At 61.8% G+C, this 115,343-nt stretch carries 95 protein-coding genes and 2 pseudogenes (2 of these 97 only partly in view); 41 read left to right on the top strand and 56 right to left on the bottom strand.

The genetic code is table 11. From position 1 onward, the window contains the following. The 6 genes in view from AMK05_RS31320 to AMK05_RS31345 are tightly spaced (at most 44 nt apart) and all read left to right on the top strand, a layout consistent with a single transcriptional unit that may run on beyond the window. Positions 1-324, top strand: partial view of a dihydrodipicolinate synthase family protein gene (locus AMK05_RS31320; protein WP_064844201.1) — the 3' end only. The gene continues 630 nt to the left of window position 1, outside the view; 324 of the gene's 954 nt are visible here — the last part of the coding sequence; the start codon falls outside the window, past its left edge; it ends in the stop codon at positions 322-324. A gap of 44 nt (positions 325-368) precedes the next feature. Beyond that, positions 369-1,955 carry an ABC transporter substrate-binding protein gene (locus AMK05_RS31325; RefSeq protein WP_064844203.1) on the top strand — a complete coding sequence of 529 codons (1,587 nt, stop codon included), beginning with the start codon at positions 369-371 and terminating at the stop codon, positions 1,953-1,955. Between the two features lie 5 nt (positions 1,956-1,960). Beyond that, on the top strand, positions 1,961-3,055 hold the full coding sequence (locus tag AMK05_RS31330; protein ID WP_064844205.1) for an ABC transporter permease: 1,095 nt from the start codon (positions 1,961-1,963) through the stop codon (positions 3,053-3,055). A gap of 4 nt (positions 3,056-3,059) precedes the next feature. After that, on the top strand, positions 3,060-3,995 hold the full coding sequence (locus tag AMK05_RS31335; RefSeq protein WP_064844207.1) for an ABC transporter permease: 936 nt from the start codon (positions 3,060-3,062) through the stop codon (positions 3,993-3,995). Continuing rightward, on the top strand, positions 3,992-4,846 hold the full coding sequence (locus tag AMK05_RS31340) for an ABC transporter ATP-binding protein (RefSeq protein WP_064844209.1): 855 nt from the start codon (positions 3,992-3,994) through the stop codon (positions 4,844-4,846). The genes AMK05_RS31335 and AMK05_RS31340 overlap by 4 nt, the downstream gene beginning before the upstream one ends. Beyond that, positions 4,843-5,586 carry an ABC transporter ATP-binding protein gene (locus AMK05_RS31345; protein ID WP_064844211.1) on the top strand — a complete coding sequence of 248 codons (744 nt, stop codon included), beginning with the start codon at positions 4,843-4,845 and terminating at the stop codon, positions 5,584-5,586. The genes AMK05_RS31340 and AMK05_RS31345 overlap by 4 nt, the downstream gene beginning before the upstream one ends. Before the next feature lie 33 nt (positions 5,587-5,619). Here AMK05_RS31345 and AMK05_RS31350 read toward each other — a convergent pair whose 3' ends face one another. Continuing rightward, on the bottom strand, positions 5,620-6,462 hold the full coding sequence (locus AMK05_RS31350) for an alpha/beta fold hydrolase (RefSeq protein WP_064844992.1): 843 nt from the start codon (positions 6,460-6,462) through the stop codon (positions 5,620-5,622). 246 nt (positions 6,463-6,708) lie between these two features. Between AMK05_RS31350 and AMK05_RS31355 the strand changes: the two genes are divergently transcribed. Then, the gene (locus AMK05_RS31355) at positions 6,709-9,531 is read left to right on the top strand and encodes a helix-turn-helix transcriptional regulator (protein WP_442966280.1); all 2,823 of its coding nucleotides are present in this window, start codon (positions 6,709-6,711) and stop codon (positions 9,529-9,531) included. A gap of 168 nt (positions 9,532-9,699) precedes the next feature. Then, entirely contained in the window at positions 9,700-10,308 is a 609-nt protein-coding gene (locus AMK05_RS31360) for a class I SAM-dependent DNA methyltransferase (protein WP_064844215.1), read from the top strand. A gap of 57 nt (positions 10,309-10,365) precedes the next feature. On the opposite strand, the gene AMK05_RS31365 is transcribed toward AMK05_RS31360, so the two are convergent. After that, the gene (locus AMK05_RS31365; protein ID WP_064844217.1) at positions 10,366-11,460 is read right to left on the bottom strand and encodes a hypothetical protein; all 1,095 of its coding nucleotides are present in this window, start codon (positions 11,458-11,460) and stop codon (positions 10,366-10,368) included. Between the two features lie 426 nt (positions 11,461-11,886). Here AMK05_RS31365 and AMK05_RS31370 point away from each other — a divergent pair, with 426 nt between their 5' ends. Then, on the top strand, positions 11,887-12,090 hold the full coding sequence (locus AMK05_RS31370; protein ID WP_003572688.1) for a cold-shock protein: 204 nt from the start codon (positions 11,887-11,889) through the stop codon (positions 12,088-12,090). A gap of 148 nt (positions 12,091-12,238) precedes the next feature. Here AMK05_RS31370 and AMK05_RS34220 read toward each other — a convergent pair. Both AMK05_RS34220 and AMK05_RS31375 read right to left on the bottom strand, forming a co-directional pair. Continuing rightward, positions 12,239-12,582 (bottom strand): annotated as a pseudogene (locus tag AMK05_RS34220) (GMC oxidoreductase); the annotation flags it as partial. 133 nt (positions 12,583-12,715) lie between these two features. Further along, on the bottom strand, positions 12,716-12,961 hold the full coding sequence (locus AMK05_RS31375; RefSeq protein WP_335725717.1) for a DUF982 domain-containing protein: 246 nt from the start codon (positions 12,959-12,961) through the stop codon (positions 12,716-12,718). Positions 12,962-13,153: 192 nt separating this feature from the next. Here AMK05_RS31375 and AMK05_RS31380 point away from each other — a divergent pair, with 192 nt between their 5' ends. Further along, positions 13,154-13,723, top strand: a complete 570-nt coding sequence (locus AMK05_RS31380; RefSeq protein WP_064844222.1) for a nucleoside 2-deoxyribosyltransferase — start codon at positions 13,154-13,156, stop codon at positions 13,721-13,723. 81 nt (positions 13,724-13,804) lie between these two features. On the opposite strand, the gene AMK05_RS31385 is transcribed toward AMK05_RS31380, so the two are convergent. The 3 genes from AMK05_RS31385 to AMK05_RS31395 all read right to left on the bottom strand — a co-directional run bounded on the left by AMK05_RS31385 (position 13,805) and on the right by AMK05_RS31395 (position 18,182). Then, entirely contained in the window at positions 13,805-15,151 is a 1,347-nt protein-coding gene (locus tag AMK05_RS31385) for an SLC13 family permease (protein ID WP_064844224.1), read from the bottom strand. A 95-nt stretch (positions 15,152-15,246) separates the two neighbouring features. Beyond that, positions 15,247-16,761 (bottom strand): malonate--CoA ligase, encoded by a 1,515-nt coding sequence (locus AMK05_RS31390; protein ID WP_064844226.1) that lies wholly within the window; start codon positions 16,759-16,761, stop codon positions 15,247-15,249. Next, complete coding sequence (locus tag AMK05_RS31395; protein WP_064844228.1) at positions 16,758-18,182, bottom strand: malonyl-CoA decarboxylase; 1,425 nt, start codon at positions 18,180-18,182, stop codon at positions 16,758-16,760. The genes AMK05_RS31390 and AMK05_RS31395 overlap by 4 nt, the downstream gene beginning before the upstream one ends. A gap of 163 nt (positions 18,183-18,345) precedes the next feature. On the opposite strand from AMK05_RS31395, the gene AMK05_RS31400 reads away from it, so the two are divergent. Beyond that, positions 18,346-18,996: a GntR family transcriptional regulator gene (locus tag AMK05_RS31400; protein ID WP_064844230.1), complete on the top strand. Its 651-nt coding sequence runs from the start codon at positions 18,346-18,348 to the stop codon at positions 18,994-18,996. Between the two features lie 106 nt (positions 18,997-19,102). Here the strand turns inward: AMK05_RS31400 and AMK05_RS31405 are convergent, their stop codons facing one another. Next, positions 19,103-19,528: a type II toxin-antitoxin system VapC family toxin gene (locus tag AMK05_RS31405; protein ID WP_064844232.1), complete on the bottom strand. Its 426-nt coding sequence runs from the start codon at positions 19,526-19,528 to the stop codon at positions 19,103-19,105. Further along, a complete protein-coding gene (locus AMK05_RS31410) occupies positions 19,528-19,782 on the bottom strand; it encodes a type II toxin-antitoxin system Phd/YefM family antitoxin (RefSeq protein ID WP_064844234.1) in 255 nt (84 codons plus the stop codon). Before AMK05_RS31410 ends, AMK05_RS31405 begins: the two co-directional genes overlap by 1 nt. Positions 19,783-20,070: 288 nt before the next feature. On the opposite strand from AMK05_RS31410, the gene AMK05_RS31415 reads away from it, so the two are divergent. Both AMK05_RS31415 and AMK05_RS31420 read left to right on the top strand, forming a co-directional pair. Next, positions 20,071-20,988, top strand: coding sequence for a DMT family transporter (locus AMK05_RS31415; protein ID WP_064844994.1), 918 nt, complete (start codon positions 20,071-20,073; stop codon positions 20,986-20,988). Between the two features lie 268 nt (positions 20,989-21,256). Beyond that, a complete protein-coding gene (locus AMK05_RS31420; RefSeq protein ID WP_064844236.1) occupies positions 21,257-21,706 on the top strand; it encodes a pyridoxamine 5'-phosphate oxidase family protein in 450 nt (149 codons plus the stop codon). 99 nt (positions 21,707-21,805) lie between these two features. Here AMK05_RS31420 and AMK05_RS31425 read toward each other — a convergent pair whose 3' ends face one another. Beyond that, a complete protein-coding gene (locus tag AMK05_RS31425; protein WP_064844238.1) occupies positions 21,806-23,056 on the bottom strand; it encodes a DUF763 domain-containing protein in 1,251 nt (416 codons plus the stop codon). Between the two features lie 117 nt (positions 23,057-23,173). On the opposite strand from AMK05_RS31425, the gene AMK05_RS31430 reads away from it, so the two are divergent. Next, positions 23,174-24,700 carry a phospholipase D-like domain-containing protein gene (locus AMK05_RS31430; RefSeq protein ID WP_064844240.1) on the top strand — a complete coding sequence of 509 codons (1,527 nt, stop codon included), beginning with the start codon at positions 23,174-23,176 and terminating at the stop codon, positions 24,698-24,700. Here AMK05_RS31430 and AMK05_RS31435 read toward each other — a convergent pair. Beyond that, positions 24,647-25,606: a lysylphosphatidylglycerol synthase domain-containing protein gene (locus AMK05_RS31435; protein WP_064844242.1), complete on the bottom strand. Its 960-nt coding sequence runs from the start codon at positions 25,604-25,606 to the stop codon at positions 24,647-24,649. The genes AMK05_RS31430 and AMK05_RS31435 overlap by 54 nt on opposite strands. 115 nt (positions 25,607-25,721) lie before the next feature. On the opposite strand from AMK05_RS31435, the gene AMK05_RS31440 reads away from it, so the two are divergent. Both AMK05_RS31440 and AMK05_RS36065 read left to right on the top strand, forming a co-directional pair. After that, the gene (locus AMK05_RS31440; RefSeq protein WP_064844244.1) at positions 25,722-26,450 is read left to right on the top strand and encodes an endonuclease/exonuclease/phosphatase family protein; all 729 of its coding nucleotides are present in this window, start codon (positions 25,722-25,724) and stop codon (positions 26,448-26,450) included. Between the two features lie 227 nt (positions 26,451-26,677). Then, positions 26,678-29,182 carry a methyl-accepting chemotaxis protein gene (locus AMK05_RS36065; RefSeq protein WP_082935807.1) on the top strand — a complete coding sequence of 835 codons (2,505 nt, stop codon included), beginning with the start codon at positions 26,678-26,680 and terminating at the stop codon, positions 29,180-29,182. A 49-nt stretch (positions 29,183-29,231) separates the two neighbouring features. Here the strand turns inward: AMK05_RS36065 and AMK05_RS31450 are convergent, their stop codons facing one another. The 5 genes from AMK05_RS31450 to AMK05_RS31470 all read right to left on the bottom strand — a co-directional run bounded on the left by AMK05_RS31450 (position 29,232) and on the right by AMK05_RS31470 (position 33,847). Continuing rightward, positions 29,232-29,483: a hypothetical protein gene (locus AMK05_RS31450; RefSeq protein WP_064844248.1), complete on the bottom strand. Its 252-nt coding sequence runs from the start codon at positions 29,481-29,483 to the stop codon at positions 29,232-29,234. A gap of 147 nt (positions 29,484-29,630) precedes the next feature. Further along, positions 29,631-30,143, bottom strand: a complete 513-nt coding sequence (locus AMK05_RS31455) for a hypothetical protein (protein ID WP_064844251.1) — start codon at positions 30,141-30,143, stop codon at positions 29,631-29,633. A 54-nt stretch (positions 30,144-30,197) separates the two neighbouring features. Then, on the bottom strand, positions 30,198-31,334 hold the full coding sequence (locus AMK05_RS31460; RefSeq protein WP_064844253.1) for an NAD(P)/FAD-dependent oxidoreductase: 1,137 nt from the start codon (positions 31,332-31,334) through the stop codon (positions 30,198-30,200). A gap of 82 nt (positions 31,335-31,416) precedes the next feature. After that, entirely contained in the window at positions 31,417-32,955 is a 1,539-nt protein-coding gene (locus AMK05_RS36070) for an amino acid ABC transporter permease/ATP-binding protein (protein WP_064844996.1), read from the bottom strand. 64 nt (positions 32,956-33,019) lie between these two features. Further along, a complete protein-coding gene (locus AMK05_RS31470; protein WP_064844256.1) occupies positions 33,020-33,847 on the bottom strand; it encodes an ABC transporter substrate-binding protein in 828 nt (275 codons plus the stop codon). Between the two features lie 183 nt (positions 33,848-34,030). Between AMK05_RS31470 and AMK05_RS31475 the strand changes: the two genes are divergently transcribed. Further along, positions 34,031-35,101 carry a LacI family DNA-binding transcriptional regulator gene (locus tag AMK05_RS31475; RefSeq protein WP_064844258.1) on the top strand — a complete coding sequence of 357 codons (1,071 nt, stop codon included), beginning with the start codon at positions 34,031-34,033 and terminating at the stop codon, positions 35,099-35,101. Positions 35,102-35,125: 24 nt separating this feature from the next. Here the strand turns inward: AMK05_RS31475 and AMK05_RS31480 are convergent, their stop codons facing one another. The 11 genes from AMK05_RS31480 to araD form a co-directional block, all read right to left on the bottom strand. Next, complete coding sequence (locus AMK05_RS31480) at positions 35,126-35,389, bottom strand: hypothetical protein (protein WP_064844998.1); 264 nt, start codon at positions 35,387-35,389, stop codon at positions 35,126-35,128. Positions 35,390-35,484: 95 nt separating this feature from the next. Continuing rightward, positions 35,485-35,715, bottom strand: coding sequence for a hypothetical protein (locus tag AMK05_RS31485; RefSeq protein ID WP_064844260.1), 231 nt, complete (start codon positions 35,713-35,715; stop codon positions 35,485-35,487). 316 nt (positions 35,716-36,031) lie between these two features. After that, positions 36,032-36,280 carry a hypothetical protein gene (locus tag AMK05_RS31490; protein WP_064844262.1) on the bottom strand — a complete coding sequence of 83 codons (249 nt, stop codon included), beginning with the start codon at positions 36,278-36,280 and terminating at the stop codon, positions 36,032-36,034. Between the two features lie 67 nt (positions 36,281-36,347). Then, entirely contained in the window at positions 36,348-36,755 is a 408-nt protein-coding gene (locus AMK05_RS31495) for a hypothetical protein (RefSeq protein ID WP_064844264.1), read from the bottom strand. Positions 36,756-36,792: 37 nt separating this feature from the next. Continuing rightward, positions 36,793-37,083, bottom strand: coding sequence for a hypothetical protein (locus AMK05_RS31500; protein ID WP_064844266.1), 291 nt, complete (start codon positions 37,081-37,083; stop codon positions 36,793-36,795). A 139-nt stretch (positions 37,084-37,222) separates the two neighbouring features. After that, on the bottom strand, positions 37,223-38,299 hold the full coding sequence (locus tag AMK05_RS31505; protein ID WP_171899890.1) for an Ldh family oxidoreductase: 1,077 nt from the start codon (positions 38,297-38,299) through the stop codon (positions 37,223-37,225). Positions 38,300-38,368: 69 nt separating this feature from the next. Continuing rightward, positions 38,369-39,889 carry an ABC transporter substrate-binding protein gene (locus tag AMK05_RS31510; RefSeq protein ID WP_064844271.1) on the bottom strand — a complete coding sequence of 507 codons (1,521 nt, stop codon included), beginning with the start codon at positions 39,887-39,889 and terminating at the stop codon, positions 38,369-38,371. Positions 39,890-40,227: 338 nt separating this feature from the next. Next, on the bottom strand, positions 40,228-41,745 hold the full coding sequence (locus AMK05_RS31515) for an aldehyde dehydrogenase (NADP(+)) (RefSeq protein ID WP_064844273.1): 1,518 nt from the start codon (positions 41,743-41,745) through the stop codon (positions 40,228-40,230). 66 nt (positions 41,746-41,811) lie between these two features. Next, positions 41,812-42,522 (bottom strand): ribonuclease activity regulator RraA, encoded by a 711-nt coding sequence (locus AMK05_RS31520; protein ID WP_064844275.1) that lies wholly within the window; start codon positions 42,520-42,522, stop codon positions 41,812-41,814. Between the two features lie 22 nt (positions 42,523-42,544). Further along, positions 42,545-43,735: an L-talarate/galactarate dehydratase gene (locus AMK05_RS31525; protein ID WP_064845000.1), complete on the bottom strand. Its 1,191-nt coding sequence runs from the start codon at positions 43,733-43,735 to the stop codon at positions 42,545-42,547. A 9-nt stretch (positions 43,736-43,744) separates the two neighbouring features. Next, positions 43,745-45,481, bottom strand: coding sequence for an L-arabinonate dehydratase (araD, locus tag AMK05_RS31530; protein WP_064844277.1), 1,737 nt, complete (start codon positions 45,479-45,481; stop codon positions 43,745-43,747). Between the two features lie 144 nt (positions 45,482-45,625). On the opposite strand from araD, the gene AMK05_RS31535 reads away from it, so the two are divergent. Then, complete coding sequence (locus tag AMK05_RS31535; RefSeq protein WP_064844279.1) at positions 45,626-46,345, top strand: GntR family transcriptional regulator; 720 nt, start codon at positions 45,626-45,628, stop codon at positions 46,343-46,345. A gap of 29 nt (positions 46,346-46,374) precedes the next feature. Here AMK05_RS31535 and AMK05_RS31540 read toward each other — a convergent pair whose 3' ends face one another. From AMK05_RS31540 to AMK05_RS31560, 5 genes are all read right to left on the bottom strand, one after another. Beyond that, entirely contained in the window at positions 46,375-47,322 is a 948-nt protein-coding gene (locus AMK05_RS31540) for a 2-hydroxyacid dehydrogenase (RefSeq protein ID WP_064844281.1), read from the bottom strand. Further along, positions 47,319-48,953, bottom strand: a complete 1,635-nt coding sequence (locus AMK05_RS31545) for an ABC transporter ATP-binding protein (RefSeq protein WP_064844283.1) — start codon at positions 48,951-48,953, stop codon at positions 47,319-47,321. Before AMK05_RS31545 ends, AMK05_RS31540 begins: the two co-directional genes overlap by 4 nt. Beyond that, complete coding sequence (locus AMK05_RS31550; RefSeq protein ID WP_171899891.1) at positions 48,946-49,887, bottom strand: ABC transporter permease; 942 nt, start codon at positions 49,885-49,887, stop codon at positions 48,946-48,948. Before AMK05_RS31550 ends, AMK05_RS31545 begins: the two co-directional genes overlap by 8 nt. Before the next feature lie 3 nt (positions 49,888-49,890). Next, a complete protein-coding gene (locus tag AMK05_RS31555) occupies positions 49,891-50,805 on the bottom strand; it encodes an ABC transporter permease (RefSeq protein WP_049731032.1) in 915 nt (304 codons plus the stop codon). 146 nt (positions 50,806-50,951) lie between these two features. Continuing rightward, entirely contained in the window at positions 50,952-51,827 is an 876-nt protein-coding gene (locus AMK05_RS31560; RefSeq protein ID WP_064844287.1) for a DMT family transporter, read from the bottom strand. 496 nt (positions 51,828-52,323) lie between these two features. Here AMK05_RS31560 and AMK05_RS31565 point away from each other — a divergent pair, with 496 nt between their 5' ends. Next, positions 52,324-53,511, top strand: coding sequence for a hypothetical protein (locus AMK05_RS31565; RefSeq protein WP_064844289.1), 1,188 nt, complete (start codon positions 52,324-52,326; stop codon positions 53,509-53,511). A 91-nt stretch (positions 53,512-53,602) separates the two neighbouring features. On the opposite strand, the gene AMK05_RS35445 is transcribed toward AMK05_RS31565, so the two are convergent. The 7 genes and pseudogenes from AMK05_RS35445 to AMK05_RS31590 all read right to left on the bottom strand — a co-directional run bounded on the left by AMK05_RS35445 (position 53,603) and on the right by AMK05_RS31590 (position 66,332). Continuing rightward, a complete protein-coding gene (locus AMK05_RS35445; protein WP_171899892.1) occupies positions 53,603-53,764 on the bottom strand; it encodes a hypothetical protein in 162 nt (53 codons plus the stop codon). Between the two features lie 172 nt (positions 53,765-53,936). Beyond that, entirely contained in the window at positions 53,937-55,784 is a 1,848-nt protein-coding gene (gene malQ, locus AMK05_RS31570; protein WP_171899897.1) for a 4-alpha-glucanotransferase, read from the bottom strand. 27 nt (positions 55,785-55,811) lie between these two features. Next, the gene (gene treZ / locus AMK05_RS31575) at positions 55,812-57,581 is read right to left on the bottom strand and encodes a malto-oligosyltrehalose trehalohydrolase (protein ID WP_064844293.1); all 1,770 of its coding nucleotides are present in this window, start codon (positions 57,579-57,581) and stop codon (positions 55,812-55,814) included. A gap of 129 nt (positions 57,582-57,710) precedes the next feature. Then, positions 57,711-58,001, bottom strand: a pseudogene (locus tag AMK05_RS34225) (type II toxin-antitoxin system RelE/ParE family toxin). Next, positions 57,994-58,251, bottom strand: coding sequence for a type II toxin-antitoxin system ParD family antitoxin (locus tag AMK05_RS31580; protein WP_064844295.1), 258 nt, complete (start codon positions 58,249-58,251; stop codon positions 57,994-57,996). The pseudogene AMK05_RS34225 and the gene AMK05_RS31580 overlap by 8 nt, the downstream one beginning before the upstream one ends. A 94-nt stretch (positions 58,252-58,345) precedes the next feature. Further along, positions 58,346-60,022, bottom strand: a complete 1,677-nt coding sequence (locus AMK05_RS31585) for a response regulator (RefSeq protein WP_064844297.1) — start codon at positions 60,020-60,022, stop codon at positions 58,346-58,348. Positions 60,023-60,032: 10 nt separating this feature from the next. Continuing rightward, a complete protein-coding gene (locus AMK05_RS31590; RefSeq protein ID WP_064844300.1) occupies positions 60,033-66,332 on the bottom strand; it encodes a HAMP domain-containing protein in 6,300 nt (2,099 codons plus the stop codon). A gap of 169 nt (positions 66,333-66,501) precedes the next feature. Here AMK05_RS31590 and AMK05_RS31595 point away from each other — a divergent pair, with 169 nt between their 5' ends. The 10 genes from AMK05_RS31595 to AMK05_RS31640 all read left to right on the top strand — a co-directional run bounded on the left by AMK05_RS31595 (position 66,502) and on the right by AMK05_RS31640 (position 74,799). Continuing rightward, on the top strand, positions 66,502-66,954 hold the full coding sequence (locus tag AMK05_RS31595) for a hypothetical protein (RefSeq protein ID WP_064844302.1): 453 nt from the start codon (positions 66,502-66,504) through the stop codon (positions 66,952-66,954). Positions 66,955-66,980: 26 nt separating this feature from the next. Next, positions 66,981-67,262 carry a hypothetical protein gene (locus AMK05_RS31600; protein WP_064844304.1) on the top strand — a complete coding sequence of 94 codons (282 nt, stop codon included), beginning with the start codon at positions 66,981-66,983 and terminating at the stop codon, positions 67,260-67,262. Positions 67,263-67,264: 2 nt separating this feature from the next. After that, positions 67,265-68,128, top strand: coding sequence for an alpha/beta fold hydrolase (locus AMK05_RS31605; RefSeq protein WP_064844306.1), 864 nt, complete (start codon positions 67,265-67,267; stop codon positions 68,126-68,128). Between the two features lie 212 nt (positions 68,129-68,340). Continuing rightward, on the top strand, positions 68,341-69,258 hold the full coding sequence (locus AMK05_RS31610) for a metal ABC transporter substrate-binding protein (protein WP_064845002.1): 918 nt from the start codon (positions 68,341-68,343) through the stop codon (positions 69,256-69,258). Then, a complete protein-coding gene (locus tag AMK05_RS31615) occupies positions 69,255-70,154 on the top strand; it encodes a manganese/iron ABC transporter ATP-binding protein (protein ID WP_064844308.1) in 900 nt (299 codons plus the stop codon). The genes AMK05_RS31610 and AMK05_RS31615 overlap by 4 nt, the downstream gene beginning before the upstream one ends. Beyond that, positions 70,154-71,011: an iron/manganese ABC transporter permease subunit SitC gene (sitC, locus tag AMK05_RS31620; RefSeq protein ID WP_143535784.1), complete on the top strand. Its 858-nt coding sequence runs from the start codon at positions 70,154-70,156 to the stop codon at positions 71,009-71,011. Before AMK05_RS31615 ends, sitC begins: the two co-directional genes overlap by 1 nt. Beyond that, complete coding sequence (locus AMK05_RS31625) at positions 71,008-71,853, top strand: metal ABC transporter permease (protein ID WP_064844312.1); 846 nt, start codon at positions 71,008-71,010, stop codon at positions 71,851-71,853. The genes sitC and AMK05_RS31625 overlap by 4 nt, the downstream gene beginning before the upstream one ends. A gap of 125 nt (positions 71,854-71,978) precedes the next feature. Further along, positions 71,979-73,004 (top strand): ABC transporter substrate-binding protein, encoded by a 1,026-nt coding sequence (locus AMK05_RS31630; protein ID WP_064844314.1) that lies wholly within the window; start codon positions 71,979-71,981, stop codon positions 73,002-73,004. Then, the gene (locus AMK05_RS31635) at positions 73,001-74,041 is read left to right on the top strand and encodes a FecCD family ABC transporter permease (protein WP_064844316.1); all 1,041 of its coding nucleotides are present in this window, start codon (positions 73,001-73,003) and stop codon (positions 74,039-74,041) included. The genes AMK05_RS31630 and AMK05_RS31635 overlap by 4 nt, the downstream gene beginning before the upstream one ends. After that, positions 74,038-74,799 carry an ABC transporter ATP-binding protein gene (locus AMK05_RS31640; RefSeq protein WP_064844318.1) on the top strand — a complete coding sequence of 254 codons (762 nt, stop codon included), beginning with the start codon at positions 74,038-74,040 and terminating at the stop codon, positions 74,797-74,799. Before AMK05_RS31635 ends, AMK05_RS31640 begins: the two co-directional genes overlap by 4 nt. A gap of 18 nt (positions 74,800-74,817) precedes the next feature. On the opposite strand, the gene AMK05_RS31645 is transcribed toward AMK05_RS31640, so the two are convergent. Next, the gene (locus AMK05_RS31645) at positions 74,818-75,285 is read right to left on the bottom strand and encodes an Lrp/AsnC family transcriptional regulator (protein WP_064844320.1); all 468 of its coding nucleotides are present in this window, start codon (positions 75,283-75,285) and stop codon (positions 74,818-74,820) included. 153 nt (positions 75,286-75,438) lie between these two features. Here AMK05_RS31645 and AMK05_RS31650 point away from each other — a divergent pair, with 153 nt between their 5' ends. Together AMK05_RS31650 and AMK05_RS31655 are read left to right on the top strand one after the other, a co-directional pair. Continuing rightward, positions 75,439-76,614 (top strand): amino acid aminotransferase, encoded by a 1,176-nt coding sequence (locus AMK05_RS31650; RefSeq protein ID WP_064844321.1) that lies wholly within the window; start codon positions 75,439-75,441, stop codon positions 76,612-76,614. Further along, positions 76,611-78,236, top strand: a complete 1,626-nt coding sequence (locus AMK05_RS31655) for a thiamine pyrophosphate-dependent enzyme (RefSeq protein ID WP_064844324.1) — start codon at positions 76,611-76,613, stop codon at positions 78,234-78,236. Before AMK05_RS31650 ends, AMK05_RS31655 begins: the two co-directional genes overlap by 4 nt. Before the next feature lie 9 nt (positions 78,237-78,245). On the opposite strand, the gene glgB is transcribed toward AMK05_RS31655, so the two are convergent. The 3 genes from glgB to AMK05_RS31670 are packed head-to-tail and all read right to left on the bottom strand — an operon-like array spanning position 78,246 to position 86,965. After that, positions 78,246-80,456, bottom strand: coding sequence for a 1,4-alpha-glucan branching protein GlgB (glgB, locus tag AMK05_RS31660; protein ID WP_064844326.1), 2,211 nt, complete (start codon positions 80,454-80,456; stop codon positions 78,246-78,248). Continuing rightward, positions 80,453-83,737, bottom strand: coding sequence for a maltose alpha-D-glucosyltransferase (treS, locus tag AMK05_RS31665; protein WP_064844328.1), 3,285 nt, complete (start codon positions 83,735-83,737; stop codon positions 80,453-80,455). The genes glgB and treS overlap by 4 nt, the downstream gene beginning before the upstream one ends. Next, positions 83,738-86,965 (bottom strand): alpha-1,4-glucan--maltose-1-phosphate maltosyltransferase, encoded by a 3,228-nt coding sequence (locus AMK05_RS31670; RefSeq protein WP_064845004.1) that lies wholly within the window; start codon positions 86,963-86,965, stop codon positions 83,738-83,740. A gap of 239 nt (positions 86,966-87,204) precedes the next feature. On the opposite strand from AMK05_RS31670, the gene AMK05_RS31675 reads away from it, so the two are divergent. The 3 genes from AMK05_RS31675 (at position 87,205) to AMK05_RS31685 (ending at position 89,310) form a co-directional block, all read left to right on the top strand. Further along, a complete protein-coding gene (locus AMK05_RS31675; protein ID WP_064844330.1) occupies positions 87,205-87,567 on the top strand; it encodes a hypothetical protein in 363 nt (120 codons plus the stop codon). 70 nt (positions 87,568-87,637) lie between these two features. Beyond that, entirely contained in the window at positions 87,638-88,519 is an 882-nt protein-coding gene (locus AMK05_RS31680; protein ID WP_064844333.1) for an MBL fold metallo-hydrolase, read from the top strand. Between the two features lie 17 nt (positions 88,520-88,536). Further along, a complete protein-coding gene (locus AMK05_RS31685) occupies positions 88,537-89,310 on the top strand; it encodes a phosphotransferase enzyme family protein (protein WP_064845006.1) in 774 nt (257 codons plus the stop codon). Positions 89,311-89,393: 83 nt separating this feature from the next. On the opposite strand, the gene AMK05_RS31690 is transcribed toward AMK05_RS31685, so the two are convergent. From AMK05_RS31690 to AMK05_RS31715, 6 genes are all read right to left on the bottom strand, one after another. After that, a complete protein-coding gene (locus AMK05_RS31690) occupies positions 89,394-89,663 on the bottom strand; it encodes a hypothetical protein (protein ID WP_064844335.1) in 270 nt (89 codons plus the stop codon). Between the two features lie 119 nt (positions 89,664-89,782). Further along, positions 89,783-90,397, bottom strand: a complete 615-nt coding sequence (locus AMK05_RS31695) for a HupE/UreJ family protein (protein ID WP_064844337.1) — start codon at positions 90,395-90,397, stop codon at positions 89,783-89,785. Next, on the bottom strand, positions 90,394-90,993 hold the full coding sequence (locus AMK05_RS31700; RefSeq protein WP_064844338.1) for a HupE/UreJ family protein: 600 nt from the start codon (positions 90,991-90,993) through the stop codon (positions 90,394-90,396). Before AMK05_RS31700 ends, AMK05_RS31695 begins: the two co-directional genes overlap by 4 nt. Then, positions 90,990-92,024, bottom strand: coding sequence for a HupE/UreJ family protein (locus AMK05_RS31705; RefSeq protein WP_064844341.1), 1,035 nt, complete (start codon positions 92,022-92,024; stop codon positions 90,990-90,992). Before AMK05_RS31705 ends, AMK05_RS31700 begins: the two co-directional genes overlap by 4 nt. Beyond that, on the bottom strand, positions 92,021-92,932 hold the full coding sequence (locus AMK05_RS31710; RefSeq protein WP_442966284.1) for a peptidylprolyl isomerase: 912 nt from the start codon (positions 92,930-92,932) through the stop codon (positions 92,021-92,023). Before AMK05_RS31710 ends, AMK05_RS31705 begins: the two co-directional genes overlap by 4 nt. 87 nt (positions 92,933-93,019) lie before the next feature. Next, positions 93,020-95,227 (bottom strand): DUF3604 domain-containing protein, encoded by a 2,208-nt coding sequence (locus AMK05_RS31715; RefSeq protein WP_064844344.1) that lies wholly within the window; start codon positions 95,225-95,227, stop codon positions 93,020-93,022. A 300-nt stretch (positions 95,228-95,527) separates the two neighbouring features. On the opposite strand from AMK05_RS31715, the gene AMK05_RS31720 reads away from it, so the two are divergent. From AMK05_RS31720 to AMK05_RS31730, 3 genes are all read left to right on the top strand, one after another. Continuing rightward, positions 95,528-97,321, top strand: a complete 1,794-nt coding sequence (locus AMK05_RS31720; RefSeq protein ID WP_094447713.1) for an adenylate cyclase — start codon at positions 95,528-95,530, stop codon at positions 97,319-97,321. 163 nt (positions 97,322-97,484) lie between these two features. Beyond that, positions 97,485-98,825: an alpha/beta hydrolase gene (locus AMK05_RS31725; protein WP_237352279.1), complete on the top strand. Its 1,341-nt coding sequence runs from the start codon at positions 97,485-97,487 to the stop codon at positions 98,823-98,825. Between the two features lie 111 nt (positions 98,826-98,936). Then, positions 98,937-99,725: a hypothetical protein gene (locus AMK05_RS31730; RefSeq protein ID WP_064844348.1), complete on the top strand. Its 789-nt coding sequence runs from the start codon at positions 98,937-98,939 to the stop codon at positions 99,723-99,725. 130 nt (positions 99,726-99,855) lie between these two features. Here AMK05_RS31730 and AMK05_RS31735 read toward each other — a convergent pair whose 3' ends face one another. Beyond that, a complete protein-coding gene (locus tag AMK05_RS31735; protein ID WP_064844351.1) occupies positions 99,856-100,899 on the bottom strand; it encodes a magnesium and cobalt transport protein CorA in 1,044 nt (347 codons plus the stop codon). A 347-nt stretch (positions 100,900-101,246) separates the two neighbouring features. On the opposite strand from AMK05_RS31735, the gene AMK05_RS31740 reads away from it, so the two are divergent. Continuing rightward, positions 101,247-103,130, top strand: coding sequence for a HAMP domain-containing methyl-accepting chemotaxis protein (locus tag AMK05_RS31740; protein ID WP_064844353.1), 1,884 nt, complete (start codon positions 101,247-101,249; stop codon positions 103,128-103,130). A gap of 61 nt (positions 103,131-103,191) precedes the next feature. Here AMK05_RS31740 and AMK05_RS31745 read toward each other — a convergent pair whose 3' ends face one another. The 5 genes from AMK05_RS31745 to AMK05_RS31765 form a co-directional block, all read right to left on the bottom strand. Then, on the bottom strand, positions 103,192-104,643 hold the full coding sequence (locus tag AMK05_RS31745; RefSeq protein WP_064844355.1) for an NCS1 family nucleobase:cation symporter-1: 1,452 nt from the start codon (positions 104,641-104,643) through the stop codon (positions 103,192-103,194). 143 nt (positions 104,644-104,786) lie between these two features. After that, a complete protein-coding gene (locus AMK05_RS31750) occupies positions 104,787-105,872 on the bottom strand; it encodes an alpha/beta hydrolase (RefSeq protein WP_237352290.1) in 1,086 nt (361 codons plus the stop codon). Positions 105,873-106,059: 187 nt separating this feature from the next. Further along, positions 106,060-109,131: an efflux RND transporter permease subunit gene (locus tag AMK05_RS31755; protein WP_064844357.1), complete on the bottom strand. Its 3,072-nt coding sequence runs from the start codon at positions 109,129-109,131 to the stop codon at positions 106,060-106,062. Further along, positions 109,128-110,216: an efflux RND transporter periplasmic adaptor subunit gene (locus tag AMK05_RS31760; RefSeq protein ID WP_064844359.1), complete on the bottom strand. Its 1,089-nt coding sequence runs from the start codon at positions 110,214-110,216 to the stop codon at positions 109,128-109,130. Before AMK05_RS31760 ends, AMK05_RS31755 begins: the two co-directional genes overlap by 4 nt. Next, the gene (locus AMK05_RS31765) at positions 110,213-111,286 is read right to left on the bottom strand and encodes an efflux RND transporter periplasmic adaptor subunit (RefSeq protein ID WP_064844361.1); all 1,074 of its coding nucleotides are present in this window, start codon (positions 111,284-111,286) and stop codon (positions 110,213-110,215) included. Before AMK05_RS31765 ends, AMK05_RS31760 begins: the two co-directional genes overlap by 4 nt. 110 nt (positions 111,287-111,396) lie before the next feature. Between AMK05_RS31765 and AMK05_RS31770 the strand changes: the two genes are divergently transcribed. Both AMK05_RS31770 and AMK05_RS31775 read left to right on the top strand, forming a co-directional pair. Further along, on the top strand, positions 111,397-112,029 hold the full coding sequence (locus tag AMK05_RS31770) for a TetR/AcrR family transcriptional regulator (RefSeq protein WP_064844363.1): 633 nt from the start codon (positions 111,397-111,399) through the stop codon (positions 112,027-112,029). 176 nt (positions 112,030-112,205) lie between these two features. Next, positions 112,206-113,243, top strand: coding sequence for a LacI family DNA-binding transcriptional regulator (locus tag AMK05_RS31775; RefSeq protein ID WP_064844366.1), 1,038 nt, complete (start codon positions 112,206-112,208; stop codon positions 113,241-113,243). 45 nt (positions 113,244-113,288) lie between these two features. Here AMK05_RS31775 and AMK05_RS31780 read toward each other — a convergent pair whose 3' ends face one another. Continuing rightward, the gene (locus AMK05_RS31780; protein ID WP_064844368.1) at positions 113,289-114,317 is read right to left on the bottom strand and encodes an AraC family transcriptional regulator; all 1,029 of its coding nucleotides are present in this window, start codon (positions 114,315-114,317) and stop codon (positions 113,289-113,291) included. Positions 114,318-114,490: 173 nt separating this feature from the next. On the opposite strand from AMK05_RS31780, the gene AMK05_RS31785 reads away from it, so the two are divergent. Continuing rightward, on the top strand, positions 114,491-115,343 hold the 5' portion of the coding sequence (locus AMK05_RS31785) for an ROK family transcriptional regulator (protein WP_064844370.1). It continues 299 nt past the right edge of the window; only the first 853 of its 1,152 coding nucleotides appear in the window; the start codon lies at positions 114,491-114,493; the stop codon falls past the right edge of the window.

Genomic DNA, 115,343 nt, shown 5'->3' on the forward strand with positions numbered 1-115,343 from the left:
CTCGTCAATGTTGCGCCGCGGCTTTCGCTTGCCGTCCACGCCGCGCTCGAAAAAGGCGATTTTGCCGCGGCACGGGCGATCGTCAACACGCTCGAACCATTCGAGCGGATGCGGACGAAATTCCGCAACGGCGCCAACGTCACCGTCGTGAAAGAGGCCGTCACCTATTCCGGCCTCGATGTCGGCCCCGTACGCCTGCCGGGATTGCCGATGCTCGACCAGCAAGATCGCGAGGAACTTCATCGGCTGCTTCGAGGTTGGGAGGCCGAGGGCAGCATTCAAACGGATCCGGAGCGGCAGCAATCTGCCAAGGCGGCCAGCTGAGCTCAACACTATTTTCGCAAATAACAGGATTGGGAGGTCTAGAGATGCTGAAACAGCTACTGACAACGATCGCACTTACCGGCGCCCTGATGGGTGCGCAGCCTGCCTTCGCGGCGTCGCCGCCCAATATGCTGGTGATCGGCACCAACCTCACCGGTATCCGGACGCTCGATCCGGCCCAGAACAATGCCCGCACGGTTTCCGAACTGATCTCGAACCTCTACGACAACCTCGTGCAGCTGTCGCCAGATGACCTCAAGACGCTGAAGCCGATGCTTGCGACGAAATGGGAGGTCTCGGCGGACGGCAAGATCATCACGCTCACCTTGCGCGACGACGCCGTCTTCCAGAGCGGCAACAAGGTGACCGCCGAGGATGCCGCCTGGTCGATCCAGCGCGTCATCAAGATGGGTCAGGTCGGCTCGACCGATGTGGCGCTCTGGGGCTTCACGCCCGAAAACGTCGAAAAGCTCGTTCGGGCAAAGGATGACCATACGCTGGAGATCGAGCTACCGCAGTCGGTGAATACCGACCTGGTGCTCTATTCGCTGGCCGGCTCGTCGATCGGCATCGTCGACAAGAAGACAGTGCTGTCGCATGAGGCGAACGGCGATTTCGGCGGCGCCTGGCTTTCGGCCAATTCCGCCGGCAGTGGACCGTTCAGCCTGGCGCAGTGGCGGCCGAACGACGTGGCGATCTTCAACGCCCAGCCGAAATACTGGGGCGGCAAGCCGGCCATGGCCCGCGTCGTGGCCCGCCACATCCCTGAATCCGGCAATCTTCGGCTGCAGCTCGAAGCCGGCGACGTCGATGTCGGCCAGTATGTGGCGAGCGGCGATCTCGATGCGCTGTCCACCAACAAGGATATGGTCATCGACAATGTCCCGGGTCTCGGCTTCTATTACATCGCCCTCAACCAGAAAGACCCTGATCTGCAGAAGCCGAAGGTTCGCGAGGCCTTCCAGCACGCCTTCGACTGGAAGGCGATCTCGGGCAACATCATGCGCTATACGGGCTTTCCCTGGCAGTCGATGATCCCGCGCGGCATGATCGGCGCGCCCGATGAGGCTGCCGCCCACTACGATTACGATCCCGCCAAGGCCAAGCAGCTGCTGGCGGAGGCCGGATATCCCAACGGCCTGAAGAAGGTGCTCAATCCCTCGGGAGCCCCGACCCTGCCCTTCGCAGAAGCGCTGCAGGCGAGTGCGCGCGCCGCCGGTTTCGATCTCGATCTGGTGCCCGGCGAATTCACGCCCGCCTTCCGCGAGCGCAAATTCGAAGTGCTGCTCGGCAATTCCGGCGCCCGCCTGCCCGATCCCTTCGCCGTCGCCACGCAATATGCCTTCAACCCAGATAATAGCGATGAGGCGCGCCTCGGCAGCTATTACCTCTGGCGCACGGGCATGAAGGTGGACGAGCTCAACACGCTCATCGACCAATCGATGCGGGAGCGAGACACGGAAAAGCGCACCGAAATCTTCAAGAAGATGGACGGCATCTATTCCGGCATGGCTTCGCCGCTCGTCATCTTCTTCCAGCGAACCGACCCCTATGTCATGCGCGCCAACGTCAAGGGTTATCACGGCCATACGACCTGGTCGACGCGCTGGCATGACGTGACCAAGGAGTAGAGCGCGTGGCAAGCGCCGATCTGACATCGAAGCAGGAGAGCCGTCATTCCAGGGCGGGCGGGTTTGCCGATGCGGCCCCGCACCCTTTGACGAGCCTGCTGCGGCGCCTGGCAGGGCGCGCGGTGGCTATCGTCACCACGCTGCTCGGCCTGCTTTTCCTAACCTTTTCGATGGGCCGTCTGCTGCCTGCCGATCCGGTACTGGCCATCACCGGGGCGGAGGTCAGCAAGGAGGTCTATGATCGGGTCTATAACGAGTTGGGACTTGGGCAGCCGATCTGGATGCAGTTCTTCTCCTATGTCGGGAAGGTCGCCACAGGCGATCTCGGCACAGCGGCGACGACGGGCCAGCCGATCCTCACCGATCTGATGACGATCTTTCCCGCCACGATCGAGCTTGCGATCATTGCCATGATCATCGGCGCGGTCATCGGCATTCCCTTGGGCGTCACGGCTGCCGTCAGGCGCGGAACAATCATCGATCATATCGCCCGGATCGTCGCGCTTGCCGGCCACTCCATCCCGATCTTCTGGACCGGGCTGATGGCGCTCTTCCTCTTCTATGCCAAGCTCAAGCTCGTCGGCGCATCCGGCCGGATCGACGTCTTCTACGAGGGCCTCGTCACGCCGATGACCGGCTTTCTGCTGATCGACGCGGCGTTACAGGGCCAATGGGACGTTTTTCACAACGCGCTCGGCCACATCATCCTGCCGGCGGCGATCCTCGGTTATTACTCCGTCGCCTATATCAGCCGCATGTCGCGAAGCTTCATGCTGGAGCAACTGAGCCAGGAATATATCATCACCGCACGGGCAAAGGGGCTCGGCACCCGCAAGGTCGTCTGGCGCCATGCCTTCCGCAACATCCGCGTGCAGCTCCTGACCATCCTGGCATTAACCTTCGGCGGGCTGCTCGAAGGGGCGGTGCTGATCGAGACGGTTTTCGGCTGGCCGGGGCTCGGCCAATATCTCACCCGCGGGCTGCAGATGAACGACATGAACGTCGTCATGGGCTCGGTGCTGACGATCGGCGCCGTCTTCCTGACCATCAACATCCTGTCGGACGTCCTCTATCGCATTCTTGACCCGAGAACACGGTGACGCCATGACGATCTCCACCGAAGACGCAGACAGCGCCAATGCCGGCGGCCTCCGCAAATGGCTGCTGGCGCCGGAGCCTCAGGGCTGGTTTCAGTCATCGATGCAGCAGATCCACCAGGGTTGGCTGAAGTTCAGCCTGCATCCGCTTGGTCTGGCAGGTCTCTTCATCATCGTGCTGCTGATCGTCGTGGCGACGGCCGCGCCTCTGCTGACGAGCTACGATCCAATCGTGCAGGATATGGCCGGGCGGCTTGCGCCGCCGTCGGCAGCCCACCTACTCGGCACCGACAATTTCGGCCGCGACGTCTTTGCGCGGGTGATCTACGGCGCCCGCACGACGCTCTACATCATCATGCTGGTGACGATTATCGTCGCACCGCTCGGCCTCTTGATCGGCACCGTTTCGGGTTATTTCGGCGGCGTCGTCGATGAAATCCTGATGCGCGTCACCGATATCTTTCTCTCCTTTCCCGGACTGGTGCTGGCGCTGGGTTTTGCCGCGGCCCTCGGCCCGGGCATCACCAACGCCATCATCGCCATTTCGCTGACGGCCTGGCCGCCGATCGCCCGGCTGGCGCGCGCCGAAACGCTCAGCCTGCGCAAGGCGGATTATATCGCCGCCGTGCGCCTGCAGGGCGCGACATCCCTCGCGATCATCACCCGCCATATCCTGCCGATGTGCATTCCCTCGGTGATCGTCCGCGTCACGCTCAACATGGCCGGCATCATCATCACTGCCGCCGGCCTCGGCTTTCTCGGCCTCGGCGCGCAGCCGCCATGGCCGGAATGGGGCTCGATGGCCGCCAGCGGCCGCGAGTTCATGCTCGACAGTCCCTGGGTGATCGCCGCGCCCGGTATCGCCATCGCACTGGTCAGCCTCGCCTTCAATCTCGTCGGCGATGCGCTTCGCGACGTGCTCGACCCGAGAGGTTCGGAATGACAGAGCCCCTGATCGATATCCGCAACCTCGAAATTGCCTATGGCGGCGGCCACATGCGGGCGGTGCGCGGCGTGAGTTTCGCGCTCGGGCAGGAAAAACTCGGCATCGTCGGCGAATCCGGATCGGGAAAGTCCACCGTCGGCCGGGCGATCATGAAACTGCTGCCGCCGACCGCGGTGGTCAGCGCCGAGCGCATGGCCTTTCGCGATGTCGACCTGATCAAGGCGGACGAACGAAAGATGATGACCATCCGCGGGCGGCGGATCGGGCTGATCCTGCAGGATCCGAAATATTCGCTCAATCCGGTCATGCGCATCGGCGAACAGATCGCCGAGACCTATCGTTTCCATCATCCCAAGGTCAGCGCAAAAAAGACCTACGCCCAAGCGCTCGGCATGCTCGAAGCCGTCCAGATCCGCGATCCCGAGCGCGTCGCCCGCCTTTATCCGCACGAAATATCGGGCGGCATGGGCCAGCGCGTGATGATCGCCATGATGCTGATTGCCGAACCGGAAGTGCTGATCGCCGACGAGCCGACATCAGCGCTTGACGTCACCGTCAGGCTCGAGATCCTGGCCCTGCTCGACGAACTCGTCGCACGCCGCAATCTCGGCCTGATCTTCATCAGCCACGACCTCAACCTGATCCGGAAATTCTGCGATCGCGTGCTCATCATGTATGCCGGCCGCGTCGTGGAAGTGCTGGAGGCGCGCGATCTCGACAAGGCGAAACACCCTTATACGCAAGGGCTTCTGGCCTCCCTGCCGACGATCGAGGATCCGCCGGCCCGGCTGCCGATCCTGACGCGCGATCCCGCCTGGCTCAATGACCTCGCGGAGGCGCCGCGATGATCCGGATCGACAATCTCACCATCCGTTTCGGACATGGCCAGCGGCCTGTCGTCAGAGACGTTAACCTCACCGTCGAAAGGGGGACGGCATTCGGCCTGGTCGGCGAGTCCGGCTGCGGCAAATCCACGGTTCTCCGGGCGCTCTCCGGCCTCAACGCCAATTATGACGGTCACATCGAACTCCAGGGCGAGGCGCTGCAGCGCCAGCGCAGCCGGCCGTTCTATCGGCGGGTGCAGATGGTGTTTCAGGATCCCTACGGATCGCTCCATCCGCGCAAGACCATCCGCTCACAATTGAAGGAGCCGCTGCGCAACCAGGGGCTCGACACAAATTCGGTCGACGTCAGCGCCGTGCTGAGATCGGTTGGCCTCGATCCGACGCTAAGCTACCGGTTTCCGCATCAGCTCTCCGGCGGCCAGCGCCAGCGCGTGGCGATCGCCCGCGCCTTGATGCTGGACCCCGACGTCCTGCTGCTGGACGAGCCGACATCGGCGCTCGACGTCTCGGTGCAGGCCGAAATCCTCAATCTCCTGCAGGATCTGCGCAAAGAACGCGGCCTCACCTATCTGCTCGTCAGCCACGATCTCGCCGTCGTTTCCCATATGTGCAGCCGCGTAGCCATCATGGAGGCGGGCGAGATCGTCGAACAGGTCGATATCGAGGCATTGCGAAGAGGCGCGGTCGAACACCCCTATTCGCAGCGCCTGCTGCGCGCGAGCCGGATGTACGGAAGGGCGTAGCCATCGATCGGCACGCCCCTGCGGCTCCTGGGGTCAGCGCAAGTGGGCGTCGATAGCGGAAACGATCTCCTCCCAATCAGCGGGATGAATTTCGTGGCCGCCACCTTCGAGCCGAACAAGCTTCGCGCCCCGGACGGTTTGTGCCAGCAGTTCGCCGTGTTCAACCGGATAAATCGGGTCGGCCGTTCCGTGGATGACAAGCAGGGGCGCTGCCAGTTTAGCCAATTTTCCTTTCAGCGCCTGGCCGCCCCTCAGCATGAAATGATTGGTGGCGCTGACGAAGTTTTTCGCCCGCCTGACATCCCGTTCAACGAAGGCGCGCGCCTGGCGTTCGTCATAAGGGTGCGCCACCCCGGCGATCATCTGGGTGTCCTTGGCAAGGAATTCGATCACCTCGGCATTGTCTGTCCAGTCGACGGTCTCGCCCGTCGCGGCATGCGCCATGTAGGCGGCTGCGGTATGCGGTAAAGCGCTTGTATCAATACCGATCGGTGTGGTGGACATCAGCGTCAGCGTCTTGACGCGTTCGGGATGCGAGAGTGCTGCGATCTGGGCAATCGTGCCGCCCAGCGACATGCCGATCAGATTGGCGCTGTCGATGCCGTAGCCCTCGAGGACCCTGACGGCATCCTCAGCCATGTCGTCCATTGTGTAAGGCGGCTCGCCCGGTTCATAGACCGTCGAACGGCCGGTGTCTCGATTGTCGTAACGGATGACATAATATTTCCGAGCGGCAAGCTTTTGGCAGAACTCGTCCGGCCACCACAGCATCGACGCCATCGCGCCCATGATCAACAGGACCGGCGCATGCGCCGGGTCGCCAAATGCCTGGGTGGCGATCTCGACATCGTCGAACTTGATAATGCGTTCAGTCACTTGGAGCATCCTTTATTTGTATCGGGTGAAGCGGCGAAGGTTTGGGTCCTGGTACCAGCAGGCATCCCGATGATGGGACTAAGGCAGGCGTGCCGCATCGGGCATTTTGCCTAGGACAGGCTCAAACATACACGGGATGACTACGTCTCCATCTCTGCTAATCTCGAAGTCCACGTATCGGAGGACTTCGTGCAGACATCCCCCAGAAGGTCCCTGTTCTCAGGCCGCTCAGCAGAACTCGATGCGATGGACTCCGCATTCCGGGACGTCTCCGGCGGGCGGCAACGCTCCATTCTTCTCGGCGCGGAAGCAGGCGGCGGCAAGAGCCGGCTGGTAGAAGAATTTGCCGGCCGACTGTCGGGCCGGGCCCTCGTCCTGAAAGGCGGCTGCATCGAGCAGCGGGAATCGGCATTGCCCTATGCGCCGGTAACCGCTTTGCTGCATGAACTGGTTCAGCTGCGCGGCGGGACGGCCGTCAAATCGCTTGTCGGCGCCGAGGGTGCGCGCGAGCTGGCATGGCTTCTTCCCGAATTCGGCGAGACCTCTGAAAGATTTGATGCGGGCATAGCAAGAGCGCGGCTGTTCGAGGCGCTGAGAAGGTTGTTGGAGGAGCTCGCCCGGGATGTGCCGCTCGTCTTGGTCGTCGAGGACATTCACTGGGCCGACCAGGCCACATGCGATCTGCTTCGTTTCCTCACGGCGCGGCTGAGGAAAACTCGGCTGATGCTGATCGTCACCTACCGACCCGAGGAGACCAGCGGCAGCAACGCACTGCGGACGACCATCGCGGACCTCTCGCTTTCCGAGGGGGCCGCGGTTTTAAAGCTACCCCGCCTGAAGCGCGCCGAAGTCGCCGCCCAGCTTCAGGGGCTGCTCGGTCGCCCGCCGACACCCGCCATCATCAATGAGGTCCATGCGCGGTGCTGCGGGATCCCGCTTTTCACCGAGGCGCTGATCGATGCCAGCGGAGGTTTGCGTAGGGATTTCCCTGGTTCGCTCAACGACTATCTGCTGAAAGCCGTCAGGGAGATGCCGGCGTCAACGGCCGAGCTCCTGAAGGTCATGGCGCTTGGCGGCCCGCATATCACGCATGCGCTTCTTCGCAGCGTGACTGAGAAGTCCGACCGTGAACTGGCAGACGTGCTGCGAGCGGCGATTTTGGCTGGGATCCTCGTGCCGGATGGCGAGGGATATGCATTCCGCCACGCGCTGATCCACGAAGCGGTGCGGGGTGACCTGATCGCCGGCGAAAGGATGGCCATCCATCGCGCCTATGCCGAAGTGCTCGAACGCGGCCCGGTTCCAACCTACCGGATTTGGCATTCCGTTGCGCTCGCGCGCCACTGGCACGGCGCCGGCCAGGCCGAACCTTGCCTGCGCTGGGCTTGGCAATCTGCCGCTGAGGCCGCTGCCACCTTCGCCTATGCGGATCAGATGGAGATGCTGAAGCTCGTGCTGGCGGCCTGGCCCGACGTCGATCATGCGGCTGATCAGATCGGCGCGGATCACTGCAGGGTGCTGGAACTCGCTGCCGATGCCGCCTGCTGGGCGGCGGAAGCGGAACAGGGACTGGCCTTCGTCGAACGCGCACTCGCCGAAGTGAATGACGAGCGCGACGGCCAGCAACTGGCAGCCCTTCTTCTGCAGCGCGCGGTGATGCGTCAGCACACACTGATCCCAGGCGAAATCGCCGATCTCGAACGAGCGCTTGAGCATGCGACCGATCCCACGCGGCTGCGCGCGGACGGATTGGGGCAGTTTTCCCGGGCGCTGATATTGCGGGGTGAATACGATCGCGCCAGGCTCTTGGGCGACGAACTGCAGGATCTGGCGGAGAGGCTCGATGACGAGGAATACCGTATCGAGGCACTGATCGTAGCGGCATCCGTGGACATGGCCTCGAACAGCTCTCGCATCGATGACTTTTGGAGCGTGGCCAGGCGCGCCGGGCAAGCCTCCATCGGCCGCGTCGAGGTGCTGGCGGGCGCAGGCCTGCTGCAGGCCCTGCTTGAGACCGGAGACTACGCGCAGATCATCGAAACCGGACCGGCTATCTTTGCGCGGACCGTCGAATTCGGCCAGGCGCGGTATATCGGAGCAATCGTGGGCTCGCCCTTGTGTCGCGCCTTGCTCGCCGTCGGCCGCGTTTCCGAAGCCATAGAGACATGCGAACGGATGGCGGCATTGGATCCGCTGCCGCTGGGGCTGGTTCATGTTTTCGAATGCCAGGCAGAGATCGCCCTGGTCTTGGGAGATCCGGATCGCCTTGCCGCCGCGGCAAACTCCCTACGCGCTCTGCCACCCGGCCCTCAGGTCGCGAGCCGCATGGCGGCCAATCTTTTGAGATTCGATATCGAAAGCCGCGCGCTGGCAGGCGACATGGAACAGTCTGCCATCCTGATAAGATCGGCTTCGACCCGTTTCGAGACGCAAGGCGGCGTCTCTTGGCCGCTCCTGGCCTCGGCCATACGTGTCGCCGTCGATACGAACCGGAAAGATGTGGCCCAGCAGCTTGCAGGCCTTGCCGCTCGGGCTCCGTGCCGCAACTTGGTGGAGGAAGCCGAGAGGCTCAATCTCTCGGCCGAGATGTCGCGCGCGACGGTTTCCGACCTTGATGCCTGGGAGGCAGTTGCCCAAAGCTGGGCCGATTTGAGCCAGCCTTTTCGGCAGGCATATGCCCTCATGCAGGCCGGGAGTGCTGCGGTTACTGCCGGCAAGCGCGCCGGGGGTGCGGGCCATTTCAGGCAAGGCGCGGATCTTGCCCATTCGATCGGCGCGCGCCTCCTCTGCAATCAGATCGAGACGCTGGCTGCAAAGGCCCGCATCGACCTGTGGGGCGGGAAAGAGGGCAGCCTGCCGAAGGCACCGCTTGGCCTGACGGATCGGGAATTCGAGGTGCTTCGGCTTGTCGCCGCCGGACAAAGCAATCGTCAGATCGCCGATAGTCTGTTCATTTCCGCGAAAACGGCGAGCGTCCACGTTTCCAACATCTTGAGCAAACTCGCCGTCCCCAGCCGCGGCGCCGCAGCCGCCATGGCCCATCGGCTCCGGATGGTTGATCCGGCATAGATGTCAGTTTTAGCAGATTGCCCGGCTAGACCCTCCTGATATTTGCTCACGGCATTTCATTTTTCATTGCCTAGGCATTTTGCCTGATGTGCGTACACGGCCTTACGCCGAGCATGGTGATATGGCGCCCTCGAACGGCGCTCGGGTTTCCATCGACCGGAGGTCAAAATGCACGTCTCTTCCGCCGCCCTGGCCGACACCCAACGCACGATCGATTCTTATGAAGGCTGTGCCGATGAATATAGCCGCATCGTTGATCCCTTTCCCGCGGCCAGCCTAGAGGCGGCCCTGCGTCAGGTCGCCATTGCCGCCGGCCAAGGCGGCCGGGTCCTTGAGATCGGATCGGGGCCCGGGTGGGATGCGGATTTCCTGGAGACGCAGGGCGTGTTGGTGAGGCGAACGGATGCCACGCGGCGGTTTCTCGAGCTGCAGGCGGCGCGCGGCAAGGCAGGCGAGTACCTCAACGTCATCACCGACGACCTCGGCGGCCCTTACGATGCGGTGATCGCTCTCTGTGTTCTCATCCACGTGCCTCGCGACCAGACCGGCCAAGTCCTCGAAAAGATCGCCGCCGCGCTGCGCCCCGGCGGCGTCTTCCTGGTGACGATGCGGGATGGAGACGGCGAGACAAGCGGCGCCTACCATATGACCTATTGGCGCCGGGACGACTTCGCGCTGTGCATCAAGGCGGCCGGCCTGGATCTTGAATGGGACGCCTACCGCATGGGCCGCAACAACGAAGCCTGGAACACCTTTTATGCACGGCGACCGGGATGACCGGCCGCATTTTCCTGCGGCTAGACGCCGAGACTAGCGCCGGCCGCGCCGGACATTTTATTTCCAGCTCGTGTAATCAGCGGCCGTGCAACCAAACGGCGCACGATCCTGGCCAAACCGCTTCTTCAGCTGCTCGCATCCCCACGCGTTTACCGGCGCCGGCATGAGATTGTTGATGTCCATGCCAGGCGACTGGAATTGTGTCGGGGAACTGGTGACGTACCAAAGCCAGAAGCCGACCACACCGACGACGATCAGAAGCAACGTGCCGAAGAAAAGCTGCAGCCGCTTCCGGATCGATACCGTCCTCTTGGGTTCTTCGATCAATACCGGCGCATTCCGATCGCCGTCCTGCTGGTCCACCAGGGGTGCGAGAGCCGCGACGCGCTCGGCATCGGTAAGCTCGAGCCGCTGCAGACGATCGTCCAAAAGCACCGGCAGGGCCGTATTGCCGTGCCTGACGGCCATTCCGATCGCCTTGCCATTGGCTTCCCCGACGATCAGCGGCTCCTGCCCGCTCTTCATGCGCGTGTACGCCGATCGCCCGGTTTTGTCGGCGGCAATCTTGTCATTGTAGGTGATGGAAAGGATGCCGCGCTTGCGGTCGAATGCGCTGATCTCGACCGGGATAGGGATAAGCCTGGCGGGCCGGCGCAATTGCCCCTTGACCCGCCAGATGCGGATGCCGAGAAAAATCATACCCAGACTCATGCCGCCAAGCAGAACCACAAACGCGGCGAGCGTGATGATCCTGTTCCAGAGCATGTCCAGACCCAGGCTCATCGTCGCGAGTTCCGGATGATCGGCGGAAATCACAAGATCGGTTTCATAGTCGCCGGTATGAAAATCGACGAACATGATCTCGACCTCGGTGTCGTAGTGTCGTCCGCCGTAGCTGTAGACAAGGCGTGCTTCGCAGTCGGTGAAGACTGCCTTGCGGGTCGTGCATTTCCCGTTTTGCACGTCGCCGTTCTCGAGCACCAAAGGGTTCTGGCTGATCTGGAAATCACGGATCACACCCGGTGCTTCCCAGATGAACAGAAAGATAGCCAATGCCAGGATAACCGGCGTTGACCAGAAGTAAGCGTTCGGCGTGGAGATGACGTCGCGCGCCAATGAAAGCGGGCGGCTGGGGAGAACAAGCGAAGACAATGGCGCGGACCCCTCAAGTGACAGCGCAGCGCGCCGGTAAAGCTTCAGACAGCGACCGATGAGGACGAGAGTTGGCGTCATCCACACCGGCTTGCACAATCCCATTGTGTGATACCGATCTACAACCTGTTGCAAGCGATCGGCAATCTCTTTCTACACGCGCGGGCGGCAATCCTGCGTTGATTCCGTGGATAATGCGGGCGGCACGAGACATGAATTTCAGCGAGGTCTCCGGAGGCTGGATGGAGACGAACAAAACAGTCGGATCGTCAGGCGATCGGTTGTCGGGAGCTGGATTGACCCTCGACGAAACTGTTGCCTCTTTGTCTTTAAAGTTGCGTCACCGCCATGAAGGTTGATAGAGGAGAAGCGGCGGTATAGTTTCGCTTTCGCAAATCGACGAATGACACAAGGAATAGTTATCTCATGCCGACAGGTACGGTTAAATTCTTCAATGACGACAAGGGCTTCGGCTTCATCACCCCCGAGGATGGCGGACAGGACGTGTTCGTGCACGTGTCTGCGCTGCAGCGCGGCGGTTCGCTCCGCGAAGGCGACAAGGTCAGCTTCGACGTTGGACAGGATCGCAAGACCGGAAAATCGAAGGCTGAGAACGTCTCAACCCTCTGATCGAAAGTCGAAGATTGCCCAACCCGCTTTGAGCGGGTTGGGCTCGCCGTCACGCCATAGGACGCGACGATAATCAGGGTCATGTGTGTCGTATCCGGATACGGGACGCAAGGGTGCTCCACGCATGCATGTCAATATGCTAGGCTCTCTACGCCTCTGACAAAATGCTCTCGGCCGCTTTCTCGGCAATCATGATCACCGGCGAATTGGTGTTGCCCGAGACGATCGTCGGCATGATCGATGCATCGACGACCCGCAGCTTCGCCAGCCCATGCGCCTGCAATTGCTCATCGACAACCGCCATCGTGTCGCTGCCCATCTTGCAGGTGCCGACCGGATGGAAGATCGTTGTGGCGATATCGCCGGCGCGCCGATCAGTTCCTCGTCACTCTGATATTCCGTGCCCGGCAGTATCTCCTGCGGCCGGCACTTGGCGATGGCGTCGGCCCCCATCAGCCCGCGGACATGCCGAATCGACTTCGTCGCCACAATCCACGGCCGGCGCCCCGCATACCAACCCGCAAAACCGTAGAAGCGGCGCGCATGGCCGTCCTGCTGGTCGCCATAGGTTGCAATGATAAAACGGCTCGTCTGACGCGGGCGTGATCGCCGCGGCCCACTCGAGCTAACGGAGGAGGCCGGCTTCCTCGGCCGCGGCCTTGAAAGCCAGTGCGGCCGCGGCTGAATCGGCTCGCCCGTCAACGGCCTCCGTGCAGATTTTCTTTGCGACGGCGAAGGATGCCGCTTTCTCACGCGGCCAACACGTCATCAGATATGCAAGCGCGTCCCTGCTGTTGCGGATACTCTTAGGGTGGTCGCCATCCCCGATGACCTCAACGGGCTGGTCCCAAAAATCGTGGCGCATCGACATCTCCTCAGCTCTCGGCTATCGGCTGAACGTCATCTGCGCGGGCTCGTTCCAGCATGAGTCCTAATCAGATCGGGTGAACGGCCTTTTGCGCGCCGCATGGCGTGGGCTGTCTTCGGCAACTGGATTGTGATCCTCCTTGGCTCTACAGCAAGGGACGTATTCCAAGCCCATCCCATTAAGGTGCATTCATCCATGACAAAGAAAGTTTATCTCGCCGGTCCCGAAGTCTTCCTGCCAAACGCCCGTGAAATGCTCGACCGGAAAGCTGCGCTTGCCCGCGAGGCCGGGCTTCACCCGCTCTCGCCAGGCGATCTGGAAATCCCGCAGACGAATTCGAAGCGGGAGCGGGCGGCGGCGATAAACGCGGTGGACGAGAAGATGATGATGGAGGCTGACGCTATCATTGCCAATCTCACGCCGTTTCGCGGTATTGCAGCCGATACCGGGACGGCCTTCGAACTCGGCTTTATGTGCGCAAGCGGCAAGCCTGTCTTCGCCTACACGAATGTGGCGAGGGATCACAGCGGACGCGTCAGTGATCTTTATGGCGGGGCCGTCGCCTATGATGCCGAAGGACGGCTGCGGGACCCAAACGGGATTGCGATCGAGGATTTCGGCCTGGCCGACAATCTCATGCTGCACGCCGGGATCGAACGGCGCGGCGGCGTTCTCATCGTCGGAGACGCGCCGCGGGACGGGCTCTATACGGACCTTGCGGCGTTCAAGAGGTGTCTTGCCGTGGCCGTTGAGAAGCTGCGCTGAATTCCCGAACCTGGTGATCAGCGGCTTGCAACTGTGCCGAATAGGGCTCGGCACAGTTTCGTTGGGAGCCGCAGCCCGCCGTCAGACCAGACCCGGCACGACGAACACCAACCAGGCAACGATCGGGCCGATGATAGCGATCAGGGCGCTGTAGATCAGCAACTGCCGCAGCACCTGCCCTCGCCTGTCATCCGGCGCGTTGGCGACGACAAGGGCGCCATTGGTGGAAAACGGGCTGGTATCGACGATCGTGGTCGAGATTGCGATCGCCGCAACCACGCCGACGGCGCTGATGTGCCCTTGCAACAGGAATGGAACGGCAAGAGGGACAATCGCGCCGAGCAGCGCGGTCGATGATGCAAAGGCCGAGACGATCGCACCCGTAAAGCAAAGCAGAAGCGCCACCAGCAGCGGCATGCCCAGACTGGATATGCCATGCGCCACGTAGTCGACCGTCCCGGCCTTTTCCATTACGCCGACATAGGTAATGATGCCGGCAATCAACAGCACGGTCGACCAACTGACCTTGTCAATCGCCGCTTTCTGAGCCTTCGGCGACAGCAGCGCCAGGGCGACGGCCACCGTCATTGCGACGAGGCCGACATTGAACTTGAAAACCAGGGCGCCGACGCCAAGCGCCGTCAAGCCGATTAAGGTGGTAATTCTCTGATTGTCGAGGCGCAGCTTCGCCGCCGTATCGGCCGCCGTGCCATAGGCATGTTCCCTGATCGGTTTTGCCGGCGTGCCGCCATGACCTCTGATCGACGCCGATACGCCCTCGGGATGCAGTTCGGGCAAGGGGCCGATTGGTGCGGCTTCCTGCGTCTTCACTCTGGCGCCGCCGAAAACCAAAAAGACCAGCACGGCTATCGCCAGGTTGAAGAAGAAGCTGGAGAGAAACAACGACGTCGGCGCGAAAGGCAGGCCGGCCTTCTCGACGATCTGGTTGGTGATGCCGCCATAGATACTGATCGGCGAAAAGCCACCCGCCTGCGCTCCGTGGATCACCATCAGGCCCATCATCACAGGGTGAATGCGGTACTGCACGGCAAAGCTCAACGCGACGGGCGCGAGGATCGCGACCGCAGCCGGCCCGAGAGCACCGAAACCGGTAATCACGGCGGCGACGAGGAACATCACCCAGGGAATCAAGGCGATCCGCCCGCGCACCAGGCGGACGGCACATTCGACCAGCCAGTCGATCGTGCCGTTGATCTGTGCGATGGCGAAGAGGTAGGTGACGGCGACCAGCGTCAGGAACAGGTCGCTCGGAAAGCCGGCGAAAATGTCGCTGGTCTTCATCCCGATGACCATGGAGCCGAGCACGAAGGCGCCGGCAAAGGCCAGTGCGCCCATGTTGATCGGCTGGATCGTCGCAACGACAAACATCGCGACCAGCAGTCCGATGGATAGCAATTCAATACCCATGATTCCCCTCCCTCCGACGCTTCCGGCGCCGCAGTTGCTGTTTTCAAGATTGATCCGGAATGCGGGCACCCTCCTCCCAGAGGGGCGTGGTCGCCTTACGGCCTGGTGTAAAGATCGGCGTATTGCTGCCGCAGGATGTTTTTCTGAACCTTGCCCATCGTGTTGCGCGGCAGGTCCTCGGCAAAGATGATGCGCTTGGGCTGTTTGTAGCGGGCAAGACGGTCCTGGAGGGCGCTGACGATGGTCTTTTCATCCAGGACGGCGCCGGGCTTGCGCACGACGATGGCGGTCACGCCTTCTCCGAAGTCGGGATGCGGCACGCCGATGACGGCGCTCTCGACCACACCCTCGATCTGGTCGATCTCACCTTCGACCTCTTTCGGATAGATGTTGTATCCACCCGAAATCACCAGATCCTTGCCGCGGCCGACGATGTGGATATAGCCGTCCCGATCGATCTTGCCGAGGTCGCCGCTGATGAAGAAACCGTCGGCGGTGAATTCGGCCGCGGTTTTTTCCGGCATGCGCCAATAGCCCTTGAAGACGTTCGGCCCCTTGATCTCGATCATGCCGGTTTCTTCAGCCGGCAGCGCCTGCCCCGTCGCGGGATCGGTGACGCGCACCGTCACACCAGGCAGCGGAAAGCCGACCGTTCCGGCAATCCGTTTGCCTCCATAGGGGTTCGACGTGTTCATGTTGGTTTCCGTCATGCCGTAGCGCTCGAGAATCGCGTGACCGGTCCGTGCCTGGAAGCCGGTATGCGTTTCTGCAAGCAGCGGAGCCGAACCGGAAATGAAGAGACGGATGCCTGCGACCGCCTCTCTGTCGAGGCGCGGGCTTTGCAGGAGACGCACATAGAAGGTCGGCACGCCCATCAGCATCGTTGCCTGCGGCATCAGGGACAGCACCACATCCGGGTCGAACTTCGACAGCAGGAACATCGAGGCGCCGGCGAGCAGCGTGACATTCGTGGCGACAAACAGCCCATGCGTGTGAAAGATCGGCAAGGCATGGATTAGCCGATCCTCGGCGGTGACGCGCCAATAATCTCGCAGGGTCAGGGCATTCGACAGCAGGTTCCCATGGGTGAGCATCGCCCCCTTGGAACGGCCCGTCGTTCCCGACGTGTAGAGGATCGCCGCCAGATCATCGGCGGAGCGCGAAGCATCGACAAAGTCGGCCGGCTCATCGCGCGCGAGATCGAGCAACGAGCCGCTGCCGTCGGCGTCGAGCGTTTCGACGATCGCGCCGTGCGCCTTCGCCATCGTCTCCACGCCCGCCCGGGCAGCCGAGGCAACAACCACCAAACGCGGCTCGGCGTCGCCGATAAAGTAGTCGAGCTCGGCCAGCGTATAGGCCGTGTTGAGCGGCAGGTAGACCGCGCCGCTGCGAAGGCAGGCGAGATAGAGGATCAATGCCTCGGCACTTTTTTCGACCTGCACCGCCACGCGATCGCCCGGGCGAATGCCGAGCGCATCCATGGCGCTGGCGATGCGGCCGGAAAGAGCGAATGCGTCATTGTAGGTCCATGTGCGCGTGCTATCGATCCGGATAAACGGTGCGTCACCGGGCGCGGCGGCCCGGATCGCGTCGAAAAGATGGTTGCTCACTTTCGCCCTCCTCCAAGCGTTGAGTTCATGATCTGTGCGAATGGCCGGGAGCCTTGCTGGCCATGGCCGCCGCTGCGGCTTTCGTCGTTCTGGTTGGCCAGGTTTTTGACGGCCGGCGAGGCAATCACTTCGCCGCGCTGCGCCAGAGCCTCGTGGTTGGCCACGATATCGTCGAGCTTATAGAGATAATTGACCATCAGACCGTGCGCCTGCTGCATCGCCTTGGCCGAGCGGTCGCCCAGAAAATTCAGTCTTTCGAGCCGGGCGCCATTGCCGAGATGGAAGCGGGCGACGGGATCGACGGGCCGCCCCTCCGGCGTCCGTTCGATCAGGAAATAACGGGCCGCAAGCGGCAGCAGCACCCGCTCCACTTCGGTTGCCGTATCCTCGTTGTCAGGCCAGTTCGGATCGTGCAGCAGCATCAGCGTTTTGCGGGCCGCATCCGGCAGCGACCGGTCGGCGGTTGGAGCACGCGCCTTGGCAAGCCAGCGGGCAAAGCCTGGAACGGGCGACAGCGTAACGAAATTCTTTAGGCCGGGCAGGTCTCTGCGCAGGTCATCCACGACCTGCTTGATCAGGAAGTTGCCGAACGAGATTCCGCGCAAACCATCCTGGCAGTTGGAGATCGAGTAGAAGACAGCTGTCGTCGCTTCGTCGGCATTGATCTGCTCCCTGCCCTCGTCGAGAACATCGCCGATCGCGCCGGGCACCGATCGTGTGAGCGCCACCTCGACGAAGACGAGCGGCTCATCGGCTAACCGGGGGTGGAAGAAGGCAAAGCATCGCCGGTCGCACGGCGCCAAACGGCGGCGCAGCTCCTCCCAGCCGGCGATCTCGTGCACCGCCTCGTATTTGATGATCTTTTCAAGAATGGAAGCCGGCGTCGACCAGTCGATCGGCCGCAGCGTCAGAAAGCCACGATTGAACCAGGAACCGAACAGATGCGTGAAGTCGGCGTCAAGGGCGCGATACCCTTCGGACTGGTCTTTGGAAGCAAGCAGTTGCTGACGCATCCGGACGAGCTTGGCGGTGCCGTTCGGCGCGTGATTCAACCGTCGCAGCAGCTCCTGTCGCCGTGGCTCGGCGGCCTGATGGAGAGCAATGATGACGGCGGAGCTTTTGTCAGTGCGGTAATTTTCAGTCGCCTGGTCGAGCTTGGCCGTGTCGGGCCCGAGCTTTTCATGAAGCATATGGAGGAATGCCTGCGCGCCGTCGCTGTCGAGTGCCTCCCAGCGATCGAGGATCTCGGCCGCAAGGGCCATGCCCGAGGCTTCGCCCCGGCTCGATAGCAGCATTTCACAGAGTGTCTGGAGATCGGCCTTGGCTGCGGCCTGCGTGGCGCGTGAACCAGAAAACAGAAGCTGGCGTCCGCGATCGGTGATGCTCTGCAGCATATCGGTGAAGAAGGAAGCTTCGGACATGCCATTTCTCCTCTCTGCCGGGTGGCCGGCCGCGTCACGTGCACCTTGCAGCTTCTTCCCATCGCCGCGTTTCACCGGTAGTATGTAAATTGTCACTTTTCGTACACGAAGTCAATCATCGTGTATACAAGAATGGCCATCGCGTATAAAGGAAACGAACCGAATGTCCGAAAATGCCGGCCGATGGCTGCGGGATGAGATTGAAAACGCAATTCTTTCCAACGAGTTCTCCCCTGGTGAGCGGCTCGACGAAATGGTGCTTGCGACACGGTTCGGGGTCTCCCGCACACCGGTGCGCGAAGCGCTGATGCAACTCGATGCGATCGGCCTCATCGAAATTCGGCCGCGCAGAGGTGCTGTTGTCATCGATCCGGGACCGCACCGCGTCTATGAGATGTTCGAAGTTATGGCCGAGTTGGAGGGCTTGGCCGGCTCTCTCGCCGCACGGCGGTTGGACAACACCTCCCGGGACGCGATCGCCGCCGCCCACAGCCGCTGCCAACAATCAGCCGGCGCCGGCGACAGCGATGCCTATTATTATGACAATGAGGAATTTCATAAGGCCATCTATGCAGCCGGCCGAAGCGAATTCCTCGAGGAGCAATGTGTGCAATTGCACCGGCGGCTGCGACCCTACCGCCGCCTGCAACTGCGCGTGCGAAACCGCCTGTCGACATCCTTCTCGGAACATAGCGCCATCGTCGATGCGATCTTTGCCGGAGATGGCGACGAAGCCCGCCGTCTGCTGCGGACGCATGTCGGCATTCAGGGTGAGAGATTCAGTGATCTGGTCGCAAGCATGGCGAACAGATGATCGCTGTTAGAAATCCGCCCGGCAGATTGATCAATGTTCAGCGGTCGCGTCCCACAGGCTGAGATGAATCGCATCACACAAACGATCGCTGCGGGTCTTGAGAATGCTATGTCGGGAATGCCCAGGGATTCACGAGTGCCACTTCCATGCCCTCGAAATCCTTGATATTGCGCGTGACCAGCGTCATGCGGTGGGTGAAGGCTGTCGCCGCAATATAGGCGTCGTTGATCGGTTTGGGATTGGGCACATGCCACTGGGCGGCCTGAACGGCCGCAGCCTCGTCCAGAGGCAGGACACGGCCGGAGAAGACTGCGAGAACGGAATTTTCCAGCCAGTTGCGCAGCACCTTCCCGGCGGCTGCATCATTATGCTCGACCAGCCGAACGCCAATCTCCAGTTCGTGCAGGACGACGGAGGAAATGAACGTCTCGGCCGGATCGACGGTTTCGTTCCAGACCACCACATTGGGGTCGGCCTTGCCGCTCGCGACCTTGCGCAGTTCTGAAACGACATTGGTATCGAGCAACAGCATCACGACAGATCGACCGGTCGGGCATGCTCGGTGCGTGGCGGGAGCGGCAAGTCAACGTCTTCCGCTCCCGGCGCTGCCAGCATGTCACCGAGGGTCCGCATTTTACCGGTAAGCCGCTTGTATTCGTCGAACGACAAGAGAACATGCGCGGGCCGCCCCCTGTCGGTGATGATCACAGGCCCGTCCTTGGTGGCGCGCTTGGCGCGGCCAAGATCCTGATTGAGTTCTCGGCCTGAAAGCGTGGTGACGGTCATGGCGAGCCTCCAACGTATGTGGTTACGTAACCACATTTAATCGGAACTAGCCGGAATTACAAGATGCAGTCGCTGCCTCGCCCTTGATCGCAAGCTCTGACCTACAATCGGCAAGCACCGCAATCAGATGAACTCTGCGGCGTCTCCCCTTCAAAGGCGCCACAGATCGTCCTCGCCGCCGAATTTAAGTGCAACAGCTTCGAGCCGACCATTGACATCGGTGGTGTTAAGGCCGAAGCCGCACTCGGCGACGCAATGCGCGGCTATTTTTTCTCGAGGATTCGACAGATGAAGACCAAGGCGGCGACAGCCAATGCCGGAAACCTGATCATGACCGGTGTCCTGCTGATGCTGCTCGGCGATCTGCTCTTTGCGCTGAACGATGCGATGGGCAAGTGGCTGGTCGCAAGCTTTGCCGTCGGCCAGGTGCTGGTGATCCGCTCGGTCGGCGCTTTCATCGTGCTCGGCCCGATGATCCTCCGGCAAGGGCCGATGGCCTTGTTCCGCGTCGAGCAGAAAGGCCTCCAATTCATACGGGTCATCATGGCGACCTGCGATGTCGCGCTGTTTTATGCTGCCGTCGCCTATCTGCCACTCGCAGATGTCATGACCTTCTATATGGCCGGGCCGATCTACATTGCGGCGCTCTCGCATTTCTTTCTCGGCGAAAAAATCGGCTGGCGGCGTTGGCTGGCTGTTGTGATCGGCTTTGCAGGCGTCGTCATCGCGCTGCGCCCGTCGACGGCGATGCTGTCGCTTCCATCGCTTTTCGGTCTTGCGGGCAGCCTTGCCTTTGCGCTGTCGCTTGTCATGAGCCGCTATCTGCGCTCGACCAGCGACACGACGCTGGTGACATGGCAGACCGTGGCGGCACTGGTCACCGGCATCGTGCTCAGCATCGGCCATTGGCAGCCGGGAACGATTGTCGACTGGTCCGGCATGCTGCTGCTCGGCATCGTTGCCACCTGCGCGCATTTGCTCATCACCCGCTCGCTGAAGCTTGCACCGGCGTCGCTGCTGGCGCCGCTGCAATATACGCTGTTGCTCTGGGCGATCATCCTTGGCTACCTCTTCTTCAATGATGTTCCCGACACGCAGATCATCATCGGTGCGGCAATAATCGTCGTTGCGGGGCTGTTCATCTTCCATCGCAAGAATCTGAAAGAGACGGTTCCGACTGAAGCCGTTCCGCCCGACGGCCATTGAGACGCCAGCGCTGTTTATCTTGAGCTTCACACAAGACGTTCCAACCCTTGGAATTGCTGTTTATTTCCATCCGTAAGCCGAGCGGGAATAAAACCTTTTCCCTTCCAGCGCCAAAGCAGCGGCAATGATCCCATGGGGCGAAATTTCCGCCAGCAACCTTTTCGCCTTCACCATGCACATCCCAGAGTCACCGCTGCACGCGGAGTTTCCGCGGAACAATCTGGACGCTTGCACGCTACCCCGGAGCATTCAAACACGGGAGATCACCATGGCGTCTATGACCCTCGAAGACCTATCCTCGCAACTGAAGAAGATCGATTTCTGCATGCTGTCTACGACCGCAGGCTCCGGCCGCATCTCGGCCCGGCCGATGAGCAATAATGGCGACGTCGAATATGACGGAGATTCCTGGTTCTTTTCATATGAAGACAGCAGGAAAATCACCGAGATCGAAGGCGTCGACACCGTCTCGCTGACGTTCACGGCGCCACCCAGCCTCCTCGGCAAGCCGGGGATTTTCATCGCTGTCGAGGGCCTCGCCTCTCTGGTCCGGGACAAGGCGGCATTCGAAGAACATTGGGTCCCCGATCTCAAGCGGTGGTTTCCAGAAGGAGTGGACACTCCAGGGATCGTCCTCATCAAGGTTTCAGCGTCCGCCATCCGATACTGGGATGGCGAGGAAAACGGTGCGATCGCCCTGCCTGGCTCCGCGAATTAAGGTAATGCAAAGCCGCTCTGCTCCCTTGCATGTTTCGATGAAGCACGGGTCCCCGCGGGAGGCATGCGAGGCTGCCGGGCATTCGTCGGCAGTTGAACCCTAGTTCTCATCCGCCGGCGGCGGCTCCCAGCCGAAGACGCTGCGGCCTCCGAAATCGGCGGATTGGCGAAATTCGCCGGCGATGATCTCCTTGAGGTCGGGACCGGTGACGTAACGTTCCATCTGCCTGGATTGGTCGTCCAGGCGCTTGAGCGCCTGCAACTCCTCCTCACGTCCGAGCCTGCCCTTCTGCACCGCCGATTTCATCACACCGATCGTCTCGTCATAGACCTTGAGCGGCACCGGGAAGGGATGGCGGTCCTTGCCGCCATGGGCGATGGAAAAGCGCGCCGGATCGGAAAAACGGCAGGGTGCGCCGTGGACGACCTCGGCCACCATGGCCAGTGCCTCCACCGTGCGGGCGCCGACACCGGGAACCAGCAGCAGTTCCTCGAAATCCGCCGGCCCGCGGTCGGCTGCGGCGGCGAGATTTCCATGCAGGCGGCGCATGTTGACGTCGCTCTCGCGTACGTCGTGATGGGCCGGCATGATCAGGTGCGGCAGCATCGGCTGCGCGGCCGGCTCGGGCGCCGGCTGCTCGACACGCCGTAGCGCGGCGGCCTCGCGGACGATCCGGTCGGGACCGAGCGTCGCCAGCAGATCGAGCTGGCCGCGCCGCGAGCGCTCGGCGCGCCTGTCGGCCAGATTGACGATCGTGCCCTGGCTCCGGCCCTCGATTGCCGCATGCGGCGAGTCGACAAAACTCTCCAGCCCTTCCGACAGCCAGTGATAGCGCCGGGCCTGCCGCCTGTCGCCGTTCATGCCTTGCTGCACGACGACCCAATGGCCGTCGTCGGCGACGATGAAGCCGTGCAGATAAAGATCGAACCCATCCTGAAGCGCGGCGCTGTCGACCTTGGCAATGAGACGGCTGGTCGTCGCCAGCCCTTCGCCATCGAGGCCGACGCGCTCGCCGATCGACACGAGTTCCTGCGGGGTTTTGCGCGAATGCGCACCGCGGCCGCCGCAGACATGCAGGCCGAGCTCGCCGGCGCGCGGTTTCAGCCCACGCTTCAGCGCGCCGAGAACGCTGGTGGTGATGCCGGAGGAATGCCAATCCATGCCCATCACCGCGCCGAACGACTGAAACCAGAAAGGGTGGGCGAGTCTGCGCAGGAATTCGTCGCGGCCGTAATGATGCACGATCGCTTCGGTGATCAGGGCTCCCAGCCGCGTCATCCGGTCGCCGAGCCAATGCGGCACACGTCCCCCGTGAAGGGGAAGATCGGCGCTGCCTGCACGTTGTGACATCTCGTTTCCTTGCGCGTTTATCGCCGGGCGAAGTGAGCCCGGCCGCCTCTTAGAGCACCGTAGGGAACCCAAAAATATTCCAGGCGTTTGTTTTCCCAGTTAGAAGCCGAGGCAATCATGACCGCATTCGAGACTGTCTTCAATGACCCGAGCCTGACCCAGGCAAAATCACAGCGGCCGGACGGCCACGAAAAACCGAATACCAGCGCTTTGCGCCTCGACGGCAGCGCCGAGAAGGCGGCCTTCCTGATCAACGGCAACAGATATTTCGCCGAAGTGTCGCGGACTCTGCGGCAGGCTCGGCGCACGATCTGGATCGTCGGCTGGGACTTCAATCCCGACATCCCGTTGGAGCCGGAAAAATCCGACGAGACTTTGGCAGACCTGTTGCATGAGCTCACAGCAGCCAATCCCGAGCTCGAAATACGCATCCTCATCTGGGCGCTGGGGCCGGTCTATTCTGAAAAATCGCTGCAGGTGCTTCGCAAGAAGAACTTCCCGAGGAATGCCAGGATCGACCTGCGCTTCGATCTTCAAGGTGCCGTTCGCGGTTGCCACCATCAGAAACTCGTCTGCATCGACGACGCCGTCGGTTTCATCGGCGGCATCGACCTGACGTCACGGCGATGGGATACAAAGCGCCATCGTGCCAGGGACAGGCTCCGGCGGGACCCCGAAGGCGTTTCCTACGATCCGCTGCATGACGTGCAGGCGATGGTCACCGGTGACGCCGCCCGACTGATCGGCGATATCGCCAGGCGGCGCTGGGAAGACGCCACCGGCGAACAGCACCTGCCGCTTGCCGAGCGCGCACCCTTTTCCTGGCCGGATGATCTTCCCGTTTCGCTGCGGGACATCCCGGTGAGCTTCGCGCTGACGGAGCCGTCGACAACCGCGCGCGCCGGTATCTGCGAAGGGATCGCCTCGACATTGGACATCATCTCCCGAGCACGCCGCCTGCTTTATATCGAGGCGCAATATCTCGCTTCCTTCCGTGTCGCCGATGCCATCGCCGCGCGGCTGCAGGAGGAGGACGGCCCCGAGGTCGTCATCATCTGCACGCGCAGCTCTCACGGGCTGATCGAAAAGCTTGTCATGGGCGGCAATCGCGACCGCGTCATCCGCGTTCTCAAACGGGCCGATCGCGGAAACCGGCTGCGGGTTTATTTCCCCGTCGTGCCCGGGCCGACAGTGCCCGGGCCGACAGCGCCGACTACGGTCGACGAGGTCGAGGTGCTGATCCATTCCAAATTGATGATCGCCGATGACGACTTGGTGCGCATCGGCTCCTCCAATCTCAACAACCGCTCCGAAGGCCTTGATTCCGAATGCGATATACTGTTTCACGCCGCAACAGACGAACACCGCCGCGCGATCGCGGAGCTCCGTAATCGTCTGCTGGCGGAATATCTCGGAACCGGCACCGAAACCTTTGCGGCGGCTTACGCGCAAAGCGGCTCGGTGATCGATGCGATCGACGCGCAGAATGATGGCGCTCGGGGTCTGAGAGAATTCGCCGTCGAGCTTTCCGGCAGTATCTCACCGATCAGAGGCACCGGCTTCTTCGACCCGGCCCGCCCTTTCCTGCCCCTACACCGACTGGGCCTCGGCGCCCTCATCCGCCTGCTCATCCGCCCCGCGTGATCTTCGGAAGACGATCTCGGTGACGATGAGAAGCGTCGTGCCAAGCGCCAGCGGAATGAAGAAGTAGGCGCAGCGGAACGCGATCAATGCGCCGATCGACGCCTGCTTCGGCACGGCATAGGAGACGGTCGCCTCGAGCACACCCAGGCCGCCCGGAACATGGGTTGCGAGAATTGCCGAATTGGCCAACACATAGGCCGTCACCGACCGGAAAAAGGCAACGTCGCCGAAGGCCGAGAGCATTTGGTGCAGGCAGGCGGAGACGAGCATGAAGTTGAGCGTGCCGATCCCGACCTGCGCGACCGCAATCCTAAATCGCGGCAACTGAAACGACCAGCGCCAGAGCCGCAACTTGCCGCGGATGAAAAATGCCAGCCCCGCATAGACGACCGGCACGACGAGTGCCAGCAAGCCGAAGATGCGTACACTGGCGGGATCAAGCCGCAGCAGGCGCCCGGCATCACCAGGGTTGACGATCAGCGCAAGACCGCCGAGCGTGATCAGCCCGAGCCCGACCGTCACACCGCAGAATAGGATGATTTTCGCCACGTCCTCGGTCGTCAGCCCCCAGCGCGAATAAAAACGATAGCGGAAGGCGCCGCTGCTCAATCCGGCAAATCCGATATTATGGCCGAGCGACAGGCTGATGAACGAAGCCAACGCAATTTTGGGATAAGGCAAGGATTTGCCGAGCGAGCGGATCGCCAGCAGATCGAAACAGCCAAGGCACAGATAGGACGCCGCAGCAAAGAGCAGCGCTGTGCAGAAGCTTGAAAGCGGTATGCTGCGGACCGATTGGACGATCTGGTCGAGGCTGTATTGTTGGAAGATGCGATAGAGAAGAAAGACCGCAAGACAAAGGGCGGCAACGAGCAGTCCATTCCAGATCATGCTTTTCAAACTCATCGATTGTCCTCAAGGGTGCGAGCGTGATGGGCCGATAATCCGGAACGATCAAACGAGTTTTGTGTTCCCCCGGGAACCACATCCATATCCCCAGGGGACGAGCTTCAGCGGGCCGATGCCGGAAAAATCAATCAAACTCCTGACCTATAACGTCCACAGCTGTATCGGCGGCGACCGCAAGCTCGATCCGGGGCGCATCGCTTCGGTCATCGCCGAGGCGGAGGCCGACATCGTCGCTCTCCAGGAGGTCGATGTCCTCAGGCGCAGGACCGGCGGCATCGACCAGGCCCATACGATTGCCTCGCTTCTCAAGATGCAGGCGCATTTTCACCCGGCGCTGTCGGTGGCCGAAGAGCAGTATGGCGATGCGATCATCACCGCCTTGCCGACCGGCGCGGTCAAGGCCGGCCCGCTTCCATCCCTCGGCGAGCAGCGCGGCGCCCTTTCCGTCGAGATTCAGGTCGGCAGCAGAAAACTGCTGGTCGTCAACACCCATCTCGGCCTTCGCGGCCGCGAGCGCATGCGGCAGATGACGACATTGCTGAACGCGGGCTGGCTACGCGGCAGCACGGACGAGCCTCTTCCCACGATCCTCTGCGGCGACTTCAACGCCATTCCGTCATCGGCGACGTATCGACTTGCCACGCGGTCATTGAAGGACGCCCAACTTGCAGGCAAGGACCGGCCGAAAGCGACCTTTCCGTCCCGCTACCCGCTGATGCGTATCGACCACGTCTTCGTCAGCGACGATCTCGTCGTCAAGAAAGCGGCCGTGCTGCAAAACCGGCTGACGAAGATCGCTTCGGATCACCTCCCTCTTCTTGCAGAGATCGGCTTCGCTTGAACGCTGGCGTCACGCGCGACTGCCTTGGCGTTGTTATCCACCGAAAAACGACATGCATCAGCGCTTGCAGCGACATTGAAACGAATATTTCACGAATAACATGATATGGAATATTCATTCCGTCAGGACATTATGTGTCCGGGCGATGATTGGATGTTCAGTCGGATCGAGCGGATCGGGACCTTCACTCGAAATCGACTGCTCTCTTGGAGGAAGAGGAGGGGTTGATGTTGGCTAGGCTGTTGTCACGTGTGCGCATTCAGACGCAGGTGATGGTGTTCATCGCGCCGTTCGTCTTGAGCATCATGGCCGTCGGCGCCATGGGCTTTTATGCATCGAGCCTGCTTCAGGGGCGGATGGATATTTCCAACTCCGTCCTGCAGTCCTTGAGCGGCTTTCGCAATCTATCTGCCGCGATGGCCGAATTCCTCGCCAATGCGACGCAGGAAAACAGAGACGCCGTCACCGCCAAGCTTACCGATCAGCGCGCTCTTCTGAAATCCGGCCTCGACAGGCTCGCCGCGGATCGCAGCGGCGAGCAGGAGCTGGAACAGGCGCTCTCTTCCATCGACGGAATTTCGACACGCATGGACTCGCTGTGGCAGCTTCAAGAAAGCCGGACGGCACTCCTTGCCGACCTCCAGAAAGCGCAGAGCGTCGTAGTGTCGTCCCAGACGGATATCGTCGAGGGCTCCAAGGTTCTCCAGCGTGCGGCCGACCTGCAAGAAGACGAGTCTCGCAACACGCTGGGCGACGCAGGGCGCATTTCGGATTTCGCGTCCTTCACCCAATCGCTGAACGACAAGGCCCAGGCCGGCGGCCCGATCGGTGGCGCGGATCTCGACGAACTCGCCCGGCAACAGCGCATCGTCGGAATGGCGCTTGGCGGCGAGGCGCCGGACGCCAAAAAAGCGATCGACGATACCATCGCGGCCCTGAAGCCGCTTGTCGAAGCTTCCGGCCAGGCCGAGGAGCGCGTCGCCGGCCTTCGGGATGCGACGGCCCAGATCATCGGCAGGCTGCCCGAATTGCAGGTCGTCGCCACGCGGCGGTTGAAGGCCGTGACGGATAAGGCGGCCGAAACGGCCAAGACGGTCGAGCGTGCCAAGACCAGCCAGAGAGACGGTCAGAAGCTGACGACCTCGGCATATGTGATCCAGATCGTCCTGGCGAAGCTGACGCTCGCCCCGACGGACGCCAATCTCCAGCGGCTTTCGCAGGAAATCACCGCTGTCAGAAAAGGGCTGGATATGTTGATTTCGAATGCCGGCGGCGTTGCACAATTCGATAATCTCAAACCGAAGCTTCTGCCGGCACTTGATAAGATGCAGAAGGCCGCGACCGATCTCGTCCGCATCAGTGCGCAGCGCCAGGACGAATTCCGCGCCGCCGCCGCCGACGTCGACCGGATGTGGTCGCAGCTGACGGCTTTCGCCGAAATGCAGCGGCAGAACGCTGCCGAAGAGCGCACCGATGCCAATTCCATGTCATTGGGAACGACGATCCTCGGCGTGGTGATCGCAATCCTTGCCGGCGTCGGGCTGACCGTCACGCTCAAGGGCCCGATCAACCAGATCACCTCGGCCATGCGGCGGCTTGCAGACGGCAAGCTTGAAACCTCGATCGTCGGCGAGACCCGGGCCGATGAAATCGGCGATATGGCCCGCGCGCTCGGCGTCTTCAAGAACAATGCCATCGCCAAGGTCGAGATCGAGGAGCGCAGCGAGATCGAACGGGCGAAGGCCGAGGAAGAAAGGCATCGCAACGACGAGGAAAAACGTGCCGTCGAACAGCAGATCGATTTCGCGGTGACGGCCTTGGCCGAAGGACTCGGGCGCCTGGCGCGGGGCGATATTTCACAGACGATCACGTCGCCCTTCTTCGGCCGGCTGGAGCAGCTTCGCAACGATTTCAATGCGTCGCTGCTTCGCCTGCAGGAAACGATCGATCAGATCCGCACCAACACCCGGATGATCGAAGGCAATGCCGGCCAGATGGATCTGTCGGCGAGCAACCTTGCAAAGCGCACCGAACAGCAGGCCGTCGCACTTGAGGAAATCGCCGCGGCTATCGAAGAGATCACCACCACGGTTCGTTCGTCCGCGGCCTGCGCCGACGATGCCCGTCAGATCATCACCGACACCAAAGAGACGGCCGATTCCTCATCCGAGGTCGTGGCCAGCGCCATCGAGGCGATGGGCAAGATCGAGGCGGCGTCGGACGAGATCGTGCAAATCATCGGCGTCATCGATGAGATCGCATTCCAGACGAACCTGCTCGCGCTCAATGCCGGCATCGAAGCGGCCCGCGCCGGCGAGGCTGGAAAAGGCTTTGCGGTCGTGGCTCAGGAGGTGCGCGATCTCGCCCAGCGCTCCGCCGAGGCAGGGCAAAGGATCAAACAGCTGATCGGGCGCTCGCGGGCGGAGATTACCAACGGGGCGCGGGTCGTGCGCGAAACGAGCGAAGTCCTCGAAAGCATTTCCGCGAAAGTGGTCACCGCCTCCGAGCAGATGGACGTCATCGCCCGGTCGAGCCGGGAGCAATACAACGCGCTGCACGAAGTCAATTCCTCCGTCAACCGGATGGATCAGATGACGCAACAGAACGCGGCCATGGTCGAGGAAACAAGCGCGGCGACGAAGGAACTTGCCGACGAGACGAAGACGCTCCTGCAGCTGATCGACCAATTCCAATTGGATGAAACAGAGACGCGTCGTGTGAACGCAGCGTAGAGGGGCTCGCGCTGCTTCGTAGCCGCTTAGCCTCTGATGGGCGGGCGGGTCAGTGGCGACTGTAGAGCGGCGGCATCACCTCTTCATCCGAGAGCCCGGGGTAGAGCCGCCGGCGTGTACGATCGAGCGCTTCCGCCTCCTTGCGCTTCCGTTCCAGGAGTACGGCCGTGACGTCTTTATAGGGAGCGCCATCCTTCAAGGCGACGCGGACGATTCCGCCCTGCGAGAGGAAGTCGCAGAACGATCGCACCGAGCGAAGACGTGTCGTAATCTCGATATAGCGGTCGTCATGTCCAGGCATGCTCGCCTCCTTAAGACGTAAGATGTCACGAACACTTCGGCAAGAAGATGACGCTGGTGTCATGACGGCCCCAGACCCGATCGGCCATATGCGGAAGCCGGTTCCCAGTGCGCAAACAGGTGCAGATTTCGCTTGGAGCTTTGGGCGTCATCCTCTGGCGAATTTCCGGTTCATGGCGGCAGCGACCAAGGGCAGCGCCGTGGTCGCGACGGTCCCGAGGGGCAGTCGCCTGACACCCCGGGTGACGACGAATGCTGCAGCCATCGCGCCGGCGAGCTTCAGCCACGGCTGATTGCCGAGCTGGGCATGGGCACTGGCATCGGCCCATCGGACGTTTTCAGTGACGACGGTCGCAGTCTGGTCTCTTATCACATGAAGGCGGGCCCGGAGGTTTTCGAGCTCCTCCCTCAGCTCCCGCAACCGACTTTCCAGAACATGCTCCTGCGAGACCACGAACGGTTCCTCGATATAGGCTTCGACCGGAATAGGAGCATCCCGGCCAAGCGTGGCAAGGTAGGCCTCGTATTCGGCCTCGCTCGTAAACCCCTCACGCCGGATCAGCTCCGGATTGATGTTCGTCGCCTCTCCGGTCGCCATCCGTGCGCCGACATCGTCGTGTCTCTGTTCCGCGCCGACACCGGCGGGCTCGTCCTTAAACATGATACGTCTCCCGTTGTTTCCTCGGCAGAACGCTCGATGGCTCTATTTGATCCATCACGGCCGCGACGCGCTGAAACGCTCCGGCCGAAACTCCGCCAGCAGCGGATGACGCCGTCCGGTGGCGATCTCGTCGGCCAGCAGTTCGCCGGCGATCAGGCCGAGGGTGGCACCACTATGGCTGAAGGCGACGAAATAACCCCAGATCGACGGCAGCTCGCCGAAAACCGGTTCGCCATCACCCGGAATGGGCTTCGGGCCGACCCCATAATCGTCGATCTCGAGCGTCGGGTTGCCTTCGAGAACTTTTGACGCCTCGCGCAGTAGCCCGTCCAGCGTCGATTGTCTGACCTCATAACTGCCGTCCGGCTTCACTCCGACCTCTTCCTCGGACCAGGCGGAATCGAGCGCGAGACCGCCATTGGGCATGGGCCGGATGGCGACGCGGGGGGTGTTGAGCACGGCCTTTAGCGAATGCCGGGCCGGCTTGGTCCTGACGAGAAGGGCGACCGGCGTTGCATCGTCGATATGCTGGCCGACTTCGGCGACGATTGCCGGAACGTCGGCGCCCGCGGCAAGCAGCACAGACTCCGCGTCCCACCGCCTGCCGTCCGCCGTGCTCACGCCGCAGACGCGGGCGCCGTCGACGTCAATCGTCGCACGGCCGGCATCCGTCACGACCTCGCCGCTGAGCGAACGGAATTCCTCGGCCAGAAGGCCGATCAACGAGGGAAGATCGACCCAGCCTTCCCCGGGATTGAAGATCGCGCCCTGCGGCGTCACCGCGCCGGCGTCGACGCCGGACGTCGCGCCGGCAATGTTTTCCTGGGTCAGCCATTGCGCGTGATAGCCGAGGTCGCGCTCGAAGTCGAAGACCTCGGCGATCTCGTTGCCGGCGTCATCGGCATCCCAGGTCAGGCCGCCGTCGAAGCGGAGCCAGGGCGCATCCGGATACCGGGCAGCCAGGGTGCGATAGCGGTCGATGCCGGCGAGGCGCAGCCGGTGATAGGCATCGGAGCGTTTCCGGGCCGAATTGAGCCAGGCGAGCGAACGGCCGGAGGCGCCATTGGCCAGCGGCCCGTCGCTGACGAGCACGGTGGCAATCCCGAGGCGAGCGAGATGGACAGCCGTCGAGACGCCGAATATGCCGCCACCGATGACGACGACCTTCGAAGGTTTTGGGGAAGCATTCATATCGATACCTTGTTTCCTGCACTGTCGAACGAATTCCATGCGTCCGTCGTCAGAACCGGCGGCGCATGCCTCACGTCAGGGGCTAGAGAACTTCCGCAAGGAAGCGCTTCAGCCGCTCGCTTTTGGGATTGTCGAAGATCTGCTGCGGACAGCCGGCCTCGACGATGCGGCCTTCATCCATGAAGACCACCTGATCGGCAACCTTCCGCGCAAATCCCATTTCATGCGTCACGACGGCCATGGTCATGCCCTGGCGGCCGAGGGCCGCCATCAGGTCGAGAACACCCTTGACCAATTCGGGATCGAGCGCACTCGTCACCTCATCGAACAGGATCAACTCCGGATCCATGGCGAGAGCACGCGCGATGGCGACGCGCTGCTGCTGCCCGCCCGATAGCCCTGCCGGGCGATGATCCCTGCGCTCGGCAAGGCCGACTTCGGCCAACCGCGCCTCGGCGATGCGGCGCGCCTCCTGCCGCGGCATCCTCTTGATCTTCGTCAAGGAAAGCATGACGTTCTCAAGTGCTGTATGGTCAGGAAACAGGTTGAAGTGCTGGAAGACCATCCCCACCCGCCGGCGCAACCGTTCCGGTTTCATGGCCAGAATGCTGTCGCCATCGAGCAGGATGTCGCCGCCTTTCGGTTCCACCAGCCTATTCATGCAGCGCAGCAGCGTCGATTTTCCTGAGCCGGAAGGGCCGATGATGCAGGTGACGGTCCCGGCGGCGATGTCGAGGTCGACACCCTTGAGCACGTCGAGATCGCCATAGGCCATGCTCAGATCCCGGATGTTCAGGGCGCCTCCCTTGAAGCGCGGTTCCGTCTCCCCGGCGGATTTGGCCGCGGGCGGTGGACCGGCAGCGGCCTGCAACTCGCTCACCTCAACCAGACCGCTTGCAACACCCGCGCCTCGGCCTTGTTTTCCCAACCGCAGTCTCGCATCGATGTAGTTGACTAGATGGGTGAGCGGCACGGTGATGACGAGATAGAAGAGGCCCGCCAGCAGCAAGGGCGACAGATTACCGGTGACGACGGCCTGATCCTGTCCGACGCGAAAGATCTCCCGCTCGGAGGCGAGCAATCCGAGGAAATAGACGAGGCTGGAATCCTTGACGTTTCCGATGAACTGGTTGACCAGCGCCGGCAGGACGCGCCGGATGCCTTGCGGGATGACGATCAGGCGCATGCCCTGCCCGTAGCTCATGCTGAGCGCTCGACAGGCCTCCATCTGGCCGCGCTCGACGCTTTGGATGCCCGACCGGAAAATCTCGCCAATATAGGCTCCGGCGATCAGGCTGAGCGCCAGGATGCCGAGCGGGAATGGCGACGGACCGAAGATCTCCCGTCCGATCCGGGCAAAACCCTGACCGATGATCAGGATCGTGACGATCGCCGGCAGCCCGCGGAAGATATCGGTGTAGATCCGCGCCGGCAGCCGCAGCCAGCGAGACTGCGAGATGCCCATTACGGCGAGAGCCATACCGATGACGACGCCGAGCACGGTCGAGGCGGCGGCCAGGATCAGCGTATTCTTCAGGCCGACGCTGATCATGCTTGGCAGCACTTCCGCCATGGCCTCCCAATCCAGGAAGCTGCGGCGCAGATTTTCAAGCCAGTTCATCGAGATCCCCATCGAGGCCCTTGCCGGGCATGACGCCGTCCGCCGCAGCGGACGGCTGGCGGGCTTACTTCTTGGGAAGATACTGGTCCGGCATCGGCGAACCCGGGAACCATTTCTCGTAGAGGGTCTTCCAGGTGCCATCCTGCATTGCGTCGTGAAGGGCGCCGTTCAGCGCCGTGCGGAAGGCGTCATTTCCCTTACGGATCACGAAGCCCGCCGGCGCATCGAAGGACGGGATGTTGACCGCAACCTTCAGAGCGGGATAGCGCTCGCCATATTGTTTGGCAGCCTCGTAGTCGAGAAAATGCGCATCGACCGTGCCGTTGTTGAGGGCGGCGACGGCCGAATTGTTGTCGGGGAATTTCACCAGATCGGTCTCTCCGAAATTCTTGGCCGCATAGACTTCCTGCAAGGTGCCCTGGACGACGCCGAGACGCTTGCCCTTGAGGCCGTCGGCATCCTTGATGCCGGCATCCGCGGTTAGGACCGAGAGGTAACCGGCAAGATAGCCGTCGGAAAAGTCGACGGTCTTCTTGCGGGCTTCGGTGGTTCCGATCGCCGCAACGGCAACATCGAACCGTTCGTTTGCCACCGACGGCAGCAGCGCTGAAAATTCCTGACCCGTAAACGTCACCTTGTCTTTAGGAAAGCCGAGGCGGGAGACGACGTTGAGAAACAGCTCGATATCGAAACCGGTGAACTGGCCATCCGCCGTCGCAAACGTATAGGGCTTGGAATCGCCCATCGTGCCGACGCTGATCACCCCGGCCTCAATGAGCTTATAGGGATTGTCGGCAGCAACCGTAGCGCCTGCCCCCATCGCAAGAAGGCACGTCAGAATGCCGGCCCGCAATGACGCAAGGGTGGCCGCAAATGATCGAAAAGGCTTCATCGTCGTTCTCCGCTCTGAAAGGAATGCTCTTGTCGGCATATCGTTTCGCCCCCGCCCCACCGCGCATCAGCGGCAGAGCGTTGTGGACCAGATACCGGTCTCCCATACAAAGAGACCGGTCTCATGACATATTTGATATCGGTCAATTGACCGGTCGTCAACAACTCTTGTAGTGCTCGATTCATGGAAGATTCCGCTCACCCGAAACGGTCCGTCACGGTCGCCGACGTCGCCAAGGCCGCCAAGGTCTCGAAGGCGACGGCCGCGCGCGTGCTTGGCGGCTATGGCGTGGTCAGCGACACGATCAAGCATCAGGTGATGGCGGCGGCGGCGGCGCTCGAATACCGCCCGAACGAGCTTGCCCGGAGCATGAGCACCGGACGATCCGGCATCATCGGCGTCGTTGTCGGCGACATCGAGAACGCTTTCTTCAGCCTGGCGGTGCGCGGCATCAGCGATGCGGCCCGCCTCGCGGGCTTCAACGTCATCATCGCCAATTCGGGCGAACATCTCGATGCGGAAAGATCGGCTGTCGACCTACTGATCGGCAAGCGCGTCGATGGCCTGATTGTCACGCCGGCCCGCTGCGACCGCCTCGATCACCTGCAGCACGTCCGGCGCGCCGGCGTGCCGCTGGTGCTGTTCGACCGAACTATCCCGGAACTCGATGTCGACTCCGTGACCGGCGACGACCGGGAGGCGGCCCTCAGCGCGACCCGATATATGATCGGCCAAGGACATCGCCGCCTCGCCTATGTCTCCGCCATGGACGCCGACAAAGACGGGCTTACCGATATCGCACTTATCTCGAATTCCGCCGTGCGCGAACGCGTCGAAGGCTTCGCCTGCGCCCTGACCGAGGCGGGTTTGTCAAACCCTCTCCATTCCGTCAGGCTCGGCGCCACGGACCAGCATCAGACGGACGCTGTGATCAATCGCCTGCTCTCGGAAATATCGCCGCCGACGGCGCTGTTGGCATCTGACAGCCTGGTCGGCTTGCGCATTTTCAAGTCGCTGCAATCGCTCGGCCTGTCGATCCCACACGATGTCTCGATGATTTCCTTTCTGGACGCCGACTGGACCAGCGTCACCGTCCCACCTATCACCATCGTCGACCAGCGCGTCTACGAACTGGGCAAACTCGCCGGTGAACGGCTCGTCGCCCGCATCGAACGCACCCCTCTCGCCGTGGAACGTCTACGCGTCGCCACCAGCCTCGTCGTGCGCGGCTCCGTTGCGATGATCGGCCGGTGAGATCCTGTCTAAAGCCGACATGCTCTAATCATAAAGCTCGCCATGACCGATCTGCCCTTGCCGAGCAGAAGTATCGCTGATGATGGGGTCGTCGGCCGGATCGGGATCTTTCTTATTGGCATCGCTTAGAAACTGCGCGGCCTCGAGCAGCGCCGCGGTGATCTCTTCGGTTGCCCATCCGGCTTCATTGGCGGCTGCAATCACCTCTTGCAACGCGTCGCGCGCGGCATCGGTCGCCTCTTTGAAGCGTTGCACTGGCGCTTCGGTTTTCGGCTGCGGAAAGGTCATCATCATTCCCTCCGTTAGGTCTGGCTATTGGAGAAAAACGCAGCCCGCGGGAAATGGATGCACGATTATCCCGATTTCGGTGACGATCTTCAGCCTCAGATGACCGTCTGAAGCAGAAACGGAGAGCGTTCCAGCGGACGCTGCGCAAGAATCCTCAACATCGCCGGGCCTTGTATGCCGGTCGTCGTCGTAGAGCGGCCGTCGTGATAGACCACCGTCATGACGCGGCTGAGGCTGTCGTACCTGATCTGCGCGATCGTGCGTGTGTGAACCGGAAAGATGAATTCATGGGGCTGAGACTTTCGCCTGGAGCGCTTCGAGGTCATCGTGATGCTCCGTCAACATAGTGGCAGCACTCACCCCGCCGTTCCCAGCTCAGGATACGCGTGATAGTCGACAACACATCCCTCATCGAGTGCCTCCAATGCGCTCAGAAATAGACCAACCGACCGAACGGGTCGGTTCCGGCAATCGAACCGGCGACCTCCAGGTCGGAGACTTGGCCTCACACTACAGATGCCGATCAAGCATATATTGTTTCCACGGTCGCGTGACATCGGCGTGACATGCAGATCACGGCTCGAATACCTGCCCGGAACGGGCTTGGCGAAGTGTCAGTTCTCGCGGAGAACCGCCAGCCCATCAATGCAATGTTCTCTGTATCCCATGGGCGCAGGCGGCCTGCGGCCAGCATTCGACGCTGCGCGCGAGCGACCGAATGGCTTCATCCACGACGAAAACCGCATCCCCGAGCCGTTCGATCTCGTAATGGAGTTCGGAGAACTCGACTTCATCGAGCCCCTCACCGTCCAGCAGCCGTCTGCTGGCCTCGATCAGGCGCTCCGTGCGCCCGACAATATCAAGAGCACTTCGTATGATGATGTCGAGCATGCAGTTGCCCTCGCTTGAATAACCAAGTTTCGGGCATAATCGGAATGCTGACAATCCCGAAATCTTGTCAGATGCGCGCGCGGAACGTGTCGTAGAAATCCCTGACCTCGCGCAGCGCCGATTGATGGCGGCGGCGTGGCAGAGAGGCCCGGCGACCGGCGAAGGCGAAGGCAGCCGCGACGGCGGCAACGAGAAGAAGCGTCGAGGCCGGATAGAGCTTCACGACCGCTTCCGTCCGACGCATCGCTTTCCCGGCACCGCCCTTTACCGATCGGACGCCATCGAGGATCTGCTGCTGCAGCGAGTCGATCTGCTGTCGCAGCGCGCTCAACTCCTCACGCAAGTCCTGATCAGCCTGTCGGGGAACGCCGACGGAGGCCGTGTTGACATCGATGACGGCTTTCGGCACAGGCTCGCCGATCTTGGCTCCCTTGGTCTCGAGGGTGGCCGTCTCATTGCTCTTGCGTCGCGGCATGATCAATTCTCCTTCCCAAACCTCAAATCACCCTGTTTTAGTCGTCATCGAGCGAGAAGACCGGTCGATAGTGGCGCTCCGCAATCAGCAAGCTGCGATCAGGTCGGATGATGTAAATTTCCTCGACCTGGCGTCCCCATTGATCGGTAAAGCTGTGCGGGAAAGAAGACCCTATGGGCGATTTCGTCAACTTCGTGCGAGGCTGACCATTGTAGGTAATGCTGCCGGGGATAGGGGCCAGTCCCGCCGACGCGTAATTGCCTACGCCGGTCATGCAGCCCGTCAGAATAACGGCAAAGGCCAGCCCAAATCCCATGCTCCGTTTCATCGCACCTCCAGCCGTTCCGTCCGTTGCGCGTCACTCGCCCCATCACTCGCCAATGTAACAGGAGACGACAGAGATTGTTCCAGAATCGGATGGAAACGTCGGAATAACTGCCCCTTAGCGGGGCGTGGTCCGTGCAAAGTCAGCCCTGCCCCCTCAGGCCGACGACGTCAGGAATCGGCAAACCCAGCATCTCGGCGTGTTTACAGAGCCTGTCCCAAGGCACTTCGCCGACCGGCACGCCTTCCTCCAACGCCGAGCGGCGCTTTCGGGCTGCGCTGTCGCCCGGCATGCGGACAGGGCCGTTGTTCCAGGGCGCGGAAGGGTTGCTGCGGCATGCGGAGGCGAGAAAATCGGACTGCGTGGTAAAGGCATCCAGCCCGGCGAAAAAGGCGGGGTCGATGATTTGAAGAAAGGCGCTTTGCGAAAACACACCGGGCGGGGCGTTCGCCCGTCCCTTGCCGGAAAGCCCCTGCCCCAGCAACTCGACGATCAGCCCGAGCCCAAAGCCCTTATGTCCCTTCAGCCGGCCACCGAGCGGCATCATCGTCCCGCCGCGCTCGGTCACCTCGCGTGGATCATCGGTCGGCTCGCCTGCGGCGGTGAAAGCCCAGGCCTCGGGGAATTTTTCGCCGGCCTTCGCCAAGTTTTGCGTCATCGTCGTGGTGGTGATCGAAGCCGAGACGTCGATCAGGATCGGATCTCCGGATGTCGGGAAGCCGGCCGCCATCGGATTCGGCGTCAGAAGCGGTTTCGTGCCGCCATAGGGCGCGACGCGGCTTGCCGCGGGATGCGACACCGACAGCTCCACGATCAGCCCCTGCTCGGTAACCTGCCGCATGAAGGCTGACAGAGCGCAGGTATGATGGCAGTTTCGGATTGCCGCGGTGACGACGCCATGATCGCGAACACGTTCGCAGGCCTGGTCGATCGCCTTGGTCAAAAGCCATGCGCCGGGCAAGGATTTGCCGTCCCAGACAAAGGCCGCGCCGCGATCATTGACCACTTCATAGCTGCCGGACTTCGCCAGCGAACCGTCTTCCAATGCTTCGACATACCAGTTCAGAAGGCTGACGCCATGCGTTTCATGGCCGATCATGTCGCCCTCCACCAGGACGGCGGCCGTTGTTTCGGCCTTGTCGGCCTCCATCCCGGCGCCGGTCAATATCTGCTCGGCGAATTGGGTCAGGGCAATGCGGTCAATCAGCGGCATAGGCATCCATCCGTCATGTCATGGAAGGCGCGGGCCATTCAGGAAAGGGGCCCGCGCTTCAATCGGCAAACCAGCTTACTTGAAGCGGATCTGCGACAGCTGCAGTTCGGAATTCGTCGCGATCGTCGGCTTGAAGTCGAGACGCGGCGAAACGCGGGTGAAGCCGACCATATGAAACATCGGGATATCGGCGATGATATCGGTGTTCACCTTGGCGAAAAGCTCCTTCCAGAGTTTCGTGCGCTCCTCGCCGGTGGCTGAGGTCGCCTTGGCGATGAGGGCGTCCACCGCTGGATCCCGAACCATGGAGTGAGAACCGTCTGTCGCGTATTTCACGAAGGCGGTGAAGACGGGATCGCCGGTCGCATTGTCGTGCTGCGACTGGGTCAATGTCGGACCGGAATCGGCGACGAAGGGTGCAACGAAATAGCCGTTCCACACGGAAACGTCGTACATGTCGAGCTTGACGTTCAAACCGACGTCCTGAAGCATGGCCATCATCGCTTCCATCGCTTCGGTGGCGTTGGGATATTGCCCATTGCGACCGATGATGCGGATCTGTTGATCGACCGGGACGCCGTCGGCTTTCGCCGCCTTGACCAATTCCTTTGCTTTTTCGGGATCATAAGGCCAGGCGGGGATATCGGCATTGTAGCCGATCGTTGTGGGGACGACGAGCTGCGTGGCGATCTTCGCCTGTTCGGGAAACAGCGTTCCGAGCATGGCCTGACGATCGATAGCGAGGTTCATCGCTTCGCGTATGCGCCGGTCGTTGAGCGGCGCTGCGCGCGTATCGATGCGCAGCGATGTCGTCTCCGAATTCGGATAGGCGAAATCGGTTTCCTTGTTGGTGGCATCCTGCACCGATACGGCCGGAACGATGTCGGCTTCGCCGGCATCGACCATGGCCGCTGCGACCGCACTGTCTGAGCGGAACAGATAGGTCGCCTGCTCCACTTGCGGCTTCTCCCCCCAATAGTCCGGATTGCGCTTCAGCACGATAGACTGGCCAATCTCCCATTTGTCGAAGGTATAGGGGCCGGTGCCGATCGGCTTGCGGGTGAATTCGTCTGCCGGTGTCGCTTCGGCCGACTCCACGGCCATCACCGTCATCAGCAGCGGAAGGATCGGCTGGGCCGGTTTTGTCGTAATGCGGATCGTGTTGGCATCCGGCGTCTCGAAGCTGAATTCCGTGCCGCCGAAATATTTGCCGCCGGTTTCACAGCTGAGCTTCTTGTTCTTGTTGCGCTCGATCGTGAACTGGACATCTTTGGCGGTGAACGGCTTGCCATCGTGCCATTTGACATTCGGGCGCAGCTTGAACTCCCAGGTGTCGTCGTCGATCTTCGACCATTCCGTCGCCAGGCGGGGTTTGAGACCACCATTGACGTAGTCGAATTCGACCAGCATCTCGTTGACGTTCTCAGAAATGACCCGGCCGACGTCCTGGCGCGCGGCCATGCAGGGCTCGACGACATCGACGGTTTCCGCGAGCACGACGGTGACGTTGCTCTTGGCATCGTCAGCGTGAACCGAGCCAGCGCTCAGCCCGATCATCGCGGTTGAAAAACAGGCAACGACCAAATGCAGTTTCATTTCGTTCTCCTCCCATGCGCCGGCGGCGCTCTTTACGGCGAATCTTCGTCCTATCTCCGGTGATCCGGCCTTCGCCTCCTCTTTGCGAAAAGCCATTCTAATACACAAGAGCACTAATATACTAGTTAAGCGGAGCGATCAAGCGCAGCACGCGGAACACGGGCGCCAACGCTGTCCGAAACGCTCGATTTCTAGCCGGCCGAAGCAATCGATCCACGCATCGTCTCGACCTCACCGTCGGTAAGATCGGTCAGTGGCGGACCCTTTGGCTCGTGCCTCGAGCCGGCGAATGATCTCGCGACGTTCCGTCGCGGTGATCAATTGCTTCTTCCTCGGCTTCAGTTGCGCAGATCGAGGGGCAACAGGCCGGCGGGGAAATTCTGGTAGGCGACGGGGCGCAGAAACCGGCGGATCGACATGGTGCCGACGCTGGTCGCGCCGAAATTGGTCGAGGCCGGATAGGGGCCGCCATGCACCATGGAATCGACAACCTCGACGCCGGTCGGGAAGCCATTAATCAGCAACCTGCCCGCCTTCCTTTCGAGGATCGGCAGCAGGTCGCGGGCCAGGCCAAGATCGGCGTCTTCCATTTGGATCGTCGCGGTCAACTGCCCCTGGAAGCTTTCGGCAAGGGAGAGCATCTCTTCCGGCGAGCCGACGCGCACCACCAGACCGAGAGAACCGAACACCTCTTCGCTGAGCGAATGATCGGCAAGCCAGGCCGAGCCATTGGTCTCGAACAGATTCGGGGCGGCGTCACGACCGGCGCTCTTTACAGAAAGAACCGGCGCGACGGCATTGCTCCCCCGCATACGCTCGACACCGTCGTGATAGGCGGCGGCGATGCCTTGGGTCAGCATCGTCTGCGGCGCCACCTTTTCAAGAGCCGCCTTGGCAGCGCCGGTAAACCTGTCCGCCTCCGGCCCATCGACGACGACGGCAATACCGGGTTTGGTGCAGAACTGGCCGGCGCCCAGCGTCAGCGAGCCGGCCCAGCCGGAACCGATCGCCTCAGCCCGGGCGGCGGTCGCGGCCGGCAGCAGGAACATCGGATTGACGCTGCCGAGCTCCCCGAAAAAGGGAATCGGTTCGGGGCGCTGGGCGCAAAGGTCAAAAAGCGCACGGCCGCCGACAAGCGACCCGGTAAAGCCGACCGCCTTGATGGCGGGATGCGTCACCAGAGCCGTGCCGACATCGCGGCGCCCGCCCTGGATCAGGCTGAAGACGCCAGCCGGCATTCCGGTGCGCTCGATCGCAGCTGCGACCGCCTCGGCAATAATCTCACCGGTGCCGGGATGGGCCGAATGTCCTTTGACCACGACAGGGCAGCCGGCGGCAAGCGCGGCTGCCGTGTCGCCGCCGGCCGTCGAAAATGCCAGCGGAAAATTCGAGGCGCCGAAAACGGCGACCGGGCCGATCGGCCGCTGCACCAGGCGGATTTCAGGCCGCGGCGCCGGCTGCCGATCGGGCTGCGCCGCATCGGTGCGGGCATCAAGATGCGCGCCTTTGCGGATATGCTCGGCAAACAGCTTGAGCTGGCCCGTGGTGCGGGCGCGCTCACCGTTGAGCCGGCCCTCGGGGAGCCCGGTTTCCTCGGTTCCGATCAGGGTGACCGCCGCGCCGCGCCTGTCGATTTCCTCGGCGATCGTCTCGAGGAAAATGGCGCGCGCCTCGCTTGTCTTTGATGAAAAGGCCGCAAAAGCGGCTTCGGCAGCGCGGCAGGCGCGGTCGACCAGTTCCGTCGTACCGACAGCGAAGTCATGTGCCGGGCCATGCGCCGGCTCGGAGCGAAACGTCGTCGTCCCGGCAATCCACTCGCCGGCGATGAGATGCCTGCCTGAGGGTGTCCAGCTCATTATTATCCTCCTCGGCGGAGTTCTGCTCCGTCCTTGTGCGGTGATCCGTTGTTCAAGCTCCCGGCTTTAGCGGCTGTTCACCTTCCGCCATTCGGCAAAGAGCGTCAGATTGCTCTCATCGGTGGCTGGGTAGAGACCGATGATCGTATGCCCCTGCTTGACGCGCTCCGTGACGAAATCCTCGTAAGCGGTCATCTCCACCGCTTCGTCGGCGATCTCGTCGGCGATCTCGGCCGGGATGACGATCACGCTGTCGTCGTCGCCGACCATGATGTCGCCCGGGAAGACCGCCACGTCCCCGCAGCCGATCGGCACGTTGATGTCGATCGCTTCGTGCAGCGTGAGGTTGGTCGGGCTGGAGGGACGATGATGATAGGCGGGAATATCAAGGCCGCCGATGGTCATGGCGTCGCGGAAGCCGCCGTCGGTCACGACGCCGGCCCCGCCGCGCATCATCAGGCGGGTAATCAATATGTCGCCGGCCGACGCCGCCCGCGGGTCCTTGCGGCTGTCCATCACCAGAACATGGCCTTCGGGGCAGGTCTCGATGGCAAGCCGCTGCGGGTGTTTGGGGTTCCGAAACACGTTCATCGCATTGCGGTCCTCGCGCGCCGGCATGTAGCGCAGCGTGAAGGCCGGTCCCACCATATTGCGGCCTTTCGGCTGCACCGGCCGGACATCCTGGACCGTCTGATTTCTCAGGCCGCGCTTGAACAGCGCCGAGCAGAGCGTCGCGACCGAAACACCCATCAGCTTTTCACGGGTTGCGGGGTTCATATTTCCATCTCCTCGTTCGAATTCAGCCGCCGAAGCTGCGCGTTTCCACGGTCCAGTCGCGGGCTTTGCCCGTCAGGCTGCAGCCAAGCCCCGGACGGGCGGGCACGATCATCCGGCCATCCCTAATGTCGAGCTGTTCGTTGAACAGCGGCGCCAGCCAGTCGAAATGCTCTACCCATGGCTCGTGCGCATAGGCGGCCGCCAGGTGCAGATGGATTTCCATGGCGAAATGCGGTGCCAGCCGCATGCGTTTCGCCTCGGCTTGCGTGCAGATTCGCAGAAAGGGCGTAATGCCGCCGACCCGTGGTGCATCCGGCTGAATGAAGTCGACCGCATCGGCGCGGATCAGGGCCATATGTTCGTCGGCGCTGGCCAACATCTCGCCGGTAGCGATCGGCGTGGCCAGTTCGCGCGCCAGTGCGGCATGGCCTTCGGCGTCATAGGCATCGAGTGGCTCTTCGATCCATTCGAGATTGAGCGGCTCGACCAGCCGGCCGAAGCGCAACGCCGTCGTGCGGTCCCATTGCTGGTTGGCATCGACCATCAGCGGCACCCGGCCGTCGATATGGCTGGTCACGGCATCAAGCCGGCGAAGGTCGACCATCGGGTCCGGCTGCCCGACCTTGATCTTGATGCCGCCGATACCGGCGGCGATCGAGTGATCAATGGCATCGCGGATTTCCTCGACGCTCGACGACAGGAAGCCGCCCGACGTGTTGTAGCAGGCGACGCTGTCGCGATGGGCGCCAAGCAGTTTCGCCAGCGGCAGGCCGGCCCGTTTCGCCTTCAGGTCCCAGAGGCAGATGTCGATGGCGGCAATGGCCTGCGTCGCAATGCCGGAACGGCCGACCGAGGCTCCGGCCCAGCAGAGCTTGTCCCATATGCGCGCGGTATCGCTGGGATCTTCGCCGATCAGGTTGTCGGCAATCTCGCAGGCATGGGCATAAAGAGCCGGTCCGCCTGCCCGCTTCGAGTAACTGAAACCGAGACCGCTATGGCCCGCCTCGGAGACGATCTCGCAAAACAGAAACGCCACCTCCGTCAGCGGCTTCTGCCGGCCGGTCAAAACCTTGGCGTCGCTGATCGGCCGCGCCAACGGCAGATAGGTAAGCGACAGGGTGACCGAACGGATGGCGTCCAGCTTGGCCGGACCGGCTGCAAAGCCAGCCTTGGGCGGTTGCGCGGGGATCGTGCGTCGATTGGGATCAAACATCATGGTGCCTCAGTTGATGGCCGGTTCAGGCGTCTTGCCACCGAATTCCGTCGTCAGGAAGTCGAAGTCGCAGCCTTTGTCCGCCTGCTCGATATGCTTGGAGAACATAAAGCCGTAACCGCGCTCATAATGCCTTGTCGGCGCCACCCAGGCGGCACGCCGCGCGGCGATTTCCTCTTCGGAAACCAGCATATTGAGACTGCGTGCCGGAATGTCGAGCTCGACCATGTCCCCAGTTTTCAGCAAAGCCAGCGGCCCGCCGATGTAGGATTCCGGCGCGGCGTGCAGCACGCAGGCACCGAAACTGGTTCCGGACATGCGGGCATCCGAGATGCGCACCATGTCGCGCAGGCCGAGCTTCAACAGCGCCTTCGGCATCGGGATCATGCCCCATTCGGGCATGCCGGGTCCGCCCTGCGGGCCGGCATTGCGCAGCACCAGCACCGTATCGGGCGTCAGTGGATAATCGGGATCGTCGATGATCTTCTTCATCTCCGCATAGCTGTCGGCGACCAGCGCCGGGCCGCGATGGCGGTGGAACTTCGGGTCGCAGGCGGCCGGCTTGATGACAGCGCCGTCGGGACACAGGTTGCCCTTGAGCACTGCCAGCGAACCCTCGTGATAGACCGGGTTCGATAATGGCCGGATAACGTCGTCATTGTAGATCTTCACCTGGTCGAGGGCGTCCACCAAGGGTTTGCCGGTGACGGTGATCGCGGTTGGATTGAGCTTATCTCCAAGCTGCCGCATCAGCGCCCGCAAGCCGCCCGCATAAAAGAAATCCTCCATCAGGTAGGTCGAACCGGACGGCCGGATATTGGCAAGAACCGGCGTCGTGCGGCCGATGCGATCGAGGTCATCGAGCTCCAGCGGCACGCCTGCGCGCCGCGCCATGGCGATCAGATGGATGATCGCATTGGTGGAGCAGCCGGTCGCCATGGCGACGGTGACGGCATTGTCGACGGAGGCCGGCGTGATGATCTTGTCCGGCGTCAGATCCTCCCAGACCATATCGACGATGCGGCGGCCGCAGGCCGCCGACATCCGCTGGTGGTTGGCGTCGGCCGCCGGAATCGAGGAAGCGCCCGGCAGCGTCAAACCCATAGCCTCGGCGATCGCCGTCATCGTCGACGCCGTGCCCATGGTCATGCAATGGCCGTAACTACGGGCAATTCCGCCTTCGATGCCCTGCCACTCCTCCTTGGTGATCGTGCCGGCACGCCGCTCGTCCCAATATTTGAAACCATCGGTCCCGGAGCCGAGCGTCTTGCCGGCATAGTTGCCCCGGAGCATCGGGCCGGCCGGCAGATAAACAAAGGGAATGCCCATGCTGACCGCCCCCATGACAAGGCCGGGTGTCGTCTTGTCGCAGCCGCCCATCAGAACGGCGCCGTCGACAGGATGGCTCCGCAACAACTCCTCGGTCTCCATCGCCAGCATGTTGCGATAGAGCATGGTGGTCGGCTTGACGAAGTTTTCCGAAAGGGAAAGCGCAGGCAGCTCCATCGGAAACCCGCCCGCCTGAAGAATGCCCCGCTTGACCCATTCGGCGCGTTCGCGGAAATGCATGTGGCACGGCTGGGCATCGGACCAGGTGTTGATGACGGCAATGATCGGCTTTCCCTGCCAATCCTCCGGCGCATAGCCCATCTGCATGGTCCGCGACCGGTGACCGAACGAGCGCTGATCATCCGGCAGCATCCATCGGGCCGACCGCAGTTGCTCGTAAGTTTTCCTAGCGGTCACGGCTTTCTCCCACCTTTTTGCGCGCTCATTTACGCGCCTTCGTTCAACTGATATTTTAGTTTCCCATATATATCAACGGCAACTTTGCATTCTTGTGCATTAGGGCGTGCAAAGCTATGAATGGAGTGAAAAGGATTGCCTCACATGAATTCCCAGTTCGCCTCCACATTCGGCCTGACTGCACCCGGTTTTCCAGCCGCGGCCGGCAGCACCGTCCAGCGCGTCTATGATGATCTCAGAAAGCGCATCATCACCATTCAGCTGCCGCCGGACACCACGCTGTCGCGCACCGAGCTTACCGAGACCTACGAAGTCAGCCAGACGCCCATTCGTGACGCGTTGCAGCTCCTCAAACAGGAAGGCCTGGTGCGCATTTACCCGCAGTCCCGCACCGTGGTGACCAGGATCGACGTCCTGCAGATTTACGAGGCGCATTTCCTGCGCGTCGCGCTGGAATCGGAAGTCTGCCGCCGCCTTGCGACCGACCCGGATCCGGATCCAAGCGTCATCACGCGCGCCCGCTCGATCATCAAAATGCAGTCGGCCGTCGCCGACGACGTTGACCAGATTGCCATCTTCCAGGAACTCGACGAACTCTTTCACCAGACATTGTTCGCAGGCGCCAAACGCAGCAGCCTGCACCAACTGGTTCGCGAGCGGTCCGGCCATCTCGAGCGCATTCGTCGTCTGCATCTGCCCGAAAAGGGCAAGATCATGAGCATCCTCGACGGTCACCACGCCATCATCGACGCGATTGCCGCCCGCGACGAACAGGGTGCCGTCGACGCGATCCGCGAGCATCTCAGCCGCACCGTCGCAAAAGTCGAAGACCTGAGGAAAGAGTTCCCGGATTACTTCGTCTGAGCCTGCCGCGCCGCGGCTTTCCACCGGGCTCAATTGACCGGCGTCAGCAGCGGCCTGCCTGCGAAGAAGGCGGCAAGGTTGTCGACCGTCAATTGCGCCATCCTGTCGCGCGTTTCATCGGTGCCGCTGGCGTGATGGGGATAGAGCACCACATTGTCGAGGGCTGCGAAGCGCGGATCGGGATTGGGTTCGTTCAGGTAGACATCGATGCCGGCAGAGGCGATGCGCCTCTCCTGCAGGGCCTTGATTAGGGCCGGCTCATCGACCACGCTGCCCCTGGCAATGTTGATGAAGCTGCCCGTTGGTCCGAGCGCGTTCAACACATCAGCCGAAATCAACCCTTCGGTCGAGGCCCCGCCCGGCGTCGCCACGATCAGGATATCGGCCCAGTCCGCCAGTTTTACCGGCTCGTCGAAATAGGCAAAATCGTTGCCGGCTTTTTTCGTCCGTCCGGAATAGCCGACCGTCAGCCCGACAGCCTCGCATCGCCTGGCAATCGCCATACCGATGCGGCCGAGGCCGACAATCCCGGCCTTCTTGCCCGACGTCGACGTTGTCAGCGGCATCATGCCGTTGCGCCCCCATTCGCCGGAGCGCACATAGCGGTCGCCTTCCGGCAGGCGCCGGCGGGCCGCCAGCATCAGAAGCAGCGCCGTGTCGGCAACGTCGTCGCACAGGACCTCGGATGTGTTAGTGAGCTTGATGCCGCGCCGCGTCATCGCCTCGACATCCATCTGGTCGTAGCCGGCCGAGGAACAGGCGGCAAGCTTCAGCGCCGGCAACTTCGCAAGCAGCGCCTCGTCGATCGTCACATGGCCGTTGCAGACCAGAGCCGTGCAGATCGGGCCGGCTTTGGCCAGAAGAGCATCGCGTTCCCGGCCTTCTGCAAGGTCCAGCCGGTGCAGCGTATAGATCTCCTCCAGCCCTGCCATCTGACGGGGTCGGAGCGGGTAGGCGACGATGACATCGGGCTTCATGCGGGAACGAGTCCTTCCTGTGTGAGGCGTGCGGCGCGCCGGGCGGCCTGGATTTCGGGATCGGGATCGAGGCCGGCGGCAAGCAGCGCCTGGGTATAGGGGTGGGCGGGCGCATTGAAGATCCTGGCCACGGGCCCCTCCTCGACAATTTCGCCGGCCTTCATGACGATGACGCGGTCGGCGAAATCGCGAACCACCGGCAGGTCGTGCGCAATGAAAAGATAGGACAGGCCGAATTCGCGACGCAGGCCTTCGAGCAAGGCAATCACCTGCGCCTGGATCGACACGTCGAGCGCCGAAACCGCCTCGTCGCAGATGATCAGTTTCGGCTCCATCGCCAGCGCGCGGGCAATGGCGATGCGCTGGCGCTGACCGCCGGAGAATTGATGCGGATAGCGGTCCGCCATATCCGGCTTCAGACCGACCTTGATCAGCAATTCGGCCACCCTCTCCTTCCACCTTGCTTTCGGCAGGATCTCGGGGTGAATGACCCAGGCCTCGGAAATCAGCCTGAACACGGTCATTCGCGGGTTGAGCGACTGCGTCGGGTCCTGAAAGACCATCTGCAAATCACGACGCAGCCCGAATATTTCTCTCGAGGTCATCGCAAGCAAATCATTGCCGCGGTAAAGGACCTGGCCCTCCTGCGGATCGTCGAGGCGAACGATCGCCCGGGCAAGGGTCGATTTGCCGGAACCGCTCTCGCCGACGACCGCGACGGTTTCGCCGGGCATGATGACGAGGTCGACGCCTTTCAGGGCCTGGAAGGCACCAAAACTCTTCTTCAAGCCGATGGCGCGCAGCAGCGGCTCGCCCTGCCGGTCACGCTCCTGCGCCATCGCGCCCTTCCCCGGTGCGGCGGCAATCAGCTTCTTCGTATAGGCGTTCTGCGGATTGCGATAGACTTCGGCGGCATTGCCGGTTTCGACGACGCAGCCGGAATTCATCACCACGACCCGGTCGGCGATCTCGGCAACGACGCCGAGATCATGCGTGATCAGCAACAGGCCCATTCCGGTTTCCTGCTGCAACTCCTGCAGAAGTTCGAGCACCTGAGCCTGCACCGTAACGTCAAGCGCGGTGGTGGGTTCATCGGCAATCAGGATGTCCGGCTTGCAGGCGATCGCCATGGCGATCATCAGGCGTTGCCGCTGTCCGCCGGAGAACTGGAACGGATATTTTCGCATCGCCGCCTGCGGATCGGTGATGCCGACGCGTCCGATCAATTCGAGCGCCCTTGCGCCGGCGCGCTCAGCGGGTTCACCGTGCGTGGTCATCATTTCGGTGATTTGCCAGCCGACCGAATAGACCGGGTTGAGATGGGCCAGCGGGTCCTGAAAGATCATGGCGATCCTGGCGCCGTTGATCGAACGCCGCTGCTCGGGCGTCATTGTCAGCATATCGCACCCATTCAGGAGAATGGTGCCGCTGGTGATCCTGCCGGGCGGCATATCGATCAGATTCATGACCGCCGAGGCGGAGACCGATTTACCCGAACCGCTTTCTCCGAGAATTGCCAGCGTCTCGCCGCGGTCGAGATGCCAGCTCACGTCCTGCACTGCCTTGACGGTGCCGCTGAGCGTGTGGAACTCGACCGAGAGGTTACGCACTTCCAGAAGATGTTCAGCCATTTTTCCCGCCCCTCATTTCCCTGCCTCTCATTTCAAGGCGCCAGCGTTGCGTCGGATCGAGCGCGATGCGCAGCCAGTTCGACAGAAGATTGAGCGACAGCGTCGTCAGGATGATGGCAAGGCCGGGCCAGAAGGACAGCCACCAGGCATTGGTGAGATAGGGCCGCCCTTGAGCAACCATGAGACCCCAGGTGATCTCAGGCGCCTGAATGCCGATCCCCAGGAACGACAGCGAGGATTCCGCCAGCATGACGAAGGCGAAATCGAGCGTCGCGATGGTCACCAGCGTCGGAAAGATCACCGGCAGGATGTGATTAAAGACGATGCGCCGGTTCGATGCCCCCATCACCTTCGCCGCCTGCACGAACATCCGCTCGCGCACCTCAAGCACTTCGGCGCGGGCGGTGCGCAGATAGATCGGAATACGGGTGATTGCCAGGACGAGGACGATATTGGTGACCGAGGGTTCGAGCATATAGAGCACGATCACCGCCAGAAGCAGCGACGGAAAGGACATGATGACGTCGCCGAGGCGCATGATCCATTGAGCGGCGGACGAGCGGCTGTAACCCGCCACCAGTCCGAGCGCCGTGCCGACGACGGAGGAGGCAAGCACCGCCGCCGCCGCAACCAGGATGGTGTTTTGCGCCGCCACGACGACGCGGGCCAGAAGCGGCCTGCCCAGCGCATCGGCGCCAAGGACGTAAAGCCATCCGCGGGTGAGATCGAAGGGCGGCGCGTTTCGACCCCGCAGGTTCTGCTTGGTGGCGATGCCCTCCAGCAGAAACGGGCCAAACAGCGCACAGAGAAGAACGATCAGGAGGAACAGAGCGGCGAAGAAGGCCAGCTTGTCCGCCCACAGCATGGTCAGCCAACGCCCGATCGGGCCGCTCGGCTTTTTCTCGATGAGGATTTGTGTGTCGGTCATCGCCATCGCTCAATACCGGATACGCGGATCGAGCAGCGCATAAGCGATGTCGATCAACAGGTTCATGATGAAAATCGCCAATGCCGAGACCATGATGACGGCCAGCACGACGGCGAAATCGCGAAGCAGGATGGAATCGATCATCAGCTTGCCGATTCCCGGAAAACCGAACACCGTTTCGACGACCACGGCACCGTTCAAGATGGCTGCCGCCTGGTCGCCGATGACGGTGATCACCGGCAGCATGGCATTGCGCAGCCCGTGAACGAAGATGATCGAGTTCGAACGGACACCCTTGGCGCGGGCCGTCTTGACGTAGGCGGAAGATAGGACGCTGATCATCGAGCCGCGCACAACCTGCAGGATCAGGCCGAAGGGCCGGATGAACAGCACGCTGACCGGCAGGACCCAATGCCAGAAGGTTCCCGTTCCCGATGTCGGCAGGACATGCAGTTTGACGGCGAAAATGACGATGGCCACGATCGCAAGCCAGAAATCCGGGGCCGCAGCGCCGATCAGCGAGAAGAAGGTGGCGAGACGATCGAAGACGCCGCCGACGCGAAACGCCGCCAGCGAACCGATGACGATCGCAGCCACCGTGACGAGCGTCATGGTGATGACAGCCAGCCAGAAGGTCCAGACGAAGGCCTCCAGCACGACATCCATGGCAGGGCGGGCCTGCCGCAGGGATTGACCGAAGTTGCCCTGAGCGAGATCGGCAACATAACGGCCGAACTGGATGATCAGCGGGTCATTGAACCCGTTCATCTCACGGAATTGCTGGCGCATTTCCGTGGTCGCATCGATCGGCAGATAGAGGTCGGTCGGGTCGCCTGTCAGCCGGGACAGGAAGAACACGATGACGATAAGCGCCACGAGCGATACGCCGCTGGCGATCGCGCGTTTGCCGATGAAACTTTTCATGCCACTCCTCCCGAGTGAAACCTATTCGGATCGTCAGCCTGATCTTCGCTCGTGCCGAAGCCCGCCCGTCATGCCCCTCCGGCGACAGGCGTCAACTGAAATATTAGTGCATCTAGAATTTTTGTGAACCCCTTTTCTTAGAATGATCAGGCCTTGTCAACCGGCGGCCTCCGTCGCCACGCCATGCCACCGGTGCCGATGATGGTCGCGCCAATGATGACCGCTGCACCGATCCAGGTCTGGGCAGCCGGAATTTCCGAGAAAAACAGGAAGGCCATCAGCGCCACGACCGGCAGCCGGAGAAAGTCGAGCGGCGCCAGGACGCTTGCGGCCGCCATGCCGAAGGCGCGCGTGATCAGCGTCATGTTGAAGGCGCCGAGTGCCCCCTGCATGGCGAGCAGCCCGAGTTGGCTCCAGCTCGGCATCGACCAGACCGGCAGCATGACGATCAGGCCAAGCGGCACCGTCGTGATCAGATTCCATGCAACCAGCCGGTCCGCGCTGTCCCTCAATGCCATCCGCCGCAGCATCAACTGGCTGGCCGCCGTCAAGACCGCTCCTGCCAGTGCAAAAAGCAGCCATTGATCGAAACCGGTCGCGCCTGGGCGAATGATGATCATGACGCCGACAAAACCCGCGGCGATGCCGGCGACGCTGGAGATGCCGACACGTTCCTTGAGCACAAGCCACGCACCGAGAACGAGAAACATCGGCATGGTGAAATTGATCGCCGTGGCATCGGCCAGCGGAGCGTGCGCAAAGGCGATGAACAACGCAACCAGTGAGGCAAGTTTCAGACCCGCACGCACGACATGCAGAACCCGGTAGGGAGAGGCTTTCAGACCAACCCGCGCCACGATCCACGGCGAGACGGCAAGAAGTCCGAAAAACGACCGGAAAAAGCCGATCATCAAGGGGTGCACGTCGCCGGCCAGCATGCGCACGATGATCGCGTCGAGACTGTTCAAAAAGGCGGCGGCCACCATCATGCAGACGGCGAGGCCTGTGCGACCGGGCTGCATCTCGCTTCTCCTGATTGGACGAATGCAGGCCAGCCCATATCGATCGTTCGATACGGCGAGCGCGCTGACCAGACTCTGCCGCCACGGACTTAGCCCAATCGGTCAGCCACCGTCCACACTAAAATACAAATATATTAGTTCAGAAGCGAATAAAGGCCGGACACCTCATAGGCCATTGAAAAACACATGAAATTTGGGCGAATGATTTCCCACCGGCCAGCGGAATTTGAGGGTTGCAAGAATCGAGGGAATACACTCTACGTCTGATAATGAGCCGCAAAACTACCTGTGCTAGAGAAAATGCCGCCGTCCATCCGCGACGGCAGGTCAGCTATATCTCCTCGGCGCAACGGTTCCGGCGGAGCCTGACCTCCTCACCCCCGAATTAGCCGACCAGATGAAACCGCGACATCCCAGCCCGCTCTCAGGCAAGAGAGCCGGAAGGACAGGTCCGGAATTTCGCAACCCCATCCACTTACTCCACAAGGATATTTCCATGAAGCCTATGCGCAATCTCCGCCTGATGATGGCAAGCACCGCCTTCCTGGCGCTCGCCGGCCCCTCCTTCGCGCTTGACGGCGCCGACATGATGAAAAAGCTCAATGCCGCCACCAGTGCCGGCGGCACGGTCATTACCTTCGAAAAGGCTGAGGTCGATGGCGATACGGTAACGGCGACGGGCGTCCAGGTGGGATCTGCGAGCCTGCCAGGCGATACTTTGAAGATCGGCGAGCTTACCTTCGAGGGCGTCGAGGAAACCGAAGGCGGCGGCTACCACGCCAAAACAGTCTCCTTCCCGGATATCGACATAAGCCAGGAGGAAGGACGATTTTCCGCCAAGGACATCGAGATCGCCGGCCTGACGATTCCCGCCAATGCCACGGGCGATACGCTGAACGATATCCTCCTCTATGAAACCGTCAGCACCGGGCCGATGGCGGTCAATATCAAGGGCAAGGACGTGTTTGCCATCGGGGGCATCGAGTCCAATCTCGAACGCCAGGATGGCGGCTTTACCTACGACGCCAATGTCGCCGGCCTGAAAGCCGACCTGTCGCAGGTCGAGGATGCGAGCGCGAAGGAAGCCATCGAGAAACTCGGCCTGACCGCGCTCGACGGCACGGTGACGATGAAGGGCAGCTGGGAAGTCGAAAGCGGCAAGATTGCCGTCGACGAATACGCGTTCGACTTCAAGAATATCGGCCGGCTGAATATCGCCGTCGACTTCTCCGGCTACACGCTCGCCTTCGTCAAGTCGCTGCAGGAAGCGGTGAAGACCGCCGAGGCCAATCCGAACAAGGAAGAGGCCAACCAGGCCGTCGGCCTTGCGATGCTGGGTCTGATGCAGCAGCTGACGTTCAACAGCGCCTCGATCCGCTTCGACGATGCCTCGATCACCAAGAAGGCGCTCGACTATGCCGGCGCGCAGCAGGGCGTCACCGGCGATGAGCTGACGCAATCGCTGAAAGGTCTTGTGCCGATGATGATGGCGCAGCTCAACCTGCCGGAGCTGCAGAACCAGGTATCGGCCGCCGTCAACGCCTATCTCGACGGGCCGAAAAACCTGACGATCAGCGCCGCACCGGAAAAGCCCGTTCCATTTCCGATGATCATCGGCGCGGCCATGGGTGCGCCGAACACCATTCCTTCGGTCCTCGGCGTCAAGGTCACGGCGAACGACTAAGCTCGCCGCTCCGGCAGCCGGAGGCGGGTTCCGACCTGCCTCTGGTATCCATTCCGGGAAAGCCAAGGGTCGGCGATTTCTGCGAATGGCTCTACAGCTCGTCGCTGCGACGCCTCACGGCGTGCTTCAGCGCGATCATATGTCTTCGCCGTTCCAGCACATAATCGGCATAACCGACGCAGAGGAACAGCAATGTCGGTCCGGCGTAGATGATGATCAGAGCCAATGCGATAAGGATGAATGCGGTCGTCATGATCTGGTTTCCATCATATGGGTCGTGCCGCCTTTAAAGCGGCGACAGCGGATAGGCCCTCATCTCGACATTCCCTGTCCTTATTTGTAGAAAATTCGCCGGCTGCGTATTCGTTCCTTCCCCGATCGATTTCCATCGGCGCGGCGGCAATCGACGGCTCCCTCCACCTCGATCACTCCCGCGGCCTTTCCTCCCGCATTGCCGCCGTCACGCGCTTGAGCAGCGAGACCGACGGCAGATCCTCCAGCAAAACCGATAGCTTCGGCTTCCAGTTCGGATAGCTGTCGCTGGTGCCCGGTATATTGGTCGGTCTTTTCTCGTCGGTGAGATCGGCAAGCCGCACCGATGTCAGAAGCGATGGCGTCCGTGCAATGAAACGGTAGGCGCTGACGGTCAGATCTTTCAACGCCTCCTGGCCTGCCCGCGGCGCGAGCCGGGCCGGCACGTCGATGCCGGCAGCGTTGAAGACCGTTTTGAGGAATCTCCGCTCGTGCCTACGGTGTTTGAGATGTTCTTCGGTCAGATCGGGCGGTACGATACCGTGTTCACAGCGATCCCGAATGTCGCCGCCGCGCCACCAGCCGGCAAGGGTCTGGTGGTCATGCGTCGAAATGCAGGCGAGCGCGAGGGCGGGATAGGCTTCGGCAGGCTTGAAGCCCTGCTTGTCCTGTTCGTAGGAAAGGATCCGATAGGAGAGGATGCCGGCGGCCTCCAGATCCTCCTGCAATCCTTCCGGAATCATGCCGAGAGACTCCCCGATGACGAGGCATCGATGTTCGGCGGAAACCTCGGCGAGAATCTGCAGCAGTAGATCCTCGGGATAGCGGACATAGGCGCCGCTGTCCGGCCTGGCGCCCAACGGAACCAGGAAAAGGCGGCGGATCGCCGGGGCATGGTCGATGCGGATAGCGCCGGCGTAGCGCATGGCGGTGCTCACCATGCGCCGGTAAGGCGACATCTCCCCTCCGGCAATTTCGGACGGCAGATATCCGGCAAGGTGCCAGTCCTGCCCGTCTACGGCGAAGGGATCGGGAGGGCTGCCGATTGTCGCCTTGGAGACATAGATATTAGGCTCGCTCCACGTCGCCGAGCCATCGACCGCCTCCCCGACCGCAAGATCGAGATAGAGCCCGATCCTGAGGCCGGCCTTGCGCGCCCGCTCCGCCGCCTGCATCAGCTGGCGGTGGGCAAGCCATTGCAGCCACATGTGGAAGCGAACATCATCCGCGTGCTCGCGTCCGAAATCGCCGACGGCGGCACTGTCGAAGCGCTGGAACTCAGCTGGCCACCGCTGCCAGCCGGCGCACGCCCCACGCTCGACCATGGAGAAGGAGAGGCATTCGAACAGCGCATGCAGCCGCAGACTGTCGCCGCCTTGCGCCACGAATGCCTCGAAATCGGCGGCATCGTCACTGACGCGGCGCCGCTGCCATCCCGTCCAGAGATCACGAAGGGCGCCAAGCTTGGTGCGCGCGACGCCGATGTAGTCGATGAGATCGGATTGACGAAGGCCCTCCAATTGCCGTTCGAGTTCGGGACTGCCGGCAAATCCCGGCACCTGATCGACAGCGATATAGAGCGGGTTTAGATGCTGGCGGCTTGAGGGTTCATAGGGGCTGCAGCGGTCGGGATCGGCGAGGAACGGCGCGTGAAGCGGATTGAGGCCGATGAAATCGGCTCCCAGCGACCCCGCCAGATCGGCGATATCGGCCAGATCCTGGAAGTCTCCGATGCCCCAGTTGCGCGCCGACCGGATCTCGTAAAGCTGCAGGCTCACGCCCCAGACCCGTGTGTCGGACAGAAAATCCGGCAGAAACGACACCGGGATCTTCCCTGGCACCGGCTTCGCTTTCCGCTGCGGCACGCCGGTCTCCTGATCCGCCGTCAATTCAATATTCAATGCCGAGAGTATCTTGCGCTTGGTCGCGGCCGAGATCGCCACCTCCCGGTTCTCGGGGCTGGGTCTTGTCGGGCTGATGCCGTGGAGGCGGGCGAGCTTGTCGAGTTCAGCGGACTTCATCATTCGACCTTTTCTCTCCCACCGCCGTCACGCCTCGCTCAGGCTCCAGATCACCGTCCAGGGCGCCAGATCGCCGCCGTCGCTTCCGCCGAGACGGAATATCGTCTCGGCGCCGCCCCGTTGCGAGCCGAGCGCTGTCGCCTCGTTGCCAAGGTTGGCGCGCAGATGAAGATGCCGGCCTTCCGCAAGGGGCCAATCCACTGCGATCGCATGTCCCGCCGAGCGGTGGGCAGCGCTTCCGGCCGTCGCGCCTTTCAGCAAAGGAACGATTCTGCGGTGCCGGAGGTCGAGAAGCGTTCTGTAGAAATCGAGCACCTCGGAGGAAGCGCGTTTCGACCAATCCAGTTTGGCCGCGACAAAGGTCGATGGCGCCGTCGGGTCGAGAAGGTCGTCGGCGTCGAAGCTCGGCAGACGCGAAAGCTCCTCGCGGCGACCCTTCCTGACCTTCTCGTTCAAATCCTCGTCGAAATCGCAGAAGAACGGGAAAGGCTCCTGCGCCCCCCATTCCTCGCCCATGAACAGCATCGGTATCTCAGGCGCCAGCAGATAGATTGAAGTGACCGCCTTGACGGCCTCGGCCGGGCTTGAAGCCATGACACGATCGCCAAGCGCCCGATTGCCGATCTGGTCATGGTTCTGGATGAAGGAGATGAAGGCCGTCGGCGGCAGGTGGCTGCTCGGCCTGCCGCGACTTGCTCCCCGATAGGGCATATGTTCGCCCTGGAACACGAAGCCTTCCGCCAGCGCCCGGCCGAGCTTGCCCGTGTCGCCGGCATAATCGGCATAATAGCCGAAGGTTTCACCGGTGGCAGTGATATGCAGCACATGGTGCACGTCGTCGTTCCACTGGGCGGTGAACAGCTTTGCTTCGCCTTTTTCGTCGCGCTTCAGCAGATGGCTGTCATTCTCCTCGTTTTCGACGATCAGATGAACGTGCCGGTCGCCGGCTGCAGCCCGGACGCGGCGGGCAAGTTCGTGCAGCAGATGCTCGTCGCTATCGTCCTTGATCGCGTGAACGGCATCGAAGCGAAAGCCGTCGAGCCGGAATTCGGTGATCCAGTAGATGGCGTTCTCAATGACAAATTCACGGATCATCTGCGATCCGTCGCCGTCATAGTTGATGCCATGCCCCCAAGGCGTCTTGTGACGGTCGGTAAAGAGCGGCGCGTAGGAAGGGATATAATTTCCGTCCGGCCCGAAGTGGTTGTAGACCACATCGAGAAACACCGAGATGCCGCGCTGATGGGCTGCGTCCACCAGCGCCATGAAATCTTCCGGCCGGCCATAGCTGCTGTCAGGGGCATAGGGCAACACGCCGTCGTATCCCCAGCTGTAGCGACCGGGGAATTCGCTGACCGGCATGATCTGCAACGCCGTGACGCCCAACTCCCTGAGATGATCGAGCCGCTCGATCGCAGAGGTGAAACTCCCCTCCGGCGTGAAGCAGCCGATATGCATCTCGTAGATGACCATCTCCTCCCACGGCCGGCCGGTCCAGTCTCTCGTCTTCCAGCGATAGGCGGTGAGGTCGACCACTTCGCTCGGACCGTGCGCATCCTGCGGCTGGAACCGCGAGGCGGGGTCGGGAATTTCAAGGCCGTCCGGCAGGATGAAACGATAGCGCGTACCGGCAGGGGCATGCGGAACTGTGCACCGATGCCAGCCACCGTCCGCCGCCTGCATCGGCCGCAGATCAGCGCCTTCGATTTTCAAGGACACGCTTTCATGCAGAGGCGCCCAGAGCCGAAACAGAATACCCTCTTCAGTGACTGCGGGGCCGAACGTCATATTGGTCAAGGGAAAGCCTTCGGTGAAGTGAGGATGAGATTTGGGTAACTTTTGCAGGAGCAAAAAGTTTCGTCCGCACCCGGAACCGCGAAGTGGCCGCCGTCACCGGAAAACATCACTGGCTCACAAGTGGCCGCCTCAATCGAGCCAAGTCGATGGCTCGCGCATCCCGTGCACGATCACGACAATTTCAGCGCCATAATTCGTGGGTTCATAGATGGCGATGTAGCGTCCCTCGATAATCAGACGGGCAGCAGGGCTGATATCCGGTCGAGCAGGTCCCATCTCGGGATGGGTGGCAACCAGCTCAAACTTATCGAAAAGCTTCTACAGCAGCCTGTCCGCTGCCTGTTCATTGTGAATGGCGACATTGCGCCAGATATCTCGCATCTGACGTTGCGCACGCGGAGACATTTTGTATTTAGCCACGGGCTGCGCGTTCTGCTTTCAGCTCTTGCAGGAAGCGCGTGGGATCAGCCTCTTCCGGTTCGCCGCTAGCTTTCCCCTCAGCATACTCCCGCTTGAGTTTTTCCAGCTCAAGCGCACGAATCTCCTCGCGCTGTTCCAATAGCCGGAGGCTATCGCGCACGACCTCGCTGGCGCTGGCATAGCGCCCGCTTTCGACAAGCTCTCGGACAAGGCCTTCATAGCGAGGGCCGATATTGTAGCTGGAGGGCATAACGATACCTTTCGTTGAAGCGGTATTATCAGTTTTTGATAAGCGCGACAAATTGAACTGACCGCCGGCCCATGATTGCAAGTCACTTCGGCCGTCACGCCGCCGCGACTTTGCCCGAGAGTGCCTTGTCCATGGCCGCCTGAAGCTGTTCCTGGGTGAAGGGTTTCGTCATCCTGAGCATCCGGCCAAGACTATGGTCTTCGGAAAATTCGGCATAGCCTGAGGCAAGAATAATGGGCAGGCCCGGGAAGGCGGAACGAAGGTGGCGTGCAAGCTCTGCACCCGTCATGCCGGGCATCGCGTGATCGGTAATGACAAGATCGCAATCCCGTCCGTCGGCAAGGAATTCCAGGGCCTGCGAGGCAGAGGACGCTTCCCGCGGCAGGTGGCCGAGATCCTCCAGCATCGCCACGGTTCCTGTCCGGACAAGCGCATCGTCGTCGACGACGAGAATGGCGAGCGGCCGTGACACCGGGTTCAAGGCTTCCGCTATAGGAGGCTCGACAGCCGGCTGCGTCTTGACGAAGCTCTCGGCGACGGGCAGCCACAGGGATACGGTCGTGCCCTTATCCCTCGCGCTCGATATCTGGATCGAGCCGCCGGATTGCGCCGCCAGGCCGTGAACCATCGACAGGCCGAGGCCGGTGCCCTTGCCGACCCCTTTGGTGGTGAAAAACGGCTCAGCGGCGCGAGCGACCGTTGCCTCATCCATGCCCTCGCCATCGTCCGACACCGATATCCGGATGTAATTCCCGCCCGCAAGACCGGCCGGCCGGGCGTCTTCGGCCGCTGCGGCGGCGACCGTCACGGCGCCGCCGCTTTCGAGCGCATCGCGGGCATTGACGAACAGATTGAGCAGCGCCAGTTCCAGCTGGTTGCTGTCGACCAGCAGCGGCGCCAGATCCGCCGGAATGCGCTTGCGGATTTCGATGCGCGGCCCCACCGCCTTGGCGAGAAGATCCTCGACGTTTTCGAACAACCTGAGGAAATCGACCGCCTGCGGCTTCAGCTCCTGCCGGCGCGCGAAGGCAAGCAGGCGCTGGGTCAGCGCCGTGCCGCGTTCGGCCGCCTGGATCGCATTCGTCAGCAGGCGTTCGCTGCGTTCATCCGCCGGAAGCCGCTTCTTCAGGAGGCCGAGGCTGCCGAGCACCGCCATCAGAAGATTATTGAAGTCGTGCGCCACCCCGCCCGTCAGGTGGCCGATCGTGTCAAGCTTCTGCGCCTCGAACAATTGCGCCAGGGCTTCCTCACGCTCGCGCGTCTTTTGATCGATCCGGTGCTCCAGTTCCTCGTTGAGCTCCCGCAGCTCGGTGGCCGAAGCCTCGAGCTCGGCCGTGCGCTGGCGAACCCTGGCCTCCAGCTCGGCATTCAGCCGTTCGAGCTCCCGCGTCTTCCGATAGAGATCGGCAAAAACCCTGACCTTGGCCCTCAGCACTTCCGGTACGATCGGCACGGAGACGTAGTCGACGGCGCCGACAGCATAACCGCGCAGCCGGTCGGGTTCGGCCAGCATCACTGCAGAAACGAAAATGATCGGCGTGTTCTGATAGCGCGGGTGCTGCCGGATCATGCCGACCAGTTCGAAGCCATCCTGTTCGGGCATGCAGACATCGACGAGGATCACGGCGATTTCGGTGCGCAGCAGATGCTCGAAAGCTTCGCGGGCGGATTGCGCCTTGATGAGGTTTTCCTCGAGCTCCTCGAGAATAACCTCATAACTCAAGAGCTTGGCGGGCTGGTCGTCGACGAGGAGGATGTTGACGGGGTTCATGGCCGGTTCCTCAGCGATGCAGCCACATGCGAAGGGCCGACAGAAGCTGCTCGGTATTGACCGGCTTCGCCAGGTAGTCGGAGGCGCCAGCCTCCAGGCATTTCTCGCGGTCGCCCTTCATCGCCTTGGCCGTCAGCGCCAGGATCGGCAACCGCCGGAACCGCGGCTCCGAGCGGATGACCTGCATCGTCTCGTAGCCGTCCATGCCAGGCATCATGATATCCATCAGCACGATCGCCACCGAGGGCTCGTTGTTGATGACGTCGATGGCCTCGCTGCCGGTCGTCGCCGTCAGCACCCGCATGCCCCGGCGTTCCAGAACGCTGCTCAGCGCGAAGATGTTGCGGGCATCGTCGTCGACGAGCAGCACGCTCTCGCCGACGAGATCCTCATCCGAGCTGTGCAGTTCCTGCAGCGTCGCCTGTTTTGCAGGCGGCAGATCGGCGACGACCCGGTGCAGGAACAGAGCCGTCTCATCGAGCAGACGCTCCGGAGACTCGACGCCCTTCACCACGACGCTTCGGGCCATGCTATGCAGTGTCGCGTCTTCCTCGGGGGAAAGCTCCCGCCCGGTGAACACCACCACCGGAACCTCGCCGATTTCGGTGTCGTCACGTATCTGCTCCAGCACCTCGAAGCCGGACATATCCGGAAGAGTAAGGTCGAGCACCACGCAATCCGGAGGATCCTGCCTGAGGGCGGCAAGTGCTTCCGATCCCGAGCCGACGCTGGTGATGTCGATGTCGTCATGTCCGAGAAGCGCAGTGACGCTCAGGCGCTCAGCCTCGTTGTCTTCCACCAGCAACAGATGTTTGCGGCGCGGCTCGGCGTAGGCCTTCAAGCGCGACAGCGCCTTGCCGAGGCCCTCGGGCGTCGTCGGCTTGCTCATGAAGGCAAAAGCGCCGCGGGTCAGCCCATGCTGGCGATCCTCGTCGAGGCTGATGATCTGCACCGGGATATGCCGCGTCTGCGAATTCTGCTTGAGCTGGCTGAGCACCGTCCAGCCGAGCATGTCGGGCAGGAAGATGTCGAGCGAGATCGCCGCCGGCCTGTAGTCCTGGGCGAGTGCCAGCGCATCGCTGCCGCGCATCGCCACCAGAACCTTGAACCCGTTGTCGCGGGCGAGATCGACGAGCACGCGGGCGTAATGCGGATCATCCTCGACGACAAGCAGCACCGAATCGCCGACCACGATCCGATGGCGATCGTCTTCGACATGTTCGGCCGGCTTCTCGGTTCGGCGGCTTGCCGCCGCCTCGGCGAATTCCACGACATTGGCCGATGGAGCGGGCTTCGGCGCTACCGCGCCGGCACCGACATAGGTCAGCGGCAGATAGAGGACGAAGGTGCTGCCGACGCCGGGGGTGCTGCGCAACTGGATCTCGCCGCCCAGGAGATTTGCCAGTTCGCGGCTGATCGCCAGGCCGAGGCCGGTGCCGCCATATTTGCGACTCGTCGAGGCATCGGCCTGCTGGAATGCTTCGAAAATAATGCGTTGTTTTTCCGGCGGAATACCGATGCCGGTGTCGACAACTTCGAAGGCAATGACCGAGGGCGCATGCCGGAGCGACGGATGATCGGGCGACCAACCGCTCGCCGCCGGCGCGACGCGAAGCGTCACGCCACCCTGGGCGGTGAACTTGAAGGCATTCGACAGCAGGTTCTTGAGGATCTGCTGCAGCCGCTTCGAATCGGTGATGATGCTCTTGGTGACATCCGCGCCGACCTCGACCGTAAACGACAGGCTGCGGTTTTCGGCCTCGTGCCGGAACGGCCGGGCCATCACCTCGAGCAGGTTGCTGACGAAAATCTCCTCGGCATCGACCGAGACCGTTCCGGACTCGATCTTCGACAGGTCGAGGATATCGCTGATCAGGTTCAGGAGGTCGGTTCCGGCGCCGTGGATCGTCTTGGCAAACTCGACCTGTTTGCTCGACAGGTTGCCGTCGGGGTTTTCGCCGAGCTGCTGACCGAGGATGAGGATCGAATTCAACGGCGTGCGCAGCTCGTGCGACATGTTGGCGAGGAATTCGGACTTGTATTTCGATGTCAGCGCCAGTTCGGTCGCCTTTTCCTCCAGCGCGCGCCGGGCCTGCTCGATCTCCTGATTCTTCGCCTCGACTTCGACGTTGCGTTCTTCGAGCTGCTGCGCCTTCTGCCCGAGCTGTTCGTTGGTCTGCTGCAGCTCGCGCTGCTGCGTCTGCAGCTCGGCGGCGAGTTTCTGCGACTGCTTGAGCAGGCCTTCGGTCTGCATCGTCGCTTCGATCGAATTGAGGACGATGCCGATCGACGTCGTCAGCTGGTCGAGGAAGGAGAGCTGCAGCTCGGTGAACTCGCCGGCGGAGGCAAGCTCGATCACCGCCTTCACTTGTCCCTCGAAATGCACCGGCAGCACGATCGCGCTTCGCGGCAGGGTGGTGAAGACACCGGAACTGATCGGAATGACATTGTCGGGAAGGTCGGTGACGAGGATCCGGCGGGCGTCGCTGGCGCACTGGCCGACAAGTCCCTGACCGAAATCGAGCCGCAGCGGATGCGCCGCCTCGACCCCTTGCGCATAAACCGACAGCAGCGACAGGAATGGCTGTTCCTCATCGGCATCGACCTGGTAGATCACCCCCTGATGCGCGCCGACGAGCGGCGCCAGCTCTGACAGCATCATCTTGCCGACCAGCGTCAGGTCGCGCTGGCCCTGCAGCATGTTGGTGAAGCGGGCTAGGTTGGTCTTCAGCCAGTCCTGCTCGGTGTTGCGTTCGGTGGTGAGCCGCAGGTTGTCGATCATCGTGTTGATATTGTCTTTGAGCTCGGCGACTTCGCCGCGCGCGTCGACCTTGATCGAGCGCGTCAGGTCCCCCTTGGTGACGGCGGTCGCCACCTCGGCAATGGCGCGCACCTGCGTCGTCAGGTTGGCGGCAAGCAGATTGACGTTGCCGGTCAGATCCTTCCAGGTGCCGGCGGTGCCCGGCACGTTCGCCTGGCCGCCGAGGCGACCTTCCACGCCGACCTCGCGCGCCACCGTCGTCACCTGATCGGCGAAGGTCGCGAGCGTATTGGTCATGTTGTTGATGGTTTCGGCGAGCGCCGCCACCTCGCCCTTGGAGGCGACGGTGAGGTTTTGCTTGAGGTCGCCGTTCGCCACCGCCGTCACCACCTTGACGATGCCGCGGACCTGCTCGGTCAGGTTGGCGGCCATGACGTTGACGGTATCGGTCAGATCCTTCCAGGTACCGGCAACACCCGGCACCTGCGCCTGACCGCCGAGCTTGCCCTCGGTGCCGACTTCGCGGGCCACACGCGTCACTTCGCCGGCGAAGGCATTGAGCTGATCCACCATCGTGTTGATGGTGTTCTTCAGTTCGAGAATCTCGCCCTTCACGTCGACGGTGATCTTGCGCGACAGGTCGCCGCGCGCCACGGCGGTGGTCACTTCGGCGATGTTGCGCACCTGGGTCGTGAGGTTGGCGGCGAGCAGGTTGACGTTGTCGGTCAAGTCCTTCCAGGTGCCGGCGACGCCGGGAACGACGGCCTGGCCGCCGAGCCTGCCGTCGGTGCCGACTTCGCGGGCAACGCGCGTCACTTCGCCGGCGAAGGAGCGGAGCTGGTCGACCATGGTATTCAAGGTGTCCTTCAGCAGCAGGATTTCGCCTCGCACGTCGACGGTGATCTTGCGCGACAAGTCGCCATTGGCGATGGCGGTCGCCACCTCGGCGATGTTGCGCACCTGCGCCGTCAGGTTGCCGGCCATGGAATTGACGCTGTCCGTCAGGTCCTTCCAGGTGCCGGCAACGCCCGAGACCTGCGCCTGACCGCCGAGCTTGCCTTCGGTGCCGACTTCGCGGGCAACGCGCGTCACTTCACCGGCGAAGGCATTGAGCTGATCCACCATCGTGTTGATGGTGTTCTTCAGTTCGAGGATTTCGCCCTTCACGTCGACGGTGATCTTGCGCGACAGGTCGCCGCGCGCCACGGCGGTCGTGACTTCGGCGATGTTGCGCACCTGGCCGGTGAGGTTGGAGGCCATGGAGTTGACGTTTTCGGTCAGGTCCTTCCAGGTGCCGGCGACGCCTGGCACCTGCGCCTGGCCGCCGAGCTTGCCTTCGGTGCCGACTTCGCGGGCAACGCGCGTCACTTCCGAGGCGAAGCGGTTTAGCTGGTCCACCATGGTGTTCAGGGTTTCCTTGAGTTCAAGGATTTCGCCCGAAACCGACACGGTGATCTTCTTCGACAGGTCGCCATTGGCGATCGCTGTGGATACTTCGGCGATATTGCGCACCTGCGCCGTCAGATTACCCGCCATCGAGTTGACGCTGTCGGTCAGGTCCTTCCAGGTGCCGGCGACGCCGAGCACATTGGCCTGGCCGCCGAGACGCCCTTCCGTGCCGACCTCGCGCGCCACGCGCGTCACCTCGCCGGCAAAGCCGTTCAGCTGATCGACCATCGTATTGATGGTCTCCTTCAGTTCGAGGATTTCGCCCGAGACGGTGACGGTGATCTTCTTCGACAGGTCTCCCTGGGCGACGGCGGTCGCGACTTCGGCGATGTTACGCACCTGGCCGGTGAGGTTGGAAGCCATGGAATTGACGCTGTCGGTCAGATCCTTCCAGGTGCCGGCGACGCCGCGCACATTGGCCTGGCCGCCGAGCCGGCCCTCGGTGCCGACTTCGCGGGCAACGCGCGTCACTTCCGACGCAAAGGCGTTCAGCTGGTCGACCATCGTATTGATGGTTTCCTTGAGTTCGAGGATTTCGCCCTTCACGTCGACGGTAATCTTCTTCGACAGGTCGCCATTGGCGATCGCAGTCGAGACTTCGGCAATATTGCGCACCTGCGCCGTCAGATTGCCGCCCATCGAGTTGACATTCTCGGTCAGATCCTTCCACGTGCCGGCGACGCCGCGCACATTGGCCTGGCCGCCAAGCCGGCCTTCGGTGCCGACTTCGCGTGCAACGCGCGTCACTTCCGAAGCAAAGGCGTTCAGCTGATCGACCATCGTGTTGATGGTTTCCTTCAGCTCGAGGATTTCCCCCGACACCGTCACCGTGATCTTCTTCGACAGGTCGCCATTGGCGATTGCGGTCGAGACTTCGGCGATGTTGCGCACCTGCGCCGTCAGGTTGGAAGCCATCGAATTGACGTTGTCGGTCAGGTCCTTCCAGGTGCCGGCGACGCCCGGCACCTGCGCCTGGCCGCCAAGCCGGCCTTCGGTGCCGACCTCACGCGCCACACGCGTCACTTCGCCGGCAAAGCCGTTCAGCTGGTCCACCATCGTGTTGATGGTTTCCTTGAGCTCGAGGATTTCGCCCGAGACGTCGACGGTGATCTTGCGCGAGAGGTCGCCGCGCGCGACCGCCGTCGTCACCTGAGCAATGTTGCGCACCTGCGCCGTCAGATTGCCGCACATGGCGTTGACGCTGTCGGTCAAGTCCTTCCAGGTGCCGGCCACACCCGGCACCAGGGCCTGGCCGCCGAGCTTGCCCTCGGTGCCGACTTCGCGGGCGACGCGCGTCACTTCCGAAGCGAAGGATCTGAGCTGATCGACCATCGTGTTGATGGCTTCCTTGAGCTGCAGGATTTCGCCGCGCACATCGACGGTGATCTTCTTGGACAGGTCGCCGTTGGCAACAGCGATCGTCACTTCGGCGATGTTGCGCACCTGCGCCGTCAGGTTCGACGCCATCGAGTTGACGCTCTCGGTCAAGTCCTTCCAGACGCCCGTCACCTCGGGCACTTGCGCCTGCCCGCCGAGTTTTCCGTCGGTGCCAACCTCGCGAGCAACGCGCGTCACTTCGGAGGTGAAGACGCTCAGCTGCTTGATCATCGTGTTGACGATATCGGCCGAGCGCAGGAACTCGCCCTTCAGCGGCCGGCCGTCGACGTCGAGCGGCACGGTCTGCAACAAGTCGCCTTTGGCGACCGCGGTGATCGTGCGCGTGACCGCCGTGGTCGGCCACAGCAGATCGTCGATCAGGCCGTTGATCGACCCCTCCATCTCCGACCAGGAGCCATCGGACAGGCCGAAGCGTACCCGCGTGCTCGTTCGCCCGTCACGGCCGACGACCTGGCCGACATGTTCGAGCTGCTGGGCCATGCGCTGATTGCCGGCAATGATATCGTTGAGGGCATCGGCGATCTTGCCGGTGACGCCGGTCAGATCCGATCGCATGCGCACGGAAAAGTCGCCGCGCCGGACCGCGACCAGGACCTCGAGAAGGGCGCTGGCATCGTCGAATGCCATGGTTTTGTGGTCGTGGCCATTGAGGCTGTCTGCCGCAACGACATCGCGCGAAAATTCACTGGTCTGCTTGCTCACGAAATCCCCCTGGTTCGACTGGAGGTAAATTAGTGCTCAAGTGGAAAAAGGGTATGGCTGAGGCGCGCGGTTGCGGAGATCGATGTATCGGGCACCAGCCATCAAACTTTGCCTGCGCGGGAACAGTTTCCGGCCAGCCGTCGTTTCCAGCCTGATAATGGAGAGCGACATGTCGAACGTCTCAAGGACAGGCAAGGAAGAGATCAACAACGCGACCAGCCCGAACACATTCGGAAGATCGGTCGAAAGCCAGGCGCAAATGCAGGATGCAGCAGCGCAGGCCTCGCCCGAAACCGGCGGCGAGGTGCTCAATATCTACCGGCTGGAACCGATCGCGGCCCCTGACGATCCGAGATGGGACAATGCTCCCGGCCATGGTATCGTCGTCGTGGCCGCCAGAACGCCGGGTGATGCCAGGATCGTCGCGGCAGCGCGCGAGCTCGACTTCATGGAAGTGGATGCAGCTCCCGCCGAAGATGTCACCACCGTCAATGCCAGCGCCTTTCGCGACGACAAGCTCTACACCGTCATCGAGGTCGAACGGAACAGGCGCGACATCAAGCGCGGCATCGTCGAAGGCACGGTCTCGGTCGAAACGATCCGCTCGGTCGAGCCGGATTAGAGCGTGCCCCTTTCATTGGAGTTCTCATGAATACGGCCAATCTGCAGCTCAAGGGCTTGATCATGGCGATGGCGTCGATCTGCGACGCCATCGTCGAGAAGGAACTGCTTACCCGCCAGGAGCTCAATGCCGCGCTATCGAAAGCCATGAAGGCCGTCGAGGAAGACGACGACCATGAGCTGTCGGACGCCAACCGCGCGGCGATCCTGTTTCCCATCCGTGTCTTGCAGCTTGCCGAGCAGGCTGCCGGGAAAGGCGAGCAGCTGACGTTTTCCGACTATGCCAAGCTTGTGGGAAAGTTGAGCTGACCGTGTTCGCGGGATTTGCCCTTGAGACCGTCGACGTCGGGCCGGGCCAGCTGCGGGTCCGCCACGGCGGATCGGGGCCGGCCCTTCTTCTCCTGCACGGCCATCCCCGCACGCATATGACCTGGGGCAAGGTGGCGGACCTGCTGTCGCCTGATTACACCGTCGTCTGCCCCGATCTTCCCGGCTTCGGCCGCTCCTATCAGCCGGCCGATGCTCCTGGCAGCGTCAACTCCGCCAAGCGCGCCAAGGCGCACGCGCTTGTCGAACTGATGCGGCAATTGGGGCACGAAAGCTTCTTCGTGGTCGGCCATGACCGTGGCAGCCTGACGGCGTTCCGCATGGCGATGGATCATCCCGCTCGCGTGCGCAAGCTCGTCATCGCCGACGGCATCCCCGTTATCGAGCATCTCGAACGCGCCGACTGGACCTTTGCCAGAGACTGGTACCACTGGTTCTTCTTCGCCCAACCGGAAAAACCGGAACGCGCAATCTGCGCCGACCCTTTGGCATGGTACGACACGCTGTCGCCCAGGCTGATGGGGAGGGAGGCCTACGACGATCTGCTCGACGTCATCCATGATCCTGATGTCGTACACGGAATGATCGAGGATTATCGCGCCGGCCTCAGCATCGACCATCTCCACGACCGCGAGGATCGCGATTCCGGCCGGAAAGTGGCGTGCCCCACGTTATGCCTCTGGTCGCTGAGGGACGATCTCGAACAGATCTACGGCGACCCTGTCGCCATCTGGCGGAATTGGGCGGATGACGTCAGGGGATTCGGCATCGAGAGCGGCCACCACGTGGCCGAGGAGAACCCCTCTGCACTCTCCCAGGCGATCCGGACGTTTCTTCAAGCCCGTTGATATGTCCGCTCCGCATGTTGGTTGGCTTTGTCTGCCCCTCTCGTTTACGGCTCTGCAAAAATCCTTATTGCAATTCACTCGCAATTGCAGAATAGATAGAAACGAGGCCGAACGGTAATAATTGCAAATGCGTCGCATTTTCATCGGCAAACCTGTTGCCGGCGGTCGCTGCGCGCGCCGAACGTCTGATGAGGCAAAGGAAGGGAATATTCATGCTGAGTGACATGAAACGCAAAGTCATAAGCGGGCTGGTGGCCGTTGCCGCGCTCGGCCTGATGGCTGGCGGTGCCGCCGCGCAGGAGAAGTTCAAAGCGGTGACCACCTTCACCGTCATTGCCGACATGGCAAAGAATGTTGCCGGTAACGCGGCGATCGTGGAATCGATTACCAAGCCCGGAGCCGAGATCCACGAATATCAGCCGACGCCGGGCGATATCCAGCGGGCCCAGGGCGCCCAGATCCTGCTGTCGAACGGGCTCAACCTCGAACTGTGGTTCCAGAAATTCTACCGGAACCTGAAAAATGTTCCCGATGTCGTGGTCTCCACAGGCGTCGAGCCGATGGGCATCAGCGAAGGACCCTATAGCGGCAAACCCAATCCGCATGCCTGGATGTCGCCGAAGAACGCGATCATTTATGTCGACAACATCCGCGATGCCTTCGTCACATACGACCCGAAGAATGCAGAGATCTACACGGCCAATGCAGAGGCCTACAAGAAGGAGATCGAGGCGACCATCGCGCCGATCCGCGAGAAGCTGAATACCATTCCCGAGGACAAGCGCTGGCTGGTATCGAGCGAAGGGGCCTTCTCTTATCTCGCCCGCGACTTCGGCTTGAAGGAGCTCTATCTCTGGCCGATCAATGCCGATCAGCAGGGCACGCCGCAGCAGGTCCGCAAAGTCGTCGATGCCGTCAGGGCCAACAAGATCCCTGCCGTATTCAGCGAGAGCACGGTGTCGGACAAGCCGGCCCGCCAGGTCGCCCGTGAAACCGGTGCCCGGTATGGCGGCGTGCTTTATGTCGACTCCTTGAGCGAGGCCGACGGCCCCACCCCGACCTATGTCGATCTGCTGCGCGTCACCTCCGACACTGTCGTCAAGGGCCTTGCCGAAGGCCTGTCGCAATGAACGCGATCGTCTCGCCTGTTCCCCCCGCATCTTCGGATGCGGGGGCCGGCATCTCGGTCAGGGATGCCACGGTCACCTATCGCAACGGCCACACGGCATTGCGCGACGCCAGCTTCCAGACACCCACCGGCACCATCACCGCGCTCGTCGGCGTCAACGGTTCAGGCAAGTCGACGCTGTTCAAGGCGATCATGGGCTTCGTGCGCCTCGCCAGAGGCGAGATTTCGGTGCTCGGCATGCCGGTCGCACAAGCGCTGCGGAAAAATCTCGTCGCCTACGTGCCGCAATCGGAAGAGGTCGACTGGAACTTTCCGGTGCTGGTCGAGGACGTCGTCATGATGGGGCGCTACGGCCACATGGGGATGATGCGCATTCCGAAAGCAGCAGACCACGACGCCGTGTCCAAGGCGCTCGCCCGCGTCAAAATGAGCGAATTCCGCAAGCGCCAGATCGGCGAGCTTTCCGGCGGCCAGAAGAAGCGCGTCTTCCTCGCCCGCGCATTGGCACAGGACGGCCGCGTCATCCTGCTCGACGAACCCTTCACCGGCGTCGACGTCAAGACCGAAGAGGCGATCGTCAAGCTGCTCCGTTCGCTGCGCGACGAAGGGCGGGTGATGCTGGTGTCGACGCACAATCTCGGCAGCGTGCCGGAATTCTGCGACCGCACGGTGCTGATCAAAGGCACGGTATTGGCTTACGGACCGACAGATGAGACCTTTACCCAGGAAAACCTCGAGAGAACCTTCGGCGGCGTGCTTCGCCATCTCATATTGAATGGGGCCGGCGGCAAGCCATATCCCGTCGGTATCCTCACCGACGACGAGAGACCTCTGATCCTGCGGGAGGGCAAGCTGCTCGCGCCTGTCTCTGCGAACGGAAGCGGAGAGCAAGGCTGATGGCCGCCTTTCTCGAACCTTTCACCTATGACTACATGCTGAACGCCATGTGGGTATCGGCTCTTGTCGGCGGCGTCTGCGCCTTCCTCTCCTGTTATCTCATGCTCAAGGGCTGGTCACTGATCGGCGACGCACTTTCGCATTCCATCGTGCCGGGTGTCGCCGGCGCCTACATGATCGGGCTGCCCTTCTCGATCGGTGCATTCTTCTCCGGCGGCCTTGCCGCCGCCGCGATGCTCTTCCTCAACCAGCGCACCAAGCTGAAGGAAGACGCCATCATCGGCCTGATCTTCTCCTCCTTCTTCGGGCTCGGCCTGTTTATGGTATCGCTCCGACCGATTGCGGTGAACATCCAGACCATCGTGCTCGGCAACATCCTTGCGATTACGCCCGAGGACACGCTCCAGCTTGCCATCATCGGCTTCGTTTCGCTCGCCATCCTGCTGGTGAAATGGAAAGATCTGATGGTCGTCTTCTTCGACGAGACTCACGCCCGTTCGATCGGGCTCAATCCGACGCGGCTCAAGATCATGTTTTTCACGCTGCTGTCCGCTTCCACGGTCGCCGCACTCCAGACCGTCGGCGCTTTTCTGGTCATCTGCATGGTGGTGACGCCGGGTGCGACGGCTTACCTGCTGACGGATCGTTTCCCGCGGCTGCTCGTCATCGCCGTAGCGATCGGGGCCGCGACCAGCTTCATCGGCGCCTATGTGAGCTATTTCCTCGACGGCGCGACCGGCGGCATCATCATCGTCCTCCAGACGCTGATCTTCCTGGCCGCCTTCTTCCTGGCGCCCAAGCACGGAATGCTGGCGAGCCGGCGCAGGGCCGCTCAAGCGCTGGAGACATCTCCATGAACGATCTCCCCGCCCTGCTGGTGCCATTCCAGTTCGAGTTCATGATCAACGCCCTGATCATCTCGGTGCTGATCGCCATCCCCGCAGCGCTGCTCTCCTGCTTCCTCGTGCTCAAGGGCTGGGCGCTGATGGGAGACGCCATGAGCCATGCCGTCTTCCCGGGCGTGGTCATCGCCTATATCGTCGGCTTCCCCTTAGCGGTCGGCGCCTTCGCGGCCGGGATGGCCTGCGCGCTTGCCACCGGCTTCCTGAAGGAGAACAGCCGCATCAAACAGGACACGGTGATGGGCATCGTATTTTCGGGCATGTTCGGGTTCGGCCTAGTTCTCTATGTGAAGATCCAATCCGAGGTACATCTCGATCACATCCTCTTCGGCGACATGCTCGGCATCGGCTTTCCCGACATTGTGGAGACGGGCACCGTTGCGGCACTGGCGGCCACCATCATCGCCGTCAAGTGGCGTGACCTGCTGCTGCACGCCTTCGATCCGGCGCAGGCAAGGGCGGTCGGGCTGAGGGTGAATTTGCTTCACTACGGCCTGCTCTGCCTGCTTTCATTGACGATCGTGGCAGCGCTGCGGTCGGTCGGCATCATTCTCGCCATCTCGCTGCTGATCGCACCAGGTTCCATCGCCTATCTGCTGACGCGCCGCTTCAGTACGATGCTCGCTCTGTCGGTCGCAATCGCGGTGATCACGGCTTTTGCCGGCGTCTATCTCTCCTTCTTTATCGACAGCGCGCCGGCCCCGACCATCGTGCTTCTGTTCGCGATCGCCTTCATTGGCGCCTTTGTCCATGCCACACGCAGGGCCGCCCGCATGGAAACCGGAGAAGCAAGCTGAGGAGCCACTGTCGAGGCACGACTGCCTGTCGATTTTTGCGATAAGTTGATTTATTCAGTCTTGTTTTCCGGCCGCTCCTGAGGCTATACCCCGGCCGCATATATTCACGCACCGGGGATTTCTTCGTGACCGACCTCAAATCGCTTCTGGCCGCCTGCGGCCTCTCCGCCCTGATCGGCCTTGCCGCAACTCCCACGCTGGCGGGTTCGACGGCCTACCCGCTGACGCTCGAAAATTGCGGCGCCGAGGTGACCTTCAAGAAGGCGCCGGAGCGGGCGATCGGTCTCGGCCAGAACAGCGCCGAGATCCTGCTGCTGCTGGGCCTTGAGGGCAAGATGGTCGGCACCGCCTTCTGGCCGAGCAAGGTGCTGCCGCAGCTCGCCGAAGCCAATGCCAAGGTCAAGCTTCTCACCGTCGAGATGCCGACCTTCGAATCGATCCTCGCCGAAAATCCCGATTTCGTCGCCGCCGCGCTGCCGAGCCTGGTCGGGCCGAACAGCAAGGTCGCCAAACGCAAAGACTTCGACAAGGTCGGCGTGGCGAGCTACCTTTCGCCCAGCACCTGCCTCAGCACCAAGGACGTCAAGGACCAATACGGCAGCCGCGCCGAGCTGTGGAACATGGATCTTCTCTACAGGGAGATCGACGAACTTTCGCAAATCTTCGACGTCGCCGATCGCGGCCAGGCGCTCATCGCCGACTTCAAGGCGCGCGAAGCCAAGCTTCGCGGAAGCGTTTCCAAGGATGGCAAGAACCTCTCCTACGTCTTCTGGTTCTCCAGCCCCAGCCCTTCGGCCGATGCCTATGTCGGCGGCAAGAACAGCGCCTCCGGGTTCATCGCCGACCTGCTCGGCGGACACAATGCGATATCAGCGGACGCGGAATGGCCGACCATCGGCTGGGAAGGCATCATCGCCGCCAATCCCGACGTTATCGTCGTCGCCAGCCTCGACCGCAACCGCTGGGAGCTCGATAAGCCTGAGGCCAAGATCAACTTCCTGAACACCGATCCGGCCGTCAGCCAGACTCCGGCCGTCAAGAACAAGGCGCTCGTCGTCATGGACGGCCAGGCGATGAACCCGACCATCCGCACGATCTACGGCGCCGAGCAGGTGGCTGAGCAGCTGAAGGCTCTCGGTCTTTTGAAGTGACGGACGCAGGCCGTCTCTTCCGGCAGTTGGGAGCGGTCACCGCGCTGCTGCTCGCCTCCCTCTGCCTCATCGCTGTCGCTATCGGCATCAGCGTCGGGATCGGCGACTTGCCGATTCCGCTTGCGACCACGTTTTCGGCCGTCACCAGTCGGCTCGGATGGACCGCGGTCGAGCTGAACCGCATCCATGAGACGGTGATCTGGGATTATCGCCTGAGCCGCGCGCTCGTCGCCGCTTTCTGCGGCGCGGGACTGGCGCTGTCGGGCGCCGTCATGCAGTCGCTGCTGCGCAACCCGCTGGCCGAGCCCTATGTGCTCGGCATCTCCGCCGGCGCCTCCACGGGCGCCGTGGCAATCGTCATCCTGGGGCTCGGCGCGGGCGCGGTGTCGCTGTCGGCGGGGGCCTTTGCCGGCGCCTTCGCCGCCTTTTTCTTCGTGGCGCTGCTCTCGAACGGCACCCGCGGCGGCGCCGACCGCACCATCCTTGCCGGCGTCGCCGCCTCGCAACTTTTCAACGCCTCGACCTCCTATATCGTCACCACCTCGGCCAATGCCCAGCAGGCCCGCGACGTCATGTTCTGGCTGCTCGGCAGTTTCAGCGGCGTGCGCTGGCCGGAATTCGCGCTGGTCTCGATCATCGTCGGTCTCGGCCTTGCCGCCTGTCTGTTTTACGCCCGCGTACTCGACGCCTTCGCTTTCGGCGACGAGGCGGCATCCTCGCTCGGCGTCAATGTCGGCCGCGCCCGCATGGTGCTCTTCGCGCTGACGGCGATGATGACGGCGACGATCGTCAGCATGGTCGGTTCGATCGGCTTCGTCGGCCTCGTCGTGCCGCATGTCGCGCGCTTCGTCGTCGGGCCGCTGCATATCCGCCTGCTGCCGGCCTGCGCCATTGCGGGAGCAATCTTCATGGTGCTCGCCGATATCGCCGCCCGCGCCCTCATTCCCGGCCAGATCCTGCCGATCGGCGTCGTCACGGCGCTGGTCGGCGTTCCCTTCTTCTCGATCATCCTCTACCGGTTCCAGCGCGCGTCATGAGCATCAAGGCCGACAACCTCACCTGGAAAATTGGCAGGAAGACCATCCTGGACGGCGTTTCCCTGGAGGCGCAGCCGGGCCGGATGCTCGGCCTTCTCGGACCGAACGGCTCCGGCAAGACCTCGCTGCTGCGGCTTCTCGCCGGCCTGAAGCGGCCGCATTCCGGCCGCGTTATGCTCGACCGGAGCGATATCGGCAAGATCAGCCGCCGCTCGATTGCCCGGCGCATCGCCTTCGTCGAGCAGCATGCGACGACCAATGCCAATCTGAAGGTTGTCGACGTCGTCAAGCTCGGCCGTTTCCCGCACCGGTCGATCTTCTCGGGCTGGACGAAGGCTGACGAAGAGGCGGTCGAGGCAGCACTCACGCGCGCCGGCATGGCGCAGAAGCGCGACGATCGCTGGCAGAGCCTGTCGGGCGGCGAAAAACAGCGCACCCATATCGCCAGGGCGCTTGCCCAATCGCCGCAGGAGCTGATCCTCGACGAGCCGACAAACCATCTCGACATCCAGCATCAGATCGGCCTGATGCGGCTCGTCTCCGGCCTGCCGATCACCAGCATCGTCGCCCTGCATGATCTCAACCATGCCGCCATGTTCTGCGACGAACTGATCATCATGCAGCAGGGCAGGATCGTCGCCTCGGGCGCACCTGAAGACGTGCTGAGCGAAAAGCTTCTGCGCGAGGTCTTTTTCATCGAGGCGCGCGTCGAAAGCTCCCCCTATCATTCACGCCCGCATATCCACTATCTCAAATGAGAGTGGCTGGAGACGCTCTCACGTAACGATCTGCAGCGGCAAGGCAGTCGTCTTTTTGATCGTCTTCAGGACGATACTCGACTTGACCGAGGCCAGATTGTCGGTGACCCGGATCATTCTTTCGAGAAACTGGCTAAGATGGTCGAGGTCACGCGTCATCACCTTCATCAGGAAATCGGCGTCGCCCGTCTGCGAATAGCATTCCAGAATCTCAGGCGCAGTTTCGATGAAGCGATGAAGCCGCTCGTTGCCGCTCTCCGTATGCGCGCGCAAGCTGACAAGCGTATGAGCGACGACGGCAAAACCCAGTTTTACCGGATTGAGAATGGCGACGACGCTCTGGATGTACTCCTCATTGCGCAGCCTTTCCAAACGGCGTGCGCATTGGGTCGCGGAGAGATTGACCTTCTGCGACAACTCACCCTGTGTCACCTCGCTGTTTTGCTGGAGGGCGGCGAGCAATTTGATATCGAACTGGTCAAGCATGGCCCACCCCACAGAGAAGGAGAATTTCCGCATAGAATAACCGAATGACGCCGAATGTCTGCATCGATGCGCCGCGATAGGCAGCTAATCGCAGAAATTCGCCGCAAGAGTTCAGTTAGTCTCCGCATAAATCCTGGAAACGGAGGTGGACTTGTGTTTGAGAAACTGAATAATCGGCCAGCCGACAGCCTGCTTGCCCTCATCAAGGCCTTTCAGGCTGACGAGCGCTCCGGAAAGATCGACCTCGGCGTCGGCGTTTATCGCGACGCCATGGGCCGCACCCCGGTGATGCGCGCCGTCAAGGCGGCGGAGCAGTCTCTTCTCGATACCCAGGACAGCAAGAAATATCTCGGCCCGGAAGGCGATCTGCAATTCGTCCGCCTGCTGCAGCCCATCATTTTCGGCACATCGCCGACATTCGGTCACCGCCTTGTCGGCATTCAGACGCCGGGCGGCAGCGGCGCGCTGCGTCTCGGCGCCGAGCTCATCCAGACGGCCAATCCCTCCGCAAAGGTTCTGTTGGGAACGCCGAGCTGGCCGAACCACGCGCCGATCTTTGCCTCGGCGCGCCTGGCCGTAAAGGACTACGCCTTCGTCGACCTGGCGTTGCAGCAGGTCAAATTCGACAGTGTCGTAGACGTCTTGTCTTCCGCTGGGGAAGGCGACGTCGTTCTCCTCCACGGGTGCTGCCACAATCCCACCGGCATCGATTTCACCATGGAGCAGTGGCTAGAAATTACCGAGTTGCTCGTTGCGCGCAGGCTGGTGCCGTTCATCGATCTTGCCTATCAGGGGCTCGGTGACGGCCTCGAGCAGGACGCCGCACCGACCCGGATGATCCTCGATGCGGTCGACGAGGCGCTGATCGCCTATTCCTGCGACAAGAATTTCGGTCTCTATCGCGAGCGTGTCGGCGCGCTCTACGTCATGACCCGCAATGTCGACGACATTGGCAAGGCCGAGAGCAATATGGCCGCGCTTGCCCGCGTGAATTGGTCGATGCCGCCCGATCATGGCGCCGCAATCGTCAGGACCATCCTCGAAAGCCCCGAAATGTCGGCCATGTGGCGCGCCGAGCTCGAAGAAATGTGCGAACGTGTCAACGGCAACCGCGCCGCGCTCGCCGCCGCAGCCCCCGATCTGGCCTTTATCAGCCGGCAGCGCGGTCTGTTCTCCAATCTCTCCATGTCGAAAGAAAAGGCGGTGGCGCTGCGCGCCAGGCACGGCATCTACATGGCCGATTCCGGCCGGATGAACCTCGCGGGCATGCAGCCGGCCGATGCCGGCGCCATCGTCGCCGCACTTCGCGCTGAAGGTTGTTTGAAATGAGCAAGAAGGAAACAACCGGCCAGGCAATCACCCGTTCGCTCATCGCCCATGGGATCGACACGGTGTTCGGCATCCCGGGCGCCCACATGTATGATTTCAACGATGCCCTTTACGGCGCCCGCGACAAAGTTCGCTTCGTTCACACAAGGCACGAACAGGGCGCCGGATATATGGCCTACGGCTACGCCAAATCCACCGGCCGGATCGGCGCTTATACCGTTGTCCCCGGCCCCGGTGTGCTCAATTCCGGCGCGGCTCTTTGCACCGCCTACGGCGCCAATGCGCCGGTGCTGTGCGTCACCGGCAACATCATGTCCCATTTGATCGGCCGGGGCAGAGGACAGCTGCACGAATTGCCCGATCAGCTCGCGACGATGCGCGGGCTTACCAAGACCGCGGAACGCATCAATCATCCGTCCGAGGCTGGCCCCGTGATGGCCGAGGTCGTCAGTAAAATGCTGTCCGGCCGCCAGGGTCCGGGAGCGGTCGAAGCCCCATGGGACGTGTTTGGCCAATCCGGCCCCGAAGTCGACATTCCCGTCGGCACGAAAGCCCCTCACCCAACCGTCAACTCCGATCAGATCGCTGCCGCGGCGACGCTGATATCGGGTGCCAGAAACCCGATGATCATGGTTGGCGGCGGTGCGGCGGATGCCGGCGCCGAGATCGCCGCTCTTGCGGAACTGCTGCAGTCGCCCGTCACCTCGCATCGATCCGGCAAGGGCGTCGTCGCCGACGACCACCCGAACTATCTGAATTTCGTCGCCGCCTATGAATACTGGAAAAACACCGATGTTCTGATCGGCATCGGCAGCCGGCTCGAATTGCAGTTCATGCGATGGAAGTGGCTTCCCAAGGATCTCAAGCTCATCCGCATCGATATTGATCCGACCGAGATGGTCCGCCTCAAGCCTGATGTCGGCATCGTCGCCGATGCCAAGACCGGAACCCGGGCGCTGCTCGATGCGCTGGCAGGCGCCAGCCGCGAGGACCGCACGCGCGAATTCGCCGAGGTCAACGAAGCGGCCAGATCTCGTTTCTCAGAAGTGCAGCCGCAGCTCGCCTATCTCGATGCCATTCGCCAGGCTCTTCCAAGGGATGGCTTCTTCGTCGAGGAGGTCAGCCAGATGGGCTTTACCGCCCGCTTTGCCTTCCCGGTCTACGGCCCGCGTCAATACGTGACATGCGGTTATCAGGACAATCTGGGGTTTGGCTTCAACACAGCCCTGGGGGTAAAGGTCGCCAATCCCGACAAAGCCGTGATCTCCGTCTCAGGCGATGGCGGCTTCATGTTCGGCGTGCAGGAGCTTGCAACCGCCGTCCAGCACAAGATCAATGTCGTCGCTATCGTCTTCAACAATTCGGCCTATGGCAACGTCCTGCGCGACCAGAAGCAGGCATATGACGGCCGCTATCTCGGCTCGGACCTCACCAATCCTGATTTTGTCGCGCTCGGGAAAAGCTTCGGCGTCCGGTCATTCAAGGTGACGAGCCCCAGTGAACTGAGAGAGACGATCGAGAAAGCCCTTTCGCTCGATGAACCCGTGCTCATCGAGGTTCCGATCGAAAAAGCATCCGAGGCAAGCCCCTGGCCTTTCATTCATCCGGCGCCGCACGCCTGATGAATCCCATCAACGCGACGGTCCCTCGAGAAAGACCGTCGCCAGCGGCGGCACCGTCAGCGATAAGGAGAATGGCCGGCCATGGGCCGGCACTGGCTCACTCGACAGCGCGCCGTTGACCAGGCCGGAGCCGCCATATTCGCGTGCATCCGTCGTGATCCGCTCGATCCACACGCCATCATCAGGCACGCCGATCCTGTAGCCGTAACGCGGCACCGGCGTGAAATTCGATACGATGAGGACGGATGAAGAGCGGTCCCTGGCATAACGAAGCATGCCAAGAACGGAATTGACGGCGTCATCGGCAGCCGCCCATTCGAAGCCTTCAGGATGAAAATCGCCGAATTGCAACGCCGGCTCGTCGCTATAAAACGCATTCAGATCCTTCACCAGGCGCTGAATGCCGACATGCACCGGCCGGTCCAGCACATCCCAGCTCACCGAAGCGTCGTGGTTCCATTCGCCCGGCTGGGCCACCTCGCTTCCCATGAATAACAACTTCTTGCCGGGGTGGCCCCACATGAAAGCGAGGTAGCTGCGCAGATTGGCGAATTTCTGCCATTCGTCGCCCGGCATCTTCGTCAGCAGCGAGCCTTTCCCGTAGACCACCTCGTCATGGGAAATCGGCAGCATGAACCGCTCGGAATAGGCATAGATCATGCCGAAGGTCATCGTGCCGTGGTGATAGCTGCGGTAGACCGGATCCTTCTCGATATAACTGAGGCTGTCGTGCATCCAGCCCATGTTCCATTTGATGTCGAAACCGAGGCCGCCCTGCTCGGGCGGCTTGGTAACGCCGGGCCAGGCCGTCGATTCCTCGGCGATGGTCATGGCATGCGGGCAGCGCTCGTGGATGATGCTGTTCAGATGCTTGAAGAATTCCACCGCTTCCAGATTTTCGCGGCCGCCATATTGGTTGGGAACCCACTCGCCTTCGTTGCGGCTGTAGTCGCGGTAAAGCATCGAGGCCACGGCGTCGACGCGCAAGCCGTCGACATGGTAGCGCTCGAGCCATTCGAGCGCGCTGGCGATCAGGAAGCCTTTGACCTCGTTGCGGCCGAGATTGTAGATAAGTGTGTTCCAGTCCCGGTGAAAGCCTTCACGCGGGTCCTCGTGTTCGTAGAGCGCGCTGCCGTCGAAGCGGGCAAGACCCCAGACATCCGTCGGAAAATGGGCCGGCACCCAGTCGAGGATGACGCCGAGCCCGGCGCTATGGCAGCGATCGACGAAATAGGCGAAATCCTCCGGCGTGCCGTAGCGGCCGGTCGGGGCAAACAAGCCGAGCGGCTGATAGCCCCAGGAGCCGCCGAACGGATGCTCCATGATCGGCAGTAGTTCGATATGGGTGAATCCCATGTCGCTGGCATAGGGAACGAGCCGCTGGCTGAGCTCGACCCAGTCGAGATATCTGTTGCCGTCCCGCCCGTCGCGCAACCAGGAGCCGGCGTGCACCTCATAGACTGACATCGCGCCTTCCAGCCTTTCCTGGCGGGAGCGGTCCCTCATCCAGCCGTCGTCGCTCCATCGAAACGGCGTCGACGATGCAACGATCGAGGCGGTGGATGGGGCGGCTTCGCTCGCCCTCGCCACCGGATCGGCCTTTTGCGGCAGGCAGGTTCCCTCGGCGTCGACGATTTCGAACTTGTATCTTTCGCCGGGCGCCAGCCGGGGAATGAACAGCTCCCAGACGCCCGCCGACTGGCGCAGCCGCATCGGATTTCGCCGCCCATCCCAGGCATTGAAGTCGCCGACGACCGAGACTCGGCGGGCATTCGGCGCCCATACCGCGAAACGAACGCCCGCTATGCCGTCGATCGGCATCGCCACCGCGCCAAGCGTGCGGCTCAGACTGTAATGCGTGCCCTCCGATATTAAATGAAGGTCGAGCTCACCGAGCAGCAGGCCGAAACTATAGGGATCCTCGGTGATCTGCACCGCATCCGGCCATGTGATCTTCAGCCGGTATCCGGTCCTCAAACCGGTTGCCGCCGCAAACAGGCCGGCGGGATGGGCGATACTGAAGGGCGCCACTACCCGGCCGCTCGCTGCCTCGATCAAATCGACGGCTTCGGCGCCGGGCAAATAGACCCGCACAATCGTCATGCCGCCACTTTCGTGCGGGCCGAGGATCGAGAAAGGATCGCCGTGGCGTCCCTCGATCAGGGCCCAGAGTGCATCCTGTCCGATGCCGGCGAGAAGTTCCGTGCGCTCAACATTCATGCCTTGACTCCCGCCAGGCGCGATACGATTTCGGTGAGGCCGGAGAGCGGGATCGGAAGCCATTTCGGCCTGTTGCGGGCTTCATAGGCGATTTCATAAGCGGCCTTTTCGAGAAGAAAGGCATCGAGGACCCTCCGTCGTTGATCGGCTGGCATGTCAAGCGCCTTCGATGCCGAAACCGCCTGTGAATAGGCATCGAGGAACGCCTCTTCCGCCTGGTGTCCGAAGCGGGCGATGGCCTCGCGCCGGACTTCGTTCTCGTGTTCGATGACGGCATCGTTGTCGAGCTTGGCGGTGGCGACGAGATAACTCAGTGATCGCAAAAGCCCGGCGACATCGCGCAGCGGATTGGTCTTGGCGCGGCGCTCGCCCAGGTTTTTCGCAGGCTCGCCCTCGAAGTCGATGATGACGGCATCGCCCTCGCTGACGAGGATCTGGCCAAGATGGAAATCGCCATGTGTTCGCGTCATCAGCGTATGGCGTGTGGCCTCAGCCAGCGTCGCGCCGAGTTCGACGAGTTCGGAGCGGCGCTTGAGCAACGGGGCTGCGAGCAGGTCGATCACCGGATCGGCATTTTCCTCGCGTTCGGATAGTTTCGACATCGCATAGTCGACCTCGCCGGCAACCGCCTTCTTCATTGCCTCGACTTCGCTGTCGCCGGCAACGACCGGGCGGAAAGCTTCGTCCGCGGTCTCGCCGGCGAGCACGACATGCAGTTCGCCGAGCCGCAGGCCAACCATCGCGACAAAGCTGATCAGCGGCTGGAAGACGTCGTCGCCCGGCTGGACGGCTGGGTCGTTCAGCACGAGTTCGTCTGCCCCGCGGCGCAGATTGTTCAGCATCCAGTTCCAGGCATCGCCCTGATTGCGGATGGCGCCTTGGACGATAATCAATGTCGAGCGGCGTCCACTGGAGTCCGTATGCGCGACCTCGCCAAGCAGGGGCGCAGTGTGGTCATAGCCGGCGCGGGTCAGATAGCGCGTCATCTCGACCTCCGGATGAATACCGGGAAAGATGTGCCGGATCAGCTTGATCATCGCGAGCTCGCCGACGATCAGCGAACTGTTGGATTGCTCGGCCGAGAGCCAATGGACCGGAAGGTCGTCGGTGACCGCGAGACGATCGAGCCGCTCCGTGCCGAGAAATTCGAGCATGCCGGTGCGGCCGGTGATGCGGGAGCGGTCGCCAAGCCCGCGCAGGATGCCGCGCGCCATCGCCTCAGCGGCAAATCCGTCCGTCAGGAAGCCGACGCGCCTGCCCTGGCGGATCCGTCCGAGCGCGAGCTGCTGGGTCAGGACCGACGGTTGCGCGTCGTCCCAGGCAACCGCCAGCGGCAGCTGGTAGGATTCGCTATGGTTCGGCAGCACCGCCTCCAGTTCGCCGAGGACGATCCCGTCGGCAAACGGAATCGGCGTTGCGGAGATCAGACGCGCCGCCTGCAGCGGCTGGTCCTTTGCCCCGAACCACCGCCGCTTCGCCAGATAAGCAGGCAGAATTTCATTGCTGAGGACACGGGCAAGCTTGGGTTCATCGACAAGGTCGAGCAGGCCGCGACGGGTGACCATCGTCACCAGATCGGGAAGCTGCTCGGGCGGCGCGGTGCGCCATGCCGGCGGGTCGGCATCGGCCTCCAGCTGGAACCAGAAAAAGCCGTAGGGCGGCAGTGTCAGCAGATAGGTCAGTTGCCCGATCGGCGGAAAGGGCGACATGCCGGTCAATTCGATCGGAACGCGGCCCTCGAAGGCTGAGAGGTCGAGTTCGACGGCCTGGGGCAGCCGCGAGAGGTTGGCGACGCACATCAGGGTCTCGCCGTCATATTCCCTGAGATAGGCGAGGATCTTGCGGTTCTCCGGCGCGAGGAACCGCAGCGAACCACGGCCGAAGGCCGGATGCCGGCCGCGCAGCGCCAGCATCTTGCGCGTCCAGTTGAGCAGCGAATGCGCGTCCGTGCTCTGCGCCTCGACATTGACGGCCTCGAAACCGTAAAGCGGGTCGGCGACCGGCGGCAGGACGAGACGCGCCGGGTCGACCCTGGAGAAACCGCCATTGCGGTCCGGAGACCATTGCATCGGCGTCCGCACCCCATCCCGGTCGCCGAGATAGATATTGTCGCCCATGCCGATCTCGTCGCCGTAATAGATGACCGGCGTTCCCGGCATCGAGAGAAGCAGCGCATTCATCAGCTCGATCCGTCTGCGGTCGCGCTCCATCAACGGCGCCAGGCGCCGCCTGATACCGAGGTTGATGCGGGCGCGCTTGTCGGATGCATAAGTTTCCCAGAGATAGTCGCGCTCGGCGTCGGTCACCATTTCGAGTGTCAGCTCGTCGTGGTTGCGCAGAAAGATCGCCCATTGGCAATTCTCGGGAATTTCCGGCGTCTGCCGCAGGATATCGGTGATCGGGAAGCGGTCCTCCTTGGCAATCGCCATATACATGCGCGGCATTAGCGGGAAGTGGAAGGCCATGTGGCACTCATCGCCCTCGCCGAAATATTCGCGCGTGTCCTCCGGCCATTGATTGGCCTCGGCAAGCAGCATCACGCCGGGATGGGTGGCATCGAGAGCAGCGCGGATGCGCTTCAGGATTGCATGGGTTTCCGGCAGGTTCTCGTTGATCGTGCCCTCGCGCTCGACCAGATAGGGGATCGCGTCCAGACGGAAACCGTCGATGCCGGTTTCCAGCCAGAACCGCATCACCTTCAGCAGTTCCTCCATGACGAGCGGGCTGTCGAAATTCAGGTCGGGCTGATGGGAATAGAAGCGGTGCCAGTAGTAGGCGCCGGCCACCGCATCCCACGTCCAGTTGGATTTTTCCGTATCGATGAAAATGATGCGCGTTTCCGGAAATTTCTGATCGGTGTCCGACCAGACATAGAAGTCGCGCTCCGGCGATCCGGCCGGCGCCTGGCGGGCGCGCTGGAACCAGGGATGCTGATCGGAGGTATGATTGATGACGAGCTCGATGATGACACGGATATTGCGCTGGTGGGCGGCATCGACGAAGGCGCGGAAATCCTCCACCGTCCCGTAATCAGGGCTGACATTGCCGTAATCGGCAATGTCATAGCCATCGTCGCGGCGCGGCGAGGGAAAGAAAGGCAGCAGCCAGATGGCGTTGACGCCGAGGGCGGCGATATGATCGAGCTTGGCGTGCAGGCCGGCAAAGTCCCCGACGCCGTCGCCATTGGCGTCGTAGAACGACTTGATGTGCAGCTGGTAGATGATCGCATCCTTGTACCACAGCAGCGGCTGGTGCGAGCCATCGGCATTCATCGTGTCCATTCATGCCTCCCTTGAGCGAATACGCCAGATCGCATAGGGCAGAACGTGCGGATTGAGCCCGATGTTCTGCCATTTGCCGGTCCAGTTGAAACGATGCCCGCCGATCAGATCTTCGGCATCTAGCGTGCCGCCATCCCCGAGCGACCAATGCCAGAGCGGCAGCTCGACATCGCTTTGCTGGAAATTGTGAGGGTCGAGACTGATGGCGATCAGCAGGACGTTGTCACGCGCACGGCTTGCCTTTTCGAAGAACAGGATATTGTCATTGCGCGCGTTCAGCAGCGTCAGCCCTAGATGCGAATGCAGCGCGGTGTTTTCGGTCCGGATGCGGTTGAGCATGCTGATCTCGGCGATGATGTTGCCCGGCCGATCGTAGTCCCAGGCGCGGATCTCATATTTCTCGCTGTCGGCATATTCCTTGCGCTTGGCATCGGGTCGCCCTTCGCAAAGCTCGAAACCATTATAGACGCCCCACAGGCCCGAAAGGGTGGCGGCAAGGGCTGCGCGGATCAGGAAGGCGGGACGCGGCGCGTTCTGGAGGAAATCCGGATTGATATCATGGGTGTTGACGAAGAAATGCGGGCGGAAGAATTCCTTCGCCTCCGTCTCCGTCAGCTCGCGCATATATTGCTCGAGTTCCCATTTGGCATTGCGCCAGGTGAAATAGGTATAGGACTGGGAAAAGCCGATCTTCGCCAGCCGGTACATCACCTTCGGCTTGGTGAAGGCTTCCGACAGGAAGACCACATCGGGATGACGCGCCCGGATATCGCCGATCAGCCATTCCCAGAACGGAAAGGGCTTGGTATGCGGATTGTCGACGCGAAACAGCTTGACGCCCTGGTCGACCCAAAGCTGGACGATGTCTCTCAGCTCCACCCATAGTGAAGGCAGCGCGTCCTTGGTGTAGAAATCGACGTTGACGATGTCCTCGTATTTCTTCGGCGGGTTTTCCGCATATTTGATCGTGCCGTCCGGCCGCCAGTCGAACCAGCCGGGATGCTCCTTCAGCCAGGGGTGATCCGGTGATGCCTGGATGGCGAGGTCGAGGGCGATCTCCAGCCCATGCCGGCTTGCCGCCTCGACCAGACGCCGGAAATCCTCGAATTCGCCGAGCTCGGGATGGATGGCGTCGTGACCGCCCTCCTCGGAGCCGATCGCATAGGGACTTCCGGGATCGTCAGGCCCGGCTTTCAGGCTGTTGTTGCGGCCTTTCCGGTTGGTCGAACCGATCGGATGAATCGGCGGGAAATAGAGCACGTCGAAACCCATATCGCGGATGGCAGGCAATCTCGCGATCACGTCGTCGAACGTGCCGTGCCGGTCCGGATCGCCGCTCTGCGAGCGCGGGAAAATCTGGTACCAGCTGGCAAAGCCGGCGGCCTTGCGCTCCGCATCGACGGCGCTTGCCATGGAGCGAAGCCGGAACGGCCGCCTGTCGGCCTTGTTCATCAATTCCGATGTCTTGGGCTCGAGCAGGATCGCCGTGCGCTCGGCATCCGACGCCTGTTCGAGGCGGTCGACAAGAGCGTCCAAATCGGCGCCCAGCGCTGCAGGCGCCGCGACCTTTGCCGAACGGACGAGGTTCAGCCCTTCCTGCAGCTCGAGCTTCAGGTCCAGCCGGGCGTCGTTCTTCTTGGTCAGCTCGTAGCGAAAGATCGCAAACGGGTTTTTCCACGCCTCGACGGCGAACTCGTAACGTCCGGTGCGCTCCAGCAGGAAGTCGGCACGCCAGCGGTCGTTTTCGACCAGATGCATCTCCGTCTCGTTCCAGTCCGCCATGGCATCGAGCGGACGCCAGAGCAGGACGCTAGCGATCGGGTCGTGGCCGTCGGCGAATATGTCGGCCTCGACGGTTACGACGTCACCGACCACCCGCTTGACCGGGAAACGACCGTCATCGACGCGAGGCATGATGTTTTCGATGGCAAGCCTTGGCGATGCCGTCGCCTGCGCGATCTCCACAGCGGGCCTGGAGATGATCGGCGCCGGCGTCTTGCCTTCGATGACCCGCGCCTCCCCTGCCCGCAAACGCAGAGCCGCGCCGTCGGCGGCAGAGGGAAGAAAACCGAAGGCCGCTTCGCGAAGTGCGGTGACCGGCGCCGGTGCGCTTTTCCGAAGGTCCCTGTTCAGCAGGATGAACCGCACATTGTCAGCGCTCCGCAGATCCAGCACCTCGGACTGCAGAAGTGCCGAGACCGGTCCATTGGCGTTGCGGATCAGGCGCAGCGATGAGGCCGGCGCATTCTCGACCTTGCCGATTTCGGTATTCGCAAGGCGGATTTCGGAACAAAGATCGAAAGCGAGGTCGTGGCGCAGTCCCCGAAGACCCGACCTGTTTCCGTGCGTCGGATCGAGCGGCGTGGCCGCACCATATTCGAAACCCATCGGAACCATCAGGCCGCCGCCGAGCGAAGCGGCAAGGTGCAAGGCTCTGACGGCGCGCCGCTCGAGAATCTCGCGGCTCTCGGTTCCATGCGCGATGCGCCGCGCGAAAGGCGGCTCCGGAAATGCTACCTGCCAGCCTAGCGATTGCTGTACGCGATGCTCGTCGATGAACCATCTCTCGTCGAAATCCCACCAGGCCATCGACGAAAAACAACCGTCGAAACCTGTTCCCTTGATCCCGCCCCTCACCGCAAAATCGGTGCCGGGCGTCCAGGCGAAGAATTGCGCCTCGGTCTTTTCGCGCACCGCCGCAATCAGCGATTTGAAAAGTGTCGGTGCGACGCGATCGATCCCAAGCATCCGGTAGCCGGAGAGACCAAGACCGCTCAGCCGCTGCAGCCGTTCGGTCCATTCCGCCAACAGCTGCGATTGCCGTTCCGCCCCCATCGCCGTCAGCGGCTCCACCGGGTCCAGCGGCGAACGTCTCGGGTCGACAGGGCGAAAGCCCGCCTGGGCGTCGCGTGCCCTACCGTCGAGCATCAGGTCCATCATCAAGGCGACACCGCTCTTGCGGCCAGCCTCCGCCAGGCGCGCCACCCCATCCTCGACCGCGCTTGCGAGCGACAGTTCAGGATCGAGGCGGTCGAAATCCCGGGAAGCAAACACGCTGCGCTCCCCGCCCCGATCGAAGAGGGGTGCCGTCAGCACATGATCGAAACCGGTATCCGCCGCATGGTCGAAAACCTCGCGCCATGTATCGATGCCCTGGAGAAGGAGCGGATTGACATAATAGATCCGGGGTGGGGTGCTCAACACACCCCCGTTCGCAGAAAATGACATCGGCCGCCGCCTCGAGTTGCTTTTCAGGCAAACTACCTTTGGCGGTTGTTGTTCCACCGGCACGGCCAATTCGCGGCTGTACGAAATCATCGGTCGCATCGGCGCCGGATCGACGGGGCGCGCTTCTTCGAGCTTCAAAACTTTCCCGTGAGACGACGAGACCTTGAGAATTCCAGCCGCATCCGAGTAGTCTCCCCTTGTCCAGGGGGGTGAGTCGTTTGGCCGTTGAGAGCGCATCCATGCTTCGATCGATACTCTGCGCCACAACCCTTTCGGCCTGCGTCCTGTGCCTGACCTCCTGGAGCATCGAGACCGATCGTTCCACAGAGTACAAACACGGCCTGTTCGAAATCCGCGAGGAGGCCAGGCACTTCGTCGAGCGGGAGAATACCAAAGGGCAGCAGCCATGGGAGGTGCTGGAGCCCAACGCGAAGGTGCTGGTACCCCGATGCGCGGTCCCGCTCCGGTCACAATGGACGCCGAAGAGCCTCGGCCGCTCGAAACCCAGCGTGATGGTGATATGCGCAACCGCCGTGCCGAATGATGTGATGAGCCATTGGGATGTCCATGTCCCCGTACAGCGGAAGCCACACCATCCTTAAAGGGCAGGTACCTGAGCAGGATTTGATGTAGTGAATGAAAGCACTCCGACTCCTATAGAGGCGACCAGACGTGAACGCACCGGTAGAATTATGCTCCTATCCCGAACTTGACGATCGGATCGTAATCGTTCGGGCGGGGGAGGAAGTCGATGCCGTGTTTGTCCTGACCGAGAGATTCAACGTCCTTATCGATACGCTCGGAACGCCAGAGCAATGCCTGAGGGCGCTGGATCTGCTTGAAGAAAAGGCTGCAGCCCGCCCGCTGATCGTCATCAATTCGCACATGGATTGGGATCACTTCTGGGGAAATGCCGCCATTGCGGGGCGCGCTCCGATTATCGCGCATACCGCAGCGCTCGATCGTTTGCGCGACCCCTCGGCGCAGCAACTCCTCAAAGACAAGATGAACCAGGAATCGCGGTTTCAGAATGTCGAACTCATTGGCCCCGACATTACCTTCTCCGGCGCGATGGTCCTCAACGGCGGCGATCTGACGCTCGAACTCATCCATACACCCGGGCACACGCCCGACCATATCGCCGTGTGGATTCCCGAACTGCGCACCTGCCTGGCTGTCGACGCAGTGGAATACCCCATTCCGGAGGTCTGGAGCAGAACTGCCGGCGATCTTCGCCTGATCCGTTCCTCGCTGCAGCGAATCCGCGATCTCGACGCGCGGCTGATCATCCCCGCGCATGGCCAGACATCTTCGCCTTCGACGGTGAAGGCGAACCTCGCCTATTTCGAGGCCCTGGCCGATCGTGTCGACGGGTTGAGCGAACGCCAGCTGGCCGATGGGCGGCTCACCCGTTCAAGCGGTTTCCGGCTTGAAGACTTCGTCGCCATCCCCGACGGGATGCCTGCGGATACGGCGACCTTCTACCGGAACTGCCATGAGACCAACCTTGGCGCCACGGTTCAGGCCCACATCGAAAAACGGAAATCCGCATAAAGGTGGGAGGCGATGACGTGAAACCGTTGGAAGGCGGGCGAACCGGGCAGATCTGGCGCGACGGCGATACCGTCATCAGACCGGCAGGCGCTTGGACGCCGACCGTGCATCGGTTTTTGCGCCATCTCCGGAGCCGCGGTTTTCTGGCGGCGCCGATGCCGGTCGGCATCACGGGGGAAAACCAGGAAGTTGTCAGCTATGTCACCGGGCGCGTCTGCGAACACTTGGCGGATCCATTTGTCGGGTCGGAGACCATGCTGCTGTCTGCGGCCAGGCTTCTGCGGGATTTTCATTCGACATCCGAAGGGTTTCTGGCAACGGATCGAGGGGTCCAGACATGGATGCTGCCGCCGCAGGAACCGCGCGAGATCGTCTGCCACGGAGATTATGCACCGTACAATGTCGCCACGGCAGAGCATGAGGCCGTCGGCATCATCGATTTCGACACCGCCCATCCCGCCCCGCGCCTCTGGGATCTGGCCTATACGGTCTACCGCTGGGCACCCTTGTCCGATCCCTCCCATCCCGGCGTGACATCAAGCCCCGACGAGCAGCTGCGGCGAGCGGAAATCTTCTGCAACGCCTATGGAACGACGGCAAAAGAACGGCGCCAGCTCCCGGAGATGATCTGCCGGCGGCTTCAGGCGCTCGTCGACTTCATGCAGGCGAGCGCCTCGGCCGGAGACGAGACCTTCGCGGAGGACGTGGCTGCGGGAGACGCCCGGCTGTATCTCGGCGATATCGACTATATCAGAAGGCATCGGGATCGACTGCTGAAGGCTTTGTCCTGACGCGGCTCGCTGCGTCCCGCCTGCCGCTTATGTCACATATCCAATCGTTCCGGAGTGATCATCTATCGATATGCGCAGTGGGGTTATCTTCGTGGCGATTTGAACGGGACGATTGCGGCCCTGCCAATATCCTGTTCGATCTCGACCCGCATGCTGTCTATAAGCTCCTGGTACTCAGTGACGCGTTCATCTCGCTCCGGATCGGATGATTGCTCCCATTTCTGTTTCTCGGTGTTTGCCATTGCGAAGTCGTCGCAGAGATCGCGGAACCCCTCGCTGCGGGCGGCGAGTTCCTCGATCACATCGGCGCGCTCCTTAAAGACGCTTTTTACGAATCCAACACCGTTCTCCATCCGGTTTATCCATCCGCGTCCATCGCCTCACAGCAGGCGATGGCAAAACATCATGATCCAAACTTCTCGCTTGGCACTGTATCTTGCCGTTACAAACAGTATCGACGCGGCAATGCCTCTCAACGCAACCCCCACCCCAGAAGCAGCATGCCGCTCGCAGCCGTCCAGCTGCCAACCACCCGCATTGCAATGCGTGTCCAGTTCCACTTCGCTTTCAGGATGGCAGCCGAGACGAGGGTGATCAAAACGAAGACAAGGCCAGCTGACCCGATGACCGCAGCCGGACCGTCGCCGATGGCAAAGTATGCCGAGCCGAAATTGTACCCTTCAAACGCGCCGAACAGTATCGCGAGCAACGCCAAACACCAGGCGGGCATTCGAATGTCGGTCGCCACCAGTCCTCCCAGCATGAGCAAGGGCAGACTTTCGTAGGCAGGACTGACGGCGAGTGGGCCGAGCAACATCCCGACGAACCCGAATACGACCCACGCGGTCGGCAGGATCACCACCGAGGCCCGGGCATGGGCCAGCCCTCGAAGTCCGGCCAATATGCCAAGCGCGATGATGGGCAGAATGACTTCCGGCGACATCGCAAAATGCGCGACGCCATCGTAGACAGGTCCCAATCCCGTATTGACCAGATGAGCGCCGGCGTCCGCCGGACTCGCAAGAATTCCGGCGGCCGCCAACGCAGCGCGAACGCGTTTTCTTCCGGGAGCCCCAGCCTCTGTCATGCGAGTGCATTCCACAAAAAGAGTGCGCCGACTGCGCCGACCGCTCCCCCTGCGGCCCTGACGGTGATCTTGCCCCACGGCCACTGGTAGAGCAGTCCAATGACGATGCCGGTCGCGTGCAACAGTCCCGTGGCGATCACGAAGCCGAGGCTGAAGAACAGTGCGTTTTCACCGGGAGGCAATTCGGCACCGTGTGCGTAACCGTGGAAGATCGCGAATACTCCGACGAGGATCGCTGCAGCGACGAGCGGCGGCCGGATTTCGGCCAGAACAGCCGCCCCCAGCAGGATACCAGATAGTGCTATGCCGATTTCAACGCCCGATAGGGACACGCCGAGAAGGCCGAGGAAGCCGCCGAATGCCATGACCAAGGGGAAGGTGATGGGAAGCAGCCAGATTGCCGGCTTGCCCAACTGCGCGCCCCACAGACCCACCGCGATCATCGCCACGACGTGATCGAGCCCGGTGATGGGATGAAGGAAGCCGACGGCCAAACCCGATGCGCCTCCCGTTCCGACATGCGCCTCGGCAACGCCCGCGGAAAGGAGAAGCGCCGTGACGACAAGACCCGTATTCCGATTTGATCCGCCTCTCATGCGGCTCCCCCCAACATTGCTGCGATGCGATCAATGGTCCAGTAGGCGCCCAATATCCCGACTACATAGGCAGGCATCAGTTCCAGGCCGCGCGGCAATCTAACCTCGATCGATTTCAAGGCGGCAGTAAGCAGCAGGATCAGTCCCACGAATGCCAGTTGGCCAGCCTCGACCCCAAGATTGAACATCAGTAGCGCAAACGGGATGTCGCCCTGCGGCAGGCCCAGCGCCGTCAGTCCGCTCGCAAATCCAAACCCGTGCAACAGCCCGAAGGCGAAGGAGACGATCCACGGGTGACGGATGGTAAAGCTCGTCTGCCCACGCCATACCCGGACGATCTCGGGGCCGAGAAACAGGATGGACAGTGCAATCACCGCATTGAGCGGCAGCGCCGGAACAGCGATCTCTCCCAGCGTCGCGACCGCGAGAGTGATGGAATGGGCGACCGTAAAAGCGGTGATCGTCTTCACCAGCATCCACCGCGAGCGGACGATGAAGAGCAGACCGAAGACGAATAGCAGATGATCTATGCCGAGAAGAATGTGCTGGATGCCGTTCACGAAGTACACTCTCGCCGCAGCAAGTGGGCTGCGGCTGGCGGCGAAGTCGATCCAGGGCTGAGATGGATGGATCATCGTCGTCTCGACGGTGCCATCCTGCAGATGAACGCGAACCAGTACATCGGTGATGGTCGCCTGCAAGCCGACGAACTCAACCTGCTTGCCTGCAAGGCCATCGCCATCCGTCTCGATCACCCGCGTTTCGACAAGCGAATCTGGAAGATCACGTTCTGCCGGCATCGTCACGTTGCGCACACCGTCCGAAAATCTGATCGTAACCGGGAGGCGCATGCCCGATAGCATGGGCGTCCGCCAAACGACCTTGTAGCGGTTTGCTGCCATCTCATCGATCTGGAGGTAGGCAGGCCGTATCTCGTGGGCGCAGGCGGCTTCAACGAGCGTAAGGACGGCGACGACGACGCCGAAAAGCAGATGCCCAAGGTCCCCGGACAATATCCACGCGCGCCTCATTGCGCCGACACCTCAAGCCCGAGGTTGAAGCCTGGCGGCACCCGCAAGTCCTGAAAGTCGGCGGCGTCGATGGGCGGCGCGACAATCGTGTAGCGCGACCGCATTTCATCCAGCGCCGAGTTCTTGATCTCGCGATACTTGTCGTCGATCCAGCCCGCCTTCACGTTTGGCATCACCTCGGCATAGGTTGGGATCCGGCCTGGTTCGATGGAGTCGATCCAGACGAGATGCCAGCCGTATCCCGATTTGACCGGTCCGGCCCATTTCCCCGGAGCGAGCTGGAAGAGTGTCTTGGAGAACTCCGGCCCGAATTCCTTCGCCATCTGATCGGGAGTGGCGTCGCCGTAATTGCTCTGGAACATGAAGGGATCGCCGATTGCGGCCACTTCGCTGGATTCGGGAGAATTCCCCTCGATTAGAGCCAGAGCGGCTGCGGCCGCCTCCTTGGTTTCTTTCCCGTGCCGGTCCGTCGAGAAATAGAGATGTCGGAACGTCGCATGTGCAGGGAGCGCGAAGGTATCCGAATTTTTCTCGAACCAGTCCTTCAGCTCCGCGTCGGTCGGCTCCTGCAGGGCGGCTACGTCGCTGGCGAGAAAGTCCATCTTCTGCGCCAGCCGGCGCTTGACCACCTCGTCGTCGCGATCAAGCCCGAGGGCGACGGCTTCCCGAAAGAGGATTTCCTGCGTCACTTTCTGATCGACGAGGCCGCGCACCTGTTCCGGCGTCGGGGTCGACCTTCCCTGCGCCAGCCAGCTTATCGCCAGTTGCCGGACGTCGTCCTTGGTCAAAACGATCCGGTTTATGGTCGCCGCGCCATCCCGCGCTGGCGTCAGCACATAATAGCCTCCAAACAGCAAGGCTCCGGCGGCGACGAAGTGGAGCAGCGGCTCGCTGACAAGTCGCCGCAATCTCCCCGAGGCGTTATGGTCGCCGCCGTCTGCATTGCCGAAGGGCTCAGGCCTTTCTTCAGGAGGCAGTTTCACTGGCCCGCCTCCTTATCGAATTACGGCCTGGACTTCGTAGTTCGCATAGCCGAATTCATCGCTCCTGGCGGCCACGTACTTGTCGCCGGACGAATAGACCGTCAACTCGAACGGAGTACCATCGATCGTCGTGATGATGTGGCCGTCCTTGATTGCATAATCGGCCGACGATCCCGACGTGCTCGGATGCATGATCTGCAGAACGTCATCCACGCTGGGTTGACCACCGTTCAGCTCGGTTATGACGCGCTGACCATGCTCACCGAACAGGACATCGAAATTCTGGTTGGTGACCCTGTTGCGTACTTTCAACGTCTTCCCAACGACGAGTTCCTTCAGTTGATCGTTGGTGAGCGCGACGGCTCCTGCCTTGGTCAGATCGTCGACGATCAGCCCGCGCTCGGCCTTGGCGACGGCCGCAGGGGTCGGCGTATACCAGATTGGTGTCGTCCAGGCGCGTTCCTGAACCGTCGCCGCCACGCTGCTCGGGGGCAGGATGCCAAGCTTGACGGCATCGTACGTGCTCCAGCGCGGCGTCGGGATCTGCAAGACACGCGAGTAATAGAAGGCATGCAGGCTTGGCTCGAACTCCGGGTCGCTCCACACCGCCTTCAGTTCCACGGCGCCGATATCATTGGTGTAGGTCGCCTTGGTGATGTCGACGGTGCTTCCCACCGGAGGGAGTTTGCCGGTCACCGGATCCGGTTGACGACTTCCTGCCCAGGCCACGTCGAATATCTTTTCGAAGATCTGGCCCTGCTTGGTCCAGCCCTTGACGATCTGGATACGATCGAGATTGGCGTCGTCGGGGTCCTTCACCGCAGCAACGATGAAGGTGGGAACCTTGTCATCGGCCGCAGGAAGATCACCGCCCATCGGGACGCCGCCGGCGTATGCGGTTTTTGCCCAGCCCGCGTTGGCAAGAACGCCTTTGTCGTAGTCCCAGCCGCCAAACATGCGTGCCTGGATCCGCACGCCGCTGGTGGCATAGACCTCCTTGCGCTGCATGGCGTTGAAGATGGAATCACGCGTGTTCTGTTCCGCCCAAACGACGGTCAAACCCGAGGTCCCAGTCTCCATAATGTTCATGCCGGACGCAACTTTGCCGGCCAGTCGTGCGGCCGGCGTCGCGTCGACGAGCCCGTGATCGCCGAAGAAGTTGGACTGCGAGTAAGCGGTGACGGTGTTGTGCGAGTCGCCGGCCCCGACCACCCCGAACTTGTAGGGGTTGTAGCCGCGGGTCGCCTGCATGGCCAAACCGTTCTCGTAGGCTTCGCGCGCGTAGCTTCCATGCAGCTTGGACGTGCTGTTGTCGATCCCGATCAGGTAATTCATGATCTCGAAGTTGGCGAACTCGTCGTTCGGCGAGAGATCAGGATGCGTCTCGGAGGCCCCCTTTGCCTGCTTGAGTTCCGTCAGCGGCTCGTTGGTCATGCGTTGTTGCGCCCAGGCGGCGTCGAGCGGATTGCCCTTGCTGTCGACGTCAGTCGGAAACATGATCCCGTTGGACAGGTTCGCGTTGTGAGAGATGGCCAGCACCTCGTTCCCGGCCTTGCGCTGGCCGTCCATCCACGCCCATAGGTCTTCGGGATGGTCTGAATCGAGGGCAGAGAACGGCATCACCGGGACCTTTGCGCAGTCCTTGAAGAAGACGTTGCGATGCATGTTCTGGTTATTGGGCATCGATGTCCACTCGTACGAGCAGAAGGCGGTGAACTGGCCGGGCTTGTTGTACTTGTCGGCGATGGCGACGTTCTGCTTCCAGATAGACCCGGCGAGTTCCGGCTTCACCAGCTCCGTGAGCGGTTTGCCGCTTGCAATGCTGTCGGCCAGAAACGAGAAAATCTTCGTGGCGCTATTTTCTTTGGTCACCTTCAGCTTCTCGGCGATCGGAAGCTTACTGATCGGCGATGTGGGATCGTTCGCAAGACGAACGACGCCCACATACTCCGAGTGATCGGTCACGCCCTGAAAATCGAGGGGTGTTTTGATCTTCACGTCGAAGCCCGCCGGATGCTTGATCGTCTGCCCCATGGAGTACTGGTAAGCCTCTTCCGGCCCAGTCACCGTGTTTCCGATGATGTAGGCATCAAGCGACCAGCTCGTGTGCTGGTGGGTCTGCCCGAAGTATGCGTGCCGTTCCTGGGCGCCAGCTCCGGTCGCAGCCACTGCGAGGATCGTTGAGGAAAGCAAAATTGTGACCCGGTTTGCCCTGCGCATGTCTTGCCCTCGAGTGCGATTGACCTTGGGAATGAAAGTTCGCGTCAAGCTGTGAACCGCGAGGGCAAAAGCGCAAGTATGTAACGGTAACATACGGTCCCGCGGCACTAACTCCGGCATGGAGGCCGCCATTGCGACAGGCTACCTCGCTTGGGGCTCAACGAACCTAGGGCAGCCCTTCAATTGACCTTTGTGGACGATGACCGGTTTATGCAGTAGGCTATATTCGCAAACGGTGATATAGCAAAAAAATGTCCCTCAAGAGCGGGTGAGGTGCAGGCCGTGCAGAACAAATTGCCGATGGGAGGCGAAGATGCGCCGTCCCTGTCACGCCCTGCTCCGGCTCCCGATGATATTCGTGATCAACTCGCGATCATCATCGCCAGTCCCGAATTCCCCCATATTGGTCGTAGCGCCGCGTTCCTGACCTATGTGACAGAAGAAGCGCTCGCTGGCCGCGCAGAACGCATTAAGGGCTACACCATCGCGGTCGAAGTCTTCAAGCGTAACGAAGATTTCAAACAGGACGACCCCGTAGTGCGGATAGAGGCTGGGCGTCTGCGGCGTTTGCTGGAGCGCTATTACCTCGTAGCAGGGCAGCATGATCCCATAAGGATCGACATTCCCAAAGGAGGATACGCACCTTCCTTCGCCTGGAATGACGAGGTGGAACACCTCCCCACGCAGGATGTCATCTCAGCGGCAACTCAAGGGTTGCGCTTCCGCTTGCACAACCTGACGCCGGCCGGTGTCGGAGCCGGCGTAATGCTCGGTATTGGCGTCGTCGTCTTGGCCTTGTCCACCCACCTGTTGCCCGGCGGGCCGAACACGCTCCTATCGCATGGGGGTCCGACATTGGTCGTCGCCCCGTTCGCCGATCTTGGCGACGGGCGGCAAGCGGAACTCTACTCGGCCGGCCTGACCGAGGAATTGTTGACGGCCCTCCCTCGCTTCAAGGAAGTGCAGGTGTTCGGGCGTGAGACGTCCAAATCGCTGTCACCCGGCGTGCCCGCCTTCCAGGTGCGCGGAGAGCTTGGCGCGCGGTTTCTGCTCGCAGGCAGCGTGCGTGTTTCAGGCAAGCGGGTGCGCGTGGCAGTGCGCCTGGTGGATACCGAAACCGACAAGATTCTCTGGTCGGATACCTATGACGACGACACCGACACCCGCGACTTGTTCAGCATTCAGTCCGACGTTGCGAACAAAGTTGCGACCACGGTTGCCCAGCCATATGGAATCATGGCCCAGGCGGATGCCGTCAATCCTCCCCCGGACAATGTTGGCGTCTACACCTGCACCCAGAGTTTCTACGCCTACCGCGCGGAGTTGACGATGAATCTGCATGCCAAGGTGCGGAGTTGCCTTGAGAGGGCGGTCGAACGCTACCCGACGCTGGCCACAGGCTGGGCTATGCTGTCGATCCTCTATCTCGACGAGGAGCGATTCCGGTTCAATACAAGGTCCGGCATACCGACACCGGTCGAGCGCAGCCTCAGCGCCGCTCGGCGCGCAGTTCAACTGGACTCAGGCAATACCCGCGCACTGCAGGCTCTGATGACCGCGCTATTCTTCAACCAGCAGGTCGCCGAGGCGTTCATGGTCGGCGAACAGGCATTGGAAACCAACCCGAACGATACGGAGCTTCTGGGCGAGTTCGGCACGCGTGTCGCCCAGAGCGGGCAATGGGAGCGCGGGGCAGCGTTGCTGGATCGTGCACTGGAACTCAACCCCGGTGGCGGCGGCTTCTATCACGGAACGCGTGCCCTCGCCGCCTACATGCTACATGACAACAGAACTGCAGTCTTAGAGATCCGGCAGGCGGATATGCAGAAGTTTCCGCTTTATCATGCGGTTGCGGCCGTCATTTACGTAAACGCCGACATGATGGACGAGGCCCGCCGAGAGGCCGCCCGGTTCAACGAACTGCGTCCCGACTTCATTCCGAACATCGTGACCGAGCTGAAATCGCGCAACTTCCAGCCCGCGGATCGGGCGAGATTGATCGCCGACATCAGGAAGGCCGGACTGCCTGCGGTGGACGAGGTTCAGGCGTCGATGCTGCTTCCGGCAGAGAGGCGCCCATTTTCTCTGCCCTAGACAGGATGTCGTCCGAAAACCACTTACACTTTTTCGGCGTCATTCTCTCGAGGATCCACCTCGAGGACGGCCGTCACGCCACAGAACATACCAGAAGTTACGGGCGCCCGACGACTTTGAGCGTTAGGTTTTCTTGCCTGAGCGGGTTGGCCGGAGTGGGTTGATGGCTTTGCGTGTGTTCGGTTTCAACAGAGGGCAATCTGTGCGCATTGGTGGTGGGGGAGTGTCGGCTCCAAAGAGCTGGTGTCGTTGGTTTGTTGTCTGTGTCGTCACTGTCCTGCTTCCAGGATGTGGCGGCCATCCGAAGGACGTTCTGACTCCGGTAGCCGACACGTCTCCACAGTCGACGAAAGTCGACATGTTGATTGCGACGACCCGCACCCGGTCGGCGGTTCCAGGTGAGATGTTCAACGGAGAACGCGCGCGGGCACCCGCCTTCGCCGACATGACGATATCCATCCCGCCGGGCAAAGTTCGCAAGGAAGGACAGGTCGCCTGGCCGAAGAGATTGCCGGCCAATCCCGCCACCCACTTCGCCACCGTCAAGGCCGACGATCTCGACATCGATGCAGCCAAGAAATGGCTGAGCACGAGCGTCAGGAAAACGCCCGACGGCAGCGTCCTCGTGTTCATCCATGGTTTCAACAATCGGTTCGAGGATGCCGTCTACCGTTTCGCGCAAATCGTCCACGATTCCGGCGTCCATAGCGCACCGATACTCGTCACATGGCCCTCGCGCGGTAGTCTGCTCGCTTACGGCTACGACCGTGAGAGCACCAACTACACGCGCAACGCGTTGGAAACGCTCTTCCAATATCTGGCTAAAGACGCCGAGGTGAAGGAGGTCTCTATCCTCGCGCATTCGATGGGCAACTGGCTGGCGCTGGAGTCCTTGCGCCAGATGGCCATCCGCAACGGCCGCCTGCCGCAGAAATTCAAGAACGTCATGCTCGCGGCACCCGACGTCGACGTCGATGTCTTCAGCCAGCAAATCGCCGACATGGGCAAGCAGCATCCGCAGTTTACACTATTCGTATCGCGCGACGACAAAGCGCTGGCGTTTTCGCGCCGCGTCTGGGGCGACGTCTCCCGGCTTGGCGCGATCGACCCGGAGCAAGCTCCTTACAAGAAGGAGCTTGAAGACAACAAGATCATGGTCATCGATCTCACCAAGATCAAATCCGGCGACAGGATGAACCATGGCAAGTTCGCGGAATCGCCTGAGATCGTCCAGCTCATCGGCCAGCGCATCTCCGAGGGGCAGACGTTGACGGATAGCAGGGTCGGACTGGGGGACCAGATCCTGGTTGCAACAACTGGGGCGGCGGCGGCCGCCGGAAATGTCGCCGGTCTGGTTCTGGCCGCGCCCGTCGCCGTGGTCGATCAGGACACGCGCGACAACTACGCAACCCACGTAGGAAGCCTCGCGGGTACAGGCGGCACCTCGCCGACCGCGCCCCAAAATTGCGACGAGACCCGACCGGCTCCGGGCTGCAAACGCTGACGTCGCGGACAGAGACTACTGTAATATACATGGCTATGAGCAGCTTTTTACTGCATGTTTTGATGGGGGACACAGACGGAACGATTCCGTCTCGGCCAAATGAGGGACTGCATGCGGATTTTATTGTTGCGAACCGCGGTGTTGTGCGCCGGCCTTAGCGTTGCGTCTTCAGCATATCCAGCCGACATCGCGCCAGGCATTCCGGAAGCCAAGGTGATTGAGAGCGAAAGCGGCTGGACCTATACGGCCGCCCCATACTTCTGGGCTGCCGGATTGTCGGGAGACATGGCGCAGTTTGGCTTGCCGGAAGTCCACATCGACTCCAGCTTCGACGACATACTGGAGAACCTCGACTTCGCCTTCATGGCTGCGGGTGAAGCCCGCTACGACCGTTTCAGCATCTTTGCCGACATCATGTACACCAAGCTCGGAGCGGACGCGAGCACGCGAAACGGAATCCTGGCCGACAGCGTCGACGTCACCTCGAAGACCTTCGCGGGACTGCTCGGGGCCGGATATTCCGTGATCGAGAACCAGTCAGGGCATCTCGACATCGTCGGCGGCGTCCGTGTTTGGTCGGTCGACACGACGATAGGATTCAATGGCGGCCTACTCGGCGGCCGCGAAGCGGACGACGGTGCGACCTGGGTCGACGCCGTCGCCGGTGTCCGGGGCAATTACTTCTTCACGCCCGAAATCTATGTGACCGGATGGGGCCTGGTGGGCGCCGGCGGCGCCGATCTCGACTGGGACGTCTCGCTCGCCCTCGGCTACAAATTCAACGACACGATCTCGGCGGTCGCCGGCTACCGGGCGGTCGGTGTGAATTACGACAATGACGGGTTTGTCTTCGACGTCGTCGAGCAGGGACCGATCATCGGCGTGGCCTTTCACTTTTAGGCCGACCCGGGCCAAAACCATCCTGTTCTCATGCATGTCGCCGGGACGTGTGCAGCGGTTCCCGGATAACGACATGCATAAAACAAAGAGCTAAAGCGCGTCGCATGTATCAAGTTAACCGCGACGCGCTTTAGAGCCACTTCCTCCGGCGGAAGAAGCCGAACAGGCCGAGGCACAAGACGGCGATGACGCCGAGCACGACGAAATAGCCATACTGGGTTTTCAGTTCCGGCATATCGCTGAAATTCATGCCGTAAATGCCGGCGATCGCCGTGGGGACGGCGAGGATCGCCGCCCAGGCGGCAAGCTTGCGGGCAATCGCCGTCTGCTCCGTCTGGCCGATCATCACGCTGGCCTCGAAGGCAAAGGCGAGCACTTCGCGCAACGCGTCGATATCTTCCTGAACCCGGCGCACGTGATCGGTCACGTCGCGAAACAGCGACTGCAGCGTCGGATCCATGCCGGGAAGATCGATATGCTCATAGCGCCGGCAGACGTCGACGAGCGGCACCACCGCATTGCGCAGCCGCAGCAGCTTGCGGCGTAACAGGTAAAGCCGCTCGATATCGGCCTTTGCGAGCTGTTCGCGCAGCACCAGATCTTCAAGCTTCTCGACCTCCTCATGCACGACCTCGATGACCGGCATGTAGTTGTCGACGATGAAATCGAGGATGGAATAGAGAATGTAATTCTCGCCGTGAGCCAGCGCCGCGGGCGTTGCCTCGCATCGCTGCCGCACCGCCAGATAAGAGGACGAATCCCCGTGGCGAACCGAGACGACGTAACCGCGGCCGACGAACAAATGCGTTTCGCCGAAGATGATTTCGTCATCCTTCATATGGGCGGTCCGGGCGACGATAAACATTGCGTCCCCATAAATCTCCAGCTTCGGGCGCTGGTGGGGCTGTGCCGCGTCCTCGATCGCCAAGGCATGGAGATTGAACTCGGCCTGAACCTGATGCAGCAGCACTTCATCCGGCTCGTGCAGACCGATCCAGACGACTGCATTCTCCCGACTGCGCCATTCGCCCGCCTCTTCTATGCGGATGTCGCGAATGCGCTGCCCGTGCTGATACACGGCGGCGGCCACGACGCCGCGCCGCTCATACGGCGGCGATGCAGTGCCGCTGCCGGCCTGCGGGGAAACACTGTCCAGATCCTTCAGCCGTTCCAATCCTGCCGTCCTCCCGCTCCCGCGCGGAACGTATCCGCACCCGACGCCCGGCAGGCGTCACGTCAATCATAATGCTATTTTGTAAAACATGCATCCGTCTCTATGCGAGGCTGAGTGGGCCTGCTCCGCCCGGGGAGAGGCGTCAACCGACTTCATTATGTCTGGCTCCTCTCAACTCTCTGACGCATCGATAAACATTTCCGGCGCGATGGGGATATGTTCTGCGCAAAAGCGACGTCAGGCTGTTAAGCGGCATTTTACAAATTGAGCAAATCGTTAAATTTTTTTCTGTACAAAAGTCCCTAGCCAGGCGGCATGTGGCCGGACCGTTCGATCGAGGACTTTCAATGCGTCGTCCAAACATTAAATCGAGTTTGCTGTTTATTTTCAGCGGCATAGCTCTTCTCTTCGGTCTCGTCGCCTATCTTGCGGTCGACGGTCTTCGAAACACGAACGGCTCCACCGAAGAAATAGCGACCCATTGGCTGCCGAGCGTGCAGGCTTCGCAATCAATCAATCTCGCCATGACGAATTTGCGCCTCGCTTACCGCGATCACATTATCGCTCAGACAGAGGCGGAAAAGAAAACACGCGAAGAGGCCATTAAAGTCGCGGAGGATACGGTTGGCAAGTCGGTGGATGCTTATCTCCCGCTGGCATCATCGGACCACGAACGCGAACTGATCAAGACGATCAAGGAGAGCGTCGGTGGCTACATCGGCAGCAGCTCGCAGCTGCTCGCCCTTTCCCGCGCCAACAAGACTGAAGAGGCCGGGCAATATCTGGGCGGCGAGATGCGCTCCTATTCGGACAAGCTCAAGGAAGCCACGACGACCCTGGTCGAATTGGACGTCAGCGGCAGCAACAAGGCTGCGGCGCTCAGCAAAGAAACCTTCGATTCCATCGAATTCTATCTGCTCGTCGCAATCAGCGTTGCCGGGTTGGTCGTTATCGGCGCCGTCGCCTTCGTGCTGACGGGCATCGCCAATCCGATTACCGGCATCACTGCTGCGATGCGGCGGCTGGCCGACGGCGACACCGATGCGGAGATTCCGTTTGCCGACCGCGCTGACGAAATCGGATCGATGGCGGGAGCCGTCGAGATCTTCCGCCAAGCCGCGATCACGAATAAGCGGATGGCGCTGGACGCCGAGGAAAACCGCAACAGGGCGGAGGCCGATCGCATGGCAGCCCAGAAGCAGGCGGAGGCCGATGCCTCGGAGCGGCTGCGCATCGCCACCTCGGGTCTCGCCGCCGGTCTGAAGCGGCTGGCCGCAGGCGACCTTGCCTTTCAGCTCAACGAGGCCTTCGCGCCCGACTTCGAGGCGCTGCGCCACGACTTCAACCAGTCCGTCAACCAGCTTGGCGCGACGCTCCGAGCAATTTCCGACAGCATCGGCACGATCGACGAAGGCACACGGGAAATCTCCTCCGGCGCGAGTGATCTGTCGAAGCGCACAGAGCAGCAGGCGGCATCACTCGAAGAGACGGCAGCCGCACTGGAAGAGATCACTGCAAACGTGGCGAACTCCAGCAAACGGACCGAGGAGACGCGGACGGTGGCCACCGAGGCAAATCGCAGCGCCGGCATCTCCGCGGAAGTCGTTTCGCATGCCGAAGAGGCGATGGGGCGCATTGAGACCTCGTCGCAGCAGATTTCCAACATCATCAGCGTCATCGACGAAATCGCCTTCCAGACCAATCTTCTCGCCCTCAATGCCGGTGTGGAAGCCGCCCGTGCCGGTGAGGCCGGCAAGGGCTTCGCGGTCGTCGCCCAGGAAGTACGTGAACTCGCCCAGCGCTCGGCAAGTGCTGCCAAGGAAATCAAGGGCCTGATCCAGAACTCTTCGAAGGAAGTCGAAAGCGGCGTCAAGCTCGTCCGCGATACCGGCCAGGCCCTGAAGACCATCGGCGGCTTCATTACCCAGATCAATCACCATATGGATTCGATCGCCACCTCTGCGAAAGAGCAGTCCATCGGACTCAGCGAAGTCAATGTCGCGGTCAACCGGATGGACCAGACCACGCAGCAGAACGCGACCATGGTGCAACAGTCGACGGCGGCATCCGATTCACTCGCCCAGCAAGCCCAGACACTTCGCGAGCTTATCGCCCAGTTCAAGCTCGACGACGCCGCTTCCGGCCAGTCCGCGGCCCTGCGCTCGACAGCGAGAACGATGGCGCAACCCACGGCCCGTGCACCGGTGCATGCGGTTGCCGCACGGCGCTGACACGGACGGCAGCAGGCACTCGATACAAAGGCGCCCGGCATTGCCGGGCGCCTTTCGTTTGTCAGGAGGCAAAGGCCGGATTGCGGCGGGAGCCCATTCTCAACACGAAATAGATCGCTCCGCCAATTCCGACGCCGAAGAACCAGCCATAGGTGCCCCACCAATCCGGCAGGATCGAGGTGAAGGTCGGCAGGATCGACGAGAAGAGCGCACCGACCACGAATGCGATAAAGGCATTGCCGTGCCATCCGCTCTGGAAGCGGAACTCGCCATTCTCATGGTAGAGCGCCTCGACGTTCAGCTGGCTCTTCCGGATGAGATAGTAGTCCACCATTATGATGCCGAAGATCGGCCCCATGGTCGACCCGATGAAGTTGACGAAATGCGCCGCCCCCGTTTCCCAGGGAGCAAACGGATAAAGCACCAGCGCAATCAATGCGGCGATGTATCCGCCGCGTTTGAAGTTGATCTGGCGCGGGAAGACATTGGCGAAGTCGAAGGCCGGCGAGACGAAATTCGCCACGACGTTGATGCCGAGCGTTGCGATGGCGAATGTCAGCGCCGCAAGCAGCGCCAGGAACCAGCTGTCGAATTTCGCCGATATCATTTCCGGATGCAGCAGGACCTCGCCATAGACGGTGAAGGCGGCGGTGGTCGTCACACCCGCGACAAGGCAGAACGCCAGGAGGTTGATGGGCAGACCCCAGAGGTTCCCCTTGCGCAGCGCCTTTTCGCTCGTGGCGTAACGCGAGAAATCGCAGAAGTTCAGGTAAAGCGCTGCGAAATAGGTGATCCAGGTGGCGGCCACCGCGGCAAGTGCTGCGATCGAGCCGGGCTCGCCCGGCACGCCGGCATCCTTGGTCTTCTCGATCAGCACGTCGCGCGGGATTTCCGAGCCGAAGGAGAAGGTGCCGGACTTGGCGACCAGATAGACGGCCAGGATCAGCATCATGATCCAGACGGCCGGACCGGCCCAATCCTGGAACTTGCGAACCGTTTCCATGCCCCGCTGGATGATCAGCAGCTGCAGCGCCCAGACGATGACGTAGCAGATGAGTTCGAGGGTGGAGTGGCCGAGCATATGGCTGTTCTGATGGAAGGCGAGCAGGCTCTCGTTTCGGATCAGAAGAGCGACGATGGCGCCGGATGCGGCGGCGGTCTGCGCGCCATACCAGAAGCAGGCGACCACCGCCCGGACAAGGGCCGGAACGTTGGCGCCGAACGTGCCGAAGGAGGCGCGCGCCAGCACCGGAAAGGGTACGCCGGTGCGCACGCCGGCATTACCGACCAGGCTCATCAGCACAAAGATGACCAGCGAGCCGATGCCGATGGCGATGACGAAATTGACGAAGCTGCCGCACAGCAGGAACAGGCTTGCCGCCAGATAGTAGCCCCAGAGGCTGTGAACATCAGATGTCCAGACGTTAAAGATACTGAACGCACCCCATTTGCGCTCCTCGGCGGGTGCAAGATCCTCGTTGTATAACGAGGGAGATGGATTTCGAATGCTCATGAATGCCCTCCCATATCCCCTGAGGCCGACTCGGCCACGAATGAAAGTGTGCTCCCCATTTAGGCATCTGACAATTTAATAGTCACATTGTACACAATGTCGGCGGCCGCGCTGTACAGATCCTCCTGAGCCTGCCGGGCTGTTCACTGCGCGCCGATGACACGTCCGGCCAGGCGAAACGGGCTTGCGACTGCAGCGCCGGCCGCATCGAAGACATAGGCGCCGACATCGCCGGCGGATGCACGCTTGCCGCTTTCGAAGGAGGCAAGCTGCGCACCGAACTTGGCGAGCGACGCATAGCGGTCGTGTCCCAGTCCGTCCGACGCCTGGATCGACGTGATGTCGATGACCCGAAGCCTTTCCCTTAAGGCTGCCTCCTCGATGACGGGATCGTCGATGTCGAGCCGTCCGACGCGCGGCCGCTCTCCGGCGATAAAGCTCGACGCGACGAGCGCCCGGTCGTCCTTGGAAACGAGCAGGGATATGGGGATCGGCATTCGCCCGATATCCGCCAGTTGGGAGCGGAAGACATCGACGTCGATATCGGGGGCGGCCAGCACCACCGCCAGTTTGCCGGTGACATCGTCGCGATGCTGCAGCTTGAGCTGCCGCACCGTTTCCATGACCAGGAACCCGCCCATGCTATGGCCGAAGAGGATGATGCGTTTCACCTTGCCGGAAGCAGAGAGCGAGGTGACGAGGGTTTCGAGCTCGCTGCGCGAGGAAAGCGCTGCGTCGCGATCGGCGACATAGCCGGCAACGGCTGCGGCCGAGGGCCAGGAAAACAGGATGGGCGCACCCTGAATTTTTGCGTCCGCGGCAATCTGCGCGGTGCGAAACAGCGCTTCCTGATAACTGTAATTGTAACCGTGCACGAAGATGCCGATGGTGCCGTCGGATTGCATCGAACGGATTGCCTCCTGCACGAAGGCATCCTTTGGCAGCTGCTTGCGGGTGGTAACGGCAAACTGCCGGTCGGGATCGGGCTTTGACGTCGGATAGCTGATCACCGTTCCCTTCCTGCCGGGAGGGACTGAAAATTGGTATTGTTCATAGGTAAGGGTCTCGGACCACGCGCTCCCGAACCCGCCCCGCACGGCATCCGGGCTCCGGTTGGTCGCAGCCAGAACGCTCACCCGGTCCGAATTGACTTCGGAACGAAGCGCCTCATTCAGGTGAACCGGCTTCAGAACCTCGGGCGACGGCCTTGTGGCGCAACCCGATAGCATGACCAGCGCGACTGCCGCCAACGTCACTGGGCCCGCTTTCGGCAGTAATTTCAAACGCCGTTTCACTATCGACCCTCTTCTTCGAAGCCGTGGTACCGCACCCTGCTCCGGTGTGGGATGGTTTTGCCTTTGCCATCCCGTACATTGCGTCCCGGTCCGTGTTGCAAGCCGTGGCTGCATGAACTGTTCATGCCTCCGCCGCGGCATCGGCCGGGACAGTTTCATCCCTCGGGATCCTGAACCATGCGACATAGAGCGCCGGCAGGAACAGCAGGGTGAGCGCGGTTCCCACAACGATGCCGCCCATCATGGCGTAGGCCATCGGTCCCCAGAAGATCTCGCGCGAGATCGGGATCAGCGCGAGGGTGGCAGCGGCAGCCGTCAGCATGATCGGCCGCATGCGGTGCTCGGTCGCCTCGATGACCGCCTGCCACGCCGCGACACCTTCGGCGCGCAGATGCTCGATCTGCACGACGAGGATGACCGAGTTGCGGATCAGGATGCCGATCAGCGCCAGTATGCCAAGGATTGCGACGAAGCCCATGGGGGAATTGCTGAGCAAGAGCGCCGCGACCACGCCGATCAGCGCCGTCGGCGCCACTGCGAAGACCAGGAAGAGCCGGCTGAAGCTCTGCAGCTGGATCATCAGGATCGTCGCCATGATGAACAGCATCAGCGGAGCCACCGCCGCGATCGGCCCCTGGGCCTCGGCGCTCGATTCGACCGCGCCCCCCACTTCCACCTTGTATCCCACCGGCAGGTTCTTCTGGAATTCCTCAACCTTCGGCTTGAGCTGGTCGACGATCGTGGCCGGCTGCGTCGCACCGATGACGGCCGCCTTCAGCGTGATGGTCGGCTGCCGGTCGCGACGCCAGATCGTCGGCTGCTCGAGCTCGTAGCGGAAGTTCGCCACCGCCGAGAGCGGCACGACCTTGCCGTTGGAGGTCGACAGCTGCAGATTCTCGAGCGTCTGGATGGAGTCGCGCTCGGAAGCCCTGGCGCGCCCGATGACATTCACCAGATAGATGTCATCGCGGATCTGTGTAGCGGTGGAGCCTTCGACGATACCGTTGAGGGCAGTCGCAATGTCCTCGGAGGAGACGCCGAGTTGGCGCGCCTTGTCCTGCAGCACATCGACCTTGACCACACGCGAGGGCTCGTTCCAGTCCAGCACCATGTTCGACAGCAGCGGATGCTGCCCGACGACGCCGGCAAACTGCTGGGAGACATCCCGGACCCTCTGGATATCGGGGCCGCTGATGCGGTACTGGACCGGTTTACCCACCGGCGGGCCGATATCGAGAAGCTTCACGAAAGCGTCGGTGCCTGGGAAGGTTTTCGTCAGATAATCCTGCAGTTCCGCCCGCACCTTGTCGCGCACGTCGAGGCCTTTGGTGACGATCACTGTCTGCCCGAACGACACGTCGGGCGTCTGCACGTCGAAGGAGAGGATAAAGCGCGGGGCGCCCTGGCCGACATAGGTCGTCCAATGATCGACATCCTTGTTATCGGCCAGCATTTCCTTTTCGAACCTGGCCATCTGCCTGTTGGTCTCGGCAATCGAACTGTTGTGCGGCAGGTTCCAGTCAATGATCAGCTCGGGCCTGTCGGAATTGGGGAAGAACTGCTGCTGCACCAGCCCCATGCCGCCGATCGAGAGGCCGAAGACGCCGACCGTCAGGATGATGGTGATCCAGCGCCAGCGCATCGCCAACCCGAGGAGCCAGGAGAAGATGGCGGCAAAGCGGCCCTTCTTTTCGTGATGCGACTTCATGGTCTTCGGCAGGATGGTGACGCCGAGAAGCGGCGTGAACAGCACCGCCACGACCCAGGAAACGACCAGCGAAACCGCGATGACCACGAAAAGCGTGAAAGTGAATTCGCCGGCGGCGCTGTTGTTGAGACCGACGGGAATGAAGCCCGCGACGGTGACGAGCGTTCCCGTCAGCATCGGAAAGGCAGTCGACGTATAGACGTAGGTCGCGGCTTTCCTCAGATCGTCGCCCGCCTCCAGGCGGGCCACCATCATTTCGACGGCGATCATGGCGTCGTCGACGAGGAGCCCGAGCGCGATGATCAGCGCGCCGAGCGAGATGCGCTGCAGCGAGATGCCGGAATATTCCATCACCACGAAGGTGATCGCCAGCACGAGCGGTATGGAGATCGCCACCACCATGCCGGCGCGAAGGCCGAGACTGATGAAGCTGATGACGAGCACGATGACGATCGCTTCGAAGAGCGCGCGGGTAAAGCCCGAAACCGCTTCATCGACGACCTGCGGCTGGTCGGAAACACGGTGGACATCCACGCCGATCGGAAGATCGGCGACGACGCGTTTCATCTGCGCATCGAGCCCTTCGCCGAATTCCAGCAGGTTGGCGCCCTGCTTCATGCCGATGGCAAGCCCGATCGCCGGTTGGCCGTTGAAACGGAACAGCGCCGACGGCGGATCGACGTAGCCGCGCTTGATCGTGGCGACATCGGTCAGCGGGAAGAAACGGTCGTTGATGCGAAGGTTGATCGACCGCAGGCTTTCCTCGGAGGTGAACTGTCCGCTCACCCGCAAGGCGATGCGCTCAGGCCCGGCATCGACGAAGCCGGATTGCGTCACGGCATTCTGCGCCTGCAGGGTCTGGATGACCGACTGCTGGTCGATGCCGAGGGCCGCGATCTGGCGGGTGGAGAATTCGAGATAGATCGCCTCGTCCTGCGCGCCGACCACATCGACCTTGCCGACATTCGGCACGGTCAGAACCTCGGAACGGGCATTTTCCACGAGATCACGAAGCTGGCGCTGGGTCAGCCCGTCGCTGGTGAAGGCATAGATGTTTCCGAATACGTCGCCGAAGCGGTCGTTGAAGGAAGGACCGACGACACCGGTCGGAAAATCGCCCTTGATATCGGCGATCATGTTGCGGATGCGCAGCCAAGTCGGCGCGACGTCCCTGGCCTTGGTCGTCGGCAGCAGCTCGACGAAGACGGTCGTCTGGCCGGCAACGGTCTCGCTCTTGGTGTAATCGAGCGATTCCAGTTCCTGGAGCTTCTTTTCGATCCGATCGGTCACCTGGCGCGTCACCTCATCGGCGGAGGCGCCCGGCCACTGCGCGGTGATCACCATGGTCTTGATGGTGAAGTTCGGGTCTTCCTCGCGGCCGAGGTTCAGATAGGAGAAAGCGCCTGCGAGAATGAAGACGATCATGAAGTACCAGACGAGCGAACGGTGTTCGAGCGCCCAGTCGGAGAGGTTGAAGGACTTCACTGGCTGATCTCCTGGTCGATCCTGATGGCCTGGCCATCCTCAAGTTTATGCACGCCGGCCACGACCACCCTGTCTCCGGGGGCAAGCCCTTCGGTGACGCGGACGGTGCCGCCGTCGACCACTTCGCCGTCGATCTTCACGCGGCGAAACGATACCTTCTTGCCGGGCACGTCGACGATCCAGACGCTCTGGCCGTCGGTCGCGGCAAGGATTGCGGAAGACGGCAGCACGATCTCAGGATCGGCGGCGACGGTGGCCGAAGCCGATATCACGGCGCCCAGCCTGAAGGCTTCGGGCGGATCGCTCAGCGCAATCTTGGTCCTGCTCGTGCGTGTGGCCGTCTCCGCCTCCGGCGCGATCTCCCGCACCACTCCCGACGTGCGAATTGAGGGATCGAGCTGCAGCGTCACCTCGAAAGGCGCGCCGATCGTCAACCTCTGGGCGGCGCCCTGCGGCACGTCGACCACGGCGTCGCGCTTGTCCGGCCGCGCGATGGTGACGACGGTCTGGCCGGCCGAGACGACCTGCCCGACCTCGGCCGAGGTCGCCGTCACCACCCCGTCGAACTCCGCCTGAAGCTGGGCATAGCCGAGTTGCTCCTTGGCCTTGTCGAGATTGGCCTGCGCCTTGGCGACGGCAGCGGCGGCGGTCCGTCTCGCCTGCTCGGCCTCTTCGAGCGCGGCCTCGGTGCCAGAACGCGACTCCAGCAATGCGCGCTGGCGCTGCTCGGTGGTCACCGCGTTTCTGAGCTGAGCGTCGCTGTTTTCCACGTCGGACTGGGCGCTGCGCACCGCAAGCTCCAGCCCCAGCGGATCGATGGCGGCAACCACGTCACCCTTCTTGACGACATCCCCGACATTGACATTGCGGGCGATCATTCGCCCGAGAATCCGGAAACCGAGTTCGGTCTCGATCGTCGGCTCGATCGTGCCGGTCAGGCTGAGCCTCGAAGCGGACGTCTGCTTGACGGTCATCGACAACACCGGACGAGGCGCCTCGTCCCCGCCCTCTTCTTCCTTCGGCGCGCAAGAGGAAACCAGCGCCGTGCCCACCGTCAGTGCGACTATCTTGAGACGAATACTCACTTGGAAGCTTCCTTGAGATAAGACACGATTTCACCGGGCCTGAGGAATTTGGTCCCGTCGGTCACCACGGTCTCTCCTGTCGAGACGCCCGATTTCACGATGAAGCTGCCGGTCTCGTAACCGGCAACCTCGACCGCCCTGACCGAAACCGCCGACGATGCCGGATCGACGATCCAGACGGCCGGTTTGCCGTCCTTGGAGGTCATGGCCGACCAGGGCAATTGGATGACGTCCTGCGGGACGTAGGTGAATCGCCCGACGACGGGAGCGCCGAGCGGAATGGGAGCATCGCTCGTTATCGCGACCTTGACCCTGATCGTGCCGGTGGAGGAATCGATCGTCGGAGAAATTTCGCGGACCTTCGCCGTGATCTTCTGCGAAGGGTCCGACAGAAGGGTCACGGTTCCATCGCCGTCCACCGGACGCAGGAACGCGCTTTCGACCACTTCGAACACGGCGTCACGGTCGCCGTCATGAGCAAGGGTGAAGACGAGCTGGGCTGCCTGCGCCACCTGCCCTACTTCGGCATTGCGGGCGGTGATCACACCGTCGGCATCCGCCTTCAACTCCGTGTAGGACAGAGTGTCCTGAGCGGTTTCCAACAGTGCCTGCGCCGACTTCGCCGATGCCTGCGCGGTCAGAAGCGCCTCCTGCGCCTGATCGAGCGCGGCCCGCGTCGTCACCTGCGTTCGAAACAGGCTCTGCTGGCGATCGAATGCAAGCTGCGCCTGGGTCTGCTGCGCCTCAGCGGACTGAAGATTGGCGGCGGCCACATCCAGGTCGGCCTTCTGCTCTTCCGGATCGATGCGCGCCAGCAGCTGGCCCGCCTTCACGCTCTGCCCGACCTCCACCAGCCGCTCGACGATCTTGCCGCTGACGCGGAAGGACAGATCGGTCCGGATACGGGCCCGGACTTCACCGGTCAGCGCGCCGCCCTCGGCCAACGGCTCAGACTTGGCCACGACGACGCCGACCTGCCGCGGGATCGGCTCTGTCGGCCCGCTCGAATCGCTGCATGATCCGAGACCGATGGCGCATACGATCGCAGTGGCGATCAGAATGGTTCTCATAGTTGACCTCTTGCTCTCAACGGCAGCTGCTATATAATTGACTGACGCATTAGTCAATGAAACTTTGCGTCGCAGGGACGAGGGCGCGCACAACAGCAGGGAGGCGGGAAATGGCAGCTCAGAAGAAGCTCACACGCGCGGAACAGAAGGCGCTACGGCCCATCCAGATTCTGGATGCGGCCTTCGAGGAATTCGTCAAATGCGGTTTTGCCGGCACGCGTGTCGAAGACATCGCCGACAGGGTCGGCGTCACCAAGGGCACGGTCTATGTCTACTTCGAAACCAAGGAAAAACTATTCGAAGCCATGATCAACCACTTCTCCGTGCCGTTTCAGGAGCTGGTGGTGATCGCCGATCGGCTCAGCGGCAGCGCTGCCGAGAGACTGACGTCCATTCTCGGCCTCTTCTACGAGCAAATTCCCGAGGACCGCGCGACGCGCGAATTGACGCGGCTGGTCATTTCGGAGGGGCAGCGTTTCCCCGACCTGATCGACCGCCACCACGATCAGTTCATTGCGCCGATCATCGCCAAGATCGACGCCCTCATCCTGGAGGGCGTGGCGGCGGGCGAATTTCGTCCAGTTCCGGTGGAATTTTCTGAGATCGTGGTCGCGCCCATCCTGACGACGACGGTGCTGCGGCTGATATTCGACGACCGCCGCGTGCCCACTCCCAACAAGGAGGCCTTCCTGCGAACCTATTTCGACCTGCTGTTCAACGGTCTGCTCGCCAAGCCTCAGTGATCGCCAAGGGCTCCGAGCACAGCGATCATTGCTCGTTTGCCGCAGCGCTGTGGCTGGTTTTCGCCGAAAGCGAAAAAATAGGCCAAGGCGCACGTAGCTTTTCTGAAGTCTTTATGTGAAAACATCGCGTTAGCTTCTGTCTTCAAAGGTACAACCGCAATTCGCGACGGAATAAGGTGGAACGCAAAGTCAATCTCAAGGATGTCGCGCGCGACGCGGACGTTTCGCTGAGCACGGCCTCGCACGCGCTGAACGGAACCGCGCCGCTGACGGTCGAAGTGCGCGAAAGGGTTCTGGATTCGGCCAAACGCCTGGGGTATCTCGACCGCCGCCGGAAGAAGGCGACGATCGCGGCACTGCGCGTCCTGCTTCTTGCCATTCCCGGCGATGCCGCGCCGGAGAGCGACCTCAACCTGGTGAGCTGGACGATCCTCAACGGCCTCAGGAAAGAGTGCGAGCGTCGCGGCATCCGGATCGTGCCTTTCGTTAGCACCGGCCGGCGCATCGACGGCGCTCAGGTCAGGCAGATCGCGCTCTCCGAGCGCGCCGACGGCATCGTGGTGCTGAACGACGATCAGCCGGAACTCATCCGCAGCCTCTCCTCCCCTGACATGCCTGTTGTCATCGTCAACGGCGAGGATCCGGCCATGCTGGTCGATACGGTGACACCGGAAAACCGCTTCGGCGCCAGGCTCGGCATCGAGCACCTGCTGGCGCTCGGGCATCGCCGCATCCTGCACCTGACCTGGAAGGGCCGCACGACGATCCAGCGCCGATATGACGGTTTTTCCGATGCCTATTTCGCCGCGCAGCTTCCGGTGCCCGAAGACATGATCGTCGAGGCCGAAGGATATGAGCCTCGTCACGGCGAGGCTGCCATCAACGCGCTGCTTGACCGCGATCCCACGATGAAAGGCGCCACCGCCGTCTTCTGCGCCGCCGACAATCTGGCGCTCGGCTGCCTGAAGGCATTGGCCGATCGCGACATAGGCGTGCCTGAAGCGATCTCCGTGCTGGGCTTCGACGATATCGTCCCCGGCGAATTCAGCCGTCCGCCGCTTTCAACGGTCAGCGTCCCCACCGACAAGCTCGGTGCCGCCGCCTTGGCGCTCATCGAACAGAGGCTGATCGCCAACGATCCGCAGCGGCCGGCCCATCGCCTGGAACTCGGTTGCCACCTCGTCCTGCGCGGCAGCATCGCACCGCCGCGCTGAAAACTTGTCGGAAAGTCTGAAAATCTTGAAGGCTCGATGCCTGCACTAACGCAGGCGCTCCGCCCGCAGGCGTGTATCCCGCGGACTTTCGCCGAAGGTGCTGCGGTAGATGATGGAGAACCTGCCCGCATGTGCGAACCCCCATATCATGCAGATTTCGCGGACGGATCGCTGGTTGGTTGGATCCCGCAATTGCTCACGGGCGGCTTGCAGCCGGATCGTGCGCAGATAACCCGCCGGCGAAGTTCCCCTGAAGGCTTTGAAGCCCGTCTGCAACGCGCGAAGTGAAACGCCGACATCGTCGGCAACCATCGTCATGGTGAGAGGCTCTGCGATATTGGCATGCATATAGTCGATGGCACGCCGGACATGCCAGGGCGCGACCAACGACACTTTCTTTTTTTCCAGATGGCCGGACAGACGGTGGTGGCCAAATCGGATGACAAGATGAGCGAGCGTTTCGCTCATCGTTGCCATGGCGAGAGGAGAAGACAGAAGCGGACCGCCGTTGCGCATGCCCTGCACGACCGTCTGCACCAGATTGCCGATAAGCTGGCCCGACTGTGTCGCGAGATCCAGGATGGGCTCAAGGTCGAGCGATTCGGAAAGCGGCGTCTCCACCAGCGAAACGAGCATCCGCCTGACGACCTGCCAATCCAGGAAGAGAACGTCCGAGCTGTGCGGACCTTGGATGAAGCGATCACCGACCTCATGGTTGTTGGCCATGAGAAGATGATCCGCCCCGCTTTCAACCATCCTTTTTCCGATCGACAATCGAAAAGATCCCGTCTGCGGCAGGTAAAACGCAAGATGTTGTGGCGTTTCGTCGAGCGTTCGGAGTTTCCAGGAACTCTGGTACACCGAATGAATCACCGTGAATGGCTCGGTCCTCCTCAGGTCCGCCGCCCAGGCGAAAGTCCGGTCGTCACTCAGCGGTTGCGCGCCGAAAACCCCGTATCCTGACGAAAACGCTTGAACCATCGATTCGAAGTTGGTGCCTTCGTGAGTCGGCACGAACCCATAACCCTCAGGTTCAAGAACGCGGGCTGTATTCTCGGGTCTCAATGAAATCATGCAACTCGATTCTTTTCCCTAGCCACACGAGACGCCATCTCGGACTGGCCTGACCAATCTTGATGCGGTAAGCAGGATCACCAACACCATGGATGAATTTCCTTGCCTCTGATGGAAATAAAGCGTCCCCTCCATAGCTTCACACTCATAGTGTAAATCAAAACGATCCGAAAATGAAGTACGTTCCTCTAAACCATGTCGCGGCACATTTTCTGCGAGACGTACAACCGGCGCGGGTTGCCTCCCGCAACGAACGGGATCTCTTGCGGTTGATCTGGAAGTCTCCCGGGATCGAGCGCTCCGACCTGACCGAGCCGCTCGATCTCACCCAGCAATCCTTGCACAGGATCGTCGCCCGGCTTCACGAGCGCGGTATGATCGTCTTTTCGCATTCGGAGGGCCGGCGGCCGGGTCCGCCCAGTCCGGAGCTGACCCTTCGAAAGGATTGGTGTCTGACGCTTGGCATCTCCGTGAATGTCGGCTCGATCGGCCTTTGCCTCATGGGTTTCGGCGAACCTCTGGAAAACATGGAAATCCCGCAAGCCGGCGCCTCGCTGTCGGTGGAACTGGGACGCATCGAAGCGGCGGTCGAAGACATTCTTGCCCGCCGCGGCGCCACACGGCGCGATGTCCTCGGCGTCGGTCTCGCGGTCGCCGGCCACCGCATGCTGGAGACGGCCTTCAACTGTCCTCTGCCGCTTGCTCATTGGTCATTGATAGATTTGGCGCCTTTGCTTGGGAACCGGCTTGGCCTGCCGGTCTGGGCAGACAATGTCGCCAGGACCGCCGCTTTGGCGGAAGCAATTTTCGGCGTTGGCCGCGATGTCGCGGATTTTGCCTATATCGCCCATCTTCATGGTTATGGCGGCGGCCTGGTTTCCGGGGGCATGCCGTTTCGCGGCAGTTTCGGCAACGCCGGCGAATTCTCCGTTCTCTTTGCGCGTCAGGATTACGACGACCGTCCCGCACTCGGCCAATTGCTCGAATTTCTTCGCAGCAAGGGGTGCTCGGACCTGACCCTCAAGG

The organism is Rhizobium sp. N324 (assembly GCF_001664485.1).
Classification (GTDB): domain Bacteria; phylum Pseudomonadota; class Alphaproteobacteria; order Rhizobiales; family Rhizobiaceae; genus Rhizobium.

What these genes read in the sequence shown, in the direction of transcription:
- AMK05_RS31740 (WP_064844353.1), top strand. Translation starts at nt 101,247, where the DNA reads ATGCGTCGTCCAAACATTAAATCGAGTTTGCTGTTTATTTTCAGCGGC.
- glgB (WP_064844326.1), bottom strand. Translation starts at nt 80,456, where the DNA reads ATGAATGTTGAGCGCACGGAACTTCTCGCCGGCATCGGACAGGATGCA.
- AMK05_RS31435 (WP_064844242.1), bottom strand. Translation starts at nt 25,606, where the DNA reads ATGAGTTTGAAAAGCATGATCTGGAATGGACTGCTCGTTGCCGCCCTT.
- AMK05_RS31370 (WP_003572688.1), top strand. Translation starts at nt 11,887, where the DNA reads ATGCCGACAGGTACGGTTAAATTCTTCAATGACGACAAGGGCTTCGGC.
- AMK05_RS31730 (WP_064844348.1), top strand. Translation starts at nt 98,937, where the DNA reads ATGCGGATTTTATTGTTGCGAACCGCGGTGTTGTGCGCCGGCCTTAGC.
- AMK05_RS31505 (WP_171899890.1), bottom strand. Translation starts at nt 38,299, where the DNA reads ATGCCTATGCCGCTGATTGACCGCATTGCCCTGACCCAATTCGCCGAG.
- AMK05_RS31385 (WP_064844224.1), bottom strand. Translation starts at nt 15,151, where the DNA reads ATGGGTATTGAATTGCTATCCATCGGACTGCTGGTCGCGATGTTTGTC.
- AMK05_RS31675 (WP_064844330.1), top strand. Translation starts at nt 87,205, where the DNA reads ATGCTTCGATCGATACTCTGCGCCACAACCCTTTCGGCCTGCGTCCTG.
- AMK05_RS31410 (WP_064844234.1), bottom strand. Translation starts at nt 19,782, where the DNA reads ATGACCGTCACCACGCTTTCAGGCCGAGAACTCAATCAGGATCTTGGC.
- AMK05_RS31400 (WP_064844230.1), top strand. Translation starts at nt 18,346, where the DNA reads ATGTCCGAAAATGCCGGCCGATGGCTGCGGGATGAGATTGAAAACGCA.
- AMK05_RS31600 (WP_064844304.1), top strand. Translation starts at nt 66,981, where the DNA reads ATGAATACGGCCAATCTGCAGCTCAAGGGCTTGATCATGGCGATGGCG.
- AMK05_RS31700 (WP_064844338.1), bottom strand. Translation starts at nt 90,993, where the DNA reads ATGAGAGGCGGATCAAATCGGAATACGGGTCTTGTCGTCACGGCGCTT.
- AMK05_RS31525 (WP_064845000.1), bottom strand. Translation starts at nt 43,735, where the DNA reads ATGTTTGATCCCAATCGACGCACGATCCCCGCGCAACCGCCCAAGGCT.
- AMK05_RS31640 (WP_064844318.1), top strand. Translation starts at nt 74,038, where the DNA reads ATGAGCATCAAGGCCGACAACCTCACCTGGAAAATTGGCAGGAAGACC.
- AMK05_RS31520 (WP_064844275.1), bottom strand. Translation starts at nt 42,522, where the DNA reads ATGAACCCCGCAACCCGTGAAAAGCTGATGGGTGTTTCGGTCGCGACG.
- AMK05_RS31470 (WP_064844256.1), bottom strand. Translation starts at nt 33,847, where the DNA reads ATGAAGCCTTTTCGATCATTTGCGGCCACCCTTGCGTCATTGCGGGCC.
- AMK05_RS31625 (WP_064844312.1), top strand. Translation starts at nt 71,008, where the DNA reads ATGAACGATCTCCCCGCCCTGCTGGTGCCATTCCAGTTCGAGTTCATG.
- AMK05_RS31405 (WP_064844232.1), bottom strand. Translation starts at nt 19,528, where the DNA reads ATGCTGTTGCTCGATACCAATGTCGTTTCAGAACTGCGCAAGGTCGCG.
- AMK05_RS31395 (WP_064844228.1), bottom strand. Translation starts at nt 18,182, where the DNA reads ATGTCCGAAGCTTCCTTCTTCACCGATATGCTGCAGAGCATCACCGAT.
- AMK05_RS31490 (WP_064844262.1), bottom strand. Translation starts at nt 36,280, where the DNA reads ATGCTCGACATCATCATACGAAGTGCTCTTGATATTGTCGGGCGCACG.
- sitC (WP_143535784.1), top strand. Translation starts at nt 70,154, where the DNA reads ATGGCCGCCTTTCTCGAACCTTTCACCTATGACTACATGCTGAACGCC.
- AMK05_RS31555 (WP_049731032.1), bottom strand. Translation starts at nt 50,805, where the DNA reads ATGAAAAGTTTCATCGGCAAACGCGCGATCGCCAGCGGCGTATCGCTC.
- AMK05_RS31510 (WP_064844271.1), bottom strand. Translation starts at nt 39,889, where the DNA reads ATGAAACTGCATTTGGTCGTTGCCTGTTTTTCAACCGCGATGATCGGG.
- AMK05_RS31430 (WP_064844240.1), top strand. Translation starts at nt 23,174, where the DNA reads ATGACCGCATTCGAGACTGTCTTCAATGACCCGAGCCTGACCCAGGCA.
- AMK05_RS31780 (WP_064844368.1), bottom strand. Translation starts at nt 114,317, where the DNA reads ATGATTTCATTGAGACCCGAGAATACAGCCCGCGTTCTTGAACCTGAG.
- treS (WP_064844328.1), bottom strand. Translation starts at nt 83,737, where the DNA reads ATGGACACGATGAATGCCGATGGCTCGCACCAGCCGCTGCTGTGGTAC.
- AMK05_RS31645 (WP_064844320.1), bottom strand. Translation starts at nt 75,285, where the DNA reads ATGCTTGACCAGTTCGATATCAAATTGCTCGCCGCCCTCCAGCAAAAC.
- AMK05_RS31615 (WP_064844308.1), top strand. Translation starts at nt 69,255, where the DNA reads ATGAACGCGATCGTCTCGCCTGTTCCCCCCGCATCTTCGGATGCGGGG.
- AMK05_RS31690 (WP_064844335.1), bottom strand. Translation starts at nt 89,663, where the DNA reads ATGGAGAACGGTGTTGGATTCGTAAAAAGCGTCTTTAAGGAGCGCGCC.
- AMK05_RS31695 (WP_064844337.1), bottom strand. Translation starts at nt 90,397, where the DNA reads ATGACAGAGGCTGGGGCTCCCGGAAGAAAACGCGTTCGCGCTGCGTTG.
- AMK05_RS31745 (WP_064844355.1), bottom strand. Translation starts at nt 104,643, where the DNA reads ATGAGCATTCGAAATCCATCTCCCTCGTTATACAACGAGGATCTTGCA.
- AMK05_RS31425 (WP_064844238.1), bottom strand. Translation starts at nt 23,056, where the DNA reads ATGTCACAACGTGCAGGCAGCGCCGATCTTCCCCTTCACGGGGGACGT.
- AMK05_RS31705 (WP_064844341.1), bottom strand. Translation starts at nt 92,024, where the DNA reads ATGAGGCGCGCGTGGATATTGTCCGGGGACCTTGGGCATCTGCTTTTC.
- AMK05_RS31450 (WP_064844248.1), bottom strand. Translation starts at nt 29,483, where the DNA reads ATGCCTGGACATGACGACCGCTATATCGAGATTACGACACGTCTTCGC.
- AMK05_RS31535 (WP_064844279.1), top strand. Translation starts at nt 45,626, where the DNA reads ATGAATTCCCAGTTCGCCTCCACATTCGGCCTGACTGCACCCGGTTTT.
- AMK05_RS31380 (WP_064844222.1), top strand. Translation starts at nt 13,154, where the DNA reads ATGACAAAGAAAGTTTATCTCGCCGGTCCCGAAGTCTTCCTGCCAAAC.
- AMK05_RS31420 (WP_064844236.1), top strand. Translation starts at nt 21,257, where the DNA reads ATGGCGTCTATGACCCTCGAAGACCTATCCTCGCAACTGAAGAAGATC.
- AMK05_RS31415 (WP_064844994.1), top strand. Translation starts at nt 20,071, where the DNA reads ATGAAGACCAAGGCGGCGACAGCCAATGCCGGAAACCTGATCATGACC.
- AMK05_RS31720 (WP_094447713.1), top strand. Translation starts at nt 95,528, where the DNA reads ATGGGAGGCGAAGATGCGCCGTCCCTGTCACGCCCTGCTCCGGCTCCC.
- AMK05_RS36065 (WP_082935807.1), top strand. Translation starts at nt 26,678, where the DNA reads ATGTTGGCTAGGCTGTTGTCACGTGTGCGCATTCAGACGCAGGTGATG.
- AMK05_RS31540 (WP_064844281.1), bottom strand. Translation starts at nt 47,322, where the DNA reads ATGAAGCCCGATGTCATCGTCGCCTACCCGCTCCGACCCCGTCAGATG.
- AMK05_RS31715 (WP_064844344.1), bottom strand. Translation starts at nt 95,227, where the DNA reads ATGCGCAGGGCAAACCGGGTCACAATTTTGCTTTCCTCAACGATCCTC.
- AMK05_RS31335 (WP_064844207.1), top strand. Translation starts at nt 3,060, where the DNA reads ATGACGATCTCCACCGAAGACGCAGACAGCGCCAATGCCGGCGGCCTC.
- AMK05_RS31455 (WP_064844251.1), bottom strand. Translation starts at nt 30,143, where the DNA reads ATGTTTAAGGACGAGCCCGCCGGTGTCGGCGCGGAACAGAGACACGAC.
- AMK05_RS31495 (WP_064844264.1), bottom strand. Translation starts at nt 36,755, where the DNA reads ATGCCGCGACGCAAGAGCAATGAGACGGCCACCCTCGAGACCAAGGGA.
- AMK05_RS31770 (WP_064844363.1), top strand. Translation starts at nt 111,397, where the DNA reads ATGGCAGCTCAGAAGAAGCTCACACGCGCGGAACAGAAGGCGCTACGG.
- AMK05_RS31500 (WP_064844266.1), bottom strand. Translation starts at nt 37,083, where the DNA reads ATGAAACGGAGCATGGGATTTGGGCTGGCCTTTGCCGTTATTCTGACG.
- malQ (WP_171899897.1), bottom strand. Translation starts at nt 55,784, where the DNA reads ATGAAGTCCGCTGAACTCGACAAGCTCGCCCGCCTCCACGGCATCAGC.
- AMK05_RS31670 (WP_064845004.1), bottom strand. Translation starts at nt 86,965, where the DNA reads ATGTCATTTTCTGCGAACGGGGGTGTGTTGAGCACCCCACCCCGGATC.
- AMK05_RS31475 (WP_064844258.1), top strand. Translation starts at nt 34,031, where the DNA reads ATGGAAGATTCCGCTCACCCGAAACGGTCCGTCACGGTCGCCGACGTC.
- AMK05_RS31355 (WP_442966280.1), top strand. Translation starts at nt 6,709, where the DNA reads ATGGACTCCGCATTCCGGGACGTCTCCGGCGGGCGGCAACGCTCCATT.
- AMK05_RS31485 (WP_064844260.1), bottom strand. Translation starts at nt 35,715, where the DNA reads ATGACCTCGAAGCGCTCCAGGCGAAAGTCTCAGCCCCATGAATTCATC.
- AMK05_RS31765 (WP_064844361.1), bottom strand. Translation starts at nt 111,286, where the DNA reads ATGAGAACCATTCTGATCGCCACTGCGATCGTATGCGCCATCGGTCTC.
- AMK05_RS31460 (WP_064844253.1), bottom strand. Translation starts at nt 31,334, where the DNA reads ATGAATGCTTCCCCAAAACCTTCGAAGGTCGTCGTCATCGGTGGCGGC.
- AMK05_RS31340 (WP_064844209.1), top strand. Translation starts at nt 3,992, where the DNA reads ATGACAGAGCCCCTGATCGATATCCGCAACCTCGAAATTGCCTATGGC.
- AMK05_RS31480 (WP_064844998.1), bottom strand. Translation starts at nt 35,389, where the DNA reads ATGACCTTTCCGCAGCCGAAAACCGAAGCGCCAGTGCAACGCTTCAAA.
- AMK05_RS31565 (WP_064844289.1), top strand. Translation starts at nt 52,324, where the DNA reads ATGAAGCCTATGCGCAATCTCCGCCTGATGATGGCAAGCACCGCCTTC.
- AMK05_RS31360 (WP_064844215.1), top strand. Translation starts at nt 9,700, where the DNA reads ATGCACGTCTCTTCCGCCGCCCTGGCCGACACCCAACGCACGATCGAT.
- AMK05_RS31585 (WP_064844297.1), bottom strand. Translation starts at nt 60,022, where the DNA reads ATGAACCCCGTCAACATCCTCCTCGTCGACGACCAGCCCGCCAAGCTC.
- AMK05_RS31550 (WP_171899891.1), bottom strand. Translation starts at nt 49,887, where the DNA reads ATGGCGATGACCGACACACAAATCCTCATCGAGAAAAAGCCGAGCGGC.
- AMK05_RS31560 (WP_064844287.1), bottom strand. Translation starts at nt 51,827, where the DNA reads ATGCAGCCCGGTCGCACAGGCCTCGCCGTCTGCATGATGGTGGCCGCC.
- AMK05_RS31750 (WP_237352290.1), bottom strand. Translation starts at nt 105,872, where the DNA reads ATGCTATCGGGTTGCGCCACAAGGCCGTCGCCCGAGGTTCTGAAGCCG.
- AMK05_RS31580 (WP_064844295.1), bottom strand. Translation starts at nt 58,251, where the DNA reads ATGCCCTCCAGCTACAATATCGGCCCTCGCTATGAAGGCCTTGTCCGA.
- AMK05_RS31325 (WP_064844203.1), top strand. Translation starts at nt 369, where the DNA reads ATGCTGAAACAGCTACTGACAACGATCGCACTTACCGGCGCCCTGATG.
- AMK05_RS31375 (WP_335725717.1), bottom strand. Translation starts at nt 12,961, where the DNA reads ATGTCGATGCGCCACGATTTTTGGGACCAGCCCGTTGAGGTCATCGGG.
- AMK05_RS31515 (WP_064844273.1), bottom strand. Translation starts at nt 41,745, where the DNA reads ATGAGCTGGACACCCTCAGGCAGGCATCTCATCGCCGGCGAGTGGATT.
- AMK05_RS31440 (WP_064844244.1), top strand. Translation starts at nt 25,722, where the DNA reads ATGCCGGAAAAATCAATCAAACTCCTGACCTATAACGTCCACAGCTGT.
- AMK05_RS31345 (WP_064844211.1), top strand. Translation starts at nt 4,843, where the DNA reads ATGATCCGGATCGACAATCTCACCATCCGTTTCGGACATGGCCAGCGG.
- AMK05_RS31725 (WP_237352279.1), top strand. Translation starts at nt 97,485, where the DNA reads ATGGCTTTGCGTGTGTTCGGTTTCAACAGAGGGCAATCTGTGCGCATT.
- AMK05_RS35445 (WP_171899892.1), bottom strand. Translation starts at nt 53,764, where the DNA reads ATGACGACCGCATTCATCCTTATCGCATTGGCTCTGATCATCATCTAC.
- AMK05_RS31545 (WP_064844283.1), bottom strand. Translation starts at nt 48,953, where the DNA reads ATGGCTGAACATCTTCTGGAAGTGCGTAACCTCTCGGTCGAGTTCCAC.
- AMK05_RS36070 (WP_064844996.1), bottom strand. Translation starts at nt 32,955, where the DNA reads ATGAACTGGCTTGAAAATCTGCGCCGCAGCTTCCTGGATTGGGAGGCC.
- AMK05_RS31595 (WP_064844302.1), top strand. Translation starts at nt 66,502, where the DNA reads ATGTCGAACGTCTCAAGGACAGGCAAGGAAGAGATCAACAACGCGACC.
- AMK05_RS31655 (WP_064844324.1), top strand. Translation starts at nt 76,611, where the DNA reads ATGAGCAAGAAGGAAACAACCGGCCAGGCAATCACCCGTTCGCTCATC.
- AMK05_RS31610 (WP_064845002.1), top strand. Translation starts at nt 68,341, where the DNA reads ATGCTGAGTGACATGAAACGCAAAGTCATAAGCGGGCTGGTGGCCGTT.